General features: G+C 68.5%; 106 protein-coding genes, 4 tRNA genes and 2 pseudogenes (1 of these 112 only partly in view). 46 read left to right on the top strand and 66 right to left on the bottom strand.

The features are described from left to right. The 3 genes and pseudogenes from GS4_RS13125 to alaS all read right to left on the bottom strand — a co-directional run. A pseudogene (locus tag GS4_RS13125) lies at window positions 1-337 on the bottom strand (endolytic transglycosylase MltG); the annotation flags it as partial. A gap of 103 nt (window positions 338-440) precedes the next feature. After that, entirely contained in the window at window positions 441-872 is a 432-nt protein-coding gene (gene ruvX, locus GS4_RS13130) for a Holliday junction resolvase RuvX (RefSeq protein WP_007621275.1), read from the bottom strand. Between the two features lie 8 nt (window positions 873-880). Continuing rightward, on the bottom strand, window positions 881-3,646 hold the full coding sequence (gene alaS, locus GS4_RS13135; RefSeq protein WP_007621276.1) for an alanine--tRNA ligase: 2,766 nt from the start codon (window positions 3,644-3,646) through the stop codon (window positions 881-883). A 224-nt stretch (window positions 3,647-3,870) separates the two neighbouring features. Here alaS and GS4_RS13140 point away from each other — a divergent pair, with 224 nt between their 5' ends. Together GS4_RS13140 and GS4_RS13145 are read left to right on the top strand one after the other, a co-directional pair. Continuing rightward, window positions 3,871-4,737, top strand: coding sequence for a helix-turn-helix transcriptional regulator (locus tag GS4_RS13140; RefSeq protein WP_007621278.1), 867 nt, complete (start codon window positions 3,871-3,873; stop codon window positions 4,735-4,737). Between the two features lie 81 nt (window positions 4,738-4,818). Next, window positions 4,819-6,099: an MFS transporter gene (locus GS4_RS13145; protein ID WP_007621280.1), complete on the top strand. Its 1,281-nt coding sequence runs from the start codon at window positions 4,819-4,821 to the stop codon at window positions 6,097-6,099. A gap of 52 nt (window positions 6,100-6,151) precedes the next feature. On the opposite strand, the gene GS4_RS13150 is transcribed toward GS4_RS13145, so the two are convergent. From GS4_RS13150 to aspS, 5 genes are all read right to left on the bottom strand, one after another. Further along, complete coding sequence (locus tag GS4_RS13150; protein ID WP_040510472.1) at window positions 6,152-7,636, bottom strand: replication-associated recombination protein A; 1,485 nt, start codon at window positions 7,634-7,636, stop codon at window positions 6,152-6,154. Between the two features lie 24 nt (window positions 7,637-7,660). After that, window positions 7,661-8,839 carry a hypothetical protein gene (locus GS4_RS13155; RefSeq protein ID WP_040510473.1) on the bottom strand — a complete coding sequence of 393 codons (1,179 nt, stop codon included), beginning with the start codon at window positions 8,837-8,839 and terminating at the stop codon, window positions 7,661-7,663. A 214-nt stretch (window positions 8,840-9,053) separates the two neighbouring features. Continuing rightward, window positions 9,054-10,013 (bottom strand): transglutaminase family protein, encoded by a 960-nt coding sequence (locus GS4_RS13160; protein WP_007621288.1) that lies wholly within the window; start codon window positions 10,011-10,013, stop codon window positions 9,054-9,056. Continuing rightward, a complete protein-coding gene (locus GS4_RS13165) occupies window positions 10,010-12,847 on the bottom strand; it encodes a circularly permuted type 2 ATP-grasp protein (protein ID WP_007621289.1) in 2,838 nt (945 codons plus the stop codon). The genes GS4_RS13160 and GS4_RS13165 overlap by 4 nt, the downstream gene beginning before the upstream one ends. A 102-nt stretch (window positions 12,848-12,949) precedes the next feature. Further along, entirely contained in the window at window positions 12,950-14,779 is a 1,830-nt protein-coding gene (aspS, locus tag GS4_RS13170; RefSeq protein ID WP_007621291.1) for an aspartate--tRNA ligase, read from the bottom strand. A 206-nt stretch (window positions 14,780-14,985) separates the two neighbouring features. Between aspS and ypfJ the strand changes: the two genes are divergently transcribed. Continuing rightward, complete coding sequence (ypfJ, locus tag GS4_RS13175; RefSeq protein WP_007621292.1) at window positions 14,986-15,858, top strand: KPN_02809 family neutral zinc metallopeptidase; 873 nt, start codon at window positions 14,986-14,988, stop codon at window positions 15,856-15,858. Window positions 15,859-15,868: 10 nt separating this feature from the next. Then, the gene (locus GS4_RS13180) at window positions 15,869-17,575 is read left to right on the top strand and encodes a DUF885 domain-containing protein (protein ID WP_007621293.1); all 1,707 of its coding nucleotides are present in this window, start codon (window positions 15,869-15,871) and stop codon (window positions 17,573-17,575) included. A 137-nt stretch (window positions 17,576-17,712) separates the two neighbouring features. Here GS4_RS13180 and GS4_RS13185 read toward each other — a convergent pair whose 3' ends face one another. From GS4_RS13185 to GS4_RS13210, 6 genes are all read right to left on the bottom strand, one after another. Further along, window positions 17,713-18,564, bottom strand: a complete 852-nt coding sequence (locus GS4_RS13185) for a sporulation protein (RefSeq protein ID WP_245555663.1) — start codon at window positions 18,562-18,564, stop codon at window positions 17,713-17,715. A gap of 71 nt (window positions 18,565-18,635) precedes the next feature. Further along, a complete protein-coding gene (locus GS4_RS13190; RefSeq protein ID WP_007621295.1) occupies window positions 18,636-19,091 on the bottom strand; it encodes a hypothetical protein in 456 nt (151 codons plus the stop codon). A gap of 76 nt (window positions 19,092-19,167) precedes the next feature. Further along, window positions 19,168-20,481, bottom strand: a complete 1,314-nt coding sequence (locus tag GS4_RS13195; RefSeq protein ID WP_007621296.1) for a DUF6596 domain-containing protein — start codon at window positions 20,479-20,481, stop codon at window positions 19,168-19,170. Next, window positions 20,481-20,924 (bottom strand): YciI family protein, encoded by a 444-nt coding sequence (locus tag GS4_RS13200; RefSeq protein ID WP_007621297.1) that lies wholly within the window; start codon window positions 20,922-20,924, stop codon window positions 20,481-20,483. The genes GS4_RS13195 and GS4_RS13200 overlap by 1 nt, the downstream gene beginning before the upstream one ends. A 109-nt stretch (window positions 20,925-21,033) precedes the next feature. Then, window positions 21,034-22,299, bottom strand: a complete 1,266-nt coding sequence (gene hisS, locus GS4_RS13205; RefSeq protein WP_007621298.1) for a histidine--tRNA ligase — start codon at window positions 22,297-22,299, stop codon at window positions 21,034-21,036. Beyond that, complete coding sequence (locus GS4_RS13210; RefSeq protein WP_007621300.1) at window positions 22,296-23,021, bottom strand: MBL fold metallo-hydrolase; 726 nt, start codon at window positions 23,019-23,021, stop codon at window positions 22,296-22,298. The genes hisS and GS4_RS13210 overlap by 4 nt, the downstream gene beginning before the upstream one ends. A gap of 309 nt (window positions 23,022-23,330) precedes the next feature. On the opposite strand from GS4_RS13210, the gene GS4_RS13215 reads away from it, so the two are divergent. Next, window positions 23,331-24,263, top strand: a complete 933-nt coding sequence (locus GS4_RS13215; RefSeq protein WP_007621307.1) for a peptidylprolyl isomerase — start codon at window positions 23,331-23,333, stop codon at window positions 24,261-24,263. Window positions 24,264-24,347: 84 nt separating this feature from the next. Here the strand turns inward: GS4_RS13215 and GS4_RS13220 are convergent, their stop codons facing one another. From GS4_RS13220 to ruvC, 9 genes are all read right to left on the bottom strand, one after another. Next, a complete protein-coding gene (locus tag GS4_RS13220) occupies window positions 24,348-26,783 on the bottom strand; it encodes a RelA/SpoT family protein (RefSeq protein WP_007621309.1) in 2,436 nt (811 codons plus the stop codon). A 192-nt stretch (window positions 26,784-26,975) separates the two neighbouring features. Continuing rightward, complete coding sequence (locus tag GS4_RS13225) at window positions 26,976-27,611, bottom strand: adenine phosphoribosyltransferase (protein WP_007621310.1); 636 nt, start codon at window positions 27,609-27,611, stop codon at window positions 26,976-26,978. Between the two features lie 6 nt (window positions 27,612-27,617). Then, window positions 27,618-29,306, bottom strand: coding sequence for an ABC transporter substrate-binding protein (locus tag GS4_RS13230; RefSeq protein ID WP_007621312.1), 1,689 nt, complete (start codon window positions 29,304-29,306; stop codon window positions 27,618-27,620). A gap of 16 nt (window positions 29,307-29,322) precedes the next feature. Next, window positions 29,323-30,534, bottom strand: coding sequence for a protein translocase subunit SecF (gene secF, locus GS4_RS13235; protein ID WP_007621315.1), 1,212 nt, complete (start codon window positions 30,532-30,534; stop codon window positions 29,323-29,325). Further along, a complete protein-coding gene (gene secD / locus GS4_RS13240) occupies window positions 30,531-32,135 on the bottom strand; it encodes a protein translocase subunit SecD (RefSeq protein WP_007621316.1) in 1,605 nt (534 codons plus the stop codon). The genes secF and secD overlap by 4 nt, the downstream gene beginning before the upstream one ends. A gap of 147 nt (window positions 32,136-32,282) precedes the next feature. Then, window positions 32,283-32,717: a preprotein translocase subunit YajC gene (gene yajC, locus GS4_RS13245; protein WP_007621326.1), complete on the bottom strand. Its 435-nt coding sequence runs from the start codon at window positions 32,715-32,717 to the stop codon at window positions 32,283-32,285. A 272-nt stretch (window positions 32,718-32,989) separates the two neighbouring features. After that, window positions 32,990-34,075, bottom strand: a complete 1,086-nt coding sequence (gene ruvB, locus GS4_RS13250) for a Holliday junction branch migration DNA helicase RuvB (protein ID WP_007621327.1) — start codon at window positions 34,073-34,075, stop codon at window positions 32,990-32,992. Beyond that, the gene (gene ruvA, locus GS4_RS13255) at window positions 34,072-34,671 is read right to left on the bottom strand and encodes a Holliday junction branch migration protein RuvA (RefSeq protein ID WP_007621329.1); all 600 of its coding nucleotides are present in this window, start codon (window positions 34,669-34,671) and stop codon (window positions 34,072-34,074) included. Before ruvA ends, ruvB begins: the two co-directional genes overlap by 4 nt. After that, window positions 34,671-35,276, bottom strand: a complete 606-nt coding sequence (gene ruvC / locus GS4_RS13260; RefSeq protein WP_007621331.1) for a crossover junction endodeoxyribonuclease RuvC — start codon at window positions 35,274-35,276, stop codon at window positions 34,671-34,673. The genes ruvA and ruvC overlap by 1 nt, the downstream gene beginning before the upstream one ends. A gap of 133 nt (window positions 35,277-35,409) precedes the next feature. On the opposite strand from ruvC, the gene GS4_RS13265 reads away from it, so the two are divergent. Next, window positions 35,410-36,024 carry a nucleoside/nucleotide kinase family protein gene (locus tag GS4_RS13265; RefSeq protein WP_007621333.1) on the top strand — a complete coding sequence of 205 codons (615 nt, stop codon included), beginning with the start codon at window positions 35,410-35,412 and terminating at the stop codon, window positions 36,022-36,024. Between the two features lie 18 nt (window positions 36,025-36,042). Here the strand turns inward: GS4_RS13265 and GS4_RS13270 are convergent, their stop codons facing one another. The 16 genes from GS4_RS13270 to GS4_RS13345 form a co-directional block, all read right to left on the bottom strand. Then, complete coding sequence (locus GS4_RS13270; protein ID WP_007621335.1) at window positions 36,043-36,795, bottom strand: YebC/PmpR family DNA-binding transcriptional regulator; 753 nt, start codon at window positions 36,793-36,795, stop codon at window positions 36,043-36,045. A gap of 111 nt (window positions 36,796-36,906) precedes the next feature. Beyond that, complete coding sequence (pdxT, locus tag GS4_RS13275) at window positions 36,907-37,533, bottom strand: pyridoxal 5'-phosphate synthase glutaminase subunit PdxT (protein ID WP_007621337.1); 627 nt, start codon at window positions 37,531-37,533, stop codon at window positions 36,907-36,909. Continuing rightward, complete coding sequence (locus tag GS4_RS13280; RefSeq protein WP_007621338.1) at window positions 37,530-38,384, bottom strand: acyl-CoA thioesterase; 855 nt, start codon at window positions 38,382-38,384, stop codon at window positions 37,530-37,532. The genes pdxT and GS4_RS13280 overlap by 4 nt, the downstream gene beginning before the upstream one ends. A gap of 128 nt (window positions 38,385-38,512) precedes the next feature. Next, the gene (locus GS4_RS13285) at window positions 38,513-39,025 is read right to left on the bottom strand and encodes a response regulator transcription factor (RefSeq protein WP_007621339.1); all 513 of its coding nucleotides are present in this window, start codon (window positions 39,023-39,025) and stop codon (window positions 38,513-38,515) included. Window positions 39,026-39,204: 179 nt separating this feature from the next. Then, a complete protein-coding gene (locus tag GS4_RS13290; protein ID WP_007621340.1) occupies window positions 39,205-39,942 on the bottom strand; it encodes an FHA domain-containing protein in 738 nt (245 codons plus the stop codon). A 9-nt stretch (window positions 39,943-39,951) separates the two neighbouring features. Further along, window positions 39,952-40,851, bottom strand: a complete 900-nt coding sequence (locus tag GS4_RS13295; protein ID WP_007621341.1) for a PP2C family protein-serine/threonine phosphatase — start codon at window positions 40,849-40,851, stop codon at window positions 39,952-39,954. A gap of 106 nt (window positions 40,852-40,957) precedes the next feature. Continuing rightward, on the bottom strand, window positions 40,958-41,869 hold the full coding sequence (pdxS, locus tag GS4_RS13300; RefSeq protein WP_051989727.1) for a pyridoxal 5'-phosphate synthase lyase subunit PdxS: 912 nt from the start codon (window positions 41,867-41,869) through the stop codon (window positions 40,958-40,960). A 187-nt stretch (window positions 41,870-42,056) separates the two neighbouring features. Then, window positions 42,057-42,590: a LemA family protein gene (locus tag GS4_RS13305; protein WP_007621343.1), complete on the bottom strand. Its 534-nt coding sequence runs from the start codon at window positions 42,588-42,590 to the stop codon at window positions 42,057-42,059. Window positions 42,591-42,636: 46 nt separating this feature from the next. Continuing rightward, window positions 42,637-43,761 (bottom strand): glycosyltransferase family 4 protein, encoded by a 1,125-nt coding sequence (locus tag GS4_RS13310; RefSeq protein ID WP_007621344.1) that lies wholly within the window; start codon window positions 43,759-43,761, stop codon window positions 42,637-42,639. Beyond that, window positions 43,758-44,726 carry a phosphatidylinositol mannoside acyltransferase gene (locus GS4_RS13315; RefSeq protein ID WP_007621345.1) on the bottom strand — a complete coding sequence of 323 codons (969 nt, stop codon included), beginning with the start codon at window positions 44,724-44,726 and terminating at the stop codon, window positions 43,758-43,760. Before GS4_RS13315 ends, GS4_RS13310 begins: the two co-directional genes overlap by 4 nt. A gap of 19 nt (window positions 44,727-44,745) precedes the next feature. Beyond that, complete coding sequence (gene pgsA, locus GS4_RS13320) at window positions 44,746-45,516, bottom strand: phosphatidylinositol phosphate synthase (RefSeq protein ID WP_007621346.1); 771 nt, start codon at window positions 45,514-45,516, stop codon at window positions 44,746-44,748. 46 nt (window positions 45,517-45,562) lie between these two features. Further along, window positions 45,563-46,168 carry an ATP adenylyltransferase gene (locus GS4_RS13325; protein ID WP_007621348.1) on the bottom strand — a complete coding sequence of 202 codons (606 nt, stop codon included), beginning with the start codon at window positions 46,166-46,168 and terminating at the stop codon, window positions 45,563-45,565. Further along, window positions 46,161-48,233, bottom strand: coding sequence for a threonine--tRNA ligase (thrS, locus tag GS4_RS13330; protein ID WP_007621349.1), 2,073 nt, complete (start codon window positions 48,231-48,233; stop codon window positions 46,161-46,163). The genes GS4_RS13325 and thrS overlap by 8 nt, the downstream gene beginning before the upstream one ends. Before the next feature lie 131 nt (window positions 48,234-48,364). Then, window positions 48,365-48,781, bottom strand: a complete 417-nt coding sequence (locus tag GS4_RS13335; protein ID WP_007621350.1) for a TIGR02611 family protein — start codon at window positions 48,779-48,781, stop codon at window positions 48,365-48,367. 91 nt (window positions 48,782-48,872) lie between these two features. Next, the gene (locus GS4_RS13340) at window positions 48,873-50,354 is read right to left on the bottom strand and encodes a glycosyltransferase 87 family protein (protein ID WP_007621351.1); all 1,482 of its coding nucleotides are present in this window, start codon (window positions 50,352-50,354) and stop codon (window positions 48,873-48,875) included. A gap of 35 nt (window positions 50,355-50,389) precedes the next feature. Next, window positions 50,390-50,956, bottom strand: coding sequence for a dihydrofolate reductase family protein (locus GS4_RS13345; protein WP_040510510.1), 567 nt, complete (start codon window positions 50,954-50,956; stop codon window positions 50,390-50,392). A gap of 104 nt (window positions 50,957-51,060) precedes the next feature. Between GS4_RS13345 and GS4_RS13350 the strand changes: the two genes are divergently transcribed. Together GS4_RS13350 and GS4_RS13355 are read left to right on the top strand one after the other, a co-directional pair. Further along, window positions 51,061-51,873: a shikimate 5-dehydrogenase gene (locus tag GS4_RS13350; RefSeq protein WP_007621354.1), complete on the top strand. Its 813-nt coding sequence runs from the start codon at window positions 51,061-51,063 to the stop codon at window positions 51,871-51,873. Between the two features lie 307 nt (window positions 51,874-52,180). Further along, complete coding sequence (locus GS4_RS13355) at window positions 52,181-53,347, top strand: tyrosine-type recombinase/integrase (protein WP_007621355.1); 1,167 nt, start codon at window positions 52,181-52,183, stop codon at window positions 53,345-53,347. A 54-nt stretch (window positions 53,348-53,401) separates the two neighbouring features. Here GS4_RS13355 and GS4_RS13360 read toward each other — a convergent pair whose 3' ends face one another. The 4 genes from GS4_RS13360 to GS4_RS26335 form a co-directional block, all read right to left on the bottom strand. Beyond that, window positions 53,402-54,787, bottom strand: coding sequence for a hypothetical protein (locus tag GS4_RS13360; protein WP_157226619.1), 1,386 nt, complete (start codon window positions 54,785-54,787; stop codon window positions 53,402-53,404). A 72-nt stretch (window positions 54,788-54,859) separates the two neighbouring features. Continuing rightward, on the bottom strand, window positions 54,860-56,356 hold the full coding sequence (locus tag GS4_RS13365; RefSeq protein ID WP_040510479.1) for a hypothetical protein: 1,497 nt from the start codon (window positions 56,354-56,356) through the stop codon (window positions 54,860-54,862). Window positions 56,357-56,523: 167 nt separating this feature from the next. Then, the gene (locus GS4_RS13370; protein WP_007621358.1) at window positions 56,524-56,757 is read right to left on the bottom strand and encodes a helix-turn-helix domain-containing protein; all 234 of its coding nucleotides are present in this window, start codon (window positions 56,755-56,757) and stop codon (window positions 56,524-56,526) included. Window positions 56,758-57,348: 591 nt separating this feature from the next. Then, entirely contained in the window at window positions 57,349-57,483 is a 135-nt protein-coding gene (locus GS4_RS26335) for a hypothetical protein (protein ID WP_281169209.1), read from the bottom strand. 55 nt (window positions 57,484-57,538) lie between these two features. Here GS4_RS26335 and GS4_RS13375 point away from each other — a divergent pair, with 55 nt between their 5' ends. The 10 genes from GS4_RS13375 (at window position 57,539) to GS4_RS13420 (ending at window position 63,215) form a co-directional block, all read left to right on the top strand. Then, a complete protein-coding gene (locus GS4_RS13375) occupies window positions 57,539-58,003 on the top strand; it encodes a hypothetical protein (protein ID WP_007621359.1) in 465 nt (154 codons plus the stop codon). Continuing rightward, complete coding sequence (locus tag GS4_RS13380; RefSeq protein ID WP_007621360.1) at window positions 58,000-58,746, top strand: hypothetical protein; 747 nt, start codon at window positions 58,000-58,002, stop codon at window positions 58,744-58,746. The genes GS4_RS13375 and GS4_RS13380 overlap by 4 nt, the downstream gene beginning before the upstream one ends. Window positions 58,747-58,886: 140 nt before the next feature. Next, window positions 58,887-59,480: a recombinase family protein gene (locus tag GS4_RS13385; protein ID WP_007621361.1), complete on the top strand. Its 594-nt coding sequence runs from the start codon at window positions 58,887-58,889 to the stop codon at window positions 59,478-59,480. Then, complete coding sequence (locus GS4_RS13390) at window positions 59,477-59,659, top strand: hypothetical protein (RefSeq protein ID WP_007621363.1); 183 nt, start codon at window positions 59,477-59,479, stop codon at window positions 59,657-59,659. Before GS4_RS13385 ends, GS4_RS13390 begins: the two co-directional genes overlap by 4 nt. Before the next feature lie 216 nt (window positions 59,660-59,875). Then, entirely contained in the window at window positions 59,876-60,130 is a 255-nt protein-coding gene (locus tag GS4_RS13395) for a hypothetical protein (RefSeq protein ID WP_007621369.1), read from the top strand. Window positions 60,131-60,251: 121 nt separating this feature from the next. Next, window positions 60,252-60,578, top strand: a complete 327-nt coding sequence (locus tag GS4_RS13400) for a hypothetical protein (RefSeq protein ID WP_157226620.1) — start codon at window positions 60,252-60,254, stop codon at window positions 60,576-60,578. A gap of 5 nt (window positions 60,579-60,583) precedes the next feature. Continuing rightward, window positions 60,584-60,784: a hypothetical protein gene (locus GS4_RS13405; protein ID WP_007621373.1), complete on the top strand. Its 201-nt coding sequence runs from the start codon at window positions 60,584-60,586 to the stop codon at window positions 60,782-60,784. 11 nt (window positions 60,785-60,795) lie between these two features. Beyond that, complete coding sequence (locus GS4_RS24820) at window positions 60,796-61,473, top strand: hypothetical protein (protein ID WP_007621375.1); 678 nt, start codon at window positions 60,796-60,798, stop codon at window positions 61,471-61,473. A gap of 208 nt (window positions 61,474-61,681) precedes the next feature. Continuing rightward, window positions 61,682-62,470 carry a hypothetical protein gene (locus tag GS4_RS13415; protein WP_007621379.1) on the top strand — a complete coding sequence of 263 codons (789 nt, stop codon included), beginning with the start codon at window positions 61,682-61,684 and terminating at the stop codon, window positions 62,468-62,470. A gap of 133 nt (window positions 62,471-62,603) precedes the next feature. Beyond that, a complete protein-coding gene (locus GS4_RS13420) occupies window positions 62,604-63,215 on the top strand; it encodes a hypothetical protein (RefSeq protein ID WP_007621380.1) in 612 nt (203 codons plus the stop codon). A 45-nt stretch (window positions 63,216-63,260) separates the two neighbouring features. Here the strand turns inward: GS4_RS13420 and GS4_RS13425 are convergent, their stop codons facing one another. From GS4_RS13425 to GS4_RS13435, 3 genes are all read right to left on the bottom strand, one after another. Then, window positions 63,261-64,232 (bottom strand): DUF4238 domain-containing protein, encoded by a 972-nt coding sequence (locus tag GS4_RS13425; protein WP_007621381.1) that lies wholly within the window; start codon window positions 64,230-64,232, stop codon window positions 63,261-63,263. A 50-nt stretch (window positions 64,233-64,282) separates the two neighbouring features. After that, the gene (locus GS4_RS13430; protein ID WP_007621382.1) at window positions 64,283-65,245 is read right to left on the bottom strand and encodes a hypothetical protein; all 963 of its coding nucleotides are present in this window, start codon (window positions 65,243-65,245) and stop codon (window positions 64,283-64,285) included. A 67-nt stretch (window positions 65,246-65,312) separates the two neighbouring features. Continuing rightward, a tRNA-Val gene (locus tag GS4_RS13435) sits at window positions 65,313-65,387 on the bottom strand. Window positions 65,388-65,601: 214 nt separating this feature from the next. Here GS4_RS13435 and GS4_RS13440 point away from each other — a divergent pair. The 4 genes from GS4_RS13440 to GS4_RS13455 all read left to right on the top strand — a co-directional run bounded on the left by GS4_RS13440 (window position 65,602) and on the right by GS4_RS13455 (window position 66,790). Further along, window positions 65,602-65,674 (top strand) — tRNA-Gly (locus GS4_RS13440). A gap of 23 nt (window positions 65,675-65,697) precedes the next feature. Then, a tRNA-Cys gene (locus tag GS4_RS13445) sits at window positions 65,698-65,768 on the top strand. Window positions 65,769-65,789: 21 nt separating this feature from the next. Continuing rightward, window positions 65,790-65,864 (top strand) — tRNA-Val (locus GS4_RS13450). A 338-nt stretch (window positions 65,865-66,202) separates the two neighbouring features. Further along, entirely contained in the window at window positions 66,203-66,790 is a 588-nt protein-coding gene (locus tag GS4_RS13455) for a GNAT family N-acetyltransferase (protein ID WP_007621383.1), read from the top strand. 48 nt (window positions 66,791-66,838) lie between these two features. On the opposite strand, the gene zapE is transcribed toward GS4_RS13455, so the two are convergent. Next, window positions 66,839-67,852, bottom strand: coding sequence for a cell division protein ZapE (gene zapE, locus GS4_RS13460; RefSeq protein WP_007621384.1), 1,014 nt, complete (start codon window positions 67,850-67,852; stop codon window positions 66,839-66,841). 35 nt (window positions 67,853-67,887) lie between these two features. Here zapE and GS4_RS13465 point away from each other — a divergent pair, with 35 nt between their 5' ends. From GS4_RS13465 to GS4_RS13485, 5 genes are all read left to right on the top strand, one after another. Beyond that, entirely contained in the window at window positions 67,888-68,712 is an 825-nt protein-coding gene (locus GS4_RS13465; RefSeq protein ID WP_007621385.1) for a dihydrofolate reductase family protein, read from the top strand. Between the two features lie 107 nt (window positions 68,713-68,819). Continuing rightward, on the top strand, window positions 68,820-70,412 hold the full coding sequence (locus GS4_RS13470; protein ID WP_007621386.1) for an alpha/beta hydrolase: 1,593 nt from the start codon (window positions 68,820-68,822) through the stop codon (window positions 70,410-70,412). Window positions 70,413-70,497: 85 nt separating this feature from the next. After that, window positions 70,498-71,781: a glycosyltransferase family 87 protein gene (locus GS4_RS13475; RefSeq protein ID WP_007621387.1), complete on the top strand. Its 1,284-nt coding sequence runs from the start codon at window positions 70,498-70,500 to the stop codon at window positions 71,779-71,781. After that, the gene (gene msrB / locus GS4_RS13480) at window positions 71,778-72,221 is read left to right on the top strand and encodes a peptide-methionine (R)-S-oxide reductase MsrB (RefSeq protein ID WP_007621389.1); all 444 of its coding nucleotides are present in this window, start codon (window positions 71,778-71,780) and stop codon (window positions 72,219-72,221) included. Before GS4_RS13475 ends, msrB begins: the two co-directional genes overlap by 4 nt. A 142-nt stretch (window positions 72,222-72,363) precedes the next feature. Then, window positions 72,364-72,801: a nuclear transport factor 2 family protein gene (locus GS4_RS13485; protein ID WP_007621391.1), complete on the top strand. Its 438-nt coding sequence runs from the start codon at window positions 72,364-72,366 to the stop codon at window positions 72,799-72,801. A gap of 68 nt (window positions 72,802-72,869) precedes the next feature. Here the strand turns inward: GS4_RS13485 and hemQ are convergent, their stop codons facing one another. Genes hemQ through hemE form a run of 3 tightly spaced genes read right to left on the bottom strand, consistent with a single transcriptional unit; the run spans window position 72,870 to window position 76,082 of the window. After that, window positions 72,870-73,565, bottom strand: coding sequence for a hydrogen peroxide-dependent heme synthase (hemQ, locus tag GS4_RS13490; protein ID WP_007621392.1), 696 nt, complete (start codon window positions 73,563-73,565; stop codon window positions 72,870-72,872). 37 nt (window positions 73,566-73,602) lie between these two features. Then, the gene (locus GS4_RS13495; RefSeq protein WP_007621393.1) at window positions 73,603-75,018 is read right to left on the bottom strand and encodes an FAD-dependent oxidoreductase; all 1,416 of its coding nucleotides are present in this window, start codon (window positions 75,016-75,018) and stop codon (window positions 73,603-73,605) included. Beyond that, a complete protein-coding gene (gene hemE, locus GS4_RS13500; protein WP_007621394.1) occupies window positions 75,018-76,082 on the bottom strand; it encodes a uroporphyrinogen decarboxylase in 1,065 nt (354 codons plus the stop codon). Before hemE ends, GS4_RS13495 begins: the two co-directional genes overlap by 1 nt. 190 nt (window positions 76,083-76,272) lie before the next feature. Between hemE and GS4_RS13505 the strand changes: the two genes are divergently transcribed. Then, window positions 76,273-76,890 carry a DUF3000 domain-containing protein gene (locus GS4_RS13505; RefSeq protein WP_007621395.1) on the top strand — a complete coding sequence of 206 codons (618 nt, stop codon included), beginning with the start codon at window positions 76,273-76,275 and terminating at the stop codon, window positions 76,888-76,890. Window positions 76,891-76,909: 19 nt separating this feature from the next. Further along, window positions 76,910-78,205, top strand: coding sequence for an HRDC domain-containing protein (locus GS4_RS13510; protein WP_007621396.1), 1,296 nt, complete (start codon window positions 76,910-76,912; stop codon window positions 78,203-78,205). A gap of 46 nt (window positions 78,206-78,251) precedes the next feature. On the opposite strand, the gene dxs is transcribed toward GS4_RS13510, so the two are convergent. The 3 genes from dxs to GS4_RS13525 all read right to left on the bottom strand — a co-directional run bounded on the left by dxs (window position 78,252) and on the right by GS4_RS13525 (window position 83,843). Further along, window positions 78,252-80,276, bottom strand: coding sequence for a 1-deoxy-D-xylulose-5-phosphate synthase (gene dxs, locus GS4_RS13515; RefSeq protein ID WP_007621397.1), 2,025 nt, complete (start codon window positions 80,274-80,276; stop codon window positions 78,252-78,254). Between the two features lie 178 nt (window positions 80,277-80,454). Next, window positions 80,455-81,822 (bottom strand): class I SAM-dependent RNA methyltransferase, encoded by a 1,368-nt coding sequence (locus tag GS4_RS13520; RefSeq protein ID WP_007621408.1) that lies wholly within the window; start codon window positions 81,820-81,822, stop codon window positions 80,455-80,457. Continuing rightward, a complete protein-coding gene (locus GS4_RS13525; protein WP_174344016.1) occupies window positions 81,819-83,843 on the bottom strand; it encodes an APC family permease in 2,025 nt (674 codons plus the stop codon). Before GS4_RS13525 ends, GS4_RS13520 begins: the two co-directional genes overlap by 4 nt. A gap of 215 nt (window positions 83,844-84,058) precedes the next feature. Here GS4_RS13525 and GS4_RS13530 point away from each other — a divergent pair, with 215 nt between their 5' ends. Both GS4_RS13530 and GS4_RS13535 read left to right on the top strand, forming a co-directional pair. After that, window positions 84,059-84,724 (top strand): potassium channel family protein, encoded by a 666-nt coding sequence (locus GS4_RS13530; protein ID WP_007621412.1) that lies wholly within the window; start codon window positions 84,059-84,061, stop codon window positions 84,722-84,724. Between the two features lie 12 nt (window positions 84,725-84,736). Then, window positions 84,737-85,396: a potassium channel family protein gene (locus tag GS4_RS13535; RefSeq protein ID WP_007621417.1), complete on the top strand. Its 660-nt coding sequence runs from the start codon at window positions 84,737-84,739 to the stop codon at window positions 85,394-85,396. 70 nt (window positions 85,397-85,466) lie between these two features. Here GS4_RS13535 and GS4_RS13540 read toward each other — a convergent pair whose 3' ends face one another. Then, window positions 85,467-86,156, bottom strand: coding sequence for a DUF3159 domain-containing protein (locus GS4_RS13540; RefSeq protein ID WP_007621419.1), 690 nt, complete (start codon window positions 86,154-86,156; stop codon window positions 85,467-85,469). Continuing rightward, window positions 86,140-86,514 carry an OB-fold nucleic acid binding domain-containing protein gene (locus GS4_RS13545; RefSeq protein WP_007621421.1) on the bottom strand — a complete coding sequence of 125 codons (375 nt, stop codon included), beginning with the start codon at window positions 86,512-86,514 and terminating at the stop codon, window positions 86,140-86,142. The genes GS4_RS13540 and GS4_RS13545 overlap by 17 nt, the downstream gene beginning before the upstream one ends. A 120-nt stretch (window positions 86,515-86,634) precedes the next feature. On the opposite strand from GS4_RS13545, the gene GS4_RS13550 reads away from it, so the two are divergent. After that, window positions 86,635-87,357, top strand: a complete 723-nt coding sequence (locus GS4_RS13550) for a hypothetical protein (protein WP_007621422.1) — start codon at window positions 86,635-86,637, stop codon at window positions 87,355-87,357. A gap of 40 nt (window positions 87,358-87,397) precedes the next feature. On the opposite strand, the gene GS4_RS13555 is transcribed toward GS4_RS13550, so the two are convergent. Further along, complete coding sequence (locus tag GS4_RS13555; RefSeq protein ID WP_007621424.1) at window positions 87,398-88,195, bottom strand: DUF3710 domain-containing protein; 798 nt, start codon at window positions 88,193-88,195, stop codon at window positions 87,398-87,400. Window positions 88,196-88,325: 130 nt separating this feature from the next. Beyond that, window positions 88,326-88,808, bottom strand: coding sequence for a dUTP diphosphatase (gene dut / locus GS4_RS13560; RefSeq protein WP_007621426.1), 483 nt, complete (start codon window positions 88,806-88,808; stop codon window positions 88,326-88,328). A gap of 23 nt (window positions 88,809-88,831) precedes the next feature. On the opposite strand from dut, the gene GS4_RS13565 reads away from it, so the two are divergent. After that, the gene (locus tag GS4_RS13565) at window positions 88,832-89,380 is read left to right on the top strand and encodes a DUF3093 domain-containing protein (protein ID WP_007621428.1); all 549 of its coding nucleotides are present in this window, start codon (window positions 88,832-88,834) and stop codon (window positions 89,378-89,380) included. Window positions 89,381-89,442: 62 nt separating this feature from the next. Here GS4_RS13565 and GS4_RS13570 read toward each other — a convergent pair whose 3' ends face one another. Further along, the gene (locus GS4_RS13570; protein ID WP_007621430.1) at window positions 89,443-89,742 is read right to left on the bottom strand and encodes a DUF4193 domain-containing protein; all 300 of its coding nucleotides are present in this window, start codon (window positions 89,740-89,742) and stop codon (window positions 89,443-89,445) included. Window positions 89,743-90,190: 448 nt separating this feature from the next. Between GS4_RS13570 and cei the strand changes: the two genes are divergently transcribed. Further along, window positions 90,191-90,907: an envelope integrity protein Cei gene (gene cei / locus GS4_RS13575; RefSeq protein ID WP_007621432.1), complete on the top strand. Its 717-nt coding sequence runs from the start codon at window positions 90,191-90,193 to the stop codon at window positions 90,905-90,907. A 185-nt stretch (window positions 90,908-91,092) separates the two neighbouring features. Here cei and GS4_RS13580 read toward each other — a convergent pair whose 3' ends face one another. After that, window positions 91,093-92,007 carry an inositol monophosphatase family protein gene (locus tag GS4_RS13580; protein WP_007621434.1) on the bottom strand — a complete coding sequence of 305 codons (915 nt, stop codon included), beginning with the start codon at window positions 92,005-92,007 and terminating at the stop codon, window positions 91,093-91,095. Window positions 92,008-92,147: 140 nt separating this feature from the next. On the opposite strand from GS4_RS13580, the gene ppgK reads away from it, so the two are divergent. Together ppgK and GS4_RS13590 are read left to right on the top strand one after the other, a co-directional pair. After that, the gene (ppgK, locus tag GS4_RS13585; protein WP_007621435.1) at window positions 92,148-92,981 is read left to right on the top strand and encodes a polyphosphate--glucose phosphotransferase; all 834 of its coding nucleotides are present in this window, start codon (window positions 92,148-92,150) and stop codon (window positions 92,979-92,981) included. A gap of 218 nt (window positions 92,982-93,199) precedes the next feature. Beyond that, a complete protein-coding gene (locus GS4_RS13590) occupies window positions 93,200-94,639 on the top strand; it encodes an RNA polymerase sigma factor (RefSeq protein WP_007621436.1) in 1,440 nt (479 codons plus the stop codon). 100 nt (window positions 94,640-94,739) lie between these two features. Here the strand turns inward: GS4_RS13590 and GS4_RS13595 are convergent, their stop codons facing one another. Beyond that, window positions 94,740-95,132, bottom strand: a complete 393-nt coding sequence (locus tag GS4_RS13595; protein ID WP_007621437.1) for a DUF952 domain-containing protein — start codon at window positions 95,130-95,132, stop codon at window positions 94,740-94,742. 129 nt (window positions 95,133-95,261) lie between these two features. Here GS4_RS13595 and stf0 point away from each other — a divergent pair, with 129 nt between their 5' ends. The 5 genes from stf0 (at window position 95,262) to GS4_RS13620 (ending at window position 100,572) form a co-directional block, all read left to right on the top strand. Next, complete coding sequence (gene stf0 / locus GS4_RS13600) at window positions 95,262-96,059, top strand: trehalose 2-sulfotransferase (protein WP_007621439.1); 798 nt, start codon at window positions 95,262-95,264, stop codon at window positions 96,057-96,059. Beyond that, window positions 96,056-96,988, top strand: coding sequence for a sulfate adenylyltransferase subunit CysD (cysD, locus tag GS4_RS13605; RefSeq protein WP_040510483.1), 933 nt, complete (start codon window positions 96,056-96,058; stop codon window positions 96,986-96,988). Before stf0 ends, cysD begins: the two co-directional genes overlap by 4 nt. Next, complete coding sequence (gene cysC / locus GS4_RS13610; RefSeq protein ID WP_007621443.1) at window positions 96,988-98,934, top strand: adenylyl-sulfate kinase; 1,947 nt, start codon at window positions 96,988-96,990, stop codon at window positions 98,932-98,934. Before cysD ends, cysC begins: the two co-directional genes overlap by 1 nt. Window positions 98,935-99,146: 212 nt before the next feature. Continuing rightward, a complete protein-coding gene (locus GS4_RS13615; protein WP_007621445.1) occupies window positions 99,147-100,115 on the top strand; it encodes a sulfite exporter TauE/SafE family protein in 969 nt (322 codons plus the stop codon). Window positions 100,116-100,365: 250 nt separating this feature from the next. Further along, window positions 100,366-100,572: a DUF7455 domain-containing protein gene (locus GS4_RS13620; protein WP_007621446.1), complete on the top strand. Its 207-nt coding sequence runs from the start codon at window positions 100,366-100,368 to the stop codon at window positions 100,570-100,572. A 167-nt stretch (window positions 100,573-100,739) separates the two neighbouring features. Here the strand turns inward: GS4_RS13620 and GS4_RS13625 are convergent, their stop codons facing one another. After that, window positions 100,740-102,455: a DEAD/DEAH box helicase gene (locus GS4_RS13625; RefSeq protein ID WP_007621450.1), complete on the bottom strand. Its 1,716-nt coding sequence runs from the start codon at window positions 102,453-102,455 to the stop codon at window positions 100,740-100,742. A gap of 693 nt (window positions 102,456-103,148) precedes the next feature. Between GS4_RS13625 and GS4_RS13635 the strand changes: the two genes are divergently transcribed. Continuing rightward, the gene (locus GS4_RS13635; RefSeq protein WP_085947046.1) at window positions 103,149-104,273 is read left to right on the top strand and encodes a YihY/virulence factor BrkB family protein; all 1,125 of its coding nucleotides are present in this window, start codon (window positions 103,149-103,151) and stop codon (window positions 104,271-104,273) included. Between the two features lie 26 nt (window positions 104,274-104,299). Here the strand turns inward: GS4_RS13635 and GS4_RS13640 are convergent, their stop codons facing one another. Continuing rightward, on the bottom strand, window positions 104,300-104,575 hold the full coding sequence (locus tag GS4_RS13640; protein ID WP_007621459.1) for a DUF3039 domain-containing protein: 276 nt from the start codon (window positions 104,573-104,575) through the stop codon (window positions 104,300-104,302). 83 nt (window positions 104,576-104,658) lie between these two features. On the opposite strand from GS4_RS13640, the pseudogene GS4_RS26400 reads away from it, so the two are divergent. Next, window positions 104,659-105,048 (top strand): annotated as a pseudogene (locus GS4_RS26400) (DUF3099 domain-containing protein); the annotation flags it as partial. Between the two features lie 261 nt (window positions 105,049-105,309). Next, entirely contained in the window at window positions 105,310-106,332 is a 1,023-nt protein-coding gene (locus GS4_RS13650) for a sigma-70 family RNA polymerase sigma factor (protein WP_007621463.1), read from the top strand. A gap of 162 nt (window positions 106,333-106,494) precedes the next feature. Here the strand turns inward: GS4_RS13650 and GS4_RS13655 are convergent, their stop codons facing one another. Both GS4_RS13655 and GS4_RS13660 read right to left on the bottom strand, forming a co-directional pair. Next, entirely contained in the window at window positions 106,495-109,413 is a 2,919-nt protein-coding gene (locus GS4_RS13655) for a bifunctional acetate--CoA ligase family protein/GNAT family N-acetyltransferase (protein WP_051989728.1), read from the bottom strand. A gap of 91 nt (window positions 109,414-109,504) precedes the next feature. Further along, window positions 109,505-110,749 carry an acetoin utilization protein AcuC gene (locus GS4_RS13660; RefSeq protein ID WP_007621467.1) on the bottom strand — a complete coding sequence of 415 codons (1,245 nt, stop codon included), beginning with the start codon at window positions 110,747-110,749 and terminating at the stop codon, window positions 109,505-109,507. A 247-nt stretch (window positions 110,750-110,996) separates the two neighbouring features. On the opposite strand from GS4_RS13660, the gene GS4_RS13670 reads away from it, so the two are divergent. Then, window positions 110,997-111,680 (top strand): iron-dependent transcriptional repressor DtxR, encoded by a 684-nt coding sequence (locus tag GS4_RS13670; RefSeq protein ID WP_007621469.1) that lies wholly within the window; start codon window positions 110,997-110,999, stop codon window positions 111,678-111,680. A 53-nt stretch (window positions 111,681-111,733) separates the two neighbouring features. On the opposite strand, the gene GS4_RS13675 is transcribed toward GS4_RS13670, so the two are convergent. Both GS4_RS13675 and GS4_RS13680 read right to left on the bottom strand, forming a co-directional pair. Continuing rightward, window positions 111,734-112,828: a DUF4192 domain-containing protein gene (locus GS4_RS13675; protein WP_007621471.1), complete on the bottom strand. Its 1,095-nt coding sequence runs from the start codon at window positions 112,826-112,828 to the stop codon at window positions 111,734-111,736. Window positions 112,829-112,943: 115 nt separating this feature from the next. Further along, complete coding sequence (locus GS4_RS13680) at window positions 112,944-113,609, bottom strand: hypothetical protein (RefSeq protein WP_040510524.1); 666 nt, start codon at window positions 113,607-113,609, stop codon at window positions 112,944-112,946. A 399-nt stretch (window positions 113,610-114,008) separates the two neighbouring features. On the opposite strand from GS4_RS13680, the gene GS4_RS13690 reads away from it, so the two are divergent. Next, on the top strand, window positions 114,009-114,900 hold the 5' portion of the coding sequence (locus GS4_RS13690; protein WP_051989725.1) for a PAC2 family protein. Its footprint extends 134 nt past the window's final position; the window shows 892 of its 1,026 coding nt (coding positions 1-892); it begins with the start codon at window positions 114,009-114,011; its stop codon lies beyond the right edge, outside the window.

Consider the following 114,900-nt stretch of genomic DNA (forward strand, 5'->3'; position numbering starts at 1 on the left):
CCCGGTCACCGTCTTCCGGGACGGCCGGCTGGCCCCCGGTCGCGGGCGGCGCCCCCTGCGGCGGACGCGGAGCGACCGGCGGCTCCGGCGGACGTCGCCGACCCGGTGCCGGCCGACGAGGCGGTGCCGCGGGCGGCGGATTGCCCGACGCGCGGGCGATGATCTCCTGAGCACCGGTGTCGGTCAGCGGATCCCCGACGGCGTTGGTCCGACGACGACGATGACGTGTCGAGGGGCCGCCGTCGGCCGACTGGGTGAAGTACCGGAGGCGATCGAGATCGACGCCCTCCGACACCTGCTCACCGTGATCACGGCGGCGATGCCGTTCGTCTGTCACCGGGCGTTCCCTCCCTGGCTCCCGAGAAGCTGGTCTGTGCGCGAACGGACGAGATGGGACCGGCGACCGGAACCGACGGTGGTCCGGTGCACGCAGGTGTCACTCATCGGCGCGCATCCAGCCACCCCTGCAGAATAGCGACCGCAGCCGCCTGATCAATCACCGCGCGCCCCGATTTCGCGGATACTCCGCTGGCGCGCAGGGCCGCGGTCGCGGTCACGGTGGTCAGGCGTTCATCGACGTACTCGATCGGTGTGGGCGCGATCTCGCCCGCGAGTTGCCGGCCGAAACCGCGCGCGGCCTTGACCGCCGGCCCGTCTTCGTTGCGAAGGGTGCGCGGCAACCCGACGATCACACCGACCGCCTCGTAGTCGGCGACGAGCGCCGCGATGCGCTCGATGTCGGTGCCCCCACGCCGATCGCGCGCCACCGTCTCCACCGGCGTCGCGAGTATGCCGTCGGGATCGCATACCGCGACGCCGATGCGCACGCTGCCGACATCGATGCCGAGGCGGCGACCACGATCGAGGGTCATCGCGCCGATCAACGCCCGCCCGCGAGGTCGCGCACCCGCGCGAGCGCGGCATCGATCCCCGCCGCATCGGTGCCCGCGCCCTGTGCCAGGTCCGGTTTGCCACCGCCGCGACCACCCACCAGCGGTGCGATCTCCTTTACGATGTCGCCTGCCCTGATGCCGGCGTCGCGCGCCTGAGGCGTCGTCGCGATCACGAACGGGACCTTGGCGTCGGAACCCGAACCGGTCACCGAGAACAGGGCAACCACGGCCGCTCGGTCACCGGCACGGTTGCGCAGATCCGTTGCCAGACCACGCAAACCGTTCGCATCCAGTCCGTCGGGCAACCGGTCGCCGACCACCAGCGTCGAGCCGATGGTGACCGCACGGTCGAGAAGCCCCGCAGACGCCGCCTGCGCCGACTCCGCACGCAGCCGTTCCACTTCCTTCTCCGCATCCCGCAGTCGGCTCACCAACTGCTCGACGCGTCCCGGTACCTCGCCCGACGGGATCTTCAACGACGACGCCAGACCCGCGAGCAGCGCTCGCTCCTTCGACAGGTAACGGAACGAGTCCATCCCGACATAGGCCTCGACGCGGCGCACACCCGATCCGACCGAGGACTCCCCGATCAGGGTGACCGGCCCGACCTGTGCCGACGATGCGACGTGGGTACCACCGCACAGTTCCATCGAGAACGGACCGCCGATCTCGACGACCCGCACCAGGTCTCCGTAGTTCTCGCCGAACAGCGCGAGCGCACCCATCGCCTTGGCCTCGTCGACTCCGGTCTCGAACGTGTTCACCGGATAGTTGGCCTCGACGGCGGCGTTGCTGATCTCCTCGATCTGCCGGCGTTGCTCCTCGGTGACCGGCTGCCCCGAGTGGAAGTCGAAACGAAGATAGCCGGGGCGGTTCAGCGAGCCCGCCTGCGTCGCGCCGGGGCCGAGTACCTGCCGCAGAGCGGCATGGACGAGATGCGTGCCGGAATGGCCCTGGGTCGCGCCGTGACGCCAGCCCTGGTCGACGGATGCGATGACCTCGTCACCCTCGGTGATCTCGCCCTCTTCGACGACGACCTTGTGCAGCCAGACGGACTTGCCGACCTTCTGGACGTCCCGCACCGCGAGTCGCACACCGGAACCGGTGGTGATGGTCCCGGTGTCGGCGATCTGCCCACCGGACTCGGCGTACAGCGGGGTCCGGTCGAGGACCACTGTCAGCTCCTGGCCGGGCGACCCGGTGGGGACGCGGCTGTCGCCCGCGACGATGCCCAACACCCGCGCCTCGGAGACCAGCTCGTCGAACCCGGTGAACTCGGTCGGCCCGCGATCGAGGAAGTCGCGGTAGACCCGGAGGTCGGCGTGCCCCGACTTCCGCGCGGTCGCATCGGCTTTCGCGCGCGCCTTCTGCTCGGCCATGAGGGCGGTGAAGCCCTCCTGGTCGACCGAGAGGCCCGCCTCGCTCGCCATCTCCAGCGTCAGGTCGATCGGGAAGCCATAGGTGTCGTGCAACGTGAAGGCATCCGCCCCGCTGAGCGCCGACTTCTTCGCGGACTTGGTCGCCGCGGCCGCATCGGCGAACAATTTGGAGCCGGACGCGAGGGTCTTGGCAAAAGAGTTCTCTTCGCCCACTGCGACCGAGATGATGTGATCACGCTGTTCGGCGAGAGTCGGATACGAGGGCGACATCACGTCGATGACGGTCGCGATGAACCGCCCCATCGTCGGCGGCTGATCCGCTCCGCTCCCGGCGCCCCCACCATCGGGCCCGCTCGCTCCGCTCCCGGCGCCCCCACCATCGGGCCCGCTCGCTCCGCTCCCGGCGCCCAGCAGCCGCACGGATCGCACGACGCGGCGCAACAGTCGACGCAGCACGTATCCCCGACCGTCGTTGCCCGGGAGCACGCCGTCGCCGATCAGCAGTGCCGCTGTTCGCGCGTGGTCGGCGATGACGCGGAAACGCACGTCGTCGGAGTGGTTGCCGACACCGTAACCGCGTCCGGTGACCTCCGATGCGAGGTCGATGATCGGCTTGAGCAGATCGGTCTCGTAGACGTTGTCGACACCCTGCAGGATGCACGCCACCCGCTCGATTCCCAGACCGGTGTCGATGTTCTTCTTCGGCAACGGACCGAGGATCTCGTAGTTGTCCTTGCCGCCACCGGGACCGCGCTCGTTCTGCATGAACACGAGATTCCAGATCTCGATGTACCGGTCCTCGTCGGCCTCCGGACCGCCCTCGCGGCCGTATGCGGGGCCACGGTCGAAGAAGATCTCCGAACACGGGCCGCACGGGCCGGGGACACCCATCGACCAGTAGTTGTCCTTCAGTCCGCGACGCTGGATCCGCTCCGCGGGCACACCGATCTCGTCGCGCCAGATCGCCTCGGCCTCGTCGTCGTCGAGATACACGGTCGGCCAGAGCTTCTCGGGGTCGATGCCGTAGCCGCCGTCGGCGACGCTGTTGGTCAGCAGGCTCCATGCGAAGGTGATGGCCTCGCGCTTGAAGTAGTCGCCGAACGAGAAGTTCCCGGCCATCTGGAAGAAGGTGTTGTGGCGCGTCGTGATGCCGACCTCTTCGATGTCGAGGGTGCGCACACACTTCTGCACACTGGTCGCGCGATCGAAGGGCGGCGTCTTCTCACCGAGGAAGTACGGCTTGAACGGCACCATGCCCGCGTTGACGAACAGCAGGTTCGGATCGTCGAGGATGAGCGACGCGCTCGGCACCTCGGTGTGGCCGGCCTTGATGAAGTGGTCCAGGAATCGCTTCCGGATCTCATGGGTCTGCACTGGGGTGTCGTCCTCGGTCGTGTGGTGGCGTCGGTGCGGGGCGGATCGTGTGTCGGGTGCCGGCCGTCGGCGGGTGCCGGCGCGGGAATCCGATGACGAACTGCGACTCACCAGACTACAGCCGGTAGGACTCCGGGCCAGTTCGCACCGGGCACGTGGCCCCACGACGAGCCTGTCACCGACAGGGACAGGAAGAATTCGTCGGTCGGGGTCACGATGGAGCCATGACACCGCACGCCACGAGCGGGACCCCATCACCGGTGGAACACCTCGCCGACTTCCTCCGTAGCCGCCGGGCCGCGCTCAGCCCCGACCAGCTGGGCGTCGTGAGCAACGGCCCACGGCGGGTACCCGGTCTGCGACGTGAAGAACTGGCCGAGCTCGCCGGGGTGTCACTGACCTACTACACGCGCCTCGAGCAGGGGCTCGCGACCAATCCGTCGCCCCAGGTCCTCGATTCCATCGCCCGCGCGCTCCGCCTCGGTGACGTCGAGCGCGCCCATCTGCACCGTCTCGCCGGCGCGGTCACCGCACCCGCGCAGCGTGGTCCCGGGCTTCGCGCCGGGCTGGTGACACTGCTCGAGCGGATGCCGGACGTCGCCGCGCTGGCGCTCTCGCCGGTCCAGGACGTCATCGGATGGAATCGCCTGGGGCATGCCGTCATCGCCGGACATCTACCGCCGGCCCAGCCGTATGGTGACGAGCCCCCGAACAAGGTCTCGATGTTGTTCACCGATCCGGCCGCCCGATCCCTGCATCGCGAGTGGGAACACGAGGCGACGCTCGCGGTCGCGTCCCTGCGTTACGTCACCGGTCCGCTGGGCACCGAGCACGAGATCGCCCGGCTGGTCGGCGATCTGAGTGTGCGCAGCGCGGAATTCGCTCGACTGTGGGCCGAACACCCCGTCGACCTCTGTTCCAACGGCACGAAGAAGTTCCACCACCCGGTCGTCGGTGCCCTGGACCTCCGCTACGAGATGCTGCACCTCCCCGAGGAGGACGGCTATCGGTTGATGCTCATGCACGCCGTGCCTGGTTCGCGCGACGACGACGCGCTGCGCCTGCTCGCGAGCACGACGCTCACGACCTGACCTGACCTCGCCCCCAACGCCAGACGTCCTCGTCGTCCGGTGATCTCGTCCTGCCCGCACACCCCCGAATCAGGAGCGCCCATGTCCGAACTGGACCAGTCCGCCGTCACGCGATCCGGTGACACTCAGCCCGACGACACTCAGCCTGATGACGAGCGGCCCGATGACAAGCTGCCCGCCGCCTCACCGGACGATCCGAGCGCCGCACCCGGCTCCCGGGTCCCGGCCGGCCTGATCGCACTCGCCATCGGCGGCTTCGGCATCGGACTCACCGAGTTCGTGATCTCCGGACTGCTCACCGACGTCTCGGTATCTCTCGGGGTCAGCGTGCCGACGGCCGGCGCGTTGATCTGGAGTTACGCACTGGCGGTCGCCGTCGGCGCGTTCACCGTCACCGCAGCGTTGACCCGCAGACCGCCGAAATCCGCCCTGCTCATCCTGCTGGTCGTGTTCGTGGTCGGTAATGCGATCACCGCGCTGGCGCCCGGCTTCGAACTCGCGCTGGTCGGACGCATCGTCACCGCGATGTGCCACGGCGGCTACTTCGGGATCGGTGCGGTGATGGCTGCCGACCTCGTGCCGCCTCATCGCCGCGCCGGCGCGATCGCGATCATGTTCGGCGGACTCACCTCGGCCAACGTTTTCGGCGTCCCGTTCGGCACCTTCGTCGGCCAGAACCTCGGTTGGCGCGCCGCCTTCTGGGTCGTCGCCGCCGTCGGGGTCGTCGCCTTCGTCGGCATCCTCGCCCTGGTACCTGACCGTCCGGCTCCGCCGCAGCCGGCGGGTTCCGCGTACCGGGTGCTGCTCCGACCACAGGTGGTCGTCTCGGTCGCGCTGACGATGCTGATGTTCGGCGGACTGTTCGGCGCGTTCATCTACGTCGAGCCCCTGGTCACCAACGTCACCGGCTTCTCATCGGGCGCGGTGCCGTGGCTGCTCGTCCTCTTCGGTCTCGGCTTGTTCGTCGGCAACCTCGCCGGCGGATGGCTGGCCGACCGCAACCTGCCCCTGGCGTTGCGCGGGCTTCCGGTCCTGCTGACCGCGTCGCTCGTCGTGTACGGGCTTGTCGCGCACTGGCAGATCCCGACCGCGGTGATGTTGTTCGTCATCGGCGCCGTCGGGTTCGCGACCAGTCCGCCATTGCAGCTGCGGGTGATCCGGTTCGCCTCGGACGCCCCGACCATGGCCTCGGCCGCCAACATCGCCGCCTTCAACGTCGGGAACGCGATCGGCACCCTGCTGGGCGGGCTCGCCATCTCGGTCGGGCTCGGATGGGTGTCACCGGTGTGGATGGGCGCCGGGATGGTCGTGGCGGCGGCAGTCCTCGCCTTCGCCACCGGTCACCGGCCCGCCGACAACTGACCGCCCCGGCGGCACAGGTGGGACACATCGCGCTCGGTGGGGTCCGCGGACGTCACCGACCGCGGAGACGCCCCGCCCCGGCGCGGACGATGGACCGCAATCGACCGAGACGGGCCCCGATCTCGCGCTCGAACCCGTGATCGGTCGGCTGGTAGTAATCGGTGCCGACGAGCTCGTCGGGTGCGTACTGCTGAGCGAGGACACCGTCGGGGTCGTTGTGCGGATAGCGGTAACCGATGGCGTTGCCGAGGTCCTTCGCGCCCGCGTAATGCCCGTCGCGCAGATGCGCCGGTACCGTGCCCGACTTGCCTGCCTCGACGTCGGACACGGCGGCACCGATCGCCGACACCACTGCTCCGGACTTCGGCGCGGTGGCCAGATGGATCGTCGCCTGGGTGAGCGCCAGCCGCGCTTCGGGCATCCCGACCAGTGCGACCACCTGGGCGGCCGCGACCGCCGTCTGCAGGGCGGTGGGATCGGCCATCCCCACGTCTTCACTCGCATGGATCATCAAGCGGCGCGCGATGAATCGGGGGTCTTCGCCCGCGACGATCATCCGCGCGAGGTAATGCAGCGCGGCGTCCACGTCGGAGCCCCGGATCGACTTGATGAACGCACTCGTCACGTCGTAGTGCTGGTCACCGTCCCGGTCGTAGCGCACCGCGGCCCGGTCGATCGCGGCCTCGACGTCGGCCACCGCGATCGTGGGCGGGCCCACGTCTGGCGTGTGCTCGCCGGCGTCGGACTCGCCGACACCCGACTCGCTGATACCGGGGTCATCATCGGGATCGGGCTCGGGGCCATCCAGGTCGGACACCGGCTGATGGTCGTGCCGCAGCGCGGCGTCGGCGCTGGCCTCCAGAGCGGTCAAGGCGCGGCGCGCATCGCCCCCGGCGACTGCGACGAGATGGTCGAGTGCCTCGTCGGCGACCCGGACGCGACCGCCGAGCCCGCGCGGATCATCGATCGCGCGACCGAGGACTGCCCGGATGTCCTCCGACCCCAGCGGCCGCAGCTGCAGGACCAACGATCGCGACAGGAGCGGGGCCACGACCGAGAACGACGGATTCTCGGTGGTCGCGGCGACCAACAGCACGATGCGGTTCTCCACTGCGTCGAGGAGGGCGTCCTGCTGGGTCTTCGAGAAACGGTGGACCTCGTCGATGAACAAGACCGTCTGCTGTCCGTCGACCAGCCGGCGACGCGCGACATCGATGACCGCACGCACTTCCTTGACTCCGGCCGACAACGCCGACAACGCCTCGAACCGACCGCCGGTCGCCTTCGAGATCAGGCCGGCCATCGTGGTCTTCCCTGTACCCGGCGGGCCGTACAGCATCACCGATGCTGCACCCGAACCGCTGATCAGGCGTCGCAGCGGCGAACCCGCACCGAGTAGATGTTCCTGCCCGACGATCTCATCGAGCGACTGAGGGCGCATGCGGACGGCCAGCGGCGCCGATGCCGGTGGGGGTGACGACAACGACCCCGTCGTCACGCTGCCCGCGGGGGCGGGTGGATCGAACAACCCGTCCATGGTGGGATCGGCCACGCCGGCTGCTCAGGAGAGCCAGTCGCGCTGCAGCGCGATACCGACGGACGTCGCGAAGTCGGCGATGTCGGTGTTCGACGCACGCACCGCTGCCGCGGCCAGGTCGGACCATCGGGACACGATCACCCGGGGATCGTTGGTGTGCAGCGCCCAGTCGTGGGTGTATCCGGCCGGGACGGCGACCACGGTCTCCGAATCGTCGGCGAACTGACCGGCCCCGTCGCCGTCGGCGGGCAGCATCCACACCGTCGACAACCAGACCCACAGCAGTCGTGCGATGAGGACCTTGCGACCGAGGTCGCGATCATGCCCGAGGATCGGCCAGATCGGGTACACCTCGGAGCGCCAGGCGTCGACGAGTGCGACCTCGAGGTCGACCCGATGCGCGATGTTCGCAGTGCTCAGCCGGGCGCCGAAGGTGACCACCGCGTATGCGACGTCGAGGGTCGCGTCGCGGAAGCCGCCCCACTCGTAGTCCATGAACCGCACGCCGACGTCGTTGAGGAGGATGTTCTCGGGACCGACGTCGGAGGGACTGAAAGCCCGGTGCTCACCGTCGGTGAACAGGCCGCACGCGGCGCGCAGTGCGTCGGCCACGGGATCCGTCAGCTCGACGCCCAGGTCCGCGAGAACCGACGGCGCGCCGTCGATCGACCGCTCGGCGGACTCGCGCAGGATGTCCATACCGTCGGCGGCGACCGACCCCAGGCGCAACAGCGCACGGAAGTCGGCGTCCCCGCCCACCGTGGCCGCGTGCATCCGTCCGAGGGCTTGTCCCCAGGCGCTGACGGCATGCGAGGTCTCGGTGATGTCGGGACCCGACAGCAACGCCGTCATGGAACGGCCGTGTCCGAGATCGCTGAGGACGAGTACCCGTGCCTCGGGGTCGGAGGCGATCAATTGGGGACCCGGCCGCGATTCGGTCGGCAGCGCCGTCGCGTACTTGTAGGACGCCAGCTCGCGGTGGAAGGCGTGCGGGTCCTCGTCCTCGGGCAGTGCCTTGATGACCAGGGTGCGATCCATCGACAGCGGATTCCGGACGACTCGCGCCCGGATCACGGAGGTACGTCCGCTTCCGCCGAGGTCCTCGGGGTCCGCCAGGGAAACCGCTGCTCCGGCGCGATGCGACAGCACCGCCTCTGCCGCGCGTACCACGCTGGTGATACGACTTTCCGCTATTACCGTCATGTCGCCCTTCAAGGTACCCGCTGGATCCGTCCGGCGTCACCGCTCGTCATCCATCCGCAACGTGGTCGCCATGCCGTCACGACAACCGACGTGCAGCGAAAGCCCGGATAGCACGGACGATGCGGAATCCCCGTGATACCCGAAGCTTTCGGACCGAGCAGAAGTGAACCGCGGTCCGGTCCACCGTGTGAGAATCCGGACAGTCGTCAAGATCTCAATGCGCGTCCGAAGCCCGATTCGCGGGGTTCCCCGACGCCGCCGGATCGATCGGCGCGACGTCCACCGAGACCTCGATCCGGCTGGACGACGACTCGGTGTAGATCACGCCGCGCAACGGCGGGACGTCATCGTAGTCGCGCCCCCAGGCGACGGTGACGTGTCGTTCGTCGACCAATTTGTCGTTGGTCGGGTCGAAGGCGAGCCAGCGCTCCCCCGGCAACCACACGGCCGCCCACGCGTGACTGGCGTCGGCGCCGACGACCCGTTCGCGACCGGGCGGCGGTTCGGTGGCGAGGTAGCCGGACACGTAGCGCCCGGCCAGGCCGACGGCTCGCAGGCAGGCCAGCGCGACGCGTGCGAAGTCCTGGCACACCCCCTCACGGCGTGCCATCACGGTTGCCACCCGGGTACTGATCGCGGTCGAGCCCGACCGATACGTGAAGTCGGTGTTGATGCGGTTGGTGAGATCGACGATCGCCTCGAGCAGCGGTCGCCCCGGCGTGAACACCTCTGCGGCGTACTCGCGGACCGCGTCGGTGATCTCGGCCGGGTACAGGTCCATCGCGAACTCGACCACCGGCGCAGATGTGCCGGCGGGCCGGCACTCCTCCCACGGACCCAGCGCTGCGGCCGACAGGAGCAGTCCCTGATCGATCGGGTCGACCTCGACGACCGATTCCGCGGTCACGGTGAGCGCGTCGTGCGGCGTGCGAACGTGGAAGTAGGTGTCGCTGTTGCCGTAGACGTCGACGCCCGTGGACCGGTCGTCGGGCTCGGGGTCGACGCTCACCTGCGAACTCTCGACCCGTTGATCGGACAGTGCCCGTGGAGTGAGGTAGCAGCGGCCGTACGACGACGAGACGACGTCGTCATAGGTGTACCGGGTCGTGTGGGTCACCCGATAGCGCCGGACGGTCCCGGCGACGACCGGCGAGTGTTGTCCCGGGGCGCTCACGGCGCGATCCCGCTTCCACCGGCCCAGAGCGGCCGCGCTGCCGCGGGGGTCGAGAAACGTGTGCGACCCAACAGGTCGGACAGCTCGCGAATCCCCGCGGCGAGCGTGGACGTGAGGTCGATCAGATCTCCGCGACGACCGCTGGCGTCGGAACGCGCCAGGTCGGCAGGGTCGGATCGACGGACCTCGGCGATCAGCTCCTCGACGGCTCGTTCGGCAGATGCGGACCGGACGGATTCCGGTAGAGCGGTGAGGTCGGCCGCGATACGGGTCAGCTGGTAGATCAGCGCCCGCGGATTGTGCTCGTCGAAGAACAGCAGCTCGGTGGCCGCCGACACCTGGTACAGCCCACGGTTACGGCGACGGTAGATCACCGACGATTCGTTGGCCACGAGGAAGATCTCGATGAGCACCTGCTCGACGTCGGCATCGTGGCGGCGACCGAACAGATGCCGGGTCAGGTCGGCCAGGGTGACCAGCCGCTCGATCCGGCGTCCGACGTCCATGAATTGCCATCCGGCGTCGTGGACCATCGATTCGGCCTGCAGCCCGGCCAGCGCCAGGGTGACGTGCAGGATCGCGTCGTGGGTCCGGCCCAGGTCGTCCCCCAGTTCGACGATCGCGCCGTCCGGGTCGGCCGATCCGCGGGCGTCGATCACCGCGCGTGTCATGTCGGTGAGGGCTCGACTCATCGGGGTCAGCACCATCCACGTGCTGGTGGACATCTGGTCCCGGACGGTCCGGGCGGCGCTCGACAGTCGGTCGGCGGAGTGCGCGATCGTCCCGGCGACCGATCGAGCGACTGTCAGGTCGGCGATGATCGTCATGGCGCGCGCAACCTGCGCGGGCTCACGCAGCCAGGCGATGTCGCGCCTGACGGTCTCGGGGCCGGCCCCACTCGTCGGCCGGGCGCGGTCGACCTCGCTCGCCGCATCGACCTGGTCGGTGTCGCCTGCCTCGCGTTCGGCGCCGACCTCTCCGGTCAACTCGTCGGTCCGCAGGTAGGCCGACGTCCCGGTCACCTGCCCGACGGCGTCGAGCACCAGCGGGACCGCGGCACCGCCGCTCATCCAGGGCCGGTATTGGACGTCGGCGAATCGTTCCCGCGTCACCGACACCATCCGAGTGCTGAGTTCGGTGCGCTCGCCGTAGCGCCCGAGCCAAAACAGGTCGGAGAGCACACGTGGGCTCGCCACGGCGGCGATGTCACTGCGTCCGGGGGTGCTCACCGACGGCACCCGGCCATCCGCCGACGTCGATGCGTCTGTTCGGGTCTCCGAGACACGGGAGACGTGTCCGCCGACCTCGGCGCTGGTCACCCAGACATCTTTGGCGGCGACGGCGTGCAGCGCCGAGCCCTCGGGACCGTCGACGAGGACCGAACCCAGACCACCGGGCATCACCGCGTAGCCACGACCTTGCGCGACGCTGAAGGCACGCACCGACACCGACGCCGGTCGTACGGCCCCGCGGGGCACAGCTGGTGTCCCCTGGGTCATCGTCGGGGCCACCGACCAGGTTTCGGCGGGCCGGGCGACCCACGGCCACTGCTCGGCTGAGATCCGTTCCGCCAACGAGGTTCTTGTCGCTCGATCGAGCAGTGGGCCGACGAATTCCTCGCCGGTCCGGAAGTTGGTGTGCACCATCGCTGCCACGTCGGCGACGATCTTCGACCGATCGCGATCGTCACCGGCCCACCAGGTGGGCACCGACGGTAAGGCCAGCTCTTCGTCGATCAGCACCGGGGCGACGCGTTCCAGGACGGTGTGCAGCGCGGGATTCTCCACCACACCGCTGCCGAGGGTGTTGAGCACTGTGACGGTCCCGCGGGAGATCGCCTCCACCAATCCGGCGACACCGAGGCGGGAGTCGGTCCGGAGGTCGAGCGGATCGGCGTAGTCGGCGTCGATTCGTCGCAACAGGACGTCGACCCGTTTGAACTTGCCCAGCGAACGCATGTAGACCGCACCGTCGCGCACGGTCAGGTCGGAGCCCTCGACGAGTGGGACGCCCAGTGTCGACGCGAGGTACGCCTGGTCGAACGCCGTCTCCGACACACTGCCCGGGCTGAGGACGGCGACCGTCGGATCGTCGACACCCGGCGGGGCGTATTCGGTAAGGGCCACCCGCAGCATCCCCGCGAAGGACGTCGTCGGGCGCGGTGCGCACATCTGGAACAGCTGTGGGAAGGTCCGCGACAGGAGGCGTCGATCGATGGTCGCGTAACCGATGCCGGACGGCGCCTGGGTGCGATCGGCGTGGGCGACGATGCGTCCATCGGGTCCGCGGACGAGATCGACCGCATGGAGGAACAGTGCGTGCGGCCCGGCCACCTCGAGCCGCGCGGCCTTGCGGACGTAGCCGGGGTGCCCGAACACCATCTCGGGCGGAACCAGGCCCGCGGACAGCGTCTTCTGGTCGCGGTAGATGTCGCGCATCAACGCGTCGAGTAGCTGTGAGCGTTGGGCGACCGCCCGCTCCACCCGTTCCCACTCGGCGCCGTCGATCACCAGCGGCACGGGGTCGATGCGCCAGTCCCGCGAGACGGTGTCCAGCCCGTCGAACTCGTTGTAGACGACTCCGTCGTCGCGGACGGCTGCGGCCAGCCGGTCGGCGGCCGCGGCGAGCCGCGCGCGACCCCGGCGCTCGTATCCGCCGACCAGTTCGTGCCACGCCGGCCGCGGCGAACCCGACTCGTCGAGTACCTCGTCGGCGGGCGCAATGCGGTCCTCGACGCGGCCGGAGGCCAGCTCGGTCAGGTCGAACAGCGCCGTGCCGCCCGGGCGATAGCGGTCGAAGACCTCGGAGAGCAGGCCGTCCGACGAAACAGTCACCGCCGAACTGTACGTGCCCTCGGCCGTCGACGGGATGTCGACGCCCCGGGGGCCGTGGTCACGGTGACCGACGGTCGCGGGCCGCGACGGGTTCGCACCGGTTCAGGCCTGCGCCGTTCCGACTGCGTCGTCGGTCGTGTCGGCCGGCGCGGGAGCCTCTTTCGCGCCGCGGGGCGTCGGCTTGGCGTCGATACCCGACTCCTTGCGCTGTTCGGGCGTGATCGCGGCCGGAGCGTCGGTGAGCGGGTCGACGCCGCCACCGGACTTCGGGAAGGCGATGACCTCGCGGATGGAGTTCTCACCCGCGAGCAACGCCACGATCCGGTCCCAGCCGAAGGCGATACCTCCGTGCGGAGGTGCGCCGTAGGCGAAGGCGTCCAACAGGAATCCGAACTTCTCCTGGGCCTCGTCGTGACCGATGCCCATGATCTCGAAGACCCGCTCTTGGACGTCCCGGCGGTGGATACGGATCGATCCGCCGCCGATCTCGTTGCCGTTGCAGACGATGTCGTAGGCGTAGGCGAGCGCGGCGCCCGGATCGGACTCCAACGCGGACACCGACTCCGGTTTGGGCGAGGTGAACGCGTGGTGCACCGCGGTCCAGGCGCCCGATCCGACGGCGACATCACCGGAGGCGGTCGCGTCGTCGGTCGGCTCGAACAACGGCGCATCGACGACCCAGGTGAAGGCCCAGTCATCATGCTTCACGAGCCCTAGGCGCTGGGCGATCTCACCGCGCGCGGCACCCAGCAGTGCACGCTGGGCCTTGACCGGTCCGGCGGCGAAGAAGACGCAGTCACCGGGCGAGGCTCCGACATGCGCGACCAGTCCCTCACGTTCGGCGTCGGAGAGGTTCTTCGCGACCGGCCCACCGAGCGTTCCGTCCTCGCCGACCAAGACGTAGGCGAGTCCCTTCGCTCCGCGCTGCTTGGCCCACTCCTGCCAGGCGTCCAGCTGTCGTCGGGGCTGCGATGCCCCGCCGGGCATGACCACCGCACCGACATACGGAGCCTGGAACACGCGGAACGGGGTGTCGGCGAAGAACTCGGTGCATTCGACCAACTCGATGCCGAAGCGCAGATCCGGCTTGTCCGAACCGAATCGACGCATCGCGTCGGCGTAGGTGATGCGGTTGATCGGCGTGGGGATGTCGACGCCGATCAGCTTCCACAGCGCGACCACGACCTCCTCGGCCAGTGCGATCACGTCGTCCTGGTCGACGAAGCTCATCTCGATGTCGAGCTGGGTGAACTCGGGCTGACGATCGGCGCGGAAGTCCTCGTCGCGGTAGGCGCGCGCGATCTGGTAGTAGCGCTCCATCCCCGCGACCATCAGCAACTGCTTGAACAGCTGCGGGCTCTGTGGCAGCGCGTAGAAGGTCCCCGGCTGCAACCGCGCAGGCACCAGGAAGTCCCGGGCGCCTTCGGGGGTGGACCGGGTGAGCGTCGGTGTCTCGATCTCGACGAAGTCGTGCTCGGCCAGCACACCGCGCGCGGCGGCATTGGCCTTGGAACGCAACCGCAGTGCGGCGTTCGGACGCTCCCGACGCAGGTCCAGGTAGCGGTGCCGCAGGCGCGCCTCCTCACCGGGAGACTCGTCGAGTTGGAACGGCAGCGGGGCCGACTCGTTGAGCACCTCGAGAGTCTGGGCGTTGATCTCGATCGAACCGGATGCGAGATTGGCGTTCTCGCTGCCCTCGGGCCGCACCTCGACCACACCGGTCACCGCCACGACGTACTCGGCGCGCAGACGGTGTGCCGTCGCCGCCACCGACTCGTCCCGGAAGACGACCTGGACCAGACCCGAGCTGTCCCGGAGGTCGATGAACACCACACCACCGTGATCGCGGCGTCGTGCCACCCAACCGGCGACTGTGACGGTCTGCGACGCATCGGCGCGACGCAACGAACCTGCGAGATGGGTGCGGAGCACTCAGAGTCCTTCCGAAGAGCATGGAGATGGGCGTCGACGGCCGTCGAACACGGTCCTCATCCTACGTTCGGCGGGTCGGCCGTCGGCACTCCCCTTCCCGACGCGAGCGCAGGTGCAGCCACGACGGCTCCGTGGCGAATATGCTGACCGGTGGCAGAGACCGCACCCCGCGTCCGCCGAGGACCGGGACAGCGCCGAGGAGCACGATGACTTTTCAGGGCGACGGACCACTCGACACCAGCAGTGTGTCCGGCGGTGGCGGAGGTGGAGGCGGCGCCGGGCGGATCGCCCTGGGCGGCGGCGCGGGGCTGATCATCACGCTGGTGGCGCTGTTCTTCGGCATCAACCCGGGCGACCTCACCGGCGGCGGATCGGCGACCGGCGCGGGCAACGTCAACAACGGGACCAGCGCCGAGATCCAGCAACAGATCGACTCCTGCACCCTGGAGAAGGCCAACACCGACGACATCTGCCGGATCGTCGCGACCGTGAACAGTGTCAACAATGTCTGGAACGACCAACTGCAGGGCTACACCGAGCCGAAGACCGTCATCTTCCGCGACAGCGTGAACACCGGCTGCGGCGCCGCGAGTTCGGCGACCGGGCCGTTCTACTGCCCGGCCGACCAGACCGCCTACTTCGATCCGTCGTTCTTCGCCCAGCTCAAGCAGATGGGCGGCAGCGACGGACCGCTCGCGCAGGAGTACGTGGTGGCCCACGAGTACGGCCACCACGTCCAGAACCTGACCGGCGCTCTGCAGAAGGGCAACCGACTCGGGTCGCAGGGGCCGCAGTCGGGATCGGTGCGGGTCGAGCTCCAGGCCGACTGCCTCGCCGGGGTCTGGGCATACCACGCCGACAAGGGCCCGGATGCCCTGTTGGAACCACTGACACAGCAACAGATCTCGACGGTGATCCAGACGGCGAAAGCCATCGGCGACGACACCATCCAGGGTTCGCGCTCGAATCCCGAAGGCTGGACTCACGGCTCCGCAGCGCAGCGCTCACGATGGTTCACCACCGGCTACCGCAGTGGTGACGCCCGGCAGTGCGACACCTTCGCGACCAACGACCTGTGACGGCTGACCTGTGACGGGCACGGGCCCAGGGGCCGAGCAGGAAACGGCAGACCCGGATCGGGAGTCGGATCGGCGTCGCCGGCCGACACCGGTCGATGCGATCGCCGATGACTTCCTGGCGCGACAGGCTGCCGAGGACCCCGTGTTCGCCACCGAGGTCGGGATCGCCGGCCACGATGGCGAATTGACCGACTTCTCCCCCGATGCCGTCGCCGCTCGCGCCGACACCGACCGCGCCGCTCTCCGTGACCTGGCTGCTGCACTCCCTGTGGACGACGTCGACCGAGTCACGATCGCGACGATGAGCGCCACGCTACGGCGGCGCATTGCACTCGCCGATGCCGGTGAGATGACCGGCGACCTGAACGTCATCGCCTCGCCGGTGCAGGTGGTCCGCGACATCTTCGACCTGATGGACACCGGTTCCGCCGAGGCGCGCGCGACCGTCGTCGCTCGCCTCGATGCCGTACCCGAGGCCTTGTCCACCGCCGTCGGAGCTCTGCGCCAACGAATCTCGCATGGTCCGCCGATCGCCAGACGCCAGGTGCTGGCTGTCGCCGACCAGACCGATCGCGCCGTGGACGGGATCACCGCGTCGATCGCCGCGGTGGCGAACGACCCGGACCTGACCGACGCGCTGGACTCCGCGGTCGCCGCGGCCCGAACAGCCTTCGGCGAGATGGGTGCGTTCCTGCGGTCCGATGTCGCAGCCGCGGCGGTCGACACCGATGCCGTCGGCCGCGCGCGCTACCTCCTCCATCTCCCCGCCTATCTGGGCGCCGACGTCGATCCCGACGAGGCGTACGCGTGGGCGCTCGATCATCTCGCCGAGATCATCGCGGAGCAGCAAGCCATCGCGGACGACCTCGTGCCCGGCGGGACCATCCAGGATGCGTTGAAGGCACTCGACGCCGACCCGCGCTACCGGATCACCGATCGGCACGCCTTCGTCGCGTGGATGCAGGACCTGTCCGATCGCGCGGTCGCCGAACTCGGCGGCACCCACTTCGAGATCCCGGCGCGCCTCACCCGCCTGGAATGTCGACTCGCCCCGTCGTCCACCGGGGTCATCTACTACACCCAGCCCACCGCTGACCTGAGCCGCCCCGGCCGGATGTGGTGGTCGGTCCCCGCCGGCCAGGAGGTGTTCCACACCTGGCAGGAGACGACCACCGTGTACCACGAGGGCGTGCCCGGTCATCACCTGCAATTGGGGTCGGCGATCGTCAGTGACGACCTCAACAGCTGGCGCAAGCTGGCCTCGTTCACGTCTGGCCACGGCGAGGGCTGGGCCCTGTACGCGGAGCGCCTGATGGCCGAACTCGGCCGCCTGGACGATCCCGGCGACCGGATGGGCATGCTCGACTCCCAGCGCCTCCGTGCCGCGCGTGTGGTCGTCGACATCGGTGTGCACTGCGGCCTGGCCGCACCGGAGTCGGTGGGTGGCGGCACCTGGGATGCGGACAAGGCGTGGACCTTCCTCACCCGGTCGGTTGCGATGGACCGGTCGGTACTGCGGTTCGAACTCGATCGCTACCTCGGCTGGCCCGGCCAGGCTCCGTCGTACGCGCTGGGACAGCGGGTCTGGCAACAGACCCGCCGGCAAGCCCTGGCCGCCCACCCGGACTGGTCGCTGAAGGACTTCCACACCCGGGCCCTGGCGCTCGGCGGCGTCACCCTGGACGTCCTGCGCGACGAGCTGACGCGCACCTCCTGAGGCGACACGAGCGTCGAGTACAATGCTCCTGCCGACGGAACTCATTGTGCTGCAACGCTGATCACATCAGTGAACAAGAGCCTCAGACGCGACATACGCGTGCCATCAGACCACCGCCTCCGGCGCCGACTGCCCCCTCACACCGCATTCACCACCACGATCGGTCGACGTACCCGCTCGATACCGGGCCCGGAGAAGCCGGCGTACATGAGCCGCGCAGCGATGGACCAGGAGACCGACGAGTGCACTGCCTGGCCGGAGGGGGCTGCGTCGGCGGGTAAGGGCACCTCGAACGGCAGGACGGTCCGACCACCGGCGCGCAGCGGGATCTTCTTGCCCAACTGCACGATGCGCCTGTCTGCCTCGGTGGTCTGCGCCGGATAGCGCTCCAGCGGATGGAAGTCGCGACGCAGTTGGGCGGACACCGCGAGATCACCCTCCGGCAGATCCGATCTCGGTTGCAGCACGACCTCGCCTGAGATCGTCTGTCCGGCGACGAACACCGATTCGGAGAGGAGCAGCTCCACATCCGTGGCGCCGTCGCCCCAATAGCGCTCGGTCGCCGGCGGTGGACCTGCAACCTCCACCCCACCGCCGGCGTCCGATGCACCTATCACCACGACGAACTCGCCGCGGGCGTCGATGTCGCGGCCACGACGCGCGATCAGGAGCCGGCATCCCCACCGGACGAGTTCCGACGACGATCCCGGCGCCCAGGATGGCACTCGGAAATCGGCTGCGGCTTCGGCGAACTCGTCCGTTGCGAGTTGTAGGTCGACCCGCTGGACACACACCCAGTCGCGGGTCTCGCGCTCGCTCCCGTAGTTCGTGCCCACCTGTCCGGCGGTCAGCAGCGAGTCGTTGCCGGCGCTGGCCGCTGCGTCTGCTCGCCCCGCCCAGTGATAGCGGTAAGCGTTGTCGTAGCCCCACTCCAGCGTCGCCGCAGTCACCCTGCCGATGGGCGAGCCGGTCGTGATCTGGGCTGTCACGGTCGTACCGGGTCGGACGACCCCCGGTGCGACCGCGAGTCGAACCCCACCCGACCGATCGAAGAGACCCACTATCTCTTCTTCGAGTGTCTGGCCTGCACCGCCGCGTACTCCTCGGGGTGATGTCGCTTCTGGTACGCGCGCAGCGGCCAGAACAGCAGGAGCAGCAGCGGATAGATCGTGACGTAGAAGACCCCGTGGACGACTGCGCCGACCAGGATCGCGAACACCCAGGCCGGGTAGATCAGGATCAGGCAGAACTGGAGGAACTGCTTGATCCCGACCGGATATCCCTCCGCCATCGACAACACGTACCGCGGGCTCATCGACCGCAGATAGCGACGGACCGTGGAGGTCTCGGCCTCGACGTCGGCCTGCGCCGCACTCAAATCGCGGCCCCGTTCGTCCCGCGTCAGGCCGCGCTCCGGTGGCGGCGGCTCGGCTGTTCGATTCTGACGCTCGTCACGGGTGGGACCACGCGGCGGCGGTGACGGCTCGTCGGAGGGTGGCGGCGGGGCGACGGTCATGGCGCCTTCTTCCCGTGCGCGGCTCGGCGCACCTGCGTGGTGATCGTAGACCTCGTCAGGCACTGGATCGTCCAGATCACGCCGACCGGGTCACACCGCGACCCTCACCGCGCGCACTCCCCGACCGGCGCCGACAGAACCGCAGGACGGGATCGGGCAGCGTCGACTCGGCAAGGTCGTGGTATCGCTGCCGCGCGTCGGCGGTTCGGCCATCGCGCCACTCGATGTCGGCGAGCGCCAACGCAGCATCTCGGGCGGCGTACGCCGGACCGCTCTCCACGATGTCGGTGAGCTCGCTCTCCAGCATCGCGTCGGTTCCGGTGGCATACGAGACCGCCACCGCACGAGCGACGACGACCGCGGGCGACGGCCAGACGGCTTCCAACGCGCGATACAGCGTGACCATTGCGGCCCAATCGATTCGGTCGAACTCGGCCGGCGAACAATGCAGGCCGGCGATGGCGGCCTCGAGCGCGAACCGACCCGGTGCCGTCGCCGCCCGACTCGCGTCGTCCAGGCCGGCGGCGACCATCCGGCGATCCCATCGGGTGCGATCCACCTCGCACGCCGGGACCGCGGCACCGCCGTCGTCGACGCGTCCCGCCCGACGGGCCAGTCCGAGTCTCATCACCGCTCGGAGTCCTCGCACCTCGGTGTCGTCCGGGTACATCCCGACGAGGTCGTCGACGATCCCGAGGGCGGCCGACGCGGTGTCGGTGAGTGCATCGCGCGGGACGAAGTCCACCCGGTGACCGTGGGTGAACATGAGCGACAGGCAGTCGAGGACCGTCGGTAGACGCAGGCGCCGCTGAGAGCGATCGGCGAGCCGGAAACCCGGCCGGGCGGAGGCGAGTGTCCGTTTGGCGCGCGTGAGTCGTGCCGCAGCGGTCGCCGGCTCGATCCCGAGCAGGCGAGCGATGTCGGCGGTACGCAGACCGCAGACCAGTCGCAGGGCCAATACCAGGCGCGCGCCTTCGGTCAGTTCGTCGTCACAGGCCACGAACATCAACGCGATGCGGTCGTCGATTCCCGGTCCCCAGCCGGCATCACCCGGATCGGCGTCATCCACTCCCCCCGAACCGGGGTCGGTGAGGTCGACGCCTCCGGGATCGACGGCCGAGCGGGCGATCTGCTCGGTCACCCGCTCGGCGACGACACGACGTCGGACCGTGTCGATCCAGGCCCTACGTCCGGCAGCGACACACCACGCGCAGAGCGACACCGGGGGTTCGGACTGCTCGGCGGCACGCGCGAAGGCCTCGGCGGCGAACTCCTCGGCATCGTCGGCCGACCCGGTGATCGTCAACAACGCCCGCACCACCGACGGCCAGGCCGCGACGAAGGCCTCCGGCGTGATCCCGGAACCGGACGGTCCCGCTCCGTCGCCCATCAGTCGCTCGGAAAGACCTTGCGCCACTCCACCGCGTTACCGGTCGGGACCAGCGCTGCGATGCGTCGAGCCTGCTCCTCGTCATCGACGGCGACCAGGTAGAAGCCCGTGATGACGTCGGAGGACTCGGCGTAGGACGCGTCGGTGAAGTGCGGTGCGGAGCCGTCACGTCCGGGCACACATCGCCCGCCGTGGCGCAGATTCTGCAGGGCGGCTCCACCGACGATGGTCGCGCCGAGATCGGCGACGGCCTGTTGGAAGCGCTTGTGGGCGGCGAAGTCCGGGTCGGCCGCCACCGCGGTTCGATCACGGGTCTGCGTCGCCCCCATCGCGCCCGGCGCCCGGCCGTCGTACGACCCGGCGCGCTCGTCGCCGGGACCGGCGAGGTATCGGTCGGAGTCCCAGTCGGGCTCCCGGATCAGAAAGGCGTAGGTGTCGGTCATCGTCGATCTCCTTGTTCGGACGGAGTGACGCGGAATGGTCACACCATCTTGTCGAACACGCCTCGCGAAAATCGACAGATCGGGTCCACGATCGGATTCGGCGGGACTCTCAGACGAGGAGACGTCGGATGTCGTCGACGATCGTGTCGAGTGGCAGCTGCTGCTGCTCCCCGGTGCGGAGGTCCTTGACGTCGATCGTGCGCTCGGCGAGCTCACGGTCACCCAGCACCAGCGCCAGTCGTGCCCCGCTGCGATCCGCGGCCTTCATCGCGCCCTTGAGGCCACGATCGCCGTAGGCCAGATCCACCGCGATCCCGACCGCACGCAGCCGACCGGCAAGGGTCACCAGTTCGGTCTTCGCGTCGGCGCCGAGCGGCACACCGAACACCGCGACGCGTTCGATACCGCGCGAGGCGACCTCCTCGGCTCGCAGCGCCAGCAGCGTCCGGTCGACGCCGAGCCCGAAACCGATGCCGGACAGGTCCTGCTTGCCGCCGAGCTGCCGCATGAGGCCGTCGTAGCGGCCACCGCCGCCGATCCCCGACTGCGCGCCCAGTCCGTCGTGCACGAACTCGAACGTCGTCTTGGTGTAGTAGTCGAGCCCTCGGACGAGGCGCGGGTTGCGGACGTACGGCACACCCAGCCGATCGAGGTGGCCGAGCACCGCGTCGAAGTGGGCTCGCGAATCGTCGGAGAGATAATCGATCAGCAGCGGCGCGCCGGCCGTGGCCTCCTTGATCTCGGGACGCTTGTCGTCCAGGACCCGCAGCGGGTTGAGCTGCGCCCGCTGGCGCGTCGGCTCGTCGAGGTCGAGACCGAACAGGAACTCCTGCAGGGCCTCTCGGTACCGCGGCCGGGTCTCGTCGTCCCCCAGGGACGTGATCTCCAACCGGAACCCCGACAGACCGAGTCGGCGATAGCCCTCGTCGGAGATCGCGATGACCTCGGCGTCCAGGGCCGGGTCGTCGACACCGATGGCCTCGACGCCGACCTGCTGCAGCTGGCGGTAACGACCGGTCTGCGGCTTCTCGTAGCGGAAGAAGGGTCCCGAGTAGCAGAGCTTCACCGGGAGCTGGCCGCGATCGAGGCCGTGCTGGATGACTGCACGCATGACGCCGGCGGTGCCCTCCGGCCGCAGCGTGACCGAACGATCGCCGCGATCGGCGAAGGTGTACATCTCCTTGCTCACGACATCGGTCGACTCACCGACACCGCGCGCGAACAGTGCGGTGTCCTCGAAGACCGGCAACTCGATGTGCCCGTACCCGGCGAGCCGCGCGGCCTCGGTGAGCGTGTCGCGCACGGCACGGAAATCCGCCGAATCGGGCGGAAAATAGTCCGGGATGCCGCGGGGCGCCTGGAAGTCTGCGCTCACAGTCCGAATCGTCCCTTCGTCGGGGGTGGGCTGCCGGGGTCGAGGTCGGCAAGGAATGGGTTGGTACGGCGCTCGGCGCCGATACTGGTCTGCGGTCCGTGTCCGGGAAGGACCTGGGTGTCGTCGGACAGGGGCAGGAGCCGGTCCGCGATGGAGGTCAGCAACTGCTGATGATCCCCGCCGGGCAGGTCGGTCCGCCCGATCGAACCGGCGAAGAGGACGTCGCCGGAGAACACGACCGGAACCCTGACCTGGTCGCCGCCCTCGTCCGTCACGGGGACGTCGAGTCCCAGCAACACCGACCCCTGGGTGTGGCCAGGGGCCAGGTCGACCGACAGTCGCAGGCCGGCGACCTCGACGGGCTCACGGTCGACGAACTCGACGACCTTCTCCGGCTCATGGAACTCCATGTCACCCAACATCGGACCGAGCGCCCGTCCCAGCCCCCGCGCCGGGTCGGCGAGCATCGGACGGTCGTCGGCGTGGATGTAGGCGGGAATGGAATACTCGTCACACAGCTCCGCAGCGTTCCAGGTGTGGTCCAGATGACCGTGCGTGAGCAGCACCGCGACCGGGTTGAGGTCGTGCTCGGCGAGCAGCTCGCGCACACGCGGCGCAGCATCCTGCCCGGGGTCGATGACGACCGCGTCCCCGCCGGCCGCCGGGGCGAGCAGATAGCAGTTGGTCTGGAACATGCCTGCGGCGAACCCCGTGATCAGCATCGGTGTCCTCCCCTGTCCTCGACCGGCGGCCGCTCGTCGTCCGACACGCGGGTGCGCGACGGGTGGACGTCCATTGTCGCAAAAGGTCACCGACCGCCTCCGGCCAGCGCCCGCATCGCCGACGGCCGCCCGGGATCGACACCGACGCGCGACCCGCTGTCGGTGACTCTCAGGTTGGGCTGGCACACTGCAGTGTCGCGGTACCATCGGCGCCGAAACGTGCCCGGCGATCTGTTGCCGGCCGACGCCGACAGACGATGCCGACGACGATGACAGGCCGTTACACCAGGTCAGGGAGGGTCAACCAGCGTGTCCACCAATGAGGAACGTCGCGAGGCCGCCAAGCGCAAGCTGGAAGAGCGCCTCGAGCGGGAACGACAGGTGGCCCGGCGCCGCAAGGTCATCATCGCCTCGGTGTCCACCGTCGTGGTCGTGGCGATCGTCGCCACCGCGACGACACTCATCGTGAAGAAGATCCTCGACGACCGCGAGGCAGCCCGCTGGGCGTCCTGCTCGTACGAGGACCAACCGAGTCGCTTCTCCGAGCTCCCCAAGGAGGTACCCGCCGAGGTGCCCGCCAACCAGCGGGCCCAGGCGCAGCAGTACCTCGACGAGATGCGTGCCGGCGAGGCCAAGCAGCGCACCTCCCCCAAGCCCGGCGATCGCCAGCTGAAGGAGGGGACGGTCGACCTCACGCTCGGCACCAACCGCGGCGCCATCCCGATCACGTTGGACCGCAACGGCTCTCCGTGCAACACCGGCGCCATCGCGACGCTGGCGGAGAACGGCTTCTACAACGGGACCAACTGCCACCGTCTCACCAACAGCCAGACGCTGAAGGTTCTCCAGTGCGGCGATCCGACGGCCACCGGTGCAGGCGGACCCGGCTGGTCGAGCCCCGACGAGTTGCCGACCGACCTCAAGCCCGCCGGTCAGGCCGACCCCATGTCGGGCACGGCGCCGGTCCTCTACCCGCGCGGCACCATCGCGATCGCGAACAGCAACAACCCCCAGTCGGGACAGTCGAACACCGGTTCCAGCCAGTTCTTCGTGGTCCTGCAGGACAGTCAGCTCGCGCCGAACTACACCGTGGTCGGCAAGGTCGACGAGAAGGGCTTCGGCGTTCTCGACAGCATCCAGAAGGCCGGTCTCACACCGGGTCCCGGCGGTAGCGCCGAGGACGGTCGCCCGAAGGAGCCGGTCGACATCACCACCGCGACCGTCAGCGGCAACGAGGACTGATCAGCCGGTCCGGCAAGACGACCTACCGAAACGACCCCGTGGCCTCGGCCCGGGGTCGTTTCGTACAGATGGTACGTGCGACGCTCAGGCCGCCGACGTCACGCGATAGACGTCGTAGACACCCTCGACGTTGCGGACGACGTTGAGGACGTGCCCGAGGTGTTTCGGGTCGCCCATCTCGAAGGTGAACTTGCTGATGGCCACCCGATCGCGACTCGTCGTCACCGATGCCGACAAGATGTTGACTCGCTCGTCGGCGAGCACCCTGGTGACATCGGACAGCAAACGGGAGCGATCGAGCGCCTCGACCTGGATCGCCACCAGGAAGACCGACGACGGAGAAGGCGCCCAGGTCACGTCGATGATCCGCTCCGATTGCCCCTGCAGGGAGTCCGCATTGGTGCAGTCGGTGCGGTGGACACTGATGCCGCCGCCGCGGGTGACGAACCCGAGGATCTCGTCACCCGGTACGGGTGTACAACACTTGGCGAGTTTCACCAGCACGTTGTCGACGCCCTCGACCACGACCCCGGCATCGCCGCCGTGTCGGGTCCGGGTCGGCATGGTCGACGGCGTGGAACGTTCGGCGATCTCCTCGGCCGCCTCGTCGATCCCACCGAGGGCGGCCACGAGTCGGTTCACGACATGCCGTGCGGACACGTGGTGTTCGCCGACCGCGGTGTACAACGCGGTGACGTCGGTGAAGCGTAGCTCGGTGGCCACCGCCGACATCGACTCCGCACTCATCAAGCGCTGCAACGGCAGGCCGCCACGGCGCACCTCTTTGCCGATCGCGTCTTTACCCGCCTCGAGAGCCTCCTCGCGACGTTCCTTGGCGAACCACTGCCGGATCTTGGCCTTCGCTCGTGGCGAGACCACGAAGTTCTGCCAGTCCTTCGACGGTCCAGCGGTCAACGCCTTCGAGGTGAACACCTCGACGACCTCGCCGTTCTCCAACTGACGCTCGAGTGCGACCAGCCGACCGTTCACCCGGGCCCCGATGCAGCGATGGCCGACCTCGGTGTGCACCGCGTAGGCGAAGTCGACCGGCGTCGATCCCGCCGGGAGCGTCACCACGTCGCCCTTCGGGGTGAAGACGAAGATCTCCTTGACCGCGAGGTCGTAGCGCAGCGACTCCAGGAATTCGCCAGGGTCGGCGGCCTCGCGTTGCCAGTCGAGTAGTTGGCGCATCCACGCCATGTCGTCGATCTCGGCGGAATCGGAGGGGCGCTTGGCCGTCTTGCCCCGGTTGCGGGTCTCCTTGTACCGCCAGTGTGCGGCGATGCCGAACTCCGCGGTCCGATGCATGTCGGTGGTCCGGATCTGCACCTCCAGCGGCTTGCCCTCCGGACCGATCACCGTGGTGTGCAACGACTGGTAGACCCCGAACCGGGGCTGCGCGATGTAGTCCTTGAATCGTCCGGCCATCGGCTGCCACAGCGAGTGCACGACACCGACCGCGGCGTAGCAGTCGCGCACCTGGTCACAGAGGATCCGCATGCCGACGAGGTCGTGGATGTCGTCGAACTCGCGGCCTTTGACGATCATCTTCTGATAGATCGACCAGTAGTGCTTCGGCCTGCCCTCGACGGTTGCGGAGATGCGCGCGGCGCTCAACGCGTTGTTGATGTCGGCGCGTACGCGCGCGAGATAGGTGTCGCGGGAGGGCGCGCGGTCGGCGACGAGCCGGACGATCTCCTCGTAGCGTTTCGGGTGCAGGATCGCGAACGAGAGGTCCTCGAGCTCCCACTTGACCGTCGCCATACCCAGGCGGTGGGCCAGCGGGGCGATCACCTCGAGCGTCTCGCGGGCCTTGCGCGCCTGCTTCTCCGGCGGGAGGAAGCGCATGGTGCGCATGTTGTGCAGACGGTCGGCCACCTTGATGACCAGCACCCGCGGGTCACGAGCCATCGCGATGATCATCTTGCGGATGGTCTCGGCCTCGGCCGCGCTGCCGAGTGCGACCTTGTCGAGCTTCGTGACGCCGTCGACGAGATGAGCGACCTCGGAGCCGAATTCGGACTCCAGTTGCTCGAGCGAGTACCCGGTGTCCTCCACCGTGTCGTGGAGGAGTGCGGCGACGAGGGTCGTGGTGTCCATCCCGAGGTCGGCGAGGATCGTCGCGACGGCGAGCGGGTGGGTGATGTAGGGGTCCCCCGACTTGCGGACCTGGCCGGTGTGTCGCTCGTCGGCGACGTCGTAGGCCTGTTGGAGCAGGGCGGTGTCGGCCTTGGGGTAGATCTCGCGGTGCAAGGTCACCAACGGCTCGAGCACCGGTCGGACCTGGCTGCGGGTCGCGGTCATCCGACGGGCCAGGCGAGCACGCACGCGCCGCGATGCCGACGACGCACCGGCGGCCGCCGACGTCACCGAGGACGCTGCCGCCCGATCGGCGTCCTGCTCACCGGTGTCCGAACCGGCGTGACCGTTCCCACCGATCGCGACACCGTTCTCCGTCGGGGTGGGATGACTGTCCACGGCGCCGGCAGGCGCCCCGTCGGAATCGAATTCCTCGGCCATCGTCCCTCCTCTCACACCGTCGACATCCTCTGCCGAGGTCATGAATCCGCCGTGGGTTCCACGATGTCGACGTGTCGAGTCTAGTGCGCTCGACGGCGTGGGAGGACCGGCGACGCCCGCTCGGATGCCGTCGGCCGCCCGTCGACAGATGAGTCGACACTTGCGTCGACACTTGGGTCGACCGGCGCGGGCTCAGTCGACGGTGACCGCATGCACCCCGATGTCGGGGCCCAACCCGTCGGCGATCGTCGAGCGCCCACCCAACGCGGCGAGCTCCATCACCACCGCGACGCCGACGATCTCCGCACCGGCGTCGGTCAGGAGCTTCGCGGCCGCGACGGCGGTGCCGCCGGTCGCGAGGACGTCGTCGACGAGCAGGACACGGCGACCGGCGAGGTCGAGTCCGTCGGCCGGGATCTCGAGACTGGCCGTGCCGTATTCGAGTGTGTAGGTGGTGCTGTGCACCGGCGGCGGGAGCTTCCCCGCCTTGCGCACTGCCAGGACGCCGACCTCGAGTTCACGCGCCACCGCACCGCCGAGGAGGAATCCGCGGGCGTCGATGCCGGCCACGAGGTCTATGCCCCGGCAGCCGTGGGTCAGCGCGGTCACGATCGCCGACAGTCCCTCGGGGTCGGCGAGTACCGGGGTGAGGTCCTTGAAGGCGATGCCGGGACTGGGGAAGTCGTCGACCAGACGCACGTGGCGATCGATGGCGGCCCGAGCGCGGTCGACGGCCTTCGAGGTCACCTCGTCCGCAGTGCCTCGCTCGACGGAATCCTGGTCGGCCGGGTCCCGCCGGGCGGAGCGGGCGGCATCGTCAGGCGCCATGGCGGTTCATCCCTCCAGGATCCAACGATCCATGTTCCATCCGGTCCCGGTCCGGGACTGGCCGGGCACCACGTTAGCGACCCCGGACGTGCGCTGGATCCGGGGCGCGGCGAACAGCGGGACGGAGGCGACATCGCCCCAGGCCGCGTTCTCCACGGCCCGCGTGAGGCGCAAGCGCTCTCCCGCGTTGTCGACGACGGCGAGCGTGTCGATCGCGCTGGTCACCGCGCCGCTCTGGAAGCCGCCCAGGTTCAACGGATCCCGCGCGTGGAGCTGATACGAATCCCGAGTCGGCACCGCGGCTCCCGCGGCGGCTGTGGATGCACCGCCTGCGACCAGTGCGGCGTCGGCGGTCCGTCCGAGTCCCGACGGAGACCAGTCCGTTCCTCCCGCATCGTCGACGGCGATGCCCGCGCGGCGACACGAGTCGGCGATCACGGCGACCATCTCACCCCAACGGGGGGCCGGCGCGCGGTACCCGATCCGCACCCGGACTGGCGGTTGTGTGGAGCCGTCGGTCGCCGTGGCGCGCTGCCCCAGCAGGGTCCGCGACCGACCGATGTCGGCACGCAGGTAGCGCTGGCCGAACGCCGAATTGAGCTGCCCCGCCAGTGCATTCGACGGAGCAAGCGAACGCAGGTTCCAGATCTGGGCGCCTTGGCCGAATCGCCGGGCGAGATCGTCACGGGGTAGACATGACGCGAATGCCTGTCGGACGAGCGGATCGCCGAAGACACCGCGCTGGGACAACACGAGCTCTTGCACCCCGGAAGCCCGCTGCGGCGCCCACGCTCCCGAGGCATCTGCGGTCGCATCGGCCGCGGGCACCAGTCCCCCGGTGATGTCGACCACCCCGTGGCCTTCGCCGCCGACGCGATCGGACGCGTCCTCCGTGTCGCGTCCCCAGATGACTATCCGGTCGGCCTTCGGCCGGTCACCCCACCATCGAGGATTCGGCACCAGCACGAGTCCTCCGGATGTGGAGTACCGATCGACCCGGTACGGTCCCGAGGACGGTAGACGCGCTTCGTCGATCGGCCCGGGTTGCAGGTCGAGACCCGTGTTCCAGGCCCGCGCGATCTTCCCGACCGCATTCCGGTCACCTGCGCGGATCGGCGCCACCACGTCGGGCACGCCGGCCTGACGGGCCACCACCTGCGCGGGGACGAGCGTGCCCGCACCGAAGAGTCCGGCCCAGTCGCGATAGGCGCGCCCCGGCGCGAAACGCACCGTGACGGCCTTGTCGCCGGCCGCGCAGTCGACCGCCGAGATGTCGCGATACCCGGCGGTGGTCGCGGGGGTGAAACCGGGATACCGGCCGCTCATCGCCGCCCACGCCAGGACGACGTCATCGCAGTCGACAGCGGTGCCGTCGGAGAACACGGCCTCGGGGTTGATGTCGTACCGGACCGCGAGGTCGGGGCCGGGTAGAACGGTCGCCGTGGCCATGTCGCGGTCGGGCGTCACCTGACCGGCCGCGCCGAGCAACGAGAACCCCGGCAGGACGCGGGCCGTCGCCATCACCACGCCATTGGCATTGCCTGCCACCGTGTTCGCGTTGTAACTGTCGACGGTCGCATCGACCACATAGTGGATGGTCGGCGGACCGTCGTCACCGCAGGCGCTGACCAGGGCAGCGGTCGCGACCAGCGCCGAGATCCCGGCGACCAACCGGACGCCGAGTCCCTTCCGCATGGTCACGTCCCCGGTGTCACTGCGAACGTCGACGCTTTCCCGACGGACCGCCCCGCTTGCCCGTGGGCTCCGCGTCGGAGGTCACGCCGCGACCGCGGACCGGACGCCGAGCCGCGGGCACGTCCTCGCCGGCTGCGACACGCGCGCGCCGGTCGAGCACACGCTTGGTGTGACGGGCCACGTCGGATCGACGCTCCTTGAGCGTCACCAGCAACGGCGCCGCGAGGAAGATCGACGAGTAGGCACCGACCACTACGCCCACCAGCTGGATCAGTGCGAGGTCCTTCAGGGTGCCGACACCGAGCAGCCAGACCGCGATGACCATCAGGGCGATGATCGGCAGCACCGAGATCACCGTCGTGTTGATCGATCGCATCAGCGTCTGGTTGACCGCCAGGTTGGCCTGTTCGGCGTACGTACGTCGGGTGGTCTGCAGTACCGACCGGGTGTTCTCCGAGACCTTGTCGAACACGACCACGGTGTCGTACAGCGAGAAACCGAGAATGGTCAGCAGGCCGATGACGGTCGCCGGGGTGACCTCCCAGCCGATCAGTGAGTAGACGCCCGCGGTACAGACGATGTCGAAGAACAGCGAGGCCAGGGCCGCGACGGACATCTCCCGGTCGAAGCGGACCGCGATGTAGATGAAGACGATGACCAGGAAGACGGCCAGCGCGATCAGCATCTTCTCGGTGATCTCGCCACCCCAGGTGGAGCTGACGTCCGACGAACTGACCTCCGAGGCGGTCAGCCCGGGCGCGAACTTCTCGGCGAGAGCCGCCGTGATCTGTTCGGTCTGCTGCTGGGTGAGGTGCTCGGTGCGGACCTGCACCGTCTCGCTCGACCCGGTACCGGCGGTCTGCACCGACTCCGGCTCGCTGCCCAGCGTGTCGTTGAAGACGCCCTCGACCGCTTCGGTGGTGATACCCGAGGAGACCGGGATCGAGACCTGGGTACCGCCTTCGAACTCGATGCCGAGGGTGAACTGGCGGAAGACGATCGACAGCACACAGACCAGCAGGATCGCCGCCGTGACCAGGTACCACATCCGTCGTTTGCCGATGACCTCGAAGGCACCGGTACCCGTGTAGAGACGCGACAGGAACGACCGGTCGGAGTCGGCGACGAAGTCGGCATCCGACCCGGTCGCGGGTGCGACCGAGTCGGGATCGTCCCCGACGGTCGCTGTGTCGCCACCGCGTGCGCGGCGTGGCTCGTCGACGGTCATCGCACACCTCCTTCGGATGCGGTCGCGCGCTCCTGTGCACGTCCGGCGATGCGGCGCTGGCGGGCGACCTCGCTGACCGCGCCGAGACCGTTGACGCTCGGGCGGGACAAGAACTCGGATCGGCTCGCGTAGACCACCAGCGGATGGGTGACCAGGAAGACGATGACCACGTCCAGGATGGTCGTGAGGCCCAGCGTGAACGCGAAGCCCTTCACCTCGCCGACGGCCAGGATGTAGATGACGGCTGCGGCGATGAAGCTGACTGCGTTACCCGACCAGATGGTGCGTCGGGCGCTGGCCCAGCCGCGCGGAACGGCGGACCGGAAACTCCGGCCCTCGCGTATCTCGTCCTTTATTCGTTCGAAGTAGACGACGAACGAGTCTGCCGTCATGCCGATTCCGATGATCAGACCGGCGATACCCGCGAGGTCGAGGGTGAAGCCGATCCACCGACCGAGCAGCACGATAATGCCGTAGACCATGAAGCCGGCGAGCACGAGCGAGAGCACCGTGAGGATGCCCAGCATCCGGTAGTACGCCAGGGCGTAGATGAGGACGGCGATCATGCCGACCGCGCCGGCGATCAGACCGGCCTTCAGTGACGCGTAACCCAGTGTCGCCGAGACGGTCTCGGCATCGGATGCCTCGAAGGACAGCGGGAGTGAACCGTACTTCAGGACGTTGGCCAGATCCTTGGCCTCGTTCTGGGTGAAATTGCCGCTGATCTCGGTGCTGGGGGTGGTGATCGCGCCGCGGATCTGGGGTGCCGAGACCACCTCGGTGTCGAGCGTGAACGCGGTCTGTTTACCGGTGTTCTCGGCGGTGTACTTGGGCCAGAAGTCGCGGGCCTCGCCCTTGAACTCGACCTGCACGATCCATGCGCCGGCCTGCTGCGTGGTGCCCGCCGTCGCGTTCGCGATGTCGCGGCCGTCGATGATCTCCGGACCGAGGAGGTACACCTCGTTGCCCTCCTGGGCACAGGCGACCAGATACTGATCCGGGAGGTCGTTGCCGCGCAACGGATCCGCAGCTCCCGCGGAGCAATCGGTCTTGGCCATCTGCTGTCGCAGCGCGTTGAGGTCGCCGCCGGCCGGGGCCTGACGCAGCTTGCGTTGCTCGTTGATGGCCGCCGACGCGGATCCCGGACCGGCACCGGCGTCATCGCCGTCGGCAGGCTTCGGTGGCTGCGGCGTCGCGGGCTGGACGTCCTCGACGGGCCGGACGAACAGACGGGCCGTCTGCCCCAGCGTCCGCGCCTGGCTGCCGTCGGTGCCGGGCACCGTGATGACCAGGTTGTTGCCGTTGACGACGACCTCGGAACCGGACACACCGAGTCCGTTGACGCGTTGTTCGATGATCTGCTTGGCCTGGTCGAGCTGCTCACGCGTGGGCGCACCACCGTCGGGTGTGCGTGCGGTCAGCGTGACGCGCGTCCCGCCCTGCAGATCGATGCCGAGTTTGGGCTCGGGCGATCCCCCGCCGGTGAAGAAGATCAGGCCGTAGACCACGGCCAGCAACACGAGGAAGGCGGTGAGGGGTCGCCACGGCGGGATCTCGTTGCGAGCTCCCGACCGCTTCGACGCCCGGCGTGAGGTTGTCACTGCTGTCCTGGTCTCCTTCGACGTCACGCCGCGGCGTGATCAGCTACACACGTGCACCCGGGGCGACCACCCCGTGGCCGCCCCGATGGGCCCGACCGGTCCACGATCGACCTGCGTCCGCCGGTCACCGACCGGCGGACCGCAATGTCACTTGTCGGTGTCGGCCTGCTTGTTCTCGCCCTTGCTCGCCTCGGGCGAGTCCGGGGTGATGGCGTCGGTGTCGACATCCGGGGTGATCTCGTCGTCGGCGGAGTAGTCCACGTCGTCGTCGAGCGACTCCGGCAGCGACGGCACGGCACCCACGTAGGTGGCTCCGGCCTCGTCCGTCGGGACGACCTTCATGATGGCCAGTCGGTTCCAGCGGGTGACCACACCGGTCGCGATCTCGACGTCGACGAAGTCGTCCGCAGCCGCGTCGATGACGGTCCCGTACAGACCGGACGTCAGCTGGACGCGCGCGCCGGTCGTCACCGAGTTCTGCATCTGCTGTTGCTCGGCCACACGCTTCTTCTGCTTGCGGATGCTGAGGAACATGAAGCCGGCCAGGAGGGCCAGCAGGAGGGGGAAGAGTAGGGCGTCCATCGTTACTGCGTCAGTCCTTCATAAGGGTCGTCGGTCTGTGGTTCGGTCGGCACTGCTGTCGTTTGGTGGCGCGCAATCGGCCACCGGGCGGAAACACCGACCCGACAGCGACGCGCACCGGGGCTCGTCGCCGGTCTCCCGAAGGGTCGTCCCTGCGCCGACCTGCGGTCGACGCCGCAGTCGCGCCTCTCACAGTGTGCCATGTCGCCATGTCCGGTTCCGGCGCGCACCATGACGTGGACCGTCGATGCCCCCCGAGGACCTCCGCGAGCCTACAGGTCGTCGAAGAGGGAGTCGGTCGCGATCTCACGGGTACGGACGCCGAACGACGCGTTGAGGGCGTCGGCGGGCGGGGTGAGTCCGAGATGGTGCCACGCCGCGGCGGTCGCCACCCGGCCACGCGGGGTACGCGCGACCATCCCGGCGCGCACCAGGAACGGCTCGCAGACCTCCTCGACCGTCGCGGGCTCCTCACCGACGGCCACCGCAAGTGTCGACACACCGACCGGTCCGCCGCCGAAGCCGCGGACCAACGCATTCAGCACAGCCCGGTCGAGCCGGTCGAATCCGAGCTCATCGACGTCGTAGACCTCCAGCGCGGCACGGGCGATGTCGACGGTCACGATCCCGTCGCCGCGGACCTCGGCGTAGTCCCGCACCCGACGGAGCAGGCGGTTGGCGATACGTGGGGTGCCGCGGGAACGACTCGCGATCTCCGACGATGCGTCGCCGAGCAGCGTGATCCCGAGGATTCCCGCCGAGCGCCGGAGCACGCGGACCAGTTCGGTCGTCTCGTAGAACTCCATGTGGGCGGTGAACCCGAATCGGTCGCGGAGCGGCCCCGTCAGCGACCCGGACCTGGTGGTGGCCCCGACCAGGGTGAACGGTGCCACGTCCAGCGGGATGGAGGTGGCACCAGGGCCCTTGCCGACCACCACGTCCACCCGGAAGTCCTCCATCGCGAGGTAGAGCATCTCCTCGGCCGGACGCGCGATGCGGTGGATCTCGTCGATGAACAGGACGTCGCCGTCGACCAGGTTGGAGAGCATCGCGGCGAGGTCGCCTGCCCGCTCCAGTGCCGGACCCGACGTCACACGGATGGCCGCACCCATCTCCGAGGCGATGATCATCGCGAGCGAGGTCTTGCCGAGCCCGGGCGGGCCGGAAAGGAGGATGTGGTCGGGTGTACCGCCGCGGCCCTTGGCCCCGTGTAGGACGAGCTCGAGTTGTTCGCAGACCCGTGGCTGACCGATGAAATCGGCCAGGGACCGAGGCCGCAGGCCGGCGTCCAGGTCACCGTCGCCCGGCAGCGGCCCGGCGGAGATCTCCCGCTCGTCGTCGGGTCCGAGCTCGCTCATGCCGTCTTGCCCAACAGGGTGAGGGAGCGCCGCAGCGCGGTGGAGGCATCGGCGTCCGGGATGTCGGCGAGGACGATGGTCACCGCCTTCTCCGCGGGCGCGGCGGTGAACCCGAGACCGACCAGCGCCTCGGTGACCTGGTCGCGCACGGAACCGCCGGTGGTGGTGGTGACGACCTCGGACGACGAGGTGGTCGGCAACTCGACCTTGTCGCGGAGTTCCACGACAAGTCGTTCGGCGACCCGCTTGCCGATACCCGGCACCGACGTGAGGGCCTTGACGTCGGATGCGGCGAGGGCACGGCGCAACGAATCGGGCTCGAGTACCGACAGGGTCGCCATCGCCAAGCGCGGGCCGACACCGGTGACGGTCTGCAGCAGCGCGAACAGCGCGCGCGCGTCGGCCTCGGTGAAGCCGTAGAGAGTCATCGAGTCCTCGCGGACGATCATGGTGGTCAGGAGGGTGGTCTCCTCGCCGCGCCGCATGGACGCGAGTGTGCTCGGGGTGGCGAGCACCCGGTAGCCGACACCCGCGCAATCCACCACCACGTGGTCGAGCGCGACGTCGACGACCGGTCCCCGTACGGATGCGATCATCACGATCCCCTCTGTCCTGTCGCGGCTCTCTGCTCGGTCGCGGACGCGACCTGCCGTGCCGAGGCGACCTTCGCGCGGTGTCGGCGTGCGAGTGCGTCCGCCTGCTGCTGCGCCTGCGCCATCCGCTCCTGCATCGGTCCGCGCCAGCAGTGACAGATGGCGAGTGCGAGTGCGTCCGCGGCGTCGGCCGGGCGAGGCTTGGTCTGCATGCCGAGGATTTTGGTGACCATCGTGGTGACCTGCGCCTTGTCGGCGCGCCCGCTGCCGGTGACGGCCGCTTTCACCTCAGAAGGCGTGTGGAATCGCACCGGGACGTCCCGCTGTCCCGCTGCCAGCGCGATCACGCCACCGGCTTGGGCAGTGCCCATGGCGGTCGACACCTGATTCTGTGCGAACACCCTCTCGATCGCGACCACCTCGGGTTGGTGCACGTCGAGCCAATGGCATGCCGCGGTGTAGATGGCGAGGAGTCGTTCCGCCAGGTCCATGTCCGACGGGGTACGCACGACGTCGACGTCCAGCGCAGTCACCTGCCTGCCACGACCCGACTCGACCAGCGCGATGCCGCACCGGGTCAATCCCGGGTCGACGCCCATCACCCGCACACACCCTCCCAGTGGCCACCCGACGACGCCGGGTCCCGAACAGTTGTTCGAGACTCTACCCGCGCGGCACCCGGCGACCGGGCAGCAACACGGCTCGGATGGCCGTCGCCCTGCACGTGGAGAATGGTCGGCGATGACGGTCTATGCCCCGGTCACCCCGATCGGCCTCACCAACCGCTGTGCCGACGCCTGTGTGGGCTTGGGTGGACCGGTCGTCGTCGCCGTCGACGGGCCCGATGCCGCCCACCCGGCGACATTGGCAGGCGAGGTCGCCGACGTGCTGCGGTCCCGCGGACGCGCGGCGGACGTCGTGCGGGTCGCCGACTTCATCAGGCCGGCGTCGGTGCGGATGGAGTACGGCGCCACCGATCCCGACACCTACCTCGACGGGTGGTTCGACTACCCGGCGATCGATCGGGAGGTGGTGTCGGCGCTGCGTCGCGACGGCCGTTGGCTGCCTCGACTGTGGGATGCCGTCGCCGACAGATCGTTTCGAGATCGACGCAGGCAGGCCGATGCCGACCAGGTGGTGCTCGTGGCCGGGCCGATGCTGCTCGGACGCGGGTTGGGTTTCGAGGTGACCGTCCGGTTGCAGATGAGCGAGGCGGCGCTGCGACGGCGCACACCCGACGATCAGCAGTGGACCATCGCGCCACTGCTGACACAGGCCCTGGGCGCACCGACTGCGGACATCGAGGTCCGGTACGAGCACCCGGACCGGCCGGCGATCAGCCCGCCGCACCCGTGAGCAGCGGGCCGATCGTCGTCAGTCGTCGATCTCGGCGAGCACCTCGTCGCTGATGTCGACGTTGCTGTAGACGTTCTGTACGTCGTCGGAGTCCTCGAGGGCATCGATCAGCTTGAACACCTTGCGGGCGCCGTCGGCGTCGACGGCGACCTCGACCGATGCCCGGAAACTGGCCTCGGCAGAGTCGTAGTCGATGCCTGCGTCCTGCAGGGCAGTTCGCACGGCGACGAGGTCTCCGGGCTCGCTGACCACCTCGAACGACTCACCGAGATCGGTCACCTCCTCCGCGCCCGCGTCCAGCACCGCGACCAGGACGTCGTCCTCGGACTGTCCGTTCTTCTCGAGCGTCACCACGCCCTTACGGGTGAACAGGTACGCCACCGAACCGGGGTCGGCCATGTTGCCGCCGTTGCGGGTCATCGCCGTACGGACCTCGCCCGCCGCTCGGTTGCGGTTGTCGGTGAGGCACTCGACCAACACCGCGACCCCGTTCGGGCCGTATCCCTCGTACATGATCGTCTGCCAGTCGGCGCCGCCGGCTTCTTCACCACCGCCGCGCTTGCGTGCACGCTCGATGTTGTCGTTGGGCACCGACGACTTCTTCGCCTTTTGGATGGCGTCGTACAGCGTCGGGTTGCCTGCCGGGTCACCACCGCCCGTGCGGGCCGCCACCTCGATGTTCTTGATCAACTTGGCGAACATCTTGCCGCGCTTGGCGTCGATGACCGCCTTCTTGTGCTTGGTGGTGGCCCATTTGGAATGGCCGCTCATGGCTCCCGCATCCTTCCGACTGACTTCTTCGTGCGTGAAGGGTTCGCTGCACGACTCCCCCGCGTCAACTGTTCCCGGGTCGCGTCGCTCGAACCGCTCGTCGACAAGAGCTTACCGGCGCACCATCTCCACGAAGTATTCATGCACGCGCCGGTCGCCGGTCACCTCGGGGTGGAAGGACGTCGCGACGACGTCGCCCTGACGTACCGCGACGATCCGCCCGGCAGCGGGACCGTCCGGAACGGTGGCGAGTACCTCCACGTCCGGCGCCACGGATTCGACCCACGGCGCCCGGATGAACACCGCCCGCATCGGACCGCCGGCGTCCGGGCGATCGGTGATCCCGGTGACCTCGAGGTCGGTCTCGAAGGACTGCACCTGTCGTCCGAACGCGTTGCGGCGCACGGTGATGTCGAGAGCGTCCAGGTGCCGGGCATCGGGCCGGGTGTCGAGGATGGTGCCGGCGAGCATGATCATCCCGGCGCACGATCCGTAGGCGGGCAGCCCATCGGCGAGCCGTTCGCGCAGCGGGTCGAACAGGTCGAAGACGGTCAGCAGATGGCTCATCGTCGTCGATTCACCACCGGGGATGACGATGCCGTCCACCGCGTCCAATTCGCTGCGGCGACGTACCGGGACCGCCTCGGCCCCGGCGTGGGTCAGCGCGTCGACATGTTCGCGGACATCGCCCTGCAGCGCAAGGATGCCGATCCGCGGCGAACGCGTGGGGCCGCTCACTTCGGTCGCCGGGCGTGCTGGTCGGCGGGGACATCGCGCCCGGTACGCGCCAGTCCTTCCTGGGTGACCGCGGCGACCATGCGGCCCTGCAGGTCGAAGATCCGGCCCTGGGTCAGCGCGCGACCGGCATCGGCCGACGGCGAGGTCTGGTCGTAGAGCAGCCACTCGTCGGCACGGAACGGACGCAGGAACCACATCGCGTGGTCGAGCGACGCGATCTGCGGTTCCACCCCGGGATGCGGCACGCGGGCCGAACCGAGCAACGTCATGTCGCTCATGTAGGCCAGGGTCCCGACGTGGAACACCTGGTTGTCGGGCAGCGGTTCCCGGTAGCGGAACCACACCCGCTGCTGAGCCGCGAAGTAGTTGGATCGGACGAGTCGCTCGGGCGGGACGATCCGGATGTCGAACTTCTCCCACTCCCGGAACGGGGCGAGCTCCTCTTCGGTCGCCTCGGCGAGACGATCGGGCAATTCGTGGGGCTGCGGGGCCGGAGGCATCCGGTCCTGGTGCTCGACTCCGGTGTCGGTCGGGACGTGGAACGAGGCCGACATCGTGAAGATCGCCTCACCCTGCTGCACCCCCGTCACCCGTCGGGTGACGAACGACCGACCGTCACGGATGCGATCGACCAAGAAGACCGCCGGACGGTCGGGATCGCCGGGACGGAGGAAGTAGCCGTGCAGGGAATGCACGTGGAACTCGTCGGAGACGGTGCGGACCGCCGAGACCAGGGCCTGTCCGGCGACCTGACCTCCGAAGGTGCGTTGCAGGTGACTGGGGAACGACGGACCTCGATAGATGTCGGTCTCGATCGCTTCGACCTGCAGGATGTCCTGGATGGCTGCCACCCGGACAGTATCCCCGAAGCCGCTGCGCTCGAAGGCCGCGGACCCCTCCGCCGCGGCCTCCGCCACACGTGACCGCGGACTGACTGCGGTCCGGAGAGCGGAGACCGTGTCGATACGCGATCCACGACTCAGAGCTCGTCGAGCGAGACCAGACCGTCCTGGACGGCACGGGCGACGAGTGCCGCCTTGGTCGACGCCGGGCGCCCCACCTCGATGTACTTCGCCCGGATCCGTGTCAGATGGGTGTTCACCGTGCCCAGGGAGATGTAGAGGTCCTCGGCGACGGCCGGTTTGGAGTCGAGCATCAGCCAGGTCCGCAGTACCTCGACCTCGCGAGCGGTCAGTGCCGGCTTGGGTAGCTCGCTCGCCTCGACCGAGAGACCGACAGCCGGCGAGGTGATCGATCGATCGTCGTCGAACGGCGTGACGACGGTGACGTGCCGGTTGCGAGGTCCGACGTGGACGGGTGCCACCTGGCCGTCGGGTGCGGCCACCACCTCGACGTACCGCCGGCCGGGCACCGGCATCCGTCGCGCGGCCAGACGCTCGAGTGCCTCGCGCCGACGACGTGCCGCCTCGAGGTGACGACGCTGGTCGATGCCGGGCCGAGCCTGCGGAACATGATGTGCGACAACGGTCATGGTGATCCTCACTCGTCTGTCTCGGGGCCGCTCGGTGCGGCGTCCTCGCTGATGAGGAAAACGTTATGAGGCTTCCGCTCCGGGGTCGATGGGGAGAACTACCCACCCCATGGGGAGAACTACCCATGCCATCGACGCAGGTCAGAAGGGTGGCTGGTCGGCAGACGACACCGGATGCGTCAGCCTGCGGTGTTGCGGGCCGCTTCGTCGTCGATGAGGGGGAGATCGGCGCGCGTGACGATGCGGGACGCGACCGCGTACTCGACTAGTTTGGTCCGACGATTGGTCGCCAGACGTCCACCGCCGCCACGCATCCCGCTCACGCCGAGCTGATCGAGCTTGTCGCAGACGTTGTCGAGCTTGCGATTGAACTTGGTGATCGGCCATCCCAGCCGCGCCGCTGCCTGTGCCGAGGAAGGGATCGCGCTGGCACCCGTGCCCTCTCGTCGCAGGATCTCCTCTGCGAGTACGACGATGAGGAGCTTCTGACTCTCGGTGAGCGTGGGGACCCCTTGAGTCGTCCGTCCGCCGGCGACCTGCGGCCGCGTCACCGATCGCACCTGCGGCGCGCTGGCCACGACGTCGACCTCGTATGTGGTCGGGCCCGCGGTGAACACCACGGTGGTCCGGCCGAACACGAGCGGCATCCGCGCACCGGGTCCGAGCGTGGCGGAGAAACCGACGTCCCCCGCTGACACACTCGCCGACAGGTGGGTCCCCAGATTGGTCAGCCACCAGAGGCCGTTCTCGTTGTGCAACACTAGGAATCGTCGATGAAGATAGGGGTTGTCGTCCACCGACAGGTCGGCCTCGCGACCGATGAAGAAACGTTGACCGGCGGTCAGCGGAAAGAACTCACCGCAGTAGTCCACATACGACCGGTCGTCGTCGGATGCGGGCTCGGGTGCCACCGTCACGGCGCCCGATCAGCGCCGGTCGTCGGCGTCCACGGTCGCCGGCTCCCCGACCTCGTCGGTCGTGCCCGCATCCGCATCGACCCGGTCGGCATCGGCGTCGGGAACCGCGACCTGTGCGGTCGACACCGAGTCGTGGACCGCCACGACGATCACGGTCACGTTGTCGTGTGCACCGAGCCCCAGCGCGGCATCGACCAGCGCCTCCGCGGCCACCTCCGAGTCGGGCGAGTCGGCCAGGATGCCCTCGATCTCCTCGTCGGGCAGTTCGCCGGTCAAGCCGTCCGAGCAGACCAGCAGGAGGTCCCCCGGCAGTGCCTCGAAGGAGAAGAAGTCGGCCTGCGGCTCGACCATCCCGGCACCCAGCGCGCGGGTGATGACGTTGCGGCGCGGGTCGACCCGGGCCTGCTCTTTGGTGATGAAGCCCGCGTCGACGAACTCCTGCACCTGCGAGTGGTCGATGGTCAGCTGCTCCAGGACCCCCGCCTGATAACGGTAGGTCCGAGAATCGCCGATGTTGAGCACCAGCCAGTGCGGTCGGCCCTCGTGGGTCACCAGGACCAGACCGGTGGCCGTGGTGCCGGCCCGACGCTCGGACTCGGTGGAGATCTCACCGATCTTGGTCTGCGCGGTGGACAGCAGATCGATCAGCGCGGCCTGGGTCTCCCCCTGGTCGACACTGGCCTCGACGTCGGCGAGCGTCAGCAGCGCGGCCTCGCTGGCCAACTCGCCGCTGTCGTGCCCGCCCATGCCGTCGGCGAGCAGGTAGCGCCCCGGCAAGGCCAGGGCCGCATCCTCGTTGGTCTCCCGCACCCGACCGACATTGCAGGCGACCGACCACTCCAGTCGTAGATCGCCGAGGATGTCGGTGCCCGATCGGGAAGCATCCCGAACTATGGTCGCCGCGTTCATGGTCAGCAGATCCTACCGGTGCGACGCGCCCGGGACGCGATGGTCATCCGATCGATCGCGTCGGCCGATGACGGACGAGCCCCGAAGGCGAACGCGCGTCCCACGCCTACCAGCCGCGCTCGGCGAGGCGGTGCGGCTGTGGGATGTCGTCGACGTTGATCCCGACCATCGCCTCACCGAGTCCGCGCGAGACCTTGGCGAGGACGTCGGGATCGTCGTGGAAGGTCGTCGCCTGGACGATCGCGGCGGCACGCTGAGCCGGGTTGCCCGACTTGAAGATGCCCGAGCCGACGAACACACCCTCGGCGCCGAGCTGCATCATCATCGCGGCGTCGGCCGGCGTGGCGATACCGCCCGCGGTGAACAGGGTGACCGGGAGCTTGCCGAGCTCGGCGACCTCGGCGACGAGCTCGTATGGCGCCTGCAATTCCTTGGCCGCGACGAACAGCTCGTCCTTGGGCAGCGAGGTCAGGCGTCGGATCTCCCCGCGGATCTTGCGCATGTGGGTGGTGGCGTTGGAGACGTCACCGGTTCCGGCCTCACCCTTGCTGCGGATCATCGCCGCGCCCTCGGTGATCCGGCGCAGTGCCTCACCCAGGTTGGTCGCACCGCACACGAACGGCACGGTGAACGCCCACTTGTCGATGTGGTTGCTGTAGTCGGCCGGGGTCAGGACCTCGGACTCGTCGATGTAGTCGACACCGAGACTCTGCAGCACCTGCGCCTCGACGAAGTGACCGATCCGGGCCTTCGCCATGACCGGGATGCTGACCGCGGCGATGATGCCGTCGATCATGTCGGGATCGCTCATCCTCGAGACGCCACCCTGCGCCCGGATGTCGGCGGGGACGCGCTCGAGCGCCATCACGGCCACCGCTCCGGCGTCCTCGGCCACCTTGGCCTGCTCCGGTGTGACGACGTCCATGATCACGCCGCCCTTGAGCATCTCCGCCATGCCGCGCTTGACGCGGGCGGTGCCCGGACCGACGGGGCCCTCATCGGGGCCGACGCCGTTGATCCGTGCGTCCGGTCCGGGAGTGTTCCCTGACTGGATAGTTGTCACCTGGTCTCCTGAGTCTCGGTGCGAGCGTCGGTTCCCACCGACGTGCAGTTCACAGTCGATTCTAGGCGAGGGCACTCGCGTGCCGGTCACCCGCGTCCTGTACCGCTCGACGTGATCGCGCGACCCCGTCGGGCGCGGACGATCAGAAATTGGTCGGCGTGATCCGCTCGATGATCTCGAAGTACTGCGGCAGTTCCGCGGTGCCGCCGAGGTGCAGCCAGCGGACCGCCCGACGCTCGGCGAGACCGCGAGTGTCGCGCACGGCATCGTTGTAGAAGCGCCGCGCCATCATCACGCGGGTCTCGGCATCGGCGAGCTCCACCACCAGCGCCGGTGGTCGCGACTCGGTGTCGGTGCGGGCCAGCACCGCCGACATGGTGTTCTCTGCCTGCTCGCGCAGGATCGGCGCGGCGTGCTCGGCCTGATCCGCCGCCGCCGCGAGTTCGCGACCGGCCGACTTCACGTCCGGATCACTGCTGTAGCTCATCCCCGCAGCGACCGCGCGGGCCACGACCGAACGACGTGCCAGAGCCGCCTCAAGCGCCTGCCGCGCCAGGTCGACCCGCACGTTCAGCCGATCCAACCGGTTGGCCGTCTGATAGGCCCACCCCGCGATCAGCACCACGACAATGGCCACCGCGATCACGATGGTCAGCGTCAATCCCGAAACTGTCATCCCTCCCTCTCCGGTCCCCGTGCCGGCCGCGGACTCTCGCCGGCGATCAGTCGGAGACCACCACCGGTCCAGCGCCGACGGTCACCGTGTCATAGACGCGCAGGATCTGGTCCGCCACCCTGGACCAGTCGTACCGTGCCGCCCGGGCGCGTCCCCGGGCGACCAGATCGGCGCGTGCGTCGTCGTCGGACAGCAACTCGACGATGCTCGTCGCGAGGTCGTCCGCCGAACCGGTCGGGACCAGCCGGCCGGCCGTCCCGTCGTCGAGCACGCGTCGGAATGCATTCAGGTCGCTGGCGATCACCGCCGCGCCCGCCGCCATCGCCTCCACCAGCACGATGCCGAAACTCTCACCGCCGAGGTTGGGCGCGCAGTACACATCTGCCGAACGCAGCGCACGCGCCTTCGTCTCGTCGTCGACCTGCCCGAGGAACACCAGGTGGTCGGACAGTGCACCGGCACGCCGACGCAGCGCACGTTCGTTGCCGCCACCGACCACCAGCACCCGCAGGTCCCCGAATCTTTCCACGACAGTCGGCAGCGCGCGCATCAGGACGTCGATTCCCTTGCGCGGCTCGTCGTATCGCCCGAGAAACAGTACCGATCGTCCCGGATGCGGGTATCCCGGCAGGGGTTCGGCGGTCGCGAACCCGCCGACGTCGATGCCGTTGGGGATCTCCACCGCATCCGAACCGAGAGACTCCATCTGCCAACGACGAGCGAGTTCGGAGACGGCGATCTTGCCGGCAATACGCTCGTGATACGGGCGTAGAATGCCCTGGAACACGGTGAGCCACAACGATTTCGTCGTCGACGTGTGGAACGTCGTGACGATCGGACCGGAGGCCACCATCAAGCTGAGCATCGAGATGCTCGGCGAGTTCGGTTCGTGTACGTGCAGGACGTCGAAGTCGCCGTCGGCGATCCATCGACGCAGGCGCAGGTAGCCGTGCGGGCTGAAGTTCACCCGGGAGACGGAGCCGTTGTACGGGATCGCCAGCGCCGGACCGGCCGAGACCACATACTCCGGCAACGACGTGTCCGCCGCCGCCGGCGCGAGCACGCTGACCTCGTGTCCGCGGTCGATGAACACACCGGCCAACTCGACGACGTGTGCCTGGACCCCGCCGGGAACGTCGAACGAGTACGGGCAGATCATGCCGATCCTCACGGCGCGACCTCCCCGGTTCCGAGGCCGTTGGTCGGGTCCGCCGATCCGTGATCGTCCGGGACACCGATCCGGGCGCGTCGTTCGGCCGACCAGTCCGCCTCCCACAGCGGCTGCAGCATGTGCCAGTCGGCCGGGTGCGCGGCGATGTTGGCCTCGAAGGCCGTGGCCAAGGCCTGCGTCGCGGCCTCGACACCCCCGGACACATCGATCGGTTCACCCACGGACGCCATGGACATCGGCGCCTCGGTGAACCAGTGGTGGACCGGCAGCAGTGCCGCACCGGTCTCGATGGCGAGTCGCGCCGATCCCGCAGGCATCCGGGTCGGCTCGCCGAAGAACGTGACCGGAACACCGTGGCGCGCCAGATCACGCTCACCGAGCAGGCAGATTATCCCGCCCGCCCGCAAGCGTTCGGCGAGCTGCTCGAACGGCGGCTGCTCACCACCGCTGAGCGGGAAGATCTCGAACCCCAGGGACTCGCGGTAGGCGACGAACTGGTCGAACAACGACTCCGGTTGCAGCCGTTCGGCGACAGTCGCGAACTGACCGTAGTTCTGGACCAGCCAGACCCCTGCCATGTCCCAGTTGCCGGAGTGTGGCAGAGCCAGGATCACGCCCTTGCCCCGGTCGTGGGCCGCACGCAACCGATCGCGGTCGGGTTGCGGCAGTGTCAGCGTGGCGGCTCGCGCAGCCAGATCCTCGGCGGGCAGTCGGAACGCCTCACACCAGTAGCGCGCATATGAGCGGACCGCATCGGCGACGAGGTCGTCCGGGACCCGGTCCGGCGGCACGCCGATCACCCTGGAGAGATTGCGACGCAGTTGGTCTGGTCCGCCGTTGCGGCGACCGGCGAGACCGCCGACCCGGTCGAACAGGCCACGCGCGAGGCGCTCGGGTGCGTAGCGCACGGCAGCCCAACCGGCCCGGTATCCGAGGTCGGCGAGCTGTGCGGACAACGTGGTCATCGTCTCCCCCGTCGTTCGCTCAGGTGGTGCCCGGCCGTGCGGCCGGATCGTCGGCCGCGGGCGGTTCGTCCCGGTCGGGCTGCGCGACGGTCCCGGGGTCGACCGCGGTATCGGGGTGGGCTGCGGTACGGGGATCGGCTGCCGTGTCGGCGTCGGCAACCTCCGGGGGCGCGATCGAGATGAGGTCTCGGGCGCCCGGCGAGCGATAGATCGACCACATCCGCTGGCCGACCGTGATGACGCTGCCGACGGCGAGCAGCCACATGGCCACGTGGATCGCCCACGGCAGACCGAGCCCGGTGAAGCCGGCGCCGACGAGCACGATGATCAGCCGGTCCGGTCGCTCGATCAGACCGCCGTCGCCGTCGAGCCCGCTGGCCTCGGCTCGCGCTTTGGCGTAGGAGATGACCTGCGAGGTCACCAGGCAGATCATCGTCGCGACGAACAACAACCGATGCGGCTGCTCGACGGTGCACCACCACGCCAGGCCGGCGAAGATCGCACCATCGGCGATGCGGTCGCACGTGGCGTCCAGAACCGAGCCGAACCGCGTGCCACCACCGCGCGCCCGCGCCATGGCACCGTCGAGCATGTCGAACATCACGAACAGCCAGATCACCATCGTGCCCCAGAACAGCTGGCCCATCGGGAACAGCGTCAGGGCGGCGGCGATGGTCGCCACCGTGCCGATCAGGGTCATCATGTCGGGCGTGAGGCCGGTGCGCAGCAACGCCCGCCCCATCGGGAGGGTCACCTTGGACACCGATGCGCGGCCACGGATGCTCAGCACTTCGGCGCTCCTTCCGCTCGGCGACCCTCGGCGACTCCGCAGCTCGTCACGGTTCGGTGGACGTTCGATCGGACGGATTCTGGTCGGTCCCGGAGGGCTCGAATCGGGTCCAGGCGTCCGCGAGCAGGGACCGCGTGTCGCGGAGCAACTGTGGCATGACCTTCGTCTCCCCGACAACCGTGATGAAGTTCGCGTCGCCCACCCAGCGCGGGACGATGTGCTGGTGCAGGTGCTCGGCGAGTGATCCGCCTGCGGCGCTGCCCAGATTGAGTCCGACGTTGAACGCATTGGGGTTGGACACCGACTTGATGGTCCTGATCATCCGCTGGGTGAAAGCCATCAGCTCGTCGGATTCCGTGCGGGTCAGATCCTCTAGATCGGCGACCTGCCGATACGGGACGATCATGGTGTGCCCGGGGTTGTAGGGGTACAGGTTCAGCACGGCGTAGACGGACTCGCCGCGCGCGACGATCAGCCCGTCCTCGTCCGACTTGCGCGGAATGTCGAGGAACGGGTGACCGGTCGCCTTCTCCGACGCCGGCGGGTCTGCCGTGATGTAGGTCATCCGGTGCGGACTCCACAACCGCTGCAGCCGATCCGGGACGCCGACGCCCTCGTCCCGGATGCCGCCCCCGCCGGGGGCCTCAGCCACGGTCCGCCTCGACGCCGGTGTCGATCGCGAGCAGCTCGGCGGTCGGCGACTCGTTGCGCCGCGACCTGACCCAGCTGTCGACGAGCTCGATGGCGTCCGCGACCGGCACGCCGTTGACCTGGGTCCCGTCCCGGAACCGGAAGCTGACCGCGTCGGCCGCCACGTCACGTTCGCCGGCCAGCAGCATGAACGGCACCTTGCCGGTGGTGTGGTTGCGGATCTTCTTCTGCATCCGGTCGTCGGAGTGATCGACCTCGGCACGCACACCGCGCTTCTTGAGCTGGGTGACCACGTCCTGCAGGTGATCGGCAAACGCCTCGGCGACCGGGATGCCGACGACCTGCACCGGGGCGAGCCAAGCCGGGAACGCACCGGCGTAGTGCTCGGTGAGGACGCCGAAGAACCGCTCGATGGACCCGAAGAGTGCCCGGTGGATCATCACCGGCCGCTTCTTGGTGCCGTCGGAGGCCGTGTACTCGAGCTCGAAGAGCTCCGGCTCGAAGAAGTCGAGCTGCAGCGTGGACATCTGCCAGGTACGTCCCAGTGCGTCACGCGCCTGCACGGAGATCTTCGGTCCGTAGAACGCCGCGCCCCCCGGGTCGGGGACCAGTTCCAGTCCGGACCGCTCCCCGACCTCGCGCAGGGTGTCCGTCGCCTGTTCCCACAGTTCGTCGGTGCCGACGAACTTCTTCGGGTCCTTGGTCGACAACTCGAGGTAGAAGTCGTCGAGGCCGTAGTCCTTCAGCAGGTCCAACACGAACTGCAGGGTGCTCGTCAGCTCCTCGACGACCTGCTCCTGCGTGCAGTAGATGTGGGCGTCGTCCTGGGTGAAGCCGCGTGCGCGGGTCAGGCCGTGGATGACACCGGACTTCTCGTAGCGGTAGACGGAGCCGAACTCGAAGAGCCGCAACGGCAACTCGCGATACGACCGTCCGCGCGAACGGAAGATCAGGTTGTGCATCGGACAGTTCATGGGCTTGACGTAGTAGTCCTGCCCCGGCTTGCGCACGGTCCCGTCGTCGTTGTACTCCGCGTCGAGGTGCATCGGCGGGAACATCCCGTCGGCGTACCAGTCGAGGTGACGCGAGACCTCGAACAGATGCCCCTTGGTCAGGTGCGGGGTGTTGACGAACTCGTACCCGGCCGTCACATGCTGCGCCCGCGAGTAGTCCTCCATCTCCTTGCGGATGATCCCGCCCTTGGGGTGGAAGACCGGCAGCCCCGAACCGAGCTCGTCGGGGAAGCTGAACAGATCGAGTTCGGCACCTAGCTTCCGGTGATCGCGGCGCTCTGCCTCGGCGAGCAGTTCGAGGTAGGCGTCCTGGGCCTCGGCGGACTCCCATGCGGTGCCGTACACACGCTGAAGATCGGCGTTGTCCTGGTCGCCGCGCCAGTAGGCCGCCGAGCTCCGGGTCAACTTGAACGCCGCGATGTACTTGGTGGTCGGGACGTGGGGTCCGCGGCACAGGTCGCCCCAGATCCGTTCGCCGGTGCGCGGATTGAGGTTGTCGTAGGCGGTCAGTTCTCCGGCGCCGACCTCCATGACCTCGGGATCGTCGGCCGACCCCTTGTCGTCGACCAGCTCGAGTTTGTACGGCTCACCGGCCAGTTCCGCCTTCGCCTCGTCGGTGGACGCGTAGACCCGCCGGGAGAACCGCTGTCCCGACTTGATGATCTGCTTCATCTTCTTCTCGAGGGCACTCAGGTCCTCGGGGGTGAAGGGCTCGGCGACATCGAAGTCGTAGTAGAAGCCGTCCCGGATCGGCGGGCCGATGCCGAGCTTGGCGTCGGGGTGGAGATCCTGCACCGCCTGCGCGAGCACGTGCGCCGCCGAGTGACGGATCACGCTGCGCCCGTCCTCGGTATCGGCGGCGACCGGGGTGACGTCGGTGTCGGCGTCGGGCGCCCACGAGAGGTCGCGGAGCACGCCGGTGTCGTCACGGACCACGACGATCGCCTGCGGGCCCTTGTTCGGGAGTTCGAGTTCCCGCAGTGCCGTGCCCGCGGTGGTCCCGGCCGGCACACGGATCGTGGCGGGGGTGGTCACCTTGATGTCGTCGGGCACGGTGCTGGACTCCTGATCGATCGGCGGCGACCGCGCTGCGGTCGTCGAGGGGTGGTCGGATGCTGTACAGCATGGTATCCGCGCGTCGGTCGGCGCCGAGCACCGGCGACCGGGTTGGCACGACCTACAGGTCAGAAGATCGGACTCTGCAGCCAGCTCTGGTGCAAGCCCACCCATCCCGCGACGCTGCCGATCGCCCCGAGCAGCCACAACGTCACACAGACGATGGCAAAGGTCGCCAAGCCGAACAGCGCCTGCACCGACCAGTGCTGTTGCTTCATCCAGTCGAGCCAGAGGTCGTACTTGCCTCGCGCAAATGTCAAGAGGCGGTGCGCCCAGGTGAATTCCGACGCCAAGATGCCGAGTCCCAGGAAGACGATCAACCAGCCCGGCCCGGGATACGGGATGGCCACGATCCCGCCGGCCAGCACCATTGCGCCGATGAGGCCGACCCCGATGCGGTATCCCAGGTTCAGCTTGGGATCGCGGCGGATCACGTAGCGCCGTTTACGGGCCCAGACCCGCAGGTCCGTCCAGGTCGTCGACATGCTCCCCATCCGTCGGCGGGTCGTACCCCATCCGGTTGCACCGTGCCGCGGCGCCCAGCGGGACGCCGCAGATCTTCCTCCGATGTCCAGATTACGTCGTCGGGCGCGATGCCTCGGCCGACGCGGGGGCGCCACCGCCGATCGTGTCGTCCGCTCGAACGGTCGCCGGCGTCGCACGGGCGTCGTCTGCGGCGACCTCATCGCACGCCGGGGCGTCGACCACTGCCCGTCGTTCGCGGAGTTCGGTCACCGCGACGGCGACGATCGTCAGCGCCAACACCAGCGGGTAGCAACCGGAGTACAGGATCACCAGCAGGTGATCCCACCATTGCGGATTCGGCCAGCGCGGCATCATGAAAAGCCCCAACGCGATCGCGTGGTCGGAGCCGAATCGCGGCCCGCTGAGATACCAGTGTTTGACCCACGTGAACGACAGCACCACGATCAGCGCCGGGGTCAGCCAACGCCACCACGCCGACCGTCCGCGGGCGAGACCGCGGTAGGCGAAGTCGAAGGCGATGACGAACAGCGGCACCAACCACACCCAGTGGTGGCCCCAGGAGAACGGTGAGACCGTGGCCCCGGTCATGCCGGTGATGGTGACGGCCAACAGCTCCCGTCCACGTCGGTGGCATGTCCAGGCCGCCCAGAGCCCGGCAGCCGCGGCGACGACGGCGATCGGCATCCACAGCCACGGCGGCGCCTCGTAGACCGGGATCCCCTTCAACGGTTCGGCGTATCGCCGGATATCGAAGTGGGCCAACAGCTGCGAGATGAAACCGTTGATCGACTGGTTCGCGGGTGAGTCGACGCGACCGACGCGTGCTGCGCCGGTCGCGTACTGCGTCCAGTACTGACTCGCGTCGCCGCGGATGACCACCAACCCGATCACGATGGACAGCACGAAGGTCACCACCGCGGTGACCGCCGCCCGCCACCGCCGGGTCGCCAGCAGGTACAGCACGAAGAAACCGGGGGTGAGCTTGAGGCCGGCGGCGAGTCCCACACCGATGCCGCGCAGGCGGGAGTTGGGCCGGATCATGTCGAGCAGGACCAGGTCGACCAGCACCAAGAGCATCAGGAACACGTTGATCTGCCCGAGCCAGATGGTGGTGCGAACCGGCTCGAGGGCGGTCGATGCCACCGTCAGGAACAGCGCGAACAACGCGACGCGTCGGTCCATGCGGTAGCCGAGACTGCGCAGGCTCAGCCCGATGGTGGCTGCGAGGGCGACGAAGGTGGCCGACCACCACACCAGACTCGCCGCGGTCTGCCCCATCGCTGCGAACGGCACGAACACCAGCGCCGACAGCGGCGGGTAGGTGAAGTCGAGCCCCCAGAGCACCGGGGCCGTGTAGAGCGGCCGGCCATCGATGATCGCCTGCCCTCCCGCCCGGTACACCCGGAGGTCGGTGAGGTTGCCGAACAGCGCGTAGAACGGGTTGTCGGGTGAGATGGCGGTGAGGTGCCAGATGACGACCGCGACCGCCGCGAGAGCTGCCGCCCCGACTGCCCACCACTGCAGGATCGTCGTCCTCTCAGGACGATTCACGGTGGCGTCGGGGGTGGACACCCCAGGAGCCTAACGCCGCGGTCGGGACGTCGCCTTCAGGCGCGACGGTAGATCTGGACGGTCACCCCGCTGGGGAACGCACGGCTATCGGCGAGAGTCAGCCGCATCGGTGTCTCGACCTCGGGGAACACACGGAATCCCGAACCGAGGATCAGCGGGAACACCGTGAGTCGCAGTTCGTCGACCAGGTCGGTCGCCAGCAGTTCGTGGACGAGGGTGCGACTGCCCGCCACCAGCAGGATGCCGTCGGTACGGTCACGGAGATCACGTACCGAGTCGGCGACCGGCCCCTCGAGCGCCGTCGAGTTGTTCCAGTCCAGTCGGGTCACTGTGTTGGTCACGACGTACTTGGGGAAGGCGTTCATCTTGTCGGCGAACCCGATCTCGTCCTCGTAGTGCGGCCACGCGCCGGCGAAGGACTCGTAGGTCACGCGACCCAGCAGATGCGCCTCCGCCTCGAAGACTTCTTGTGCCTTGAAGGCCTCGACCTCGGGATCGGGATACTCGGTCACCCACCCCGTGTGCGGATAGCCGGGCTCGCCCCCGGGTGCCTCCATCACCCCGTCCAGCGAGACGAACTCGGTCACGACGATCCGGCCCACGGCGTACTCCTCCTCAGCGCCGACTGTCGGCGACTCCAGCATGATCGACTGCCACGGTCGACGGAACTCATCGCTGTGCGGCCGGACGGATCTAGATTGGCGTCATGCCGATCCTCAACAAAGACATGACCCTGTGCATCTCCCTGGCCGGACGTCCGTCCAATCTCGGCACCCGATTCCATAACTTCCTGTATGACGAACTCGGCCTGAACTTCGTCTACAAGGCGTTCACCACGGACGACATCGCAGCGGCGATCGGAGGCGTGCGCGCACTCGGCATCCGAGGATGCTCGGTCTCGATGCCGTTCAAGGAAGCGGTGATCGACTTGGTCGACGAGATCGAGGGTTCCGCGGCAGCCATCGAGTCGGTCAACACCATCGTCAACGACAACGGCCGTCTGCGAGCGTCGAACACCGACTACGAGGCGGTGGCGACCTTGATCGCCGAGCACGGACTCGATCCCTTCGCTCCGGTGCTGGTGCGCGGATCGGGCGGGATGGCCAAGGCTGTCGTCGCAGCCTTCCGCGGCGCGGGCTTCGCCGAACTGACGGTGGTCGCCCGCAATCGCGAGGCGGGCCGCACGTTGGCCGAGAAGTACGAATACCGGCACGTGCTCGACGATCCCGCGCCAGGCGCAGCGATCTTGGTCAACGTGACCCCGTTGGGTATGGCGGGAGCCGACGAGAACACCGTCGCATTCTCCGCAGAGCACATCGAGGCCGCCGAGGTGGTGTTCGACGTCGTGGCGTTCCCCGCCGAGACACCACTGATTCGCGCAGGCCGTGCGGCGAACACCCGGGTCATCACCGGCGCCGAGGTGATCGCCCTGCAGGCCGCGCGGCAGTTCGAGAAGTACACCGGCGTCGAGATCACGCGCGAACAGGTCGAGCGGGCGTCGGCGTTCTCGCGGAGCTGAGCTCGGAATTCGCGATGTCGGTCTGCGGAGTCTGTGCGCTCGCCGGCGGTCTCGAGTGGGTGAATCGCCGGCACGCGGCGCGATGCGCTCGGATGCATCAGAAAGAAGGGTGGTCCCGGCTGGGATCGAACCAGCCCCAGCGGGCAGTCTGAATCCACGCCCAACCAGCGTGAACAGGCCAGAAATAGCTACTTGACGTGCGGTTATGAGTATTGTGGTGAGTAAGGATGGTTGAGGGCGGTTTGGTGTCACTATTGCCCGCTTGTTGCCCAACTGTCGCCCGCCGATGCACCCGAGGAGACCCGACATGGCCCGTAGCGCCGCCAGCAAGACACAGCCCCGCACCCGCCGCTCGTTCGGTCGGCTGCGCCAGCGGACCTCGGGGAGGTGGCAGGCGGGCTACCTCCACCACGGGACGATCCACAACGCGCCCGCCACGTTCCCGACCAAGGACGCCGCGACGGCATGGCTGTCGACGGAGCAGGACCTCATCGACCTCGATCACCGCAACCCCGGCAAGGGCATCTGGACCCCGCCCGCCGACCGGGCCACCAAGGCGAAGGCGGCGGTGCTGACGTTGCGGGTCTACGCCGACCGATGGCTGGAACACCGCTCCCTGTCGCGGCGGACCCGGGAGAACTATCGCTACCACCTGGACCAGAACATCTTCCCGGTGCTCGGCGACGCGGTGCTGACCGAGATCACCACCGAGGACGTGCGCGCGTGGCACTCCGGCCTCGGTGAGGAGCACGCGACCCGCAACGCCCGGGCCTACGGGGTGCTGACGGCGGTGCTCAACACCGCAGTCGACGATGGGCTGATCGACCGCTCCCCCGCACGTATCAAGGGTGCGTCGGCGGTCAAGCGCACCAAGCGCGACGTGGTGCTGCTGGAGGCCCCCGAGCTGACCGCGCTCGCCGATGCCATGCCGGAGACGTTGCAGCTCACCGTCCTCCTGGCCGGGTGGTGCGGGATGCGGCGCGGCGAGGTGTTCGCCCTCACCCGTGCCGACATCGGCCCCGAGGCTGCCACCGTGCGGATCAACAAGGCGGTGACCTACCGGGAGCGCAAGTACGTGTGCGGCCCGCCCAAGACCCGCGAGTCGAACCGGACCGTCACCGTGCCGCCGCACCTGCGCCCGGTCGTCACCGCGCACCTAGCCGAGCACGTCGGCAAGGCCAGGACCGCGCTGCTGTTCCCCGATCCCGGATCGGGGTCCTACTACGCCGAGGGTCGGTTCAGGGTCCCGTTCTTCGCTGCCCGCGACGCCATCGGCAAGCCCGAGCTGCATTTCCACGACCTGCGGCACTTCGGCGGTGTGATGGCTGCGCTGACCGGCGCGACGACCCGGGAGGTCATGGACCGACTCGGGCACACGACGTCGACGGCGGCGATGCGCTACCAGCACGTCGCGGCGGGCCGTGCGGATGCGCTCGCCGACAAGCTCTCGGCGCTAGCCGGTGGCGCTGTCTGATCCCTCACCTCCGGACTCAGTCGCGGCGCCACCATCTGAATCCTCAACGAGTAGTCAGCGCCGCATCGTGTACGTGATGGTCTTGTGTTCCCACCCGTCTTCCCAAGAAAAATAGACCGTTTTGCCGACTCCCTCGAACTCCCAGCGCATGAAGCTGGGACGTTGTATCGACCCTCGAATTGGGTTCTCGGGCGCGCTGAACGCTTCCAGTTCCCGTCCTTGGTTGTACAGAGTGATCCCGAATTCGACCCCAGCGAGTCGGACCGTGCCTCCGCAGATCGCGTTAGTTCCGTTGGCCAGGAACGGCTGCGCTGACCACCAGTCGGAAAGTATCGGCTCTGGGTTCCTAAAGGGGTCGAACGTAAGCGGGCTATCCACCTGACTCGCTACGCACATTCCCCATGTCTCCGGCCACTCGGCACGTCCAAGCAAGATGTCGACTGCCTCTGGAGGTATCGGCGTAGACACACGGCCACCGTTTCCTGTGAAAGCGTTCGCGGCGGCATGATTCAACAGAAGCTTCAACGCCCACCGCTGGAAATCGTCGCCTGAGATGTGCACCTCAGCCTCGTCTCCCCACGCGCCTGCTCCCCCGCGCCACTCAAGCGCGATGTCTCGAATGAATCGTGCAAAGCTGATGGCGGCGTCGTCCGCAGGGTGAAGTCCGTGATTGTGGCTGGTGCAGAGCACATTGGCGACGAACTTCTTGGGCTTGACGGGCCGTACGATCCCGGCTCCGTGGTTGTGCTGGATTGTCGCGTTCGGGTCATCGAAGGTGAAGAGCTTGATGAGGCCGTGGGACACGTAGTGCTCACCCGAGATCGTGGCCGAGCAGCCCCCACGAGTATTCACGTAGCAGCGAGGGTGGCGATATTCCGGATCGCCCTCTTGGAACAGCTCAATGATCTCGAACACCTGCTCCGGCGGATACAGCCCTCCATCTACGCGTGCGGGTTGGCTCGGCGTCTCCCCGATTCTCACCGTGACGACTGCGCCTGGCCGCGTTGCGCGGTTCGGAATCTGGTGAATCTCGATGATCTGCGCGGGAACATTGAACTTGCCGTCGTCCGAATGCGCCCCGATGAAGAGGCCTAGGTGGTCGCCTGTCAGATCCTTAGCAGCAATTTCGTACTGCGACACAACTCCGCGAGACACGTCGCCACCGATCAGATCGACGCTGCGAAGCGTAGGTTCTCGTTCTTCCAGGGCTTCGTCGTCCGGCGCATTGAAGCACCCGATGACGCCAGACAGACGATAAACCCATGTCCGGCGCGCATTGCCCTCGGGGACACCAATGAAGCGGGCGATTGGACCGTGCTCGTGCTCGAGAACCCAGTCGATCTCGTCCACCGTCAGCGGCTTAGTGGCACGATCCTTGAAGATCGTGTCGCCGACACGTACAGCCAGAACCGGTATAGCGATAGGCGAGTCTGAAGGCATGCCGAACCTTACACCCCCGGCTCTAACCACCTCGGGACTCCTCAACCGGATGTGTCAAGCGGCATTTCGTTCTCAGCGTCGGGACGCTCGACCCTTCTCGGTCAGGGAGAACTGTGTGGTCGTGCCCGTGCCGTACTCGTGTTTGCGGCTGCGAATGTCCCCCTTGACGGTCAGCCTGTGGATCGCCGGTTCGATGTGAACCCGGCTGCTACTGGTGATGACCTTCCTGATCGCGTTGATCGTCATCCAGTCACCGTCGGCGGGCAGCATCTCGCGGATACGGTCGGCGACCTTGCGCACCTGGCGCTCAGCACGCACCTCGTCGGCGGCGGCCTGGCGCACACCGTCGAGCTGCCCACGGCTTACCGACTCGCGCTCCGCAGTGGCCGACGATGCTGCGGCGACGTACGCCATAGCGGCGGTTGACACCGTCATGAGGCACTCGGCGCGCTGCCAGTCTTCGACTCCGACGTAGGTGCGCCCGTGAATCACCGCGAACGCGGTGGCCACCTTGAGCTGACACAGGAGCCGGTGACCGGCGAGCGGGTCGTCGGACCTGCCGAACATGTCGGCGTCCTTGGCGGCGTCTACCGCGATGACCGCTTCAGCGATGGTCGTACCCACACCAATCGGCACCAGCGGCACGTCGAGGTTGTCACCGCCGTCATCGGGCACCGCGAACGGATCGATGCCGAAGTCGGGCAGGACCAACGCCCGGGGCGCGGTCTCGGCACGATCCGTGCGCACTACCCCGTCACGCACCGGTGCCCACAGAAACCGTTGCGGCAACCCGTCAGTAGTGGCCTGGTCGTTCAGCAGGATCGCACCGTTGTCGGGCTGCACACCAGCGGACAGACACAGCCGGTAGGAGTGCATCGGGAGGATCACGCGCCGTTCCTTGTCGGCGTTGGCGAATCCCAGCTCCTCGCCCATCGATGCCTTGAGCAATTCGGGAACCAATGTTGTTCCGCTGCGGGCGGTGAGCGAACTCAGCGTGGCAATATCGCGGACTCCAAACAGTCCAACCCGCTCGTGAAACTCGACGCGGTAACGGCCCGTCACGGGGTCGGTTCCGGCCTTGGCGTAAGTGCGGTTGATTCCTTCGCCGGTGCCGATAGGCAGCATCGGTTGGCGCGGCAGCAGATGCTCAGAATCGCCGGCGCCGATGCGGATATCGAACGCCTCGGCTGCCGCCTTGTCCGCAGATCCCTTCCCGCCGCCGGAAACCCCAATGAGCGCCAGGAACGTGTTGATCGATACCTCGCTCCCAATGATGGCGGGCAGCACGACGTTGTGGGGCAGGGCAAGCACTACTCGCATCAGCACCCCGCTCAGAACGGCCCACCGTCCGACGTGGCGAGCGTCGGCGAACGCCGCGACGTGCGTGAGCTGCGGGCTGGAGTCGAACAGGTCGGACGCCTCCAAAGTTGCCCGCCGGAGCCGGTCCTCGGCGTCGCGCGCTGCACACTCGGTCACGCGCTCATTTTCGACGGAGCTCTGCACGCTCTGCTTCACTGCGGCGATGGCCAAACGGTTCTCGCGTGCCCGCTCATCATCGCGGCTGTTCACGCTCCCGTCGGTCCCGTTCTCGGTGATACTCTGTGCGTGGGCCAATTCCTCGGGTCCAATCTGATTCTGGTGAGGCGGCGCGGAGTGGGTACCGCGCCGCTTCGCTGTTTTCGCTGACAGGTCCGCTCAATGCCGGGTGTGGATATTCACGAGCGGGCTGGCAGCGATCACGCGCCAGCGGAATTGGTCCCGTAGACCTCGATGGGGATCATGGCGCTGAACATCGCGTCCACGTCGGAGACCTTGAGCCTGATGTGGGACTTCGGCTTGTTCGAGAGCCGGTAAGCGGGCAGACGGCCCTCGCTGATCAGCTCGCGCAGCGTCCAGGTGGAGTAGCCGGTGCGCTTGGCGGCCTGCGGGATGCTCTCCCACTGCTCGCCTGCAGATGTGGTGGGTGCCACGGTGTTTCCTCTCCCTCGTTCCAATCTGAGGGGTGTGCTCCCGTGCGCGGGTGACCCGCTGTCGACGACATTACGGGATGGGGACGGTCGCGGCAAGCTTCCGGATTCCGCGAGATTCGTTGGGGCATAGATAATTCCGCCTTTGTCGGGGTTGTTATCGAGGCTGCCCCGAAGTTAGGTACGAAGTAGGTACCCCGGGCCGACACGCGGCCAGTCGCCGACCTGGGGCTGCGTGTCGGGCAACTAGGTCGACGTCGGCTACACACAGCCCCAGGCCAACGTCGCGGATCAGCTCCAGGGGTGGCAAGGGTGGCAAGGGTGGCAGGGGTGTGGCGCGCCCGCCACACGCAAAATCCCAGGTCAAGGCAAGGGTGGCAGGGGTGGCAGGGGTGGCGGATACCCACGCCCCAACTCCCACCCTCTAATGAGGAAAAGACTGAAAAGGTCGTTTCACGTCATATAGAGACGAGTTTGAGTAACCACATAGGTGCGCGGGAGTGTTGCCACCCCTGCCACCCCTGCCACCCCTCCGCTGACCTGCGAGAACAGTGCGCCACACCTTCGCCACCCCTCCGCCACGGTTGCCACCCCTCACCGAGGCGTTCGCCACCCACGTCCGTGCCGCACGACGAGGACGGTCGTGCTGATCAGCGGATGCCCGACCTCCTCGTCGGGCTGGATGCCGTGGGCGTCGGTGTGACCGAATCCGACCGTGCCCCAACGCATAACACCGAACTTTGGCACTGTTGTGGATGCACCGAACGTTGACAGACTGTTGACGATGACGACGACACGACGTACCCAACGCGACCGCGCCCAGCGTGCGCTCCGGCTCCGCGCGCAGCGTGCGACCTGGGCCGAAGTCGCCGACGCCTGCGGCTATCGGTCGCGGCAGGCCGCACAGATCGCGGTCCGCCGACTGCTCGACTCGGTCGCGCCCGAGCCCGACGTCGACCGGGCCTTGTCCACCGAGGGGCTGCGGATCCTCGAATCCAGGTTGTGGCGTCAGTACGCCCGTGCCGACGCCGCCGGGGACACCAACACCATGATCCGCATCTCGAAGGAGATTCGGTCGCTCAACGCCGAGGGCTCGAAGCTCAACGGTCTCTACCGCCCCGAGCGGCACGAGGTCGTCGTCACCCCCTCACCCCGCGAGGCCATCGAGCAGGCGCGACAGGCCACCCTCGAATCCCTGAACCAGCCAACACCCCAGCCCGTACTCGACGCGGAGGTCGTCACCGAATGAGCAGCCGTGAACCCACCCAGCCCACGCCCGAGGCCCTGATCAACGCCGCCTACGACCTCGCGACGTTGATCGCCGAGGGCAGCCAGGACGCCGAGGCCCGGTCGCTCGTTGCGTCGAGCCTCGACGACGCCCTCGCCGCAGCGACCGGACAGCGGACCCAGGAGGACATCGACAGGCTCGCCGCCGAACTCGTGCTCGTCGCCGTCGGCGAGGTCGACACCGATAGCTCCACCCCGAGGCGACTCCTGCAGCAGCGCACCGCCGAGGCCTGGCTCAGTCACCTCGGCGACGCGAGGGCGCAGGAGCTGCTCGACCGGCAGCGCTGGGCCGACGCCGCCGATCCCGTGGCGGAGCCGTGGGACGGCGGCGACTCCAACACCAACCGCGCGATCCCGGCCCCCAGTGGCCCGCTGCCGCCCGTTCTCGGCGTTGCCTACCCCGATGTACCCGCGACACCCGACGCGGCGCGAGAAGGGCTGTGGGACAACACCGAACATGGTGGTGAGGCCCACGCCGCCGACACCGACGACGAGACGACCGACGACCCCGATGCCGACGTCGAGATCGTCGATGCCGAGATCGTCGAGGTCGAGCGGGTGACCCCCGGCCAGACCCGATACCGGATGCCTGCAGGTCAGCACTACTCCCCCGCGAACCGGCCCGGCTTCACCCGGTCACTCACCCAGGGCCGACCCGTCGTGCAGATCAACACCGGGTCCGATCACCTGGACGATCAGCGCTGAGCGTCTGTGACCAGATAGGTTGTACCCCAACACAACTGCGGCGCGACGCGCGTCGAGCGACCAGTTAGAGTCCCTGGCTTCTTCTTCCACGCCTTCCTAAGATGGGTCTAGAACCTAGAACCACAAGGGGGGCAACAGATATGACCATCGGACAGACCGTCGGCTACACCCGGGTGAGCACGCTGGACCAGAACACCGCGCGGCAGCTCGACGGCGTGGTGCTCGACAAGGTGTTCACCGACAAGGCATCCGGCAAGGACACCGACCGGCCCCAGCTCACCGCCTGCATCGACTACGTGCGCGAGGGCGACACGCTGGTGATCCACTCGATGGACCGCCTGGCCCGGTCGCTGCGTGATCTCCTCCAGGTCGTTGACGATCTCAGCGGGCGCGGTGTCAACGTGCAGTTCGTCAAGGAGAGGCTGACCTTCACCGCCAACGACGCAGACCCGTGCGCGGTGCTCATGATGCAGGTCATGGGTGCGGTGGCTGAGTTCGAGCGTTCGCTGATCCTGGGGCGGCAGCGTGAGGGTATCGCCATCGCGAAGGCCGAGGGGAAGTACAAGGGCCGCAGGCCGTCCCTGTCCGATGACCAGGCGCGCGAGGTGGTCGACCGGCTGGCCAGCGGCGAATCGGCGGCAGCCCTGGCCCGGGAGTTCGGGGTGAACAGGTCGACGATCTACAACGTCCGCGACCGCGTGTTCGCCTCGGTGAACCAGGCAGTGTCGGCATGAGCGCGTCCGTCGAGCACTGGGGGCTGCGCACCGGCCCCGCCACCTACGTCGGCATCAGCGGGACCAACAATCGCCCCTGCCGGATCGTTCGGTTCCGCCGCGATTGCGTGGTCGTCCGCTTCGACGACGCGCCGCCCGAGGCCGTGCATCCCCACGATCTGCGGCAGGCCCCGCGCTAACGTCGACACGACCGCGACCACCTCGCGGAACTCCTGCGCCGGATCGTCGCCCGTAGCCAGGGCGCGGGAGTTCCGCCGGGTGGTCGCGGCGCTCCATCACCTGCCCGACCGACTGACCACAACGCCTAGCACTGTCGGTGAATTATACTGTGGCCCAGTCGAATTAGCCGAGTGTCGTCGTTGCGGAGCTGCTCGGCTCGGTGCATGATGGGTCCCATGACCGCAGCCACCGCCGACGCGCAGACCCCGGCCCCGGGCGACCTCACAGCGCGACAGTGGGCCGCCCGGCACAACGCCCTCCTCGGACGCGGCGCTGCCGACGACGACCCGCGTGTGGCCGAATGCCGGGCCGCACTGGCCTACTGGCGGTGCCGCACCGTAATCGACGCAGAACGCGACCAGCTCGCCCCTGCCGACGCCGCCGCCCTAGCTGACTCCCTGGGAGGCGGTGCGACGACCATGCGCACCTGAGACCACCACCCTGCTGCCCCGGCGGGCCTCGACGTCGTGGCAGCAGCACCGGATCGACGACATGCAGTTCGACCCACCCCGCCGTGTCCAACGTGGACACGCGCACACCGAGGAGACCCAGATGACCAGCACCGCCACCGCGCCGACGCGGACCACCCGCCGCATGCACACCGATGACGAGATCGACGCCGCCATCCTGTCCGCGCTCACCGACCTCGCACCCAACGACGGAGACCTGGTGCGGTGGAGCCGTGTTCGTGCCCAGCTGCCCGGGGGCTGTGGATACTGGCAGGCACACGAGGCCCAGCACCGACTGTGGCGCGCCGGTCAGATCGTCCTCGTCCAGGTCCACGGCACGCCCTGGGTCGGCCTCGCCGACGAGTGCTCGCGGATGGCCGACGCCGCCTGCGCACGCCGTGGCGAACCCAAGCGCGTGGTGATGGTCTGACGGCTATGACGGCACCGGCGAACACCACCGTCGACACCGACGCCTACCGGGTGCTCGGGGCTGCCACGAGCCGTGCCTTCGCCGACGGCACCCTCGACCTCGACGGACTGGCCCAGGTCTGCCGCCACGTCCTGGACCTCGACCTCGACCAGGCACGGTCGGTTCTGGCTGTGCCACCGAAAACCACTGACACACAACGCGCTTAGGAGACACCGCCATGCCCATCAGCGGATACCTCGCACCCCGCCGGGAGCGGCCCACCGCCCCGGTGCCCATCTACGACCAGGCCACGAAACGTGAGCGCCGACGCCGGTGGCTCACCGTCGTCCTCGACGACCAGTTCCGCCTCGACGACGAGGTCGCCGCGATCTGCGGACCCATTGCCCTGCGGGCCGTCGACGACCCCACTCCTGCTGCGAACCTCACCCGCATCGAAGCCGTCGCCGACGCGGTCAGCGGGCTGTGTGTCGCCGCCGCCGAACTCGTCGCCGACTCCGATATCCGCCGTCTCGACGCCACCAACCGCCGACGCGCCCGCGAGGCCATGCGGGCAGTGAGCCGGTCGGCGCTGCCGACCATCACCGCCGACGATCTCGCCGACGGGTCCTGGGTCGAACCCCTCGTCGACCTCGCCCGGCCCCACACCGCTCCCCTGGCACACCTGCTCGGTCGCCAGGCATCCGACCGGCGCGGCGGCCCCACCGCGTCCGAGGCGATGCTGACCGTCTTACGCGACCTCGACCGCGCCGCCCTGGCAGCACACCGACGCCTCGACGCCGCCGAGCGCCACCGTGCCCAGGTCGGATCACGGACCGCTCCCACCGACCCCGCCCAGGCAGCCCGCGACACCCTGCGTGAACTCGGCCTCGGTACCAGCGAACAGGAAACGACGTGAACACCGCGCCCACGACGGCCACCGGGCAGCGATTGGAGCCGTGCTGGGGCTGTGGAACACCCACCTGGCGGTGGCGCGGGTCCGTCCACGGCTACAAGTGCGACTCCTGCATCGCCCGCGCCGTCGGCCTCGACCGCCCACCCTCGGGACGCGAGCTACGCGCCTCCCGCTTCACCCGCCACGATCACCACGAACGACAGGAGAACGCATGACTGCCCCCGCCCCCTCGACACCGGACCTGTTGCCGGTCAACTACGAGGCACCGCTGGTCAACCCGTCACCCGGCGGCCTGTACCCGGCCACGACATGGACCCAGGACGGCGTCGGCGTACCCCGGTGGCTCGCCTCCGGTGTCCGCGTCCGCCCGCACAACTTCGGGGGCGAGGACGCCGTCGGCATCTGGGCAGCCGAATGGTGCGGTGACCCCGGCGACGAGATCAAGGACGGCACCCGTCCCGACCCCGAGACCGACCCGTTCGACCCGCTCACCGTGTGGGCGTACGACGAATGCGACCTCACCACCCCCTCACAAGACGAGGTCCGCGCCCGCGCGAGTCAGAACCTGCGCCTGATCGAGCCGGTGGCCGTCGAACGGGAGTTCTCCGCCCGCCTGATCGCCGACGCCCCTCCCGGCCCCGGACCAACCGGCATCGTCGGCGCACTCGGCCACCTGGAAGCCCAGCTCGCCAAGACCAACACCATCGGCGTCATCCACGCCAGCGCCGAATGGGCCGCTGCCGCCGCCGATCACAACCTCCTACAGTTCGTCGGAGGCGGTGCACCCCGCACACCCATGGGCCACCTGTGGGTGTTCGGCGGCGGATACGTCGACGGCCTCGGGAAGGCGCTCGTGGCCACCAGCCCGCTCTACGGCTGGCGTGATGTACCTGCGGTCCGCGAGACCATCGACGCCACCAACAACCGCTTCATCGCCATCGCCGAACGGTCCGTCGTCATCGGCTACGAGAAGGCGGTGGCCATGGCCGGGCTGACCTGACCAACCGACACCGGGCGCGTGTCTATCGTCGCACCGCCCACCGCGACGGGGCCGGTCTCGGGAATGGCTGTGGGCCTCTGGGACCGGCCCCGTCGCCGACGACCACCACCACCGACAGCAGGAGAACCACACCATGACGCGGACCACCCGCACCGCCCGGCACCCGGCGCGCACACCCGCACACACCGCCGCCGCACCACCGACACCAGAGTCCTCGACGATGACCCCGGCCCAGAAGGCCCGATACGGAACCGCGATCCACGAGTCCGCTCACGCCATCACCGCGACGGTGCTCGGGCACACGGTCCGCAAGATCACCCTCGGAACCGTCGACCCCGAGCACCCGCACCGCCTCGGGACCTGTGTCTACGCCACCAGGTTCGACGACCAGGACCGCGCCGCCATCTGCTACGCCGGTCCCTACGCGCAGGCGTTCTACCTCCACGGCGGCCCGCCGACGCCCAAGGCGATCCGCTCCGCCCTCGACGGCACCGAGGACTACGCCGCCATGACCGCAGCGGGTGACACCCGACCCGCCGAGGTCCCCAGGCTCGTCGTGAGCTGCTGGTCGTCGATCACGATGCTCGCGAACAGGGTCTACATGCGCGGATCGGCGACCCAGGCCGACGTCGACGCCGCCCTGCAACTCCCCCGCGACGACCTCGACGGGCGCCACCACGCCCTCGCGGTGATCCGATCCGGCAGTGTGCCCGGGTCGTTCACCATCGTCGCCCCGCTGCCGTAGGAGATTCATGGTCAGGGTAAACGCGAGGCGGCAGCCGAGACAGCGTCAATCGCCGACATACTCCTGACCTGGCCCGTACATCGAAATAGGCCTCGGTTCAGGCAGATCGTTCGGCAGGAATCGCTCATCGTCGGGGTGCAGATATACGCACTCACTTGCCGAGTCGATTGTGCTTTCGTTGATGAACTTCTCGTATGCGGTAGTCCCCCGCTCCTCCCTGTCGAACTCGCCAGCCCACACACGTTCGACAGGGATACCGGCCTCAGCTAGGGGGTCGATATTGCTCATCACCAAACCGATTTTTCGGGTGACGGGAAAGGTTATGCCCCAAGCGGTTAGGAAACCCACGCCTTGCCATGGCTGGTTGTCCTCGGGCTGCCGGACCAGACCCACAGGAGAATCGCAGGTGAGCAATGAACGACGCTCGAACCGCACGAGAGTCCAGGGACGCCCAACGATGTACGGGGTTAGTTTCGCCGACAGCGACGCCATGTTCTGGAGGTGGACCTCGGGCGGGACCTTGAGAGGTTGTGTCGGGCGCGCCGCCCGGTCAAGCAGACGGGCCGCCTCCTCGGCGTCTACGTCCACACCAAGCCGACGTTTGGCCCAGGCCTGAGCTCCCTCGGCTTTGGTGAACTGCGCTTCCAGCTTGATCATCTGGGTACCCATGTGCCCGATATTGCGTCGCTGATCGGGACCACGTACCGCTTGCATTGCGAGGAAGTAGCTCACTAGGGTGCGCTTCTCTTCATCGAGAGGCCAGTCGCCGTCGGCCAACGAACGCAGCGCGTCGGCAGTCGGAGTCTCCAACCGGTTAAGAGCCTTCTCGAAGGCGTCCGTGCCGTCCGGGTGCCCAGCGACCGAATAGAAGTGGTTCGTCGCAGCGGTCTTGTCGATGCTCTGAGGTGGCAGCTTCTTATCCGGCAGTCGGATCGTGACGATGCGTTCGCGCTCGTCGGCAAACCCGCGCAAGTAGAACTTGGGCACGGTGTGGTGCAGCTTTGCTGTTTGTCCCACTGCTCGACTACCTCATCTCCGTTCGGCGACCGGTATGGCGCGAGAACCACCTATCTACCCCGGCGTCGCGCGATCTCCTCGAACTCCTCCATGGACAGGTAGGAGCGCTGTTCGAGGGTGATCGGTGCCCCAGCGGTGCGCTCGGGACCGCCCTCGATGTTGAGACACTCGATGATCTGTGACAACTCCGAGGAGGTCATCTCGCTCCAGTGGCGATTCAGGTCAGGGTGGTGCCACGGGTGCGCGGTCACTGGGAGAGCCGGTACGAGGTCGGGTAGGCGGCGCTCGTCCGTGACGTCATAGCGAGTCCAGTCACTCACGTCGGCCCACCTGTACTCATCGAGCAGAGTAGGCCCCGCACGGACCAGCTCCCACGCGAGCGGCGGGAAGTAGACAGCCGACAGCGAGTGGATGCCTATAGGGCTGCCGTCCGACTCGTGCCGGGATAGCGGACCGACAAGGTGAAAACCAGACATCGTGCCCGCGACGCGGGCCGACCGTCCGCGCGCGAATGCCATGCGCAGTCGAACGTTGGAGGGGAGATCGACAGGTTCCCCAGTTAGAAGCTGCTCGGCCAGGTCAGGGCATAGTCGGCGGATCATCGTGGTCGTCGCCATCATCCCGAGCAACAGCGAACGCACCACGGCCCCGGGCCGCAGAGTCACGTCAGGGGTTTCGACCAGGCCCGGCAGCTGCAGGGTCCAGTCGCGAACCCAGTAGGGACGGAGCAGAGTTGCGAACGCGCCGTAGGCGGGGTCGAAATCCCCCGCTGCTGTGTTGCACCGACGGCACAGACCGTAGAAGTGGATGCCGCCCCGGTCGGCTCGACCGTGGGACACATCGGAGCCTCTGACAATCAGACGAGTGCGGTGGACCAGACCCAGATTCCCTGCGCACTGCGGGGGCACATGAGACTTCGACATAATGAGCGTCTCGCCGCACATTCCGCAGGGGTACTTGCGCTTTCGTCGGCGCACCTGGTCCAGCGCCTTGGGAGTGAGATCGGCGGCCATCGGAGGACCCTCACTCCTCTCGATGTTGCCCGCTTATTGCCCGGGCTGGCTAAATATCGCCTTGACCTGGTGGTCCCGGCTGGGATCGAACCAGCGACCTTCCCGGTGTGAACGGGACGCTCTTCCACTGAGCCACGGGACCGTGTGCGACGCGCGAGGCGCCTGTGCACGAGGCAGAAGGTTACACGCAGTCGACGTCAGTTCCCAAATCTGGACGCGGCGCGCCGGCCGTCATCGGCATCGCATCGCAATCGACCTCTGACCAGGCGATTTGGTACGCGTCGAGAAGTTCCTATAGTGTTCACCATCGCATCGTGAGCAACAAAATGATCCACAAGATCAGAGCTCACGAGCGTGCGGATGTAGCGCAGCTGGTAGCGCATCACCTTGCCAAGGTGAGGGTCGCGGGTTCGAATCCCGTCATCCGCTCGGCGTGAGGTCCTCTCACATCTGGTGGTGTGGCCGAGTGGTTAGGCAACGGCCTGCAAAGCCGTGCACACGGGTTCGATTCCCGTCGCCACCTCGATCCATCAATTCAATACTCGCGCGATTAGCTCAGTGGGAGAGCGCTTCCCTGACACGGAAGAGGTCACAAGTTCAATCCTTGTATCGCGCACCACGAGAACCCGCTGGAGACAGCGGGTTCTCGCGTTTCCGGGGGCCGGTCCTGCATTCGGCCCCACCGATCGACCGCGCGATGTTCGCGACCAGATCTACCGTTTGCTGCCAAAGCTTTGGTAGCGAACGGTAGAAACGGGCGCGAACATGGCCCCGCGCCGGCAGCGTGTCGGAGTGACTTCGGTGGATGAAACCGATTGCGCTGCAAAGTCTCCAGTGCTCTGGTCGCCGTCGAGAATTACCGACGACGCGACTTCACCTCGCTTCCGCGACTTCGACTGAGGTCGCGGGGACGAATCGAGGCCGCGCGAGGGAACCGGGCCGGTATCCTCGGACGCTGTGACCGAGGATCGCACCACCGACGGACAGACGCTGCCGGTCACCGTCACCGTCGTCACCGACCCAGCGCTGGCGCCGACGATCGCGGAGGTCGCCGCGATCACCTTCCCGCTGGCATGCCCACCGAACTCGGATCCGGCCAACGTGTCGGCCTTCATCGAGGCGAATCTCCGATCGCCGAACTTCGTGCGTCACATCGACAACCCGACCAGCGATGTCCTCGTCGCCCGTCGCGGCGACGGACCCGTGATCGGCTACGCACTCGTCCACCATGGCGAGCCTGCCGACGACGATGTGCGTACGGCGGTCACCGAACGGCCGGTGTCCGAGGTCTCGAAGATGTACGTCCTCCCCGACCATCACGCGTATGGCCGTGCCGACCCGCCGTCACACGCGTTGATGAGCGGCGCCCTCGACGCCGCGCGGGGCCACGGGAGCGTACTCGCGTGGCTCGGCGTCAACGAGGAGAACGAACGCGCACAACGCTTCTACGTCAAGATGGGATTCGTCCGCGCGGGCACCAAGACCTTCAGTCTCAACGGCAGCATCGAACACGACCTCATCCTCGTACACCGTCTGACGCACTAGATCGAGCCGACACGACGCCGATGGTCCGCCGGCGAACGAAATCGGTGGTCAGACAGTCGATTCGGCGAAACGTGACAACGCCAGCAGACGCGACGTGGCGCGCAGGTACTTTTTGCGATAGCCGCCGGACAACATCTCCTCGGTGAAGATCTCATCCAGCTTGCGGCCCGACACGGTCAGCGGGATGGTCGCGTCGTACAGGCGATCCGCGAGAACCACCAGCCGCAGCGCCACCGACTGGTCCTTGGCCGGGTGCACGTTGGACACGCACACGAGCGAGACACCGTCGACCAGCGCCTTGTACTTGGACGGGTGCAGCGTCGCCAGGTGGTCGCACAGGGCATCGAAATCGTCGAGTGTCGCACCCGGGGTGGACTCGGCGAGCTCGGCGAGTTCGTCGTCGGACTTGGGCTCCGGCGCCGGCGGGAGGTCGCGGTGCCGGTAGTCGGGGCCGTCGACCCGGATGGTCTCGAACACCGACGACAGCTTGCGGATCTCGCGGAGGAAGTCCTGGGCGGCGAACCGCCCCTCACCGAGCTGTCCCGGGAGGGTGTTGGAGGTGGCCGCGATGGACACGCCCTGCGAGGTGAGCTCACTGAGCAGGCGCGAGACCAGCATCGTGTCGCCCGGGTCGTCGAGCTCGAACTCGTCGATGCACAACACCGTGTGATCGGAGAGCCGCTCGACGGCGTTGACGAAGCCCAATGCGCCGACCAGATGTGTGAGCTCGACGAAGGTCGCGAACGCCTTCGGTCCCGGCAGCGAGTGGTAGATCGACGCCAGGAGGTGGGTCTTGCCGACGCCGAACCCGCCGTCGAGGTAGAGACCGATTCCCTGGGCTGCCTGCTTTCGCGAGAACAACCCCTTCTTGCCCTTACGGACCTTGGCCGCACGCGCGACGAAGTCGCGTGCCTTCGCGACCGCCTGCGCCTGCGAGGGCTCGTTCGGATCGGGGATGTAGCTGTCGAAGCTGACCTCGTCGAATGTCGACGGTGGCACCAGCTCGTCGACCAGTGATTCGGGTGCGACCTCGGGGTTTCGATCGCTGAGACGTGCCGCCATGCAAGGAGGGTAGCCAGCCACTACATGATGGACTCATGTTCCATCTGCAGAAAGCGATCCACGTCACACCTGCGCCCGAGGCGGAGCCGGACGATCCGCAGGTGCTGCGATGGCTTGCGGAGCAGTACTCCACCGGGTCTCCAGCCACGTCGGTGGCGGGGTCCACGTCGGCGTCCACGTCACGGTCCCAGGATGACGACGTGCCGTACATCCGCTTCAACATGGTCGCCTCCGTCGATGGCGCGGTCACCCACAACGGTCGGTCCGGTGACCTCGGTGGGCCGGGCGACCGGGCGATCTTCCAGGTGTTGCGCGCCCATGCCGACATCGTGGTGGTCGGTGCGCGCACGGCCACCACCGAGGGCTACGGCACTCCCACGGTGTCGCCGGTGTTCGCCGAGGATCGCGACCGCGCCGGCCGCGCGCCGGCACCTGCGTTGGCGCTGTTGTCGCGCTCGCTCGACATTCCCGACGACTTCGCTCCGCTCGACGATCCCGGCACCGCGATTCTGACGTGTCGGAGCGCGCCGGCCGAACGTCGGGACGCGTTGGCCGCGGTCGGCGCTCGCATCGTCGACTGCGGTGACGACTCGGTGGAGCCGGACGCGGTGCGTGACTGGTGTGCGGCCCAGGGACATCGCGACGTCCTGGGTGAGGGCGGACCGACACTCCTGGGTTCGTTCATCGTCGCCGACCTCGTCGACGAGTTGTGTCTGACGACCAGTCCCCACCTCGTCGCAGGCGACGCGGGCCGTATCGCGCACGATCCCGGACCGGCACCGCTGCGATCGTTGCGACCGAGCGTGCTGATCACCGACGACCACGATTTCCTCTACCAACGGTGGACCCGCCGACCCTGAACGTCGGGGGCCACGCGACCCTCCTCCGCCCGCGCACCGGAGCCGTCCGAGGCCGTGTGCCAGCGCCGTCCGGCCCCGCCGGGTCCGCGTTGACTAGGCTCGCGGTCATGCGTCGTCCATCCCGGGCACCGACCCGGACCATCCGTGGTCGGCTGGCCGTCGTCGTCGCGATCTCCGCGGTGCTCGTCGGCGGCTGCGCGATCGGCCCCGACCCCGGTCCGGATGCGGTCACCGGTGGCGGCGGTGGCGGCGAGGCCGCACCGTCATCGTCGGCGCCGCCTCCCCCGCCTCGACTGAGTGCGCCCCGTACGGACCTCAATTGGCTCGACTGCTCCGACGCGACCACCCGTCGGTACGACGTCCCGCGACCGTCCGGGGTGCGCATCCAGTGCGCCACTTTCGAGTCGCCGATCGATCCGGACCGGCCCGAGGACGACACCGTCACCGTCGCGGCCACCCGGGTGACCGCCGCCGACACCCCGGCCGATGCCGCGCCCCTGGTACTCACCGCCGGCACCGACCTGCCGTCGTCCCGGGTCGCGATGCTGCTGGCGGCCGGGCCCGGACGATCGGTCCTCGCCCGACACCCCATTGTCGCGGTGGACCGACGCGGGATCCCGGAGAGCAGCGAACTGGACTGCCTCACCCGCGCCGAACGGACGACGATGGCCGACAACGGTCTCGGATTCGCGACCCAGAGCCAATCCGACCGGATCGCCCGTCTGGCCCGCGCCGCGACCTCCGCCTCCGACGGTTGCACCGAGACGCTGACCCCACACCAACTCGATTTCGCGGTGTCGTTTGCCGCCTCCGATCTCGAGACGCTGCGCAAGCGCTGGGGCGTCGAGCATCTCGGGTTGATCGGGGTCGGTGAGGGGTCCGACGTGGCGCTCGCCTACGCCAGCGCCTACGGGGGACGGTCCGGCCGCATCATCCTGGACACCCCGACGCCGTTCGGCGCCAATGCCCGGGATCGGGCCAACCAGCAGGCGACCGGAGTGCAGACCGCACTCCGGACCTTCACCCAGCGATGCTCGGCGGCGGGTGACTGTCCGCTCGGCGCCGACGGCGTGGCAACCATCACCGACGTCGTCGACAAGGGCCGCAGCGGCGATCTGAGCGGCATCTCCGACACCCAGGCGCTCGCGGGGATCACCACCGCCATCGCGGTGGCACCCGACGGTCCACGCGGCATCACCGATGTCGCGGCGATGATCGCGGCCGCCGACCGTGGCGACGTGGCAGCGCTGCGACGGGCAGCGCAGGCCGCCGAGGATCTCCGCACCACCGACGGTCAGTTGGTGTCGCGCTGCAATGACGTCACCGGGCCGGTGGGACAGAACGAGGTCCCCGGTCTCATCACCGCGTGGTCACGGCAGAACCCGATCACCGGAGCGAACAGTGCGCTCGGCCTGCTGCGGTGCAACGGTTGGGCATCGACCACACCCGTCAGTCCGCCGAACGCGTTCCCTGTCGCGCCCCTCATCCTGTCCGGCGCCAACGATCCGATCAACGGCGGTGGCGGCGCGGACGCACTCCGTCCGTTGCTGATCCGCGCCGGCACCGAGGCGACGACGGTCGGTTGGGACGGGATCGGCTACTCGGTCCTCGCGCGCAGCGATTGCGCCGCCGACATCGTCGGCCAGTACGTCGACACCGCACCGCTGACCGGGCCCACGCAGCGTGGCTGTCCCAGCTGAGCGACCGCCCGTGACCGGCAGGGACCGCCGCCGAGCGGCCCAGGGTTCTTCGTCTCGGCGAGGTGGGGCGTAGTACGGTTCGCGGGTGGCGATTCTCGACCGGTACCTCTACCCGCAGCTGCCTGCGCAACGGATCATCCCGCTGGTGCTGTGGCCGATCACCCTGATGATGGTCCTGCAGCGGTCGATCATCATGGGCGTCAACGGTGATCGCACCGACGACTTCTCGCCGGTCTACCAGGCCGCACTGCGGTTCCTGAACAGCCAGGCCGTCTACGGCGAGAACTACGACACCGTCGACCCCCACTACCTGTACCCACCGTCGGGCACCTTGCTGATGGCGCCGCTGGCGATCATCGACCCCGAGCGCTCACGGTGGTTGTTCATCGCCGCCAGCGTCCTGGTGCTGATCGCCTGCGCCTACCTCCTGACCCGACTGTTCGGCTTCTCCGGCCGCTCCTGGGTCTTCCCGGTCGTGCTGTTCTTCTTCTTCAGCACCGAGACCGTCGCGCACACACTGATCTTCACCAACTTCAACTCGTTCGTGTTGCTCGGGATGCTCGGCTTCCTGCTGCTGTCGTTGCGCAGACACGACCTGTGGGCCGGCGTCGCGATCGGCCTGACCCTCGCGGTGAAACCGGTGCTGGCACCACTGCTGCTGCTCCCACTGCTCAACCGCCAGTGGAAGGTCCTGATCACGGCGGTCGGGATCCCGGTGGTGCTCAACGCGCTCGCCTGGCCGATGTCGGTCGATCCCGGATCGTTCATCAGCCGCACGATCCCCTACCTCGGCGAGGCCCGCGACTACTACAACAGCTCGATCGCCGGCAACGGCGCCTACTTCGGTGTCGCTGATTGGCTCGTGATCGTGCTCCGGATCGCGTTCGTCGTGATGGCCGTCTTCAGTCTGTGGTTCCTCTACCGCTACTACCGACGCACCAACGAGCTGCTGTGGATCACGACGTCGTCGGGCATCCTGCTGGTGACGACGTTCCTGGTCGGTTCGCTCGGCCAGGGGTACTACTCCATGCTGCTCTTCCCGCTGCTGCTCACGGTGCTGCTGCCCGGATCGCCGATGCGCAACTGGCCGGCCTGGCTCGGTGTCTACGGCTGCATGACCTTCGACGCGTTCTACTCGGTGCAGTGGGAGGCGTTCGGGCGGATGCTCGAGTTCAACAAGGTCACCTGGGGCTGGTCCCTGCTGATGATCGCGGTCTTCTGTTCCCTGCTCTTCCGCTACCTCGATCTGCGCCGGGCCGGGCTGACCGGCGCCGACGGCCCGACGCTCGAGTCGCCGACCAGCACCGATGCCGAATCGGACATCAGCGGTGGCGAGGGTCGCGCCGCGGTCGCTACCGTGGAGAAATGAGCGAGGACGCCACTCAGGGAACGCCCACCGGGGCCGACGTCGACTACTCGTCGCTGAGCGACGACGAATGGCGCGCCCGGCTGAGTCCGGCGGAGTACCGCGTGCTCCGCCAGGCAGGTACCGAAGCACCGTTCACCGGTGAGTACACCGACGAGAAGACCGTCGGGGTGTACCGGTGTCGGGCATGCGACGCAGAGCTGTTCCGCAGCGAGCAGAAGTTCGAATCGCATTGCGGCTGGCCGTCGTTCTTCTCGCCGCTGGCCGGCAGCTCGATCGTCGAGCGGGTCGACGACTCCCTCGGCATGAAGCGCACCGAGGTGCTGTGCGCGAACTGCGGTAGCCACCTCGGTCACGTCTTCGAGGGCGAGGGGTACGACACCCCGACCGACCTGCGCTACTGCATCAACTCGATCAGCCTGAAGCTCGAAGCCGCCGACTGACCCGCCACCGGTTCGCCAATCGACCGGACCGACGTCCGACGACCATTCGGATGGGTCAGATGCGCGGCGTGGGATACGAGGCGCCGGAAGAGATCCGGACGGTTCGGTCCCGGGTGGCCGCCAGGGATGCGACGCTGCACCGGTGCCCGACGCTCATCTCCTGACGAATCTGCTCTACCGCTACGCCGAACTCGTCGACGCCGGTGACCTCGAGGGCGTGGGCGAGTTGTTCGCCGACGCAGAGATCGTTGTCGACGGGACGGTCATCTGTCGCGGTGCCGATGGGATAGTCGCCCTGCTCGGGTCGATGGTCCGCATCCACGCCGACGGCACGCCGCGCACCAAGCACATCATCACCAACCCGATCGTCGAGTTCGGCCCGCACGCCGACCGGGCGACGGTGCGGTCGTACTACACCGTCGTCCAGCAGACCGACCGGCTGCCGCTGCAGATCGTGGCGGCCGGTCGCTACCGCGATGAGTTCCGGCTGCGCGACGGTCACTGGCGGTTCGCCGTCCGCGACTACTCGTATCTCGACTTCGTCGGCGATGTCGGCGACCACCTGCTGGGCGGTCGCTGATCCGCCGCCCACCAGGGCTGTGTGAACCACTCAGGGCTGTGTGAACGATTCAGGGCTGTGTCGACGATTCAGGGCAGGGCGTCGACGAGCGCCTCGACCTCGACACGGGGGCCGGTGAAGAACGGCGTCTCCTCGCGGACGTGCAGCCGCGCCTCGGTCGCCCGCAGGTCACGCATCAGGTCGACGATCCGGTGCAGCTCAGGGGCCTCGAAGGCCAGCAGCCACTCGTAGTCGCCGAGGGCGAAGGAACTGACCGTGTTGGCCCGGACATCCTTGTAGGCCCGCGCGGCCTTGCCGTGGTCGGCGAGCATCTTCCGCCGCTCCTCGTCGGGCAACAGGTACCACTCGTACGACCGGACGAATGGGTAGACGCAGATGTAGTTGCCTGCCTCCTCGCCGGCGAGGAAAGCCGGGATGTGGCTCTTGTTGAACTCGGCGGGCCGATGCAGTGCGACGTTGGACCACACCGGGTTCGACGCCTTGCCCAGCGTGGTCTCGCGGCGGAAGCGTGCATAGGCGGACTGGAGTCGCTCCACGTCCTCGGCGTGCCACCAGATCATGAAGTCGGCGTCGGCACGTAGCCCGGACACGTCGTAGACACCGCGGACGACCACATCGTCCTTCTCGAGCGACGCGAAGAACTCGGCCGTCTCGGTGCGTAGCTGGGCGCGGTCCGCCGGCAGCTCGCCCTGCCGTACCGCGAACACCGAGAACATCAGGTACCGGACGGTCGAGTTCAGTTCTGCATAGTCCAAGCGCGTCATACCCTCATCGTGCCACCGGCGGCGCCCGGGACCGCCGTCAGGTCGACCGGTCGCGATCGAGGTCGGCGAGGAGGTCGTCGACGGCGCGGGTGGCCTGACCGATGCAGGCCGGTACGCCGACGCCCGCGTACGCCGACCCGGCCAGCACGACCCCCTCGGGACGGGCTGCGTATGCGTCGGCCATCGCTGCCAGGTGTCCGGGCGCGTACCGGGGCAGTCCGTTCGTCCACCGCTGCACCCGATGGTCGGCGAGTCGGGCCGAGATCGCCGGGACCCCCGCCGCGGCACACACTCGATCGAGGTCGGCGAGTGCCTCTCGGCGGATCCGGTCGTCGACACCTGGTTCGACACAGTCGTCCGGGACCGCCTGCCCGAATCGCCCGAACGACGCACGCACCGACACCGGACCGTCTCCGTCGAGGTGGGCCCACTTCCGGGAGCTGAACGTGAACGCCTTGGCGTGCAGATCTTCTCCGGTTGCGACGAGGACACCGGAATGCTGCGGCAGGACGGAGCCGGGCTCGAATGCCAGCGACACCACCACCGAACTCGCCCGCTCCACCGATCGGAGGATCGCCGCGGACTCCCCGGCGACCCCGCTCAGGATGATGCCCGCCGTCCAGGCCGGGACGGCGAGGACGACACCGTCATAGGTCTCCCCCGCGCCCGTGTCCCGATCCCCGGCGAGCAGCGACCATCCTGCCGACGTCCTCGACAGACCGGTGACCACCGAATGGGTGCGCACGTCTGCGGCCGCGGCGGCCACCAGGGCATCGACCAACTCACGGTAGCCACCGAGCAACGTCCCGAACACCGGGCCGGATGCGGCACTCACGCCGACGAGTTCGCCGACCGCGGCCGTGAGACCGGGTGCCCCTGCATCCAGCTTCGCGGCCAGCGCGGGCAACGCCTCACGGACTCCGATGTCGCCGGCCAGGCTCGAATAGACACCACCCAGCATCGGGTCGACGCTGCGGGCGACCACCGACGGCCCGAAACGGTCGGCGACCAGCTCACCGATCGACGGATCGGCCCCCGGCGTCCACTGCCACGGCCGCTGCGCCTCGGCACGGGTGCGCTCGACATCGGCGGGATCAGCCAACCCCTCGACCGCGTCCGCATCCGCGGGGATGCCCATCAGCGCAGGTCGCGGGAGGTCGTGCAACCGTCCGTCGGCCCACACCGCGGGCCGTGCCCCGGTGGGCGCGACCACCCGATCCGTCAGCCCCAGTTCGGCGATCAGATCGACCGCCTCGGGGCGGCGCACGATGAATGCCTCGGCCCCCACGTCGACACTGCGTCCGCCCACGTCGACGGTGGTCAGGATCCCACCGACGCTAGCCCCTGGCTCGTAGACGTCGATTCGGGCGTCGGGGCCCAGGCGTCGACGCAGCCGGAACGCGGCGGTCAGCCCGGAGACACCGGCACCGACGACCGCGATCCGCGGGGACATCAGAGGCTGTGCACGAGCTCGACGGCTCGGGTGATGGCATCGGGATCGGTTCCCGGCAGCACCCCGTGCCCCAGGTTGAAGATGTGTCCTGGTGCGCCTGCGGCGATCGCGCGATCACCGTCGGCGACCACCCGCCTGACCTCGCGGTCGAGGACCTCGGTTCCGGCGAAGAAGAGCGTCGGATCGAGATTGCCCTGCACTGCCGTACCCGGGCCGACCCGGCGGACGGCCTCGTCGAGCGGAAGTCGCCAGTCCACCCCGATGACGTCCGCGCCGGCAGCGGTCATCGCCGGGAGCAACTCGGCGGTACCGACCCCGAAGTGGATGCGGGGCACGCCGTACTCGGCGACCTCGGCGAACACCCGGGTGCTGTGCGGGGCCACGTACTGGCGGTAGTCGGCCTCCGAGAGCATGCCGGCCCACGAGTCGAACAACTGGACCGCGTCGACCCCGGCCTCCAGCTGGGCGCGCAAGAAGGTGATGGTGATGTCCGCGAGACGTCCCATGAGCACGTTCCAGGTGGTCGGGTCACCGTGCATCAGCGCCTTGGTGCGCTCGTAGTTGCGGCTGGGACCACCTTCGATCAGATACGAGGCCAGTGTGAAAGGCGCACCGGCGAATCCGATCAGAGCCTTCTCGTCGGGCAGCTCGTCGACCAACAGACCGACCGCCTTCGCGATCGCGCCCACCGACTCGGGCTCCAGGCGCGGAAGGGCCTCGACGTCTGCGGTGGAACGGATCGGAGATGCGATGACCGGTCCCGTTCCCGCGACGATGTCGAGATCCACACCGGCCGCCTTCAGCGGCACGACGATGTCGGAGAACAGGATGGCGGCATCGACGTCGTGTCGGCGTACCGGCTGCATGGTGATCTCGCAGACCAGCCCGGGGTCGAAGCAGGACTCCAGCATGCCGTGATCGGCACGGATCGCCCGGTATTCCGGCAGCGACCGTCCGGCCTGCCGCATGAACCAGACCGGACGCCGCGAGGGCGTCCCTCCGGTGGCCGCCGCCACCAGCGGCAGGGTCGAGTGGTGCGCCCGGAATCGTGTTCGCTGCGTCATCACCGGTTCACTCTGCCACGCCGAGGACCGCCTGACGCGAAGAGGATCCGGGAAGTTCGCCGTCGCGAGCACCTCCGGCCCCGGCCGCGAGCTCGTCGGACGTCGTCGACCGGCAATCGATGCCGGTCCGTGGCGGCTCGGATCGGCGCGCCTCCGACGAGCACCGGGCACCCGGTCCTACCGTCGGGTGGTGACCTCTTCAGGAGCTCCGACGGAGCCCGCTGACTTCCGGGCAGCGGTTGAATCCCTGCATGCTGCCCGGATCCGGCCGGAGATCGAGGTCGGCCCGATCCGCCCGCCCCAGCGGCTCGCCCCGTACAGCTACGCGGTCGGCGCCGAGGTCAGGACGGCCGACGAGGATGCGACCGACATCCCGACCGACTCTGCGGGTAGCGCCTTCGGCCGCCTCATCGTCCTCCACGACCCGGCAGGCCAGGACGCCTGGAACGGCACCATGCGTCTGGTCGCGTTCATCCAGGCAGAGGTCGAGGCCGCACTCGCCATGGACCCGCTGCTGCCCGAGGTCGCGTGGAGTTGGCTCAGCGAGGCGCTCGGTGTGCCCGAGGGTGACGCCGAACCGTCCACGTCCGGCCTGGACGTGACCGCGCTGGGCGGGACCATCACCTCGACCACCTCGGTCCGCTTCGGCGACATCGCCGGTCCCCCCCGCGCACATCAGCTCGAGCTGCGAGCGTCGTGGACCGCGCTGGGCACCGCACTCGACTCCCACCTGGAGGCCTTCTGCACTGCACTGTCCTCGGCAGCCGGCCTGCCACCGGTCGGCGTCACCGACCTCGGGTCGGCGTGACGTCGGCGAGGTCCGGACGGTGACGGACCCATCGGGGCCGGCCGGATCGGGCGCCCCCGACGACGCTGACAGCACCGCCGACACCGAATCGTCGACACCCGAGGTCACCCCGCTGACCCACCCCGCCGACGGGGTACCCGACGTGCTGCGCTCGGCTGCCGAATTCGCCGAGGCCGCCGAACGTCTCGCCGCCGGGACCGGACCGATCGCGGTCGACACCGAGCGCGCATCGGGCTACCGATACTCCCAGCGGGCCTACCTGATCCAGATCCGACGCACCGGCTCCGGCTCGTTCCTCCTCGATCCCATCGATGAGCCCGTCGCGCTGCGACCGGTCATCGACGTCCTGGACGGCCCGGAGTGGGTCCTGCACGCCGCCGACCAAGACCTCCCCTGTCTGCGCGAACTGGATTTCGTCTGCGCGGAGGTCTACGACACCGAGTTGGCCGGTCGGCTGCTCGGGCTGCCGAAGGTGAACCTGGCGGCGATGGTCGCCGAGTTCCTGGGACTGGGCCTCGCAAAGGGGCACGGTGCCGCCGACTGGTCGCGTCGGCCACTGCCCGACGACTGGCTCAACTACGCCGCGCTGGATGTCGAGGTGCTGGTCGAACTGCGGGACGCCATCGACGCTGCGCTGGTCGACGCCGGCAAGGACGACTGGGCCCGCCAGGAGTTCCGCCACATCCTCGACCGTCCCCCGACCCCGCCGCGCACCGACCGATGGCGTAAGACGTCGAACATCCACACCGTCAAGAACGTCCGGGCCCTGGCGGGGGTTCGCGAACTGTGGACCGCTCGTGAGGAGATCGCGGCCCGACGTGACATCGCGCCGGGACGGGTCCTACCCGACTCGGCAATGGTCACTGCCGCGACCGCCGCACCGTCGACGATCGACGAACTCACGCGGCTGCCCGTCTTCGGGGGGCCTCGCCAACGCCGGCTGGCCGGCACCTGGCTGACCGCGTTGCAGCGTGCACGCGATCTGCCCGACTCTGCTCTCCCGGCGAAGAAGGCCGGCGCCGTCGGTCTGCCGCCGGTGAACCGATGGGATCAGCGCAACCCGGACGCCGCCGCGCGCGCAGCGGTCGTCCGGCCGCTGGTGCGGGAGATCGCCGAGGCCAACACCGTGCCGGTCGAGAACCTGGTGTCTCCCGAGGTCGTTCGCCAGCTGTGTTGGGACGGAATCGATCCGCCGATCTCCGCCGCCGCCGTCGATGCACGACTCGAACGCGACGGCGCCCGTCGATGGCAGCGCGAGCTCGTGGCCGACCCGATCGCCGATGCGCTCGACGAGGTCGCTCGCAGCACCGACTGACCGATACCTCGGAGCGGTCGTCGACCGCGACGCCGGAGGACCGAGGTCACCGCTCGCGGTCGGGACCGTCCTCGGACTCGCCGACAGACGAGTCGCCGTCTCGGGCGCCACCACGCGCGGTCGCCGGCACCCGCCCCGCGACGTCGGCACCCAGGCCGTCGCCCGCGAGTTCGGCGGACGATTGCATCCCGGACACGGTCGCCGTGATCGAACGCGCGAGATCCTGTGCGGTGAGGCCGAGTTCGCCCAGCAACTCGCCGCGCGACGCGTGCTCGATGAACGCCTGGGGGATGCCGCGCTGGTGCACCGGGGCGGTGACCTCGGATTCGGAGAGTGCCGCACTCACCGCGGACCCGACGCCGCCGCTCACCCCGGCGTCCTCGAGGACGACGACGAGTCGGTGGCGTGCCGCCAGTTCCGCGATCGAGACCGGGACCGGCAGGACCCAACGGGGATCCACGACGGTCGCGTCGATGCCCTGGCTGCCGAGACGCTCGGCGGTGTCGACCGCGAGGGCACAGAAGGCGCCCACCGCGACGATCAGGACATCTCCGGTGGCGGGACCGAGCCCGCGCGCCGCCCGATGCAGCACGTCGACGCCGTCGTCGAGGCGTTCGACCGCGCGGATGTCTTCGGGGACAGCACCCTTGGAGAACCGGAGTGCCGTCGGGCCGTCGTCGACGGCCAAGGCCTCGTCGAACTCCTCACGCAGACGCACGGCGTCGCGGGGGGCGGCCACACGCAGACCGGGGACCATCGCCATCAGCGACAGGTCCCACATGCCATGGTGGCTCGGTCCGTCTGGGCCGGTGATCCCCGCCCGGTCGAGCACCAGCGTGACCGGCAGCTTCAACAGCGCCACGTCCATGAGCAACTGGTCGAAGGCACGGTTGAGGAAGGTCGAGTAGATGGCGACGACCGGGTGCATACCGCCCAATGCCAGGCCTGCGGCTGAGGTCATCGCATGCTGCTCGGCGATGCCGACGTCGAACATCCGATCCGGGAACCGCTTCCCGAAGGGCGCGACGCCGGTGGGGCCGGGCATCGCGGCGGTGATGGCGACGACGTCCGAGCGGTTCTCCCCTGCCTCGACCAGCGCAGCCGAGAACACCGACGTCCAGTCCTGCGGCGCGACGCTCGTCGCGCGACCGGTCCGGGGATCGATCACCCCGGTCGAGTGCATCTGGTCTTCTTCGTGATTCTCCGCGGGCGGGTAGCCCATCCCTTTGCGGGTCAGGGTGTGGACGATCACCGGACCGCCGAAGGAGCGCGCCTGCCGGAACGCCGACTCCAGGGCGCCGATGTCGTGACCGTCGACGGGGCCGACGTACTTGAGTCCGAGGTCGGTGAACATGGCCTGCGGCGCCAGCAGATCCTTCAGCCCACTCTTCACACCGTGCAGCACCGCGTAGGCGGGTGTTCCGACGACGGGAACCTGCTGGACCGCGCGCCGACCCCCGTCGAGGAGTCGCTCGTACCCCGGCTGCAGCCGGAGACCCGACAGATGGCTGGCGAACCCGCCGATGGTGGGGGCGTAGGAGCGCCCGTTGTCGTTGACGACGATCACCACGGGTCGATCGCCACCGGCGATGTTGTTCAGTGCCTCCCAACACATCCCACCGGTCAGTGCACCGTCGCCGACGACCGCAACCACGGTGCGGTCGGCCTCGGAGCGCAACTCGAACGCCTTCGACAGTCCGTCGGCGTACGAGAGGGCCGCAGAGGCATGGGAGGACTCGACCCAGTCATGATCGCTCTCGGCCCGCTCCTGGTAGCCGGTCAGCCCGCCGCGCTGGCGGAGACCGTCGAAACCGTCGCGACGACCGGTGAGGATCTTGTGGACGTAGCTCTGGTGACCGGTGTCGAAGATGACCGGGTCGGCCGGTGAGTCGAAGACGCGGTGCAGGGCGATGGTCAGTTCGACGACACCCAGATTGGGTCCGAGGTGTCCGCCGGTCGCCGACACCTTCTCGATGAGGAAGTCCCGGATCTCGGAGGCGAGATCGGTCAGGTCGGTCGCGGACAGCGACTGCAGATCGTCCGGTGAGTCGATCCGATCCAGCACACCCATCGAATCCTCCATCATGCGTGAGCGGTGGCCATCGGGTGGCTGTCCCGACGTCGCGGGGTCCGGTGCGAGCGAGGGGAAAGCCCGAGGACCCGTGTCCGCACAGTCTACGGACTACGAGTTCAGAGTTCGCTGAGCGTCGGCGACTCCACGGCGGTGTGGCCCCGACTCCCAGGGACCGTCAGCGGACCAAGAGCGCGATCGCCTCGACATGGTGGGTCAGCGGAAATGCGTCGAATCCACGGATTCGGCGCACCTGGTATCCGTGCCCGGCGAAGAGGGCAAGATCACGCGCGAAGCGTGCCGCGTCGCATCCCACATGCACGACCGTCGAGGGCCCGGCGGCGGCGATCGCATCCACCACGTCGGCGCCGGCACCGCTGCGCGGCGGGTCGAGCACGACCACGTCGGGACGCGGGAGCGTCGAGACGGTCTGCGCGACTCCACCGGCGCGGACGCGCACGCGATCGTCACCGTCGAAGGCCGCGGTCGCCGCAGCGAGCGCCTCGGTGTCGGTGTCCACAACGTGGACGGTGGTGTCTGTGTCCACGTCGTGGACGGGGCTATCGGGGTCCACGTCGCGGACGGGTCCAGGAGGGCCTCCCCCGCCCGGTTCGCGGTCGAGCAGCGCTGCGGCGAAGACCCCGGCACCGCCGTACAGATCCCACACGACCCGCCGGCGACCGGTTGCGCCGGCTTCCGCGACGAGATCGACCACAGCCTGCGAGTAGACGCTCGGCGCCTGTCGGTGCGCCTGCCAGAACCCGGTGACCGGAATCCGCCATTCGCGGGTACCGACGCGATGGACGGCGGTGTCCGAGCCCTCCACGACACGGGTACTCCGGCGAGTCGACCGCTGCCTACGGTCGCTCTGCGCCCGTCCACGCTGCCCCGCCGCGCGACGTCGCCGACCGGCCGGCGGGGGTGCGACCTCGGTCAGGTGCCGGGCACCGTCGGCATCGGCGACCACCACGAGGTCGGCGCCCGGGGTGAGCCGGTGCGCGTCCAGGCCGACCGTCATACCCGGTTCGGGCTGTACGCACGGATGATCGGCCAACACCGTCGCGCCGCGGAACGTCCGCACACCGGCCCGACCGTCGGCGCCGACGCCCAGCCGGGTACGAACCCGCCAACCGGTCGCCGTGGCCGACAACGCCTCCACACCGACATCGGCGAAGCCGTCGACCGCCGGGAGGCTCGGGTCGAGACCACCGATACGGGTGAGGACGTCGAGGAGGACCTGGGTCTGCAAGTCGCGCAGGTGGCCGACATCGATGAACGACAGGTCGCAGCATCCGCCACCGTGAGCGGCAGCCGGACATGCGTACGGTCGGCGATGCGGCGACGGGTCGAGCACGTCGACGACCTCCGCGCGCCGATACGCGGTGTGCCGATCGTCGGTGACACGCACCCGGACCCGTTCACCGGGCACGGCGCCGCGGACGAACACCACCCGGTCGTCGACACGTCCGATGGCCTCACCGCCGTTGGCAGGCCTGTCGACGACGAGCTCGAACTCTTCGGCCGCGCCAGATGTCGCTTTGCTCATCGTTGTTCACGGTCGCCGCCCAGGGCCCGGCGGGTGTCGCCGGGGGCGGAGTAGATGAGGTCGCGGTTCTTGCGTCGGTCGGAGGAGGTCAGCTGCCAGGGCACCGAGGTCACCATCACACCGGGCTCGAACAGCAACCTGCCCTTGAGTCGTAGCGCCGACTGGTTGTGCAGGATCTGCTCCCACCAGTGCCCGACGACGTACTCGGGGATGAACACCGTGATGACGTCACGCGGCGATTCGCGGCGCACCCGGCGGACGTACTCGATGACCGGCCGGGTGATCTCGCGGTACGGCGAGGCGATCACCTTGAGCGGCACGGTGATGTCGCTGGCCTCCCACTGCGAGACCAGGATCCGGGTGTCCCGGTCGTCGACGTTGACCGTGATCGCCTCGAGCGTGTCCGGACGTGTGGCCCGCGCGTACAGCAGGGCTCGTTTGGTCGCGAGATGCAGCGTCGACACGAGCACGATCGAATGGGTGCGACTGGGCAGCACCGACTCCGCGCCCTCCTCCGCCTCCTGCTGCTCTAGTTCGCGTTGCACCGACGCGTAGTGGTGGTGGATCGCCTTCATGAGGACGAAGATCGTCACCATCGCCAGGATCGCGATCCACGCGCCCGCGGTGAACTTGGTGATGAGCACGACGATGAGGACCGTCGCCGTCATGATCAGGCCGACGGTGTTGATCACCCGCGACTGCATCATCCGCCGCCGCGCGCGCGGGTCCGTCTCGGTGCGCAGGAGTCGGGTCCAGTGGCGGACCATGCCCGTCTGACTCAGCGTGAACGAGACGAACACACCGACGATGTAGAGCTGGATGAGGGCGGTCACCTGGGCGCCGAAGGCGACGACGAAGACGATCGCCGCCGCGGCGAGGAACAGGATGCCGTTGCTGAACGCGAGCCGGTCACCTCGCGTGTGCAGTTGTCGGGGGAGGTAACGATCCTGTGCGAGCACCGAACCCAGCACCGGGAAGCCGTTGAACGCGGTGTTCGCGGCCAACATCAGGATGAGGGCGGTGGCGGTGGCCACGAAGTAGAAGGCTGGCGTGAAGTCGGCGAACACCGCGTGCGCGAGCTGCGCGATCATCGCCTTCTGCTGATAGCCCTCGGGTGCGCCGATCAGGTCCTGCGCCGGGTCCATCACGTACTTCGCGCCGATCTTCTCGGCCAGCAGCACGATCCCGACGAGCAGCGTGATGGAGAAGGCACCGAGGAGCAACAGCGTGGTGGCGGCGTTGCGCGACTTGGGCTTCTGGAAGGCCGGCACACCGTTGCTGATGGCCTCGACACCGGTCAGCGCCGCACAGCCGGACGAGAAGGCGCGGGCGATGAGGAAGACGAAGGCGATGCCCACCAGATGCGAGTTCTCCGCCTTGATCTCGAAGTCGGCGGTCTCGGAGCGGATCTCATCGCCCAGCACGAAGATCTCGGTGAATCCCCACAGCAGCATCACCAGCACGCCGACGATGAACGCATAGGTCGGGATCGCGAGCACCGAGCCCGACTCCTTGATGCCGCGCAGGTTCACCGCGGCCAGCAGCAGGATCGCCGCGACGCAGAACCACACCTTGTGCTGCTCCACGAACGGTATCGCCGACCCGATGTTCTCCGCGGCCGAGGAGATGGACACCGCGACGGTGAGCACGTAGTCGACGAGCAGTGCACTGCCGACCGTCAGACCCGCGTTGGCACCCAGGTTGACGGTCGCGACCTCGTAGTCGCCGCCGCCGGAGGGGTACGCATGGACGTTCTGCCGGTAGCTGGCAACCACCACAACCATGACCACGGCGACCGCAGCGGCGACCCAGGGCGTGTACGCCAGTGCAGTGATGCCGGCAACCGACAGGACCAGGAAGATCTCTTGGGGGGCATAGGCGACCGACGACATCGCATCGGAGGCGAAGACGGGGAGGGCGATGCGCTTGGGGAGCAGCGTGTGGCCCAGTCGGTCGCTCCGGAACGGCCGCCCGAGGAGCAGTCGTTTGGTCGCGACGGACACCTTCGACACGGTGGACACCACGCAACACTAAGGCCTGCGCCGCGCACGGGGCCATCCACCCGTGTGACTTGTCCCGGTCCCGTCCTGGTGACTTGTCCCGGTCCCGTCCGCGCCGACGACGACCGCCGGGTAGGTTCGAGTCGCGACCCACCGACACCGGCCCCGATCACCCGCGACGGCCTGCCGTCGGAGCGGGCCGGGCAGGCGGGTTCCACCAGCACGAAAGGAACGATGTGCAGGTAGTCATCATGGGCTGCGGGCGGGTCGGATCGGCACTGGCGATGGCCATGCAGAAGCGCGGTCACGATGTCGCGATCATCGACCGCGACCCCTCTGCGTTCGCCCGCCTCTCCGCCGCCTTTGCCGGACGCACCGTCACCGGCGTCGGATTCGACCGGGATGTCCTCGTCGAGGCGGGCATCGAGTCGGCCGACGCCTTCGCCGCGGTGTCCTCCGGCGACAACTCCAACATCATCTCGGCGCGGGTCGCCCGCGAGACCTTCGGTGTCGACCGGGTCGTCGCGCGTATCTACGACGCCAAGCGTGCCGAGGTGTACGAACGCCTCGGCATCCCGACCGTGGCCACCGTCCCGTGGACCACCGAACGGTTCGTCTCGGCCCTCGGTGAGACGTCGACCACCACCGAGTGGCGGGACCCGTCGGGCTCGCTGGCGATCGCCCAACTCGACATCGAGGAATCATGGATCGGCACGACTGTCGGTCGCTTCCAGGAGCAGACCGGCGCCCGCGTCGCCTTCCTGAACCGGCTCGGCCGCCCGATCCTGCCGGACGTCAAAACCGTGCTGCAGCAGGACGATCTGGTGTTCGCGGCAGTGCTGCTCGACAACCTCAAGGACGCCAGGGCCGCGGCCCGGTCACCGCAGCTGGCATCGGACTAGGAGCTCAGGGACATGAAGGTCGCCATCGCGGGCGCAGGTGCCGTCGGCCGCTCGATCGCGCGGGAACTCCTGGCCAACTCGCACGAGGTCACGCTGTTCGAGAAACTCCTGTCGCACATCGACGCCGACGCCGTGCCGGACGCCAACTGGGTGCAGGCGGACGCTTGCGAACTGACCAACCTCGAGCAGGCCGAGCTGCAGACCTTCGACGTGATGGTCGCCGCCACCGGTGACGACAAGACCAACCTCGTCGTCAGCCTGCTCGCGAAGACCGAGTTCGCGGTGAACCGCGTGGTGGCCCGTGTCAACGACCCACGCAACGAGTGGCTCTTCGGTGAGGACTGGGGAGTCGATGTCGCGGTGTCGACACCCCGGATCCTCGCGTCGCTGGTCGAGGAGGCGGTGTCGGTCGGCGACCTGGTGCGCCTCATGACCTTCCGGCAGGGCCAGGCGAACCTCGTCGAACTCACGCTCCCCGCGAACACCCCACTCGCCGGGAAACCCGTGCGCAAGCTCGACCTACCGCGCGACGCAGCGCTGGTGACGATCCTGCGCGGCGGCCGGGTGATCGTCCCCCAGTCGGACGATCCGATCGAGGGCGGCGACGAATTGATCTTCATCGCACCCGCCGAGGCCGAGCCCGCACTCCACGAGGCCATGAACATCCCGTGATCCGTCAGGGGCCGCGGTCAGGCGCCAGGGTCTCCGGCGATCAGCCCTCCGGCGTGGTGACGACCGGAACTCAGGCTGCGGCGGTCGGCTCGATCTCCGAACGCCGGGCGGCCCGGCGCACCAGCAGCACGGTCGCGAGGACGGCGACCGCGGTGAGCGGCCAGCCCATCGCGATGCGCGCGAAGGCCAACCATCCGGTCTGATCATGGTCGTACAGCTGCGACTGCGTGATGTATCGCGCGCCGAACACCAGGGCCCAGAACGCGGTGGCCAGGTCGTAGGCGATCAACGTCCGACGATCGCGGCGCCATGCGGAGCCCGCACCGTTCACCAGGTTCCAGGCCACGCCGATGAGTGGCCATCGGATGACGATGGAGAACACGAACACCCCGGCGTACAGCAGAGTGGTCCAGATACCGAACAAGAAGTAGCCCTTGGCGCTACCCGTCCGGTAGGCGATGAAGACACAGATGGCCACGCCGAACAGACCGGCGAGGGCGGGCGTCACCGGCTCGTGGCGGATCAGCCGGACGACGAGGATCACCACCGCGGTGGCAAGGGCGGCGATGATCGCGGCGGTGAGTCCCCAGAGAGAGTTCACCGGGACGAACACCACCACGGGCACGGTGGAGTAGATCAGGCCGGAGACTCCACCCATCTGCTCCAGCACCGTCGGGAGATGTTCGTCTGCCTCTGCGTGTCCGTCAGAGTGGCTGTCCTCCGGGTCCAGCGGACCCGGCTGGTCAGTCGTCTGAGCCATACAGCTCGTAGTACGGGTTGTAGATGACCTTGTTGCCGTCGTGCTCGCCCAGACGGCCACGAACAGTCATCTTGCGACCGGGTTCGATACCGGGGATGCGGTTCCGACCCAACCACTTCAAGTAGACGGTGTCGGTGCCGTCGAAGAACTCGGCCTTGACGCCGGCCTTGGCGTTGCGGGAGCACGTCTCCACTGCACGGAGCTCACCGTGCATGGTGACCTCGTCACCGCGGCAACACTCCGACGCGCGCTGCGCGCCCGTTGCGCGTGACTCCTGAGCGATCGACGCTGCGTCGGCGTCACCGAGATCCTCGGTGAGCCTGCGCGTCAGTCGCTTGAGATAACTGGCTGTCGCCATCCCACACCCTCCCAGGGTGACTCACTCGTCGTGGAAGTCGGGGCGAGGCTGTGGCCCTGCTTCTGATCGCCAGCGTAGACCGATGACCGCGCCCCTTCAACGTCGGTGCATGATCATGACATGCCTTCGAGCGACCCCGTCGGGGCGGTGGGTCCGACCGTTCTGATCGCGATGCCGGGGACCGGTTCCGACGGCGACTATGTGACGCGGGCGTTCGGCCCGGCGGCCGCCCGGCTCGGGGTGCCGCTGGTAGCACTCGAACCGTCATCCGACCTGGTCACGAGCTATTTGAGCCAGATCGACGATCACGCCGCGGAGCACGCACGAATCCTCGTCGGAGGAGTCTCGATCGGAGCGGCCGTCGCCCTGCGGTGGGCACTGCGCGCAGGTGCGGACCGGTGCGCCGGGGTGTTCGCCGCGTTACCTGCGTGGACCGGTCGTCCCGAGACGGCGGTCGCGGCGTCGGCGGCCCGCTCCACCGCCGCGGATCTGCGCACCGACGGGCTCGAGACGACGATCGCAGCGATGCGCGCCGGGAGCCCGGCCTGGCTCGCCGACGAGCTGACCCGATCGTGGCGCGCGCTGCATCCCGGCCTGGTGGGACACCTCGAGGACGCCGCCGACCACACGGCCCCAGAGCTCGCCGAGATCGCGACCCTGGGTAGTCCGCTGGCGATCGTGACCGCCGCCGACGATCCCATCCACCCGCGAACGGTGGCACTCGACTGGGCGTCCGCCGCACCGACGTCGGCAGTGGTGGAGATCACCCTCGAGATCTGGGGACGCGACCCCGCGGTGCTCGGCAACTCGTGTGCCGCGGCATGGCGTGATCTCGTCCGGTGATCCGGTCGAGTGATCCGATTCGGCTCGGCCGGCTCCGGTGTCAGCGGCCCGAGCGCCGCCGGAACTGCTGCATCGCCGAGCCCGGAGACGGCGGCAGAGGATCGTCCTCGTCGACCTCGACGACCTGGGGGGCGGCGGCCGCTTCGTCCGGCAACTCGTCGGTGACCACGATCGCCTGCGCGAGCTGATCGCGGGCGCCGCCGGGGACGTGGTCGCCGCCGGACTCGACCGGCTGCTGCTCACTGAACATCTGCTGTTGCGCCGCGGCGACCTGCTCGGCCAGTACCGGTGGCAGTTCGATGGTCAACGGCTCGCGGGGCGGGAGCGCCTCGGTGCCGCGGCGGACCACCGATTCGGCGAGCACCGCCCGGGCGAGCTGGGCCAGGTCGCCCGCCGACTCCGACGGCCCGCTGGCGACACATCGCACCATCCACCGCGGACCGTCGACACCGATGAAGCGATGGGTGCCGTTGGGCACCTCGGCGACGATCTCGCGACCCCAGTGGCCGTCCTCGATCGACGTCGTCGCACCTTCGTCCCGCAGCGACTCGGCGAGTTCACGGACCACCTCGCGCCACTGTCCGGGCGATCGCGGTGCGGCGTAGGCCGCCACGCTGATCCGACCGACGGGCGTCACGAGGTACACGGCCTCGGGCTGGTGGTCGACGGTCATCTCGACGGTCACCTGACCGCCCTCGACCACCGGCACCAGTACCGACCCCAGATCGAGGTGAGAGTTGTCCATCTCGTCGGTGGTGGTGGCCAGCGCCTCGATGTCGTAGGGGCCACGGGCCTGGCCGATCCTCAGTTCGTCGGCGTCCCGGTCGTCTCGCGCCATCGTCTCGTTCTCGTTCCTCTAGTCCCACCGTCGTCGGTGACGGTGCCGTCGTGCCCCCGTGTCGATTCTCCACCGTGTTCTCGCGAACACTCGAGTCTTCGAGCCGTGTCGGCTCATCCGTGTCGGGTGGTCACACCTGCTCTCCGGTGAGGATGGCGTGTCCGCCGCTGGAACCGTATCCACCTGCGCCGCGGGAGGTCTCGTCGAGCTCGTCCACCTCGACGAAATCCGGGAGCTCCACGCGCTGCACGAGCAGCTGGGCGATCCGGTCACCACGGCTGATGCTGATGGTCTCGTCGGGATCATGGTTGATCAGGCAGACCTTGATCTCACCCCGATACCCGGCGTCGATGGTCCCGGGCGTGTTCACGATGGACAGGCCGGCGCGAGCCGCGAGGCCGGAGCGGGGATGTACGAGTCCGACCGTGCCGATCGGGAGAGCGATCGCGATACCGGTCCCGACCACCTGTCGGCGGCCGGGGGGTAGTTCGAGATCGATGGTCGAGACGAGGTCCACCCCGGCATCGCCCTCGTGCGCGCGGGTCGGCAGCGGGACTTCGGGGTCAATGCGGCGGACCCGGATCGCTGGGATGGGTGAGGATTCGGCGGCCATCCACAGCAGACTACGCTGGGCGCGTGACCGAGCCCGACTCCCCCGACCGCCCGGACGACACCTCGTCGTCCCACCGGACGACCGGCCCCGGCGCGGCCGACAGGTTCACCGAACGACTGGGTCTGCCCTGGTGGTGGTGGCCGGCAGGCGCAGTGGTGACCGGTGTGGTCGGCTACGAGATCCAGCTGTCCGCGCATCGCGCCGTCTGGAGTGTCGTCGGCTACGTGGTGGTGGCCGCGCTCATCACGCTGTTGTTCTGGTCGATGAGCCGCGTGCGGATCCGGGTCGGCGCAGACGGAGAACTGCACGCCGACAAGGCGGTCCTCCCGCGCGCGGTCATCGCGCGGGGAGCGACCATCCCGGCCACTGCGAAGAGTGCGGCGCTCGGTCGACAACTCGACCCCGCCGCCTATCTGGTGCACCGCGCCTGGATCAAGACGATGGTGCTGCTGGTACTGGACGATCCCGACGATCCGACGCCGTACTGGCTGGTGTCGACCCGTCGTCCCGCCGAACTGCTCGCCGCACTGGACATCCCGGACGCGGCGGCCGGCGGCGTCGACGCGGACTGAGGCGGTCCGCGGCGACCGTGCCGAGGCGCCCACACCGGCGGCCTCGGCCCATCGTTCGCGATCTATGCGCAGTCCACGCAGATCTTGGAGCTGCCGTTCTCCCGCGCCAACCGGCTGCGGTGGTAGACGAGAAAACAGCTGGTGCAAGTGAATTCATCGGCCTGCTTGGGGATCACCCGGACCGACAGTTCTTCACCCGACAGGTCTGCGCCGGGGAGCTCGAACGACTCAGCGGTGTCGCTCTCGTCGACATCGACCGCCGACGCCTGAGCCTCACTGCGACGAGCCTTCAGCTCCTCGAGTGAATCCTCGCTGATGTCCTCGGTCTCGGTCCGCCGTGGCGCGTCGTAATCAGTTGCCATTGTGTGCCTTCTCTTGTTGAGAGTGTGAGGGGCGCTCTCGGATACCGGCTTGTGGCCGGTCACGCGTGCGGGCGCGCGCCGCCGCCGGGATTGTCTTGCCGACGGCGTCACTACAACGTCGTGACTGGTGCAATTCGTTGCCGGGAACCCTAAGGACTGCTGTGATGTTCGTCACAATCAGCCATTCCAGCCCCGGTGACTTCGGGGTCTGGGCGCCCGAAGCTTAGTCCACTGATGCACGCCGGTCAATCACGATGTCGAGATAACCAGAAACCGACGGGTCGGACATCGTTCGCCGATCGTCGGGACCGCCGTCGGCCGGTTGCACCGGAGCACTTCGGTGACCGCCCGTCGCCCACCCCACGACACGTCGGGACACCCTCCACGCCGGGCTGGCGACCACCCTCTACAGTTGGGCGCACATTCACGCGGAAGGAGCACGTCGAACGTGGTGTCGCAGATCACGGCGGGTTATCCGACCGATGAACGAGGTCGGCCCTACCGGCGCAGGCGGTACCGCCCCGCGATCGTCGCGGTGGTCGTGCTCGCTGTGCTGGGGCTGGTCATCTGGGTGGTCGCGCTGACCACCGGGGACGAGGAATCGGTGCCCACGGCGTGCAACGAACCGTCCCCGGCGTCGTCCACCGTCTCCGCGCAAACCGGTCCGCAGGCGCCGGCAGCACCGAGCCCGGCGGCGGCGCCGAAGCTGACCCCGGTGAACGACGACGACGTCCTGTCGACCGCTCCGGCGGCTCTGGCGACCTTCCAGGTACGTGTGCTCAACGCATCGAACACGCGCGGAGCCGCCCGGTCGGTCGCCGACGATCTCACCGCGCAGGGCTTCAACCCGGTGCCCGACAACCCGTACGGCGACGACACGGTCTACGCCAACCGGGATCTGAACTGCGTCGGACAGATCCGCTTCGGCCCGGCGGGCAAGGCGAGCGCTGCCGCCGTGTGGCTGGCACTCCCCTGCGCACAACTCGTCGACGACGGGCGGGCCGGCAACTCCGTCGACGTCGCACTCGGCGAGTACTACGAAGGCAAAGAACAGTCCCAGGACGCGCAGGCCGCTCTCGAGGCACTTCGGTCCGCCGACCCCAAGAACCCGCAGACGGGTGTCGATCCGGCATTGGTGAAGGCAGTCCACTCCGCCAAGTGCTGACGGGTCGCGGTGGCGGTGCGACCATCCGCCACGGCCGCCCGCCAGGCCCGCGGTCGACTCGCACCTCCCGCGCGTCGACGCACGCCGACGCGATGTGCCCTCCGACCCGATGTGCACTCCGGCCCGAGCGATGCCCCTACACCGAGGTCGAAGCCGAGGTCGAGGTCGACCCACTCACGAGCGACCTACCCGGACAGCGCGCTGCGGGCCCCGATCTCGTCGAGGACCGCGACGAAGTCGTCGGCGATGGACTCGGCGACCGCGATGGTCGCGTGTCCGTCCGACGATCGTGAGTTCGGCGGTGGGGTCTGGACGCGGGCACCGGCCTCGGCTGCGATGAGCGCTCCCGCAGCCCAGTCCCACGGACTCAGCCCGTGCTCGAAATGGGCGTCGACCGCACCGGAGGCCACCATGCACAGGTCGAGCGCTGCGGCCCCGATCCGTCGCAGATCACGCACGCGCGGCAACAACTCGGCGACCAGTCGGCCCTGAACCCGACGGCGCTCCTCGTCGTAGCCGAACCCGGTGGCCACCAAGGCCATCCCGACCTGGTCGGGCCGATTGCACTGCAACCGGATCCGTCGGGAGCCGCTGTGTTGGAACGCACCGCCGCCCAGCGAGGCGGAGTAGGTGACGCCGCGGGCGACATCCACCACTGCGCCGGCAACCGACCGACCGTCGATCTGCGCGGCGACCGACACCGCGTACGCGGGGATTCCGTACATGAAGTTGACCGTGCCGTCGATCGGGTCGACGACCCACCGCACCCCCGACGGGACGTCGATGGTGCCACCGGCCTCCTCGCCGAGGACCTCGTCGTCGGGCCGGGCCGCACGCAGGCGCTCACGCACCAGCTGCTCGGTCTCGGTGTCAGCCAGGGTCACCGGATCGGTGGGCGTCGACTTCGCGCTGACCGCGTCCGAGGCGTCCGGCGACGATGCCGACACGTCGACCACCGCCTCGTCGTCCGATGCACGAACGACGTCGTCGGGCTGGGGGCCGAACAACTCGGGCCGCCGGCGGCGCACGTGTTCGGCTGCCGCCTCGGCCACGGCGATCGCCACCTGCTCGAGCTCGCCCACATCCGTTCGGTCCGCCACGACGTCAATGTCAACACATCCGCTGCACCGCCGCCCATCCGGGAGCCGCCGGATATGCACGACACCGGAGCGCACACGTGTGACGATGGATAGCCTGGAGTCATCTTCGTGCCGGTTCGCAGACGCCAGGGAGGCCCTCGATGACCGACGTACCCGTTTCCGATGCCCGCATCCCCGACCCGGTGTCCCCCATCGGCGATCCAGCCGAGTCCGGCGGCCCCACAGGAGGTCTCGCCTTCGGCGTGGACGTCGGCGGCTCGGGTATCAAGGGCGGGATAGTCGATCTCGCCACCGGCGCACTCGTCGGCGAACGGTTCAAGGTGCTCACCCCACACCCGGCCACTCCCGAGGCGGTCGCCGCGGGAGTCGCAGAGGTGGTCGCCCACTTCGGTTGGGCCGGTCCGGTGGGCATCACACTGCCCGGCGTGATCACCGAGGGGACGATGCGCACCGCGGCCAACATCGACAAGGCATGGATCGGTACGGACGTCTACGAATTGTTCAGTCGCCATCTCTCGGGGGCATCGGTGTCGGTCCTCAACGACGCGGATGCCGCCGGGCTCGCCGAGGACCGGTACGGAGCGGGCAAGGGCGTCGACGGTGTGGTGATGCTGCTGACCTTCGGCACCGGCATCGGCTCCGCGATCCTCAACAACGGCAACCTCGTCCCCAACACCGAACTCGGTCATCTGATCGTCGGCAAGAAGGAGGCCGAACACATCGCCTCGTCGAAGGTCAAAGACGACAAAGAATGGTCGTACGAGAAATGGACCGAGAAGGTCTCCGAGGTCCTCGAGACCTATGAGGCGTTGTTCTGGCCACGCCTGTTCATCGCCGGCGGCGGGATCAGCCGCAAATCCGACAAGTGGATTCCACTGCTGACCAACACCGTGCCGGTGGTCCCGGCGGTGCTTCTCAACACCGCGGGTATCGTCGGCGCGGCGATGGCCGTCGACGTCGGTCTCCGCACCTGACTTCCCGATACCTGACTTCTCAGTACCTCACCAAGGGGTCTCCAGCGACTTCGTATATCGTTCGCCGCACCGTGCCTGAGCAGGTGTTTGTCACATCCGCGACGACGGTGTCGTTACAATGGTGGACATCCGGTGTGTTTCACCGAGAAATCAAGCCCAGATCCCGCGACAGCCTGCTCTGTCGCGACGTCGTGTGAGTTCGTTTCGAAAGGTTCTACGTGGCAGCCACCAAGACCCGCCAGGCGGAGGCCGACGCCGAGTCGGTGACCTCGACGGAGACCGCGCCCGCCAAACGAACCGCCAAGAAGGCGGCGAAGAAGGCCCCGGCACGTAAGGCCCCCGCGAAGAAGGCAGCAGCCAAGAAGGCAGCGCCGGCGAAGAAAGCCGCCAAGAAGGCGACGAAGCCCGCCGGAGAAGGCGCCGAGGTCGAATCCGACGAGCCCGACTCGATCGACGACATCGACGCTCCCGACGGCGAGCTCGACGACGTCGAGATCACCGACGACGACCTGGACGTCGACGATGACGACGACGCCTCGGACGACTCCGACGACGAGTCGGACGAGGAGGGCACCGCGCCTGCGGCGACCGCCGCCAAGTCCGCTCCTGCGAAGGGCAAGGCGGCAGCCGCGGCCACCGACGAACCGTCGGCCGCGGACAAGGCGTCCGGTGACTTCGTCTGGGACGAGGAAGAATCCGAGGCCCTGCGCCAGGCGCGCAAGGACGCCGAACTCACGGCCTCCGCGGACTCGGTCCGCGCGTATCTGAAGCAGATCGGCAAGGTCGCCCTCCTCAACGCCGAGGAGGAGGTCGAACTCGCCAAGCGCATCGAGGCCGGACTCTTCGCGACCGAGCGTCTGCGCCGCATGGTCGACGCGGGCGAGAAGATCACGACCGCGCAGAAGCGTGACCTCAACTGGATCTCCCGAGACGGCAACCGGGCCAAGAACCACCTGCTCGAGGCGAACCTCCGACTCGTGGTCTCGCTGGCGAAGCGCTACACCGGACGCGGGATGGCATTCCTGGACCTCATCCAGGAGGGCAACCTCGGTCTGATCCGTGCGGTCGAGAAGTTCGACTACACCAAGGGCTACAAGTTCTCGACGTACGCCACCTGGTGGATTCGTCAGGCGATCACCCGCGCGATGGCCGACCAGGCCCGCACCATCCGTATCCCGGTGCACATGGTCGAGGTCATCAACAAGCTCGGTCGCATCCAGCGTGAGCTGCTCCAGGACCTCGGCCGTGAGCCGACTCCGGAGGAGCTCGCAAAGGAGATGGACATCACGCCGGAGAAGGTGCTGGAGATCCAGCAGTACGCGCGTGAGCCGATCTCCCTGGACCAGACCATCGGCGACGAGGGCGACAGCCAGCTCGGCGACTTCATCGAGGACTCGGAAGCAGTGGTCGCGGTCGACGCGGTGAGCTTCACCCTCCTGCAGGACCAACTACAGTCGGTGCTCGACACGTTGTCCGAACGTGAGGCCGGCGTGGTCCGACTCCGCTTCGGCCTCACCGATGGTCAGCCGCGCACCCTCGACGAGATCGGCCAGGTCTACGGCGTCACGCGCGAGCGGATCCGGCAGATCGAGTCGAAGACGATGTCCAAGCTTCGCCACCCGTCGCGGTCGCAGGTCCTTCGCGACTACCTCGACTGACCGCGCCGGCGGCACGAACGTTCACCAGGCCCGTCACCCGTGCAGGGTGGCGGGCCCTGTTACTTCTCGGGTGCTGTTCTGTGCACGAGCCGAGCGTCCGTCAGAGCTCCAGCGGTGCGAACGCTCCGTCCGGTCCCGGAGGATAGGTCCGCACATCGATGACCGCGTCCACCGGCAGCGGACCGTACAGGTGCGGGAAGGGCAACGATGCGGGGTCGTCGGGATCGCCGGGTTCCCACTTGATCGGCGCGGCGACGCGGCTCGGGTCGATCACCAGGGCGAGCAGATCGGAGCGGCCGACATAGAGGACATTCGCAGGCAGATGCACCTGTTCCAGCGCAGACAGGTGGACGAACCCGACCTCGGCAAGTGACCCCGGTTCCCATCGGCCGTTCTCCTGGGCCGTCGCCCATTCCTCACGGCCGATCAGGTGCACCAGCGGGGATCGCGTGAGCTGATCGTCGGACACGTCGGCGGCGGTCGGCGGCGTCACCGGGGACTCTCCACTGCTCACGCGTCACGGTAACCATGTCCGCGAACGGGGTGTCAACCTTTGCACCCGGCGCGATTCCCACGCGCTCTCGATTCCGGCTCGGTCCGTGTCCGAAATTACGATTGCGCAGTGCCGAACCCCCGGTCGTACCTCGTCCTCGCCTCGCAGCGCAGCGGTTCGACGCTGCTCGTCGAGACCTTGCGGGCCACCGGCATCGCCGGCCATCCCCAGGAGTTCTTCCAGTACCTGCCGCACTCCGGTCTCGCACCCCAGCCACGGGAATGGTTCGCGACCGTCGACGATCCGGCCGTCGTCGATCTCCTGGACCCGCTCGATCACGGCACCCCGATCACCGAGGACGCTGTCGCATGGCGCGATCGGATCCTCCTGGAGGGCTCGACCCCCAACGGTGTGTGGGGCGGCAAGCTGATGTGGAACCAGACCCCACTCCTCGTCGACCGCGCCGCCGGACTACCCGGACGTTCCGGTGACGACCTGCAGTCGGCGATCGCAGACACCGTCGGTGAAGTCGCCTTCGTGAAGGTGACCCGCCGCAACGTCGTCGAGCAGGCGGTGTCCTTCTGGCGCGCGGTACAGACCCGCGTGTGGCGTGGTGCGACGGCACCGGAACTCGACGCCCGCGCGGAATACCACCGGGACGGGATCGCCCACCTGGTGCGCGTGTTGCGCGATCAGGAGACCGGCTGGCGGGCCTGGTTCGCCGACACCGGGATCACGCCCATCGAGGTGGACTACGACGACCTCGCCGGTGACACGTCGGCGGTCCTCGACCGGGTGCTCAAGGCCCTCGATCTGGAACCGCAGCACCTTCCCGAACGTGCCCTGCACAAGCAGGGCAACACCCGCTCCTCGGAGTGGGCCGACAGATACCTGGATGACGCGGAACGATGGGGGTTGCCGACATGACGGACATCGTGGACAGCGGCGTGGACGAGATCCACGTCAACGAACTCCGCGCGCTCGAAGCCGAATCCGTCCACATCTTCCGGGAGGTGGTCGCCGAGTTCGAACGCCCGGTGTTGCTGTTCTCGGCGGGCAAGGACTCGATCGTCCTGCTGCGTTTGGCGGAGAAGGCCTTTCGGCCCGCTCCCCTGCCCTTCCCGGTGCTGCACATCGACACCGGGCACAACTTCGGCGAGGTCATCGACTTCCGGGACCGACGCGTCGGCACCGCAGGCCACAAGCTGATCGTCGGTTCCGTGCAGGAGTCGATCGACCGCGGACGGGTCCAGGAACTCGACGGACCGAACTCCTCGCGCAACCGCCTGCAGACCCGCACGCTGCTCGATTCGCTCGAGGACGGTGGCTTCGACGCCGCGTTCGGTGGCGCGCGACGAGACGAGGAACGTGCCCGCGCCAAGGAGCGTGTCTACAGCTTCCGCGACGAATTCGGGCAGTGGGACCCGCGCGCCCAGCGGCCGGAGCCCTGGACGCTCTACAACGGTGCCATCCGCCGCGGCGAGCAGGTGCGAGTGTTCCCGCTGTCGAACTGGACCGAACTCGACATCTGGCGCTACATCGAACTCGAGGACCTGGAGATCCCGTCCATCTACTACGCGCACGAGCGCGAGGTCTTCGAGCGGGACGGAATACTGCTGGCCGTCTCCGAGTACACCCAGCCCGCCGACGGTGAGTCCGCGAGCACGGAGTGGGTGCGATACCGGACCGTCGGCGACCTGACGATCACCGGCGCGGTGCGGTCGCGTGCGACCGACATCGGCGGAGTGATCGAGGAGATCTCCGCGGCGACGGTGTCCGAGCGCGGCGAGACCCGCGCCGACGACCGCACGTCCGCGGCAGCCATGGAAGATCGCAAGCGAGAGGGATACTTCTGATGACGGACACAGTCCCCGCTCGCGCCGGCAATCTCGCGGCGCCCGCGCACGCCGCCGATGTCACCGCGCCCGTACAGACGCGCCGCAGGCAGTTGCTGCGGATGGCCACCGCCGGTTCGGTCGACGACGGCAAGAGCACGCTCATCGGCCGACTGCTGTTCGACACCGACAGCCTGCCGACCGACCATCTCGACGCCGTCACCGACGACGGTGGCACCCCGGATCTGGCCGCGCTCTCCGACGGCCTGCGCGCCGAGCGCGAGCAGGGCATCACCATCGACGTCGCCTACCGCTTCTTCTCGACACCGACGCGCAACTACATCCTGTCCGACACTCCCGGTCACGAGCGGTACACGCGCAACATGTTCACCGGGGCCTCCAACGCCCACGTGGCCGTCCTCCTCGTCGACGCGCGCGCCGGCGTGCTGCGCCAGACCCGTCGGCATGCCCGAATCGCTTCGCTGCTGCGGGTGCCGCACATCGTCGCGGCGGTGAACAAGATCGATCTGGTCGGGTACGAGCAGGCCGAATTCGACCGTGTGGCCGACGAACTCGACGTTCTCGCACAACGTCTCGGGATCGAGCTCACGGTGATCCCGGTGGCGGCCAAGGACGGCGACAACGTCGTCCATCCGTCTACGAACACACCGTGGTACGACGGTCCGACCCTGTTGCAGTACCTCGAGGACATCGACCTCGCGGCGCCGAAGGCCTCGGCCGAGGAACTGCGCCTGCCGGTGCAGTGGGTCTCGCGACCGGGAGCCGAGTACAAGCGTCGGTACACCGGTCGCCTCTCGGCCGGTGCGATCCGAGTGGGTGACGAGGTCGCTGTGTTGCCCGCCGGCACCCGCAGCGTGGTGACCGCCCTGGACACGCTCGACGCCGAACGGACCACCGCGGTCGCACCGTTGTCGGTGTCGATCGAACTTGCCGACGAGATCGACATCGGCCGCGGGGATGTCATCGTGAGCGCGAAGGCCGACGCGGAGCTGCCCACCCTGGGCCGTGAACTGGTGGCACACGTCTGCTGGTTCGCCGACGCGCCCCTGCACGCGGGCGAGCGTCTCGCGCTCAAACACGGGACCTCGGTGGTGCGCGCCACCGTCGGCGAGCTCGCCTCGCGTATCGACCCGGAGACGCTGACCGAGGAGCAGGACCCGATCCGTCTGGATCTCAACGACATCGGTGTCGTCACGATCCGGACCAGTTCGGTGGTGACCGCCGACGAGTACGCCGACAACCGCGACGGCGGATCGTTCATCCTGATCGACGAACATTCCAACGACACCGTCGGTGCGGGAACCATCCTGCAGGCCCGAGCGGCCAAACCGGGCGAGCGCGTGCGCAACGACGTGAAATGGCATCCGTCGGCGCTGGACCGTCATCACCGGTGGGGCAAGATCGCGCAGCAGGGCGCAACCGTGTGGCTCACCGGCCTCCCGGCGTCGGGCAAGTCGACGCTGGCCGTCGCGTTGGAGCAGGCACTGGTCGAGCGCGGCGACGCCGCATACCTGCTCGACGGCGACAACGTCCGGCACGGACTCTCGGACGATCTCGGGTTCTCGCCCGGCGATCGAGCGGAGAACATCCGCCGCGTGGGGCATCTCACCCGACTGTTCGCCGACGCCGGGGTGATCGCGATCGCCTCGCTGGTGTCGCCGTTGGAGTCCGACCGGGCGATCGCCCGCGAGCTGAACCACGCTGCGTCGCTCGACTTCGTCGAGGTGCACGTCAGTACGCCACTGGCCGAATGTGAGCGCCGGGACCCGAAGCGGCTGTACGCACGAGCCCGCGCCGGTGAACTGCGAGGCCTGACAGGTGTCGACGCGCCGTACGAACCCCCGCGGAACCCGGACATCGCCGTGGACACCACGGACGCCGACACCGATCGACTGGTCGCCCGCATCCTCGAGATCATCGATCGACGACGGAATCAGGCGGTCTGACCATGGTGTCGGATCTCGTGCTGGTGACGCGCATCCCGATAGACCTGCTCCGGGTCGCATCGATGATGTGTCGTCCCCGGTGAGTCACCCGCGTCCACGCGAAAGTCACCGCGTTCGCGCGAACAGTCACTGAGCCCGCAACCTCGAATCGTCGGCTGTACCCCGGCGGCGTCATCCGACACGATGCGCCCGACCCGAAAGCACATCAACCCATGAAGACAATCATCCTGATCGGCCTCGTCGGCCTGGCCGCGCAACTCGTCGACGGCAGCCTCGGCATGGCCTACGGCGTCACCACCACGACGCTGCTCCTCGCGATCGGCACCAACCCGGCGGCCGCGTCGGCGACCGTCCATCTCGCGGAGATCGGCACCACCCTGGTGTCCGGCGTCTCGCACTGGCGGTTCGGCAACGTCGACTGGAAGGTCGTCCGACGCATCGCGATCCCGGGCGCCATCGGTGCGTTCCTCGGTGCCACCGTCCTGTCGAAGCTCTCGACCGAGACGGCCGCACCGGTGATGGCGATCATCCTGCTCCTGCTCGGCGTCTACATCCTGGTGCGGTTCACCTTCCAGGGCATCCCTCGGCACTCGCTGGGCAAGCCGCTCGGCAAACGCTTCCTCTCGCCGCTGGGGCTGGTCGCCGGATTCGTCGACGCGACCGGTGGTGGTGGCTGGGGACCCGTCGGCACCCCGGCGATCCTCGCCAGCGGGCGACTGGAACCACGCAAGGTCATCGGATCGATCGACACCAGCGAGTTCATCATCGCGGTGGCAGCGAGCCTGGGCTTCCTGTTCAGCCTCGGGTCGCAGGGCATCAACTTCGCGTGGGTCGGCGCCATCCTGGTGGGCGGCGTCATCGCCGCCCCGATCGCTGCCTGGTTGGTCCGCCACATCCCGCCGCGGCTGCTCGGCGCCTCGGTCGGCGGCCTGATCGTGCTCACCAACGTCCGGAGCCTGCTGCGCAGCGACTGGGTCGATGTGCCGAGCGCCGTCCAGACCGGGATCTACGTGCTGATCGTCGTGCTCTGGGTGGCGGCGTTCGCGTACTCCCTGCGTGAGTACCTCCGGGATCGCGAGAACGAGTCGTCGGATGCGGTGACCGCACTGCGCGAGGAGCAGGAAGCCGCTGCACAGGACGCGGACGCGGGTGAGGGGCGCGCCGCACCGACACCGGCCTGACCAGCGCTCGTGTTTCCGCGTGCGGACGCTGGGTACGCCGACGTATGAGACGGGGGCGATCGCGTCGCGATACCGAATCGTGTCGCCGTGTTACGGGTGAGTGACGACACACCGGGCGGCTCGGCGGAACAATACGAAAGCCCCATACGTCTGACAGAGTGAAGGTGACGCATCATCCCGATGCGTCGGCTCACGAAGGGAAGAGGCGCCCGGTCTCCGATCGGAACGCCGGCCCGGGACGGAGGAGAAAATGACCGACACAGCCACGACATCCCCGATCTCCATGCCGTTGACCGCTGCCGATCGATGCGATCGCTGCGGCGCCGCTGCCAAGGTGCGGGCCGTGCTGCCCGCCGGTGGCGAACTTCTCTTCTGCCGTCACCACTTCAACGAGCACGAGGCTCGCCTCGTGGAGCTGAGTGCGACCGTCGAGGAGTCGGCCGGCGAGCTGGTCTGACGAGGAGTACAACCGACCACTTCGACCCGATGCCGCGATCGCGGTGCCGGGTCGAAGTCTGTTCGGGTGTTTCCGCAGCAGGTGACCCGGCAGCGACGAGTATTCATGCGGTGCCTCGAACCGACGCCTAGAAGTCCGATCACGGGCCGGAGTTCACGCGGTGACGGTCAGCGCCACTCACGCAGGGCAGCGATGCGCTCACGGAGTTGATCGGCCGACGCCATGGCTGTCGGCGGACCGCCCAGTCGCGACCGCAACTCGTTGTGCACCATGCCGTGGGGCTTGCCGGTGCGGTGGTGATGCATCGCGACGAGGGTGTTGAGTTCCTTGCGCAACGCGTGGAGGTTCTCTCCGGTGGCACGGGTCTCGGTCGGTGCCGGCGCCGAAGCCGCCGCACTGCGAGCGGTCACCTGATCGTCCTGGCGCTTCCGCAGCAGAGCTCGCACCTGGTCGGCATCCAACAGTCCGGGCAGCCCGAGGTAGTCCGACTCCTCGTCGCTCCCGGCGAAGGTGGCGGTACCGAACGACGAACCATCGAAGATGACCTGGTCCAACTCGGCGTCGGCGTGCAGTGACTGGAAGGACTTCTCGTCCTCCCCCGGCTCGTCCTTCTGCTTGTTCGCATCGATCAGCAGGTCGTCGTCGAGGCCGTCGCTCTCTCGGTGCGGCTTGCCCAGCACGTGGTCGCGCTCGGCCTCCATCTGGCTGGCCAGGTTCAACAGCACCGGTACCGACGGAAGGAATACGCTCGCCGTCTCGCCGGGGCGACGCGACCGCACGAAGCGCCCGATCGCCTGAGCAAAGTAGAGCGGGGTCGAGGCGCTGGTCGCATAGACGCCGACCGCGAGTCGCGGGACGTCGACGCCCTCGGACACCATGCGCACCGCGACCATCCACTCGTCGTCGGACTCGGCGAACGCGGCGATCCGCGAGGACGACTTCGGATCGTCGGAGAGCACGACGGTCGGGGCCTTGCCGGTGATGGAGGCCAGCAGTTCCGCGTAGTCGCGTGCGACGGTCTGGTCGGTGGCGATGACGAGTCCACCGGCGTCGGGTACACCGCCGGCCCGCAGCTGTCCGAGTCGGGTGTGCGCGGCCGTGAGGACCGCGGGAATCCAGTCGCCGTGGGGGTCCAGCGCGGTCCGCCATGCCCGGGCGGTGTGTTCGGCCGACAACGGCTCGCCGAGCCGCGCGCTGAACTCCTCGCCGGCACTCGTGCGCCAGCTCGCCTGCCCCGAGTACGCCAGGAACACGACAGGTCGCACGACGCCGTCGGCGAGGGCGTCGGAGTATCCGTAGGTGTGGTCGGCGCGCGAGCGCATGACACCCTCGGCCTCGGGCTCGTAGGTGACGAACGGGATCGGTGAGTCGTCCGAGCGGAACGGCGTACCGGTGAGCGCCAGCCGCCGGGTCGCGTCCGAGAAGGCCTCACGGATCGCGTCACCCCAGGATTTCGCGTCGCCACCGTGGTGGATCTCGTCCAGGATTACCAGTGTGCGCCGGTTCTCGGTCCGCACTCGATGGCGGAAGGGATGCGCGGCCACCTGCGCGTAGGTCACCACGACACCCTTATAGTCGCTGCTGGTCTGCCCGGTGGCGTTGCTGAAGCGGGAGTCGAGGGCGATGCCCGCGCGCGCGGCCGCCTGCGCCCACTGGTGCTTCAGGTGCTCGGTCGGTGCGACGACCGTGATCTGATCGACCGTTCGATCTCCGAGCAGTTCACTGGCGATTCGGAGCCCGAAGGTGGTCTTACCTGCGCCGGGCGTCGCCACGGCGAGGAAGTCGGTCGGTTTCCGGGTCAGGTACTTGGTCAGCGCGCGTCGCTGCCATGCGCGCAGCGGCGGGCCCGCCGACACACTCTCGGCACCGTCTGCTGAGGTCACTCCGGCCTGCTCCTGCTACTCGAGATCGTCGGGCCGATGTCGGCCGATCGGGCATCGTGTCGGTTCGATGTCGTTGTCCGACACGGTCGATGATGTGTTCGCGGCCCGGCGGGCTCGGGGTCGTCGACGGCATCGGGTGCGCTCGCCGACGCCGGGCCGGGCGGCACCGACTCTACCGTCATCGCGTCGCATCGATCGCATGACACCACCCCGTCGGCCGGTCCCACGGCGTGCCGCGACACACCACGCCGAGAGATTCCGACACCTCGGACAGGGGTCGGTCACCCATATCCGCCGCGAATCGGCGACGATGGAACCATAGCCATCCGAAATCGCAACCCGGTACCGATCACCGACGACGTCCCGCCGCCGGACGATCGGTCGTCGGCCGCTGCCGTGGGACGGGCCGGATCGGGGCCTGTGGTGCCGCACGCCGGTCGTCCGCCGACCGACTCCGCCCGGGTCCGCAACCGGCGCCCGACGGGCTCGCCGACAGTCCCACTCCCCCGTCCCGCCGGTCCCGATGCGATCGTCGGTCCCGAGCGCGCCGGCCCCGCCCCACGCGGTCATCGTCGCCCGGCTCCCGGACCGTCCGAGCCGGTCACCGTCGCACAGGCTCCGGCATCGGCCGACCACGACCGGCACGAAGGCCCCCACCGTGAAGACCCCCACCGTGAAGGGCATGACGAGCCGGTGCCCCCGGACCTGTCCGCGGACGAGGTGAAGGCCGCACCGGGACCGCCCGTCCTGCCGAATCTCCATCGACTCGCCTGGCGCACGACGGTGAAGTCCTGGGACGACGGCATCGTCGGTTGGGCGGCCCAGGCGGCGTTCTGGCAGGCGCTGTCACTACCTCCGCTGTTCCTGGGGCTCCTCGGCAGCATCGGCTACATCGGCGGGTGGTTCGGGCCGGACACCATCACGGTGATCTCGGACCGGATCATCGCCTTCGCGAACCGCACGTTCTCGGAGAGCGTCGTGAACGACCTGATCGGACCGACAGTCGACAACGTCCTCGGCCGGGGCCGCGTGGGACTCATCTCGCTGGGCTTCGTGCTGTCGCTCTGGGCCGGTTCGTCGGCCGTCTCCTGCTTCGTCTCGTCGATCGTGCACGCCCACGACCAGCATGAGGTGCGCAACCCGGTGTGGCAGCGCATCTTCGCGCTGTTCCTCTACATCGGATTCCTGGCGGTGTCGGTGCTGTTGCTCCCGCTGGTCGCCCTGGGGCCCACCTACCTACGGGAGATCGTCCCCGAGTCCTGGGACCCCGTCGTCAGCCACCTGATCGACTTCGGTTACTTCCCGTTCGTCGCGCTCCTGATGATCTTCGTCCTGACCACGCTGTACCACCTGGCGCTGCCCAACCCGTTGCCGTGGCATCGACTGATCGGCGGTGCGATCCTCGCGGGCATCGTGTTCTGGGTGGCCAGTTACGGGCTGCGCGTCTATCTGACCGCGATCACCCGGGCGGGCTACACCTACGGTGCGCTGGCGACGCCGATCGCATTCCTGCTGTTCACCTTCTCGCTCGGATTCGCGATCGTCCTGGGCGCAGAATTCAACGCCGCCGTGCAGGCCATGTGGCCGGCGAAACCCACCGCGTCGACCCAGGTGCGCAACTGGGTCCAGTCGCAGACATCCGATTTCACCGGTCAGCTCCGCACGCTGCCGGACCGGCTGGTGTCCGGTCCGATCCGACGGCGACCACCGGAGACCGTCGACACCGACCACCGGGAGCAACGCCCGCAGTCGTCCGGCCAACCGAGGCGCCGCCGTGCGAACCGATCCGGTGACGGACGCGACGCACCCGACGGATGAGCGATCGGTGAGAGGAGGGGCCGAGCTCAGTCCTTGCGCATCCGCTGGTAGATCTTCTTGCACTTCGGGCAGACGGGCGAACCCGGTTTCGCCGACCGCGTCACCGGGAATGTCTCCCCACAGAGTGCGACCACGTGGTTACCCATGACCGCGCTCTCGGCGATCCGGTCCTTCTTCACGTAGTGGAAGAACTTGGGCCGGTCGTCGTCGGTGCCGTCACTGGTGTCGGCATCGGGCCGCTCGTCGGTCTCGGTGTCGGTGTATTCGTCGAGGTCGGGTTTCTCGATGGTCTGCGTTCCCATCCGACCATTGTGCGCCACACGCCCGACCCCGCGCGGCAACCACCGTCGATGCAGCGAACGACCGAAAGTGGGACAGTGGAGTCATGAGCTTCGACCACCCGGCTGGTAAGGGCCACTCGCCCGACACCTACCTGATCACCGGGGCGCAGCAGTCGCTGGAGGACCAGCATCGTGCTCGGGTGCGCAAGTATCTGTCGCTCATGGCCTTCCGCGTCCCCGCCCTGATCATCGCCGGCATCGTCTACGGAGCCACCGGATCCGGTCTGCTCGCTCTCGCCATCGTCGCGCTGTCCATCCCGCTGCCGTGGGTGGCGGTGCTGATCGCCAACGATCGTCCGCCCCGCAAACGCGGTGAGGTCCCCCAGTACAAGTACGGCGCCGACCACACGGTCATCGGTCCCACCGGGCTCAGCGGAGGCTCGCGGCAGCTGGGGCGTTCCGCCGACGGCGGCACCGCATCCGACACCGATGACCACAGTGGCCCGGTGGTCGACTCGACCTACATCGACTCGACCGCGGACGACCACGGCACCGACCACGTGGCCCACGGGTCGACGAGGTCCCCGGACGGCGAGCGCCGACCCGACTCCGACTCTCAGTAACTTCTCAGATCGTCGTACCTGCGGATCGCGCATCGTCGCAGGTCACCGCTTGTCGTGGCCGGGAGGCCGTCGGGAACTTTCGGTCCCCTCCTGTCGTTGAACCCAGTGAACGCACTCGATTCAGGAGGCCGAATGTCACGCTCGACAATTGCACGCCCGACCACGACCACTGGATTCGCCGACGATGACCCGTCGACCCGGGGCACCCGCCCCGCAATGACCGAGCAGGACCTCGACGCACAGTCGCCGGCCGCCGACCTCGTTCGTGTCTACCTGAACGGCATCGGCCGTACCGCTCTGTTGAATGCGGAGCAGGAGGTCGAGCTCGCCAAGCAGATCGAGACGGGCCTCTACGCCAAGCACGTTCTGGCCACCAAGAAGCGCCTGTCGGCGACCAAGAAGCGTGATCTCGCGCAGATCGTCCGGGAGGGCGAGCATGCGCGGGCACACCTGCTCGAGGCCAACCTGCGCCTGGTGGTGTCGCTGGCCAAGCGCTACACCGGACGCGGGATGCCGCTGCTGGACCTGATCCAGGAGGGCAACCTCGGCCTGATCCGCGCGATGGAGAAGTTCGACTACGCCAAGGGATTCAAGTTCTCCACCTACGCCACCTGGTGGATCCGTCAGGCCATCACCCGTGGCATGGCCGATCAGAGCCGCACCATCCGTCTTCCCGTCCACCTCGTCGAGCAGGTGAACAAGCTGGCGCGGATCAAGCGTGAACTGCACCAGCAGCTCGGACGCGAGGCCACCGACGACGAGTTGGCGAACGAGTCGGGTATCCCCGCCGAGAAGATCGCCGACCTCCTCGACCACAGCCGTGATCCGGTGAGCCTCGACATGCCGGTCGGCAGCGACGAAGAGGCCCCGCTCGGCGACTTCATCGAGGACGCCGAGGCGACCTCCGCGGAGAACGCCGTCATCGCCGGCCTGCTGCACACGGATGTCCGATCGGTGTTGTCGACTCTCGACGAGCGCGAGCAACAGGTCATCCGGATGCGCTACGGCCTCGACGACGGTCAGCCCCGCACCCTGGACCAGATCGGTCGCATGTTCGGTCTGTCGCGCGAGCGCGTCCGTCAGATCGAGCGCGAGGTCATGGGCAAGTTGCGTCAGGGCGATCGCGCCGAGCGTCTGCGCGCCTACGCGAGCTAGCGAATCCGGCCGGTGATGACACCGGCTGGACGAGAACACCGGACCCGGATGGTCATCGACCATCCGGGTCCGTTCTCTGTCTCATGCGGCCGCCGCGCTCTGCCCGATCGCCGTGGGGCCGATCGACACGGGGCCCGACCGCCGTCTGGAGACCGAGCGGCCTCAGCCCAGTCGCCGGGGCCCGGTGTCGGCACGGGTGGGGACCGGACCGACCCGGATCTCCGCCGTCAGCACGGCTGCGCCTTCCGGTGAGCACAGGATGGGATCGAGTGAGACATCGCGGACCTCGGGCAGGTCGTCGACAAGTGTCGAGATACGGACCAGCAGATCGGTCAGCGCGGCCTTGTCGACCGGCGCCTCACCGCGGTAGCCCGACAGCAGCGGCGCCGACCGTGGAGCGTCCACGAGTTCCTGCGCGTCCAGCTCGGACAGCGGGATCGCCCGGTAACCGTGGTCGCCGAGCATCTCGAAGGTCCGGCCCGACAACCCGAACGAGATCAGCGAGCCGAACGACGGATCATCGCTCACGCGGACCACGGTGCCGATCCCCTTCGGCGCCATCTTCTGCACGTGCAGTACGGCGTCGCCGGTCAGATCGCGCAGTTCCGCGAATGCCGTCACGACCGCCGTGGCGTCGGGCAGGTCCAACCGGGCGCCCTCGCGGTCCAGCCGACCACGCCACGCCTCCGATGTGGCCTTCACCGCGACCGGGAAACCGAGTCGTCCGGCCGCCGCGGATGCCTCGTGCATGGTGGTGACCTCCTCGAACGGCACCACCGGAATCCCGTACCAGGCCAGCAGCCGCGCCGAGTCCACCTGGTCGAGGACTCGACCACCATCCTGTTCACCTACTGCGTCCGAGGCGATCTCGGCACCGATGTCCGGGGTCGCGGGCGTCATCGCCTCACGGACGAACATCCGGGCCGATTCGGGATCGGTGTTCTCGGGACGATGGATCACCGACTCCGGGCGTTGCCGCCACCGTGCATACTGCCATGCTCGGGCCAGCGCAGCTGCCGCACGCTCAGGACTGCCGTACGAGGGAATGGATCCCGGTCCGGGAGCACCGTTCTCGCCCTGACGGGTCAGGGCGGGCAGGATTCCCTCGACCGCCAGGAAGGTGGTGACCACCGGCTTCGGGGTCCCCTCGCCCGCGGCCACCGCGGTCATCAACGCACGAGCGTGACCGTCCGCGTCCACCGCGACGGGCGGGACGAACACGACGACGACGCCGTCGACGCCATCGTCGGCCATCGCCGCTGCGACGGCATCGCCGAACTCCTGTTCCCCGGCCGCGGGCCCGAGGTCGAGTGAGTCGGTGACCTCGAGTCCGTTGCCGCGAGCCGTCGCCGCCGCGAGACTCCCGAGCACCGACGAGTTGCCGATGATGCGCGTGCGCGGGCCGCGCGGAAGCGGCTGGTAGGCGAGCACGGTCGCGCAGTCGAACAGCTCGGGGATCGTGTCCACCTGGATCACACCGGCCTGTTCGAGCACCATCTGGGCGATCTGGTCGTCCAGGCTGCCGGCAGCGGAGCGAGCGGCACGGACCGGCGTCATGGCGCCCTGACCGGATTTGACCGCCACGATCGGCTTGCTCCGTGACACCCGTCGGGCGATGCGGGAAAATTTCCGCGGATTACCGAAACTCTCCAGGTAGAGCAGGATCACGTCGGTCGCGGAGTCGGTGTCCCAGTACTGCAGCAGATCGTTGCCGGAGACGTCGGCACGGTTGCCCGCCGAGACGAAGGTCGACAGCCCCAGGCTGCGCCGGGCCGCGGTGTCGAGAATGGCGATGCCCAGCGCACCGGACTGGCAGAAGAACCCGACCCGCCCGGCCGCCGGGATCCGCGGTGCGAGAGTGGCGTTCAATGCAACGCCCGGATCGTTGTTGGCCACCCCGAGCGCGTTCGGCCCGACAAGACGCATCCCGTGCTCACGCACCTGGTCCACGAGCCGACGTTCGGTCTCCAGCCCGACCTCGCCGCGGTCGGCGAACCCGGCCGACACGACCACCAGGGTGCGCACACCTTTGACCAGACAGTCGTCGAGGACGTCGTCCACGATGGCGGCCGGGACCGCCACTACCGCCAGGTCGATCGGGTCCGGGATGTCACGGACCGTCCGGTAGGCCCGGATTCCGCGCACCGACGGAGGGCGTTCCGGATCACGTCGTGTCGTCCGCGCCGGTCCGTGATGCGCCCGGCGAGCCCCCGCACGTCCGTCCGCGGGTGTCCCGTCCGGACCGTCTCCCGCCCCGTCCGCGTCCTCGTCGGTGGCGGCACCGGCATGTCCGGGCCCGTTGACCGGGAACACCGGGCCCGTGAAGCCGCCGGCGATGATGTTGGCCAGCAATGCATTACCGACCTTGGTCGGGTCCGACGACGCGCCGATGACCGCCACCGACGAGGGCCGCAACAGATTTGCGACGCTCCGCGCCTCCGAGGCACGCTCGCGCGCGTTGCGCACCGACAGCAGCGCTTCGGTCGGGTCGATGAGGAACTCGACGTGCACCGTGCTGCCGTCGAAGCTGCGCGACAGTTGGTAGCCGGCGTCGCGGAAGACCCCGACCATCGTCGGGTTCTCGCTCAGCACCTCGGCCTCGAAACGCGTGAAGCCGTTCTCCGCCGCCGCACCGGCCAGGTGCTCCAACAGGATCGGGCCGAGGCCGCGTCCCTGATGTGCGTCGGCGACGACGAATGCCACCTCCGCGGACTCCGGCTTGCCGTCGAAGGCGAGACCCTCGTAGAGCCCGATGGCGATGACCTCACCCCCGAGGACCGCGACCAGCGCCACACGTTGCTGGTGGTCGACGGTCGTCATCCGCGCCACCTCGCGCGGCGGCAGCGTCGGGGTCGGACCGAAATACCGCAGGTATCGGGTGCGCTCGGACAGCTTGGAGTGGAAGTCCACGATCCGATCGGCGTCGTCGGGCACGATCGGACGCAGGTGGACGACTCCGCCGTCGGACGCGAGGACGTCGGCGATCCAGTGTCGCGGGTAGTCCCACGGCCCCCGGGGCGCCGGTCGGTCGACGACACCACCGGCGGCCGGCAGGTCACCCGCCCGGAGGGACTCGTCGATGCCCGGCCGGCTCTCGTCGAGGCCCGGGGTCGCGGCCGCGGCGCTCGTGGGTGTGTCGTCGTGTGATTCGCCGTCGGCGATCGTGGCGTCCTCAGTCACGGGGGTCCTCCGGGTCGAGTCCGTGCAGCGGGTACACCGCACGACGGGTGGCCAGGATCGCGCGGTCGGTCTGTTGCTGGGCGCGGTCGGTGATGCCGTCGGGTGCGGGCTGGCCGGTGTCTCCGTCCCAGGCGACGTAGTCGACGTCACCGCCGTCGCCCATCGTCCCGACCGGCGGATGTGAGTACTGGGAGTGGACCTGGCGGGTGATCTCGGTCGCCGCGTCCTGCCACTCCTCGTCGATCACCGACGTCACTTCGACGTCGCGGTCGAGGACCGCCGCGATCAGGTGCGTCCAGCTGCGCGGCACCACGTCGATGACGCCGTAACCACCACCGCCGACCGCGAGCCATCGCCCGTCGCAGTACTTGTCGGCGAGGTCGCGCAACGCGGTGATCGCGGCACGGTGGCCGTCGACGGTCAACGAGAGGTCGGTCAGCGGGTCGGCGCGATGGCTGTCGACCCCGCACTGGGTCACCAGGATCTGCGGCCGGAACTCCGCGACCAGCGAGGGCACCACGGCATGGAAGGCACGCAGCCACAAGCGGTCCCGGGTGTCGGGCATCAGTGCGACGTTGACCGCAGTGCCCTCCGCGGTCGCGTCCCCGATCTCGGTCGGCCAGCCGGTGCCGGGCCAGAGCGTGGCCGGGTGCTGGTGCAGCGACACCGTGAGCACCCGTGGGTCTGCGGCGAACTCGACCTGCACGCCATCGCCGTGGTGGGCGTCGATGTCGATGTAGGCGATCCGATCGAAACCATGCTCGAGGAGGTACCGGATCGCGATCGAGCAGTCGTTGTAGACGCAGAAACCCGCGGCGTGCGACCGCATGGCGTGGTGCATCCCACCGCCGATGTTGACCGCCCGTCGCACCGATCCCGAGGCGATCGCCTCGGCGGCCGCGACCGAGCCGCCGACGAGCAGCCGAGCTGCCTCGTGCATCCCGTCGAACACCGGGTTGTCGGTGCCGCCGAGCCCGAACAGACGCTCCAGGAGCGGTCCCGACAAGGCCGCGTTGCCCGACCCGACCGCGCGCACCGCATCGATGTACTCACGGTTGTGCACCACCATCAGGTCGGTGTCGGTGAGCGCCATCGGCGGCGTCGTCTCGACTCCCTCCAGCACACCCAGACTGCGCGCCAGCGACATCGTCAGTGCGAGTCGGACGGGATTCATCGGATGGGTGTGGGCCCAGCGATAGGACAGGAAGTCGTCACTCCAGATGACCGCTGCACTCATGCGGCACTCGTTCGCGTCACGGATCCAAGGCTAGTGGTTCGCGTGGGCACAGTGACCGATCTCGCAGGCGTCCGGACACGGCGGCGTGTGACCACGGCGATCCGTACGGCGCCCGCTGAGCTCGGTGATGTCGACGGTCGACACCGTGCACAGGCGGCCGAAAGACGCACCGACACCCCCGCAACCGGTGACATCGGGCGCAAGGCCAGGTCAGGTACCCTGTAGACAACGGAAGGGACTGCGCACAGTGAACGATCTTGTCGACACCACCGAGATGTATCTGCGTACGATCTACGACCTCGAAGAAGAGGGCATCGTGCCACTTCGGGCCCGCATCGCGGAGCGCCTGGAGCAGAGTGGACCCACCGTGTCCCAGACCGTGGCCCGCATGGAACGCGACGGGCTGGTGCACGTCGCCGGCGACCGTCACCTGGAGCTCACCGACAAGGGTCGGCAGCTCGCGATCGCAGTGATGCGCAAGCATCGTCTCGCCGAGCGCCTGCTGGTCGACGTGATCGGGATGCCGTGGGAACAGGTCCACGAAGAGGCGTGCCGCTGGGAGCACGTGATGAGCGAGAACGTCGAGCGTCGTCTGTTGACGGTGCTCGACAACCCCACCACGTCGCCGTACGGCAATCCGATTCCCGGACTCGACGTCCTGGGCGTGGAGCCGACTGCGGAGTCCGACGCGGCAACGCGTCTGTCGGACCTGCCGCAGGGCGATCCGGTCGCGGTGATCGTGCGCCGGCTCTCCGAGCACGCGCAGTCCGACGTGGAGCTCATCACCACCCTGCGAGACGCCGGCGTCGTGCCCAACGCGCGGGTCACGGTGACCAACAGCCCGCAGCGGGTCGTCATCAACACCCCGGGTCACGACGGTCTGGAGCTGTCGGAGGAGATGGCCCACTCGATCTTCGTCGACAAGGTCTGACCATCGCCGCGAGCTGACCGACCGCGGCGAGCTGTGCGTTCGCCACGGTCGACTCAGCCGGCGTCCCGCATGGTGATGGCGGGCAACTGGACTCCCAGTCGTGCGGCGACCTCGTACGAGTCGTCGACCATCGGCCACATCACCACGTCGGGATGCAATCCTGCGCGGAGTGCACGGTCGAGCAAGGTCGCCAACGTCCAGTGCGGGTCGGCCGTGAGTGCGCAATCCAGCGCGACACCCGCGTATGCTCCGTCACCGCCGACGTAGTGCAGATGCGCCAACAGTGTTGCTGCACTTGCACGTCCGCTCCCGCGGAGTCGTCGGGCCAGTTGCCGCCAGAGTTCTTCGACGGCTGCCCGGTGATCGGTGACCGACAGGGCGAGCAACCCGTCACGGACCTCGAGTGTGGTGATGGCTCGCTCGAGTGTCCGCACCGTCGCACAGTCCAGTGCCGATGACGGGGCGAGTACCTGATCGAACACGAATTGCAGCAACTCCCCCGACGGTCGGGGTGAATTCGATTGTTCCGCGACACCATCCGGGTCCGGATGGTGTCGGTTGTCGCAGTGTTCGGTCTCGGACAGCATCGCGACCATCTCGGAACGCTTCGCCAGGATGCGCCGGCCCGATGTGATCGCCTCGCGCATCGCGGTCGCCGACGTGTGCGGGTCCCGCACGAACCCGGCCTCGTCGACACCGGCGGGCATCACGATCGGCGGCGGGAAGCGGTCCAGGTCGTCGGTGGGATGCCAGATCGTCCGCCACGGACGCCCTTCGGTGAGGTCGTCGGCGAAGAAGGCCGCGTAGACACCGCCGCTCGCCGCCAGGTGCCGATCGGCGACCGCCGCTATCCGCCGGTATCGCGGGTCGTCGCCCGGGTACCGGTCGTCGACGATCACCAGGAGCACCGAGGTGGCCGCGTATCGGACGCAGATCTCACCGAGTTCGCGCAGCAGCACCGGCATCGATCGATGCGGTGCGCCCGCCGGGGTCAGGACCAGATCGTGGCGCATGGTCGCGCAGATCGAGTCGTCGGCGGCGAAGGCGATCAGGATGATCGACCGCTCCGGGATGAAGCCCAACAGGGCGGGTAGCGCGGTGAGCAGGGTGGTCGGATCGAACATGCCCTGGCGACGATCGGTGGTCATGCCGCGAATGATGTCCGGATGGCGTCACGATCGGGCGGCACCCGACGCCCGGAACGGGCATCTGTGCACAGGTCGGAATCTCTCCCCAGATCGTGCGCGGACGATGCCGGCGAGGTCAGCCGAACGCGGCCGACACCGACGCTGTGAAGAGGCGGTCGAGGGCGGCCCCGGCCTCCTCGGTCAGCGGCGCCGCTCCCTGGTGTCGCTCCTCGACGTACACCCGCACGTCGTCACGCTGGGCGATCAACAGGGTCACGGTCGTCACCAGCGGCGCCGCATCTCCCCCGGTCTGCAGACTCCGTCGGAGAGCGGTCGTCTCCACACCGTCGACCGTCGGCGGCGCGGGCGCCACCTCGGTCGACACCCTCGTCGTCGCCCCGCCACCAGCGCCGAGGGTCACGACGGGACAGCGTCGGGCCGTTGCGGTGAGGTCGGCGAGCGATTCGTCCGTGCCGACCACCGCACTGGTGAGTGTGCCTACCCCACCCGCTTGCGGCGAGGCGCCGACCAGCACCGTCGCGGACTCGGTGCGCATGGCCCCCGGCGTACAACCGGCCGGCGACACATCGCCCCGCAGCGGTCGGCCGGTGATGTCTGCCAGTGCATCCTTCACGGCCGGGGTGGGTACCCGCGTGGCAGGGCCGGACGGGAAGGAGGAAGCCGCGACGGCGCGGGCTGTGAGATCGGACTCATCACCGACCGGGTCTCCATTCACCGAGCACCCGGCCACCAGCAGTCCGACCACGAGCGCGGACGCAGCGACGCGTACACCTGCGGACACCGCACCGTGCCAGGGTAGATTCGCTCGCGGCAGCCATCGTTCGCCGGGAATCGGAGTGGATGCAGCCGGGGAGTTCACAACGGATCACTGTGCCATCGACCTCGCCGGATCCGGCGCTCCGACACCCCGCAGCTCATCTCGATCGACTGCCCGAACTCGCTGCCACGCCGTGGACGACCGTGCCCGCCGGGCGTCGGCGCCGCATATCGGGAATCGCGCGGCGGACCACGACGTTGGAACACCAGTAACCGCCCGGGCCCGTCGAGGTCCGGCGCCGCGATCGTAGGGACGGTCACGGCGGCGTACAGATCCACCAGACCACGGTGGCGACCGACAGGCCAGCCCCGAGGAGGACGCCGTATGAGCGATAATGGACACACCCACGACCAGGAGGACCCCATGGGCGAGCAGTCGGACGACAACAGCTCGTTGTACTCCCTCGAGTTCCCGGCACCGGCGGTGTCGGGCGACGAGGGCGACGGCCCCGTGCTGATCCATGCTCTCGAGGGATTCGCCGACGCCGGGCATGCAGTCGCGCTTGCGGCGGCACACCTGCGCGACAGCCTCGACTCCGAGTTGGTGGCGACCTTCTCCACCGACGAGTTGATCGACTACCGGTCCCGTCGCCCGACGATCACCTTCACGGGCCAGGAGTTCTCGGATGTCGAGATGCCTGCGCTGACCATGCATGCCGTCCGCGACACCGCCGGACGCCCGTTCCTGCTGCTGGCCGGGTCGGAGCCCGATCTGCGCTGGGAGCAGTTCGTGGAGGCGGTGCGCGGTCTCGCGGAGCGGTTCGGGGTCACCGATGTGATTGGCCTGAACGCCATCCCCATGGCTGTGCCGCACACTCGGCCGCCGTCGATCACCGCACACGGCAACGATTCCGACTCGCTCGGCGACCTCCCGCGCTGGGGGTCGGCGATGAAACTCCCCGCGAGCGCGTCGATGCTGCTCGAACTCCGGCTCAGCGAGCACGGTTACCGCGCCGCCGGGCTGTCGGTGCACGTGCCGCATTACCTCTCGCAGACCAACTACCCCGCGGCGTCGGCCCGACTGATCGATGCGGTCGCCGGGATCACCGGACTGCGCCTGCCGATCACCGCGCTCGACAGCGCAGCCGAGGACGTGCGCGCCCAGGTCGACACCGAGGTGACGGGCAACGCCGAGATCGAGTCGGTGGTCTCCGCGCTGGAGAACCAGTACGACAGCTTCCACGCGAGCCAGTCGGGGCGCGCGTCGCTGCTCGCGCCGGAAGAGGCCCTGCCCAGCGGCGAGGAACTCGGCGCCG

It is taken from the genome of Gordonia soli NBRC 108243 (genome assembly GCF_000334455.1).
Lineage (GTDB): Bacteria > Actinomycetota > Actinomycetes > Mycobacteriales > Mycobacteriaceae > Gordonia > Gordonia soli.

What these genes read in the sequence shown, in the direction of transcription:
- ruvX (WP_007621275.1), bottom strand. Translation starts at nt 872, where the DNA reads ATGACCCTCGATCGTGGTCGCCGCCTCGGCATCGATGTCGGCAGCGTG.
- GS4_RS13140 (WP_007621278.1), top strand. Translation starts at nt 3,871, where the DNA reads ATGACACCGCACGCCACGAGCGGGACCCCATCACCGGTGGAACACCTC.
- GS4_RS13145 (WP_007621280.1), top strand. Translation starts at nt 4,819, where the DNA reads ATGTCCGAACTGGACCAGTCCGCCGTCACGCGATCCGGTGACACTCAG.
- GS4_RS13150 (WP_040510472.1), bottom strand. Translation starts at nt 7,636, where the DNA reads ATGGACGGGTTGTTCGATCCACCCGCCCCCGCGGGCAGCGTGACGACG.
- GS4_RS13155 (WP_040510473.1), bottom strand. Translation starts at nt 8,839, where the DNA reads ATGACGGTAATAGCGGAAAGTCGTATCACCAGCGTGGTACGCGCGGCA.
- ypfJ (WP_007621292.1), top strand. Translation starts at nt 14,986, where the DNA reads ATGACTTTTCAGGGCGACGGACCACTCGACACCAGCAGTGTGTCCGGC.
- GS4_RS13190 (WP_007621295.1), bottom strand. Translation starts at nt 19,091, where the DNA reads ATGACCGTCGCCCCGCCGCCACCCTCCGACGAGCCGTCACCGCCGCCG.
- GS4_RS13195 (WP_007621296.1), bottom strand. Translation starts at nt 20,481, where the DNA reads ATGGGCGACGGAGCGGGACCGTCCGGTTCCGGGATCACGCCGGAGGCC.
- GS4_RS13200 (WP_007621297.1), bottom strand. Translation starts at nt 20,924, where the DNA reads ATGACCGACACCTACGCCTTTCTGATCCGGGAGCCCGACTGGGACTCC.
- GS4_RS13210 (WP_007621300.1), bottom strand. Translation starts at nt 23,021, where the DNA reads ATGCTGATCACGGGGTTCGCCGCAGGCATGTTCCAGACCAACTGCTAT.
- GS4_RS13220 (WP_007621309.1), bottom strand. Translation starts at nt 26,783, where the DNA reads ATGGCCGAGGAATTCGATTCCGACGGGGCGCCTGCCGGCGCCGTGGAC.
- GS4_RS13225 (WP_007621310.1), bottom strand. Translation starts at nt 27,611, where the DNA reads ATGGCGCCTGACGATGCCGCCCGCTCCGCCCGGCGGGACCCGGCCGAC.
- GS4_RS13230 (WP_007621312.1), bottom strand. Translation starts at nt 29,306, where the DNA reads ATGCGGAAGGGACTCGGCGTCCGGTTGGTCGCCGGGATCTCGGCGCTG.
- secF (WP_007621315.1), bottom strand. Translation starts at nt 30,534, where the DNA reads ATGACCGTCGACGAGCCACGCCGCGCACGCGGTGGCGACACAGCGACC.
- yajC (WP_007621326.1), bottom strand. Translation starts at nt 32,717, where the DNA reads ATGGACGCCCTACTCTTCCCCCTCCTGCTGGCCCTCCTGGCCGGCTTC.
- ruvB (WP_007621327.1), bottom strand. Translation starts at nt 34,075, where the DNA reads ATGAGCGAGCTCGGACCCGACGACGAGCGGGAGATCTCCGCCGGGCCG.
- ruvA (WP_007621329.1), bottom strand. Translation starts at nt 34,671, where the DNA reads ATGATCGCATCCGTACGGGGACCGGTCGTCGACGTCGCGCTCGACCAC.
- GS4_RS13265 (WP_007621333.1), top strand. Translation starts at nt 35,410, where the DNA reads ATGACGGTCTATGCCCCGGTCACCCCGATCGGCCTCACCAACCGCTGT.
- GS4_RS13270 (WP_007621335.1), bottom strand. Translation starts at nt 36,795, where the DNA reads ATGAGCGGCCATTCCAAATGGGCCACCACCAAGCACAAGAAGGCGGTC.
- GS4_RS13285 (WP_007621339.1), bottom strand. Translation starts at nt 39,025, where the DNA reads ATGACCGTTGTCGCACATCATGTTCCGCAGGCTCGGCCCGGCATCGAC.
- GS4_RS13295 (WP_007621341.1), bottom strand. Translation starts at nt 40,851, where the DNA reads ATGAACGCGGCGACCATAGTTCGGGATGCTTCCCGATCGGGCACCGAC.
- GS4_RS13305 (WP_007621343.1), bottom strand. Translation starts at nt 42,590, where the DNA reads ATGACAGTTTCGGGATTGACGCTGACCATCGTGATCGCGGTGGCCATT.
- GS4_RS13315 (WP_007621345.1), bottom strand. Translation starts at nt 44,726, where the DNA reads ATGACCACGTTGTCCGCACAGCTCGCCGACCTCGGATACCGGGCCGGT.
- GS4_RS13335 (WP_007621350.1), bottom strand. Translation starts at nt 48,781, where the DNA reads ATGTCGACGACCTGGACGGACCTGCGGGTCTGGGCCCGTAAACGGCGC.
- GS4_RS13350 (WP_007621354.1), top strand. Translation starts at nt 51,061, where the DNA reads ATGCCGATCCTCAACAAAGACATGACCCTGTGCATCTCCCTGGCCGGA.
- GS4_RS13355 (WP_007621355.1), top strand. Translation starts at nt 52,181, where the DNA reads ATGGCCCGTAGCGCCGCCAGCAAGACACAGCCCCGCACCCGCCGCTCG.
- GS4_RS13360 (WP_157226619.1), bottom strand. Translation starts at nt 54,787, where the DNA reads ATGCCTTCAGACTCGCCTATCGCTATACCGGTTCTGGCTGTACGTGTC.
- GS4_RS26335 (WP_281169209.1), bottom strand. Translation starts at nt 57,483, where the DNA reads ATGCGTTGGGGCACGGTCGGATTCGGTCACACCGACGCCCACGGCATC.
- GS4_RS13375 (WP_007621359.1), top strand. Translation starts at nt 57,539, where the DNA reads ATGACGACGACACGACGTACCCAACGCGACCGCGCCCAGCGTGCGCTC.
- GS4_RS13380 (WP_007621360.1), top strand. Translation starts at nt 58,000, where the DNA reads ATGAGCAGCCGTGAACCCACCCAGCCCACGCCCGAGGCCCTGATCAAC.
- GS4_RS13385 (WP_007621361.1), top strand. Translation starts at nt 58,887, where the DNA reads ATGACCATCGGACAGACCGTCGGCTACACCCGGGTGAGCACGCTGGAC.
- GS4_RS13390 (WP_007621363.1), top strand. Translation starts at nt 59,477, where the DNA reads ATGAGCGCGTCCGTCGAGCACTGGGGGCTGCGCACCGGCCCCGCCACC.
- GS4_RS13395 (WP_007621369.1), top strand. Translation starts at nt 59,876, where the DNA reads ATGACCGCAGCCACCGCCGACGCGCAGACCCCGGCCCCGGGCGACCTC.
- GS4_RS13400 (WP_157226620.1), top strand. Translation starts at nt 60,252, where the DNA reads ATGACCAGCACCGCCACCGCGCCGACGCGGACCACCCGCCGCATGCAC.
- GS4_RS13405 (WP_007621373.1), top strand. Translation starts at nt 60,584, where the DNA reads ATGACGGCACCGGCGAACACCACCGTCGACACCGACGCCTACCGGGTG.
- GS4_RS24820 (WP_007621375.1), top strand. Translation starts at nt 60,796, where the DNA reads ATGCCCATCAGCGGATACCTCGCACCCCGCCGGGAGCGGCCCACCGCC.
- GS4_RS13415 (WP_007621379.1), top strand. Translation starts at nt 61,682, where the DNA reads ATGACTGCCCCCGCCCCCTCGACACCGGACCTGTTGCCGGTCAACTAC.
- GS4_RS13420 (WP_007621380.1), top strand. Translation starts at nt 62,604, where the DNA reads ATGACGCGGACCACCCGCACCGCCCGGCACCCGGCGCGCACACCCGCA.
- GS4_RS13430 (WP_007621382.1), bottom strand. Translation starts at nt 65,245, where the DNA reads ATGGCCGCCGATCTCACTCCCAAGGCGCTGGACCAGGTGCGCCGACGA.
- zapE (WP_007621384.1), bottom strand. Translation starts at nt 67,852, where the DNA reads ATGGCGGCACGTCTCAGCGATCGAAACCCCGAGGTCGCACCCGAATCA.
- GS4_RS13465 (WP_007621385.1), top strand. Translation starts at nt 67,888, where the DNA reads ATGTTCCATCTGCAGAAAGCGATCCACGTCACACCTGCGCCCGAGGCG.
- GS4_RS13470 (WP_007621386.1), top strand. Translation starts at nt 68,820, where the DNA reads ATGCGTCGTCCATCCCGGGCACCGACCCGGACCATCCGTGGTCGGCTG.
- msrB (WP_007621389.1), top strand. Translation starts at nt 71,778, where the DNA reads ATGAGCGAGGACGCCACTCAGGGAACGCCCACCGGGGCCGACGTCGAC.
- hemQ (WP_007621392.1), bottom strand. Translation starts at nt 73,565, where the DNA reads ATGACGCGCTTGGACTATGCAGAACTGAACTCGACCGTCCGGTACCTG.
- GS4_RS13495 (WP_007621393.1), bottom strand. Translation starts at nt 75,018, where the DNA reads ATGTCCCCGCGGATCGCGGTCGTCGGTGCCGGTGTCTCCGGGCTGACC.
- hemE (WP_007621394.1), bottom strand. Translation starts at nt 76,082, where the DNA reads ATGACGCAGCGAACACGATTCCGGGCGCACCACTCGACCCTGCCGCTG.
- dxs (WP_007621397.1), bottom strand. Translation starts at nt 80,276, where the DNA reads ATGGGTGTGCTGGATCGGATCGACTCACCGGACGATCTGCAGTCGCTG.
- GS4_RS13520 (WP_007621408.1), bottom strand. Translation starts at nt 81,822, where the DNA reads ATGAGCAAAGCGACATCTGGCGCGGCCGAAGAGTTCGAGCTCGTCGTC.
- GS4_RS13535 (WP_007621417.1), top strand. Translation starts at nt 84,737, where the DNA reads ATGAAGGTCGCCATCGCGGGCGCAGGTGCCGTCGGCCGCTCGATCGCG.
- GS4_RS13540 (WP_007621419.1), bottom strand. Translation starts at nt 86,156, where the DNA reads ATGGCTCAGACGACTGACCAGCCGGGTCCGCTGGACCCGGAGGACAGC.
- GS4_RS13545 (WP_007621421.1), bottom strand. Translation starts at nt 86,514, where the DNA reads ATGGCGACAGCCAGTTATCTCAAGCGACTGACGCGCAGGCTCACCGAG.
- GS4_RS13550 (WP_007621422.1), top strand. Translation starts at nt 86,635, where the DNA reads ATGCCTTCGAGCGACCCCGTCGGGGCGGTGGGTCCGACCGTTCTGATC.
- GS4_RS13555 (WP_007621424.1), bottom strand. Translation starts at nt 88,195, where the DNA reads ATGGCGCGAGACGACCGGGACGCCGACGAACTGAGGATCGGCCAGGCC.
- dut (WP_007621426.1), bottom strand. Translation starts at nt 88,808, where the DNA reads ATGGCCGCCGAATCCTCACCCATCCCAGCGATCCGGGTCCGCCGCATT.
- GS4_RS13570 (WP_007621430.1), bottom strand. Translation starts at nt 89,742, where the DNA reads ATGGCAACTGATTACGACGCGCCACGGCGGACCGAGACCGAGGACATC.
- ppgK (WP_007621435.1), top strand. Translation starts at nt 92,148, where the DNA reads ATGACCGACGTACCCGTTTCCGATGCCCGCATCCCCGACCCGGTGTCC.
- cysD (WP_040510483.1), top strand. Translation starts at nt 96,056, where the DNA reads ATGACGGACATCGTGGACAGCGGCGTGGACGAGATCCACGTCAACGAA.
- cysC (WP_007621443.1), top strand. Translation starts at nt 96,988, where the DNA reads ATGACGGACACAGTCCCCGCTCGCGCCGGCAATCTCGCGGCGCCCGCG.
- GS4_RS13615 (WP_007621445.1), top strand. Translation starts at nt 99,147, where the DNA reads ATGAAGACAATCATCCTGATCGGCCTCGTCGGCCTGGCCGCGCAACTC.
- GS4_RS13620 (WP_007621446.1), top strand. Translation starts at nt 100,366, where the DNA reads ATGACCGACACAGCCACGACATCCCCGATCTCCATGCCGTTGACCGCT.
- GS4_RS13640 (WP_007621459.1), bottom strand. Translation starts at nt 104,575, where the DNA reads ATGGGAACGCAGACCATCGAGAAACCCGACCTCGACGAATACACCGAC.
- GS4_RS13650 (WP_007621463.1), top strand. Translation starts at nt 105,310, where the DNA reads ATGTCACGCTCGACAATTGCACGCCCGACCACGACCACTGGATTCGCC.
- GS4_RS13660 (WP_007621467.1), bottom strand. Translation starts at nt 110,749, where the DNA reads ATGAGTGCAGCGGTCATCTGGAGTGACGACTTCCTGTCCTATCGCTGG.
- GS4_RS13675 (WP_007621471.1), bottom strand. Translation starts at nt 112,828, where the DNA reads ATGACCACCGATCGTCGCCAGGGCATGTTCGATCCGACCACCCTGCTC.